108 protein-coding genes, 1 pseudogene and 1 riboswitch (1 of these 110 running past the window's edge) are annotated in these 115,343 nt (G+C 71.3%); of the genes and pseudogenes, 85 read left to right on the top strand and 24 right to left on the bottom strand.

Going from position 1 to position 115,343, the window contains the following annotated elements:
• The first annotated feature begins 20 nt into the window (after positions 1-20).
• From yajC to R4Z63_RS05600, 5 genes are all read left to right on the top strand, one after another.
• Positions 21-464, top strand: a complete 444-nt coding sequence (gene yajC / locus R4Z63_RS05620; RefSeq protein ID WP_384453522.1) for a preprotein translocase subunit YajC — start codon at positions 21-23, stop codon at positions 462-464.
• Positions 465-617: 153 nt separating this feature from the next.
• On the top strand, positions 618-2,396 hold the full coding sequence (gene secD / locus R4Z63_RS05615) for a protein translocase subunit SecD (protein ID WP_384453525.1): 1,779 nt from the start codon (positions 618-620) through the stop codon (positions 2,394-2,396).
• A 3-nt stretch (positions 2,397-2,399) separates the two neighbouring features.
• Positions 2,400-3,455 (top strand): protein translocase subunit SecF, encoded by a 1,056-nt coding sequence (gene secF, locus R4Z63_RS05610; RefSeq protein WP_384453528.1) that lies wholly within the window; start codon positions 2,400-2,402, stop codon positions 3,453-3,455.
• On the top strand, positions 3,452-4,006 hold the full coding sequence (locus R4Z63_RS05605) for an adenine phosphoribosyltransferase (RefSeq protein ID WP_078556867.1): 555 nt from the start codon (positions 3,452-3,454) through the stop codon (positions 4,004-4,006). Before secF ends, R4Z63_RS05605 begins: the two co-directional genes overlap by 4 nt.
• Positions 4,007-4,208: 202 nt before the next feature.
• Positions 4,209-6,659: a RelA/SpoT family protein gene (locus tag R4Z63_RS05600; RefSeq protein WP_384453533.1), complete on the top strand. Its 2,451-nt coding sequence runs from the start codon at positions 4,209-4,211 to the stop codon at positions 6,657-6,659.
• 67 nt (positions 6,660-6,726) lie between these two features.
• Here R4Z63_RS05600 and R4Z63_RS05595 read toward each other — a convergent pair whose 3' ends face one another.
• Positions 6,727-7,956, bottom strand: a complete 1,230-nt coding sequence (locus tag R4Z63_RS05595; protein WP_037926079.1) for a DUF349 domain-containing protein — start codon at positions 7,954-7,956, stop codon at positions 6,727-6,729.
• A gap of 190 nt (positions 7,957-8,146) precedes the next feature.
• The gene (locus tag R4Z63_RS05590) at positions 8,147-8,932 is read right to left on the bottom strand and encodes a peptidylprolyl isomerase (RefSeq protein WP_037926082.1); all 786 of its coding nucleotides are present in this window, start codon (positions 8,930-8,932) and stop codon (positions 8,147-8,149) included.
• A 153-nt stretch (positions 8,933-9,085) separates the two neighbouring features.
• Between R4Z63_RS05590 and R4Z63_RS05585 the strand changes: the two genes are divergently transcribed.
• From R4Z63_RS05585 to R4Z63_RS05565, 5 genes are all read left to right on the top strand, one after another.
• Positions 9,086-9,808 (top strand): MBL fold metallo-hydrolase, encoded by a 723-nt coding sequence (locus R4Z63_RS05585; protein ID WP_037926085.1) that lies wholly within the window; start codon positions 9,086-9,088, stop codon positions 9,806-9,808.
• A gap of 10 nt (positions 9,809-9,818) precedes the next feature.
• Complete coding sequence (hisS, locus tag R4Z63_RS05580) at positions 9,819-11,078, top strand: histidine--tRNA ligase (protein ID WP_037926088.1); 1,260 nt, start codon at positions 9,819-9,821, stop codon at positions 11,076-11,078.
• 112 nt (positions 11,079-11,190) lie between these two features.
• Entirely contained in the window at positions 11,191-11,808 is a 618-nt protein-coding gene (locus R4Z63_RS05575; protein ID WP_037926091.1) for a vitamin K epoxide reductase family protein, read from the top strand.
• Positions 11,809-11,903: 95 nt separating this feature from the next.
• Positions 11,904-13,262, top strand: a complete 1,359-nt coding sequence (locus R4Z63_RS05570) for a replication-associated recombination protein A (RefSeq protein ID WP_384453538.1) — start codon at positions 11,904-11,906, stop codon at positions 13,260-13,262.
• 131 nt (positions 13,263-13,393) lie between these two features.
• Positions 13,394-14,299: a DUF2199 domain-containing protein gene (locus tag R4Z63_RS05565; RefSeq protein ID WP_384453541.1), complete on the top strand. Its 906-nt coding sequence runs from the start codon at positions 13,394-13,396 to the stop codon at positions 14,297-14,299.
• A 30-nt stretch (positions 14,300-14,329) separates the two neighbouring features.
• Here R4Z63_RS05565 and R4Z63_RS05560 read toward each other — a convergent pair whose 3' ends face one another.
• Positions 14,330-15,241 carry a DUF2470 domain-containing protein gene (locus R4Z63_RS05560; RefSeq protein ID WP_384453544.1) on the bottom strand — a complete coding sequence of 304 codons (912 nt, stop codon included), beginning with the start codon at positions 15,239-15,241 and terminating at the stop codon, positions 14,330-14,332.
• A gap of 55 nt (positions 15,242-15,296) precedes the next feature.
• Between R4Z63_RS05560 and rpsD the strand changes: the two genes are divergently transcribed.
• On the top strand, positions 15,297-15,908 hold the full coding sequence (gene rpsD / locus R4Z63_RS05555; RefSeq protein ID WP_030026606.1) for a 30S ribosomal protein S4: 612 nt from the start codon (positions 15,297-15,299) through the stop codon (positions 15,906-15,908).
• Positions 15,909-15,995: 87 nt separating this feature from the next.
• On the opposite strand, the gene R4Z63_RS05550 is transcribed toward rpsD, so the two are convergent.
• Positions 15,996-18,209: an ATP-binding protein gene (locus R4Z63_RS05550; RefSeq protein WP_384453547.1), complete on the bottom strand. Its 2,214-nt coding sequence runs from the start codon at positions 18,207-18,209 to the stop codon at positions 15,996-15,998.
• Positions 18,210-18,364: 155 nt separating this feature from the next.
• Here R4Z63_RS05550 and R4Z63_RS05545 point away from each other — a divergent pair, with 155 nt between their 5' ends.
• From R4Z63_RS05545 to nusB, 15 genes are all read left to right on the top strand, one after another.
• Positions 18,365-18,832, top strand: coding sequence for a DUF948 domain-containing protein (locus R4Z63_RS05545; protein ID WP_078556869.1), 468 nt, complete (start codon positions 18,365-18,367; stop codon positions 18,830-18,832).
• An 8-nt stretch (positions 18,833-18,840) separates the two neighbouring features.
• Positions 18,841-19,185, top strand: coding sequence for a DUF6167 family protein (locus R4Z63_RS05540; RefSeq protein ID WP_037926098.1), 345 nt, complete (start codon positions 18,841-18,843; stop codon positions 19,183-19,185).
• Entirely contained in the window at positions 19,185-21,854 is a 2,670-nt protein-coding gene (gene alaS / locus R4Z63_RS05535) for an alanine--tRNA ligase (protein WP_384453551.1), read from the top strand. Before R4Z63_RS05540 ends, alaS begins: the two co-directional genes overlap by 1 nt.
• A 2-nt stretch (positions 21,855-21,856) precedes the next feature.
• The gene (gene ruvX, locus R4Z63_RS05530; RefSeq protein WP_030028999.1) at positions 21,857-22,327 is read left to right on the top strand and encodes a Holliday junction resolvase RuvX; all 471 of its coding nucleotides are present in this window, start codon (positions 21,857-21,859) and stop codon (positions 22,325-22,327) included.
• 129 nt (positions 22,328-22,456) lie between these two features.
• Positions 22,457-24,199 carry an endolytic transglycosylase MltG gene (gene mltG / locus R4Z63_RS05525; RefSeq protein ID WP_384453555.1) on the top strand — a complete coding sequence of 581 codons (1,743 nt, stop codon included), beginning with the start codon at positions 22,457-22,459 and terminating at the stop codon, positions 24,197-24,199.
• A gap of 6 nt (positions 24,200-24,205) precedes the next feature.
• Positions 24,206-25,033: a shikimate dehydrogenase gene (locus R4Z63_RS05520; protein WP_037926105.1), complete on the top strand. Its 828-nt coding sequence runs from the start codon at positions 24,206-24,208 to the stop codon at positions 25,031-25,033.
• Between the two features lie 115 nt (positions 25,034-25,148).
• The gene (locus R4Z63_RS05515) at positions 25,149-25,340 is read left to right on the top strand and encodes a hypothetical protein (protein WP_037926108.1); all 192 of its coding nucleotides are present in this window, start codon (positions 25,149-25,151) and stop codon (positions 25,338-25,340) included.
• A gap of 133 nt (positions 25,341-25,473) precedes the next feature.
• Positions 25,474-26,658, top strand: coding sequence for a chorismate synthase (aroC, locus tag R4Z63_RS05510; RefSeq protein WP_037926111.1), 1,185 nt, complete (start codon positions 25,474-25,476; stop codon positions 26,656-26,658).
• Complete coding sequence (locus R4Z63_RS05505; protein ID WP_384453560.1) at positions 26,655-27,173, top strand: shikimate kinase; 519 nt, start codon at positions 26,655-26,657, stop codon at positions 27,171-27,173. Before aroC ends, R4Z63_RS05505 begins: the two co-directional genes overlap by 4 nt.
• Positions 27,170-28,261 (top strand): 3-dehydroquinate synthase, encoded by a 1,092-nt coding sequence (aroB, locus tag R4Z63_RS05500; RefSeq protein ID WP_037926114.1) that lies wholly within the window; start codon positions 27,170-27,172, stop codon positions 28,259-28,261. Before R4Z63_RS05505 ends, aroB begins: the two co-directional genes overlap by 4 nt.
• A complete protein-coding gene (aroQ, locus tag R4Z63_RS05495) occupies positions 28,258-28,698 on the top strand; it encodes a type II 3-dehydroquinate dehydratase (RefSeq protein ID WP_031150192.1) in 441 nt (146 codons plus the stop codon). Before aroB ends, aroQ begins: the two co-directional genes overlap by 4 nt.
• Positions 28,699-28,791: 93 nt before the next feature.
• Positions 28,792-29,550, top strand: a complete 759-nt coding sequence (locus R4Z63_RS05490; protein WP_384453564.1) for an AAA family ATPase — start codon at positions 28,792-28,794, stop codon at positions 29,548-29,550.
• Between the two features lie 170 nt (positions 29,551-29,720).
• Entirely contained in the window at positions 29,721-30,827 is a 1,107-nt protein-coding gene (locus R4Z63_RS05485; protein WP_037926119.1) for an aminopeptidase P family protein, read from the top strand.
• Between the two features lie 59 nt (positions 30,828-30,886).
• A complete protein-coding gene (efp, locus tag R4Z63_RS05480; RefSeq protein WP_037926121.1) occupies positions 30,887-31,453 on the top strand; it encodes an elongation factor P in 567 nt (188 codons plus the stop codon).
• 2 nt (positions 31,454-31,455) lie between these two features.
• Positions 31,456-31,890: a transcription antitermination factor NusB gene (gene nusB / locus R4Z63_RS05475; protein WP_030965741.1), complete on the top strand. Its 435-nt coding sequence runs from the start codon at positions 31,456-31,458 to the stop codon at positions 31,888-31,890.
• A 193-nt stretch (positions 31,891-32,083) separates the two neighbouring features.
• Here nusB and bldD read toward each other — a convergent pair whose 3' ends face one another.
• On the bottom strand, positions 32,084-32,584 hold the full coding sequence (bldD, locus tag R4Z63_RS05470) for a transcriptional regulator BldD (protein ID WP_030841550.1): 501 nt from the start codon (positions 32,582-32,584) through the stop codon (positions 32,084-32,086).
• A gap of 287 nt (positions 32,585-32,871) precedes the next feature.
• On the opposite strand from bldD, the gene pyrR reads away from it, so the two are divergent.
• The 14 genes from pyrR to R4Z63_RS05400 all read left to right on the top strand — a co-directional run bounded on the left by pyrR (position 32,872) and on the right by R4Z63_RS05400 (position 49,577).
• Complete coding sequence (gene pyrR, locus R4Z63_RS05465; RefSeq protein ID WP_037926123.1) at positions 32,872-33,447, top strand: bifunctional pyr operon transcriptional regulator/uracil phosphoribosyltransferase PyrR; 576 nt, start codon at positions 32,872-32,874, stop codon at positions 33,445-33,447.
• Positions 33,448-33,576: 129 nt separating this feature from the next.
• The gene (locus R4Z63_RS05460; protein ID WP_037926124.1) at positions 33,577-34,572 is read left to right on the top strand and encodes an aspartate carbamoyltransferase catalytic subunit; all 996 of its coding nucleotides are present in this window, start codon (positions 33,577-33,579) and stop codon (positions 34,570-34,572) included.
• A gap of 2 nt (positions 34,573-34,574) precedes the next feature.
• A complete protein-coding gene (locus R4Z63_RS05455) occupies positions 34,575-35,861 on the top strand; it encodes a dihydroorotase (RefSeq protein WP_037926126.1) in 1,287 nt (428 codons plus the stop codon).
• Positions 35,858-36,439, top strand: coding sequence for a PH-like domain-containing protein (locus R4Z63_RS05450; protein ID WP_037926128.1), 582 nt, complete (start codon positions 35,858-35,860; stop codon positions 36,437-36,439). Before R4Z63_RS05455 ends, R4Z63_RS05450 begins: the two co-directional genes overlap by 4 nt.
• The gene (carA, locus tag R4Z63_RS05445) at positions 36,436-37,584 is read left to right on the top strand and encodes a glutamine-hydrolyzing carbamoyl-phosphate synthase small subunit (protein WP_037926129.1); all 1,149 of its coding nucleotides are present in this window, start codon (positions 36,436-36,438) and stop codon (positions 37,582-37,584) included. Before R4Z63_RS05450 ends, carA begins: the two co-directional genes overlap by 4 nt.
• On the top strand, positions 37,577-40,885 hold the full coding sequence (gene carB / locus R4Z63_RS05440) for a carbamoyl-phosphate synthase large subunit (protein ID WP_037926132.1): 3,309 nt from the start codon (positions 37,577-37,579) through the stop codon (positions 40,883-40,885). The genes carA and carB overlap by 8 nt, the downstream gene beginning before the upstream one ends.
• Before the next feature lie 89 nt (positions 40,886-40,974).
• Positions 40,975-42,084, top strand: coding sequence for a quinone-dependent dihydroorotate dehydrogenase (locus R4Z63_RS05435; RefSeq protein WP_037926135.1), 1,110 nt, complete (start codon positions 40,975-40,977; stop codon positions 42,082-42,084).
• Positions 42,081-42,920: an orotidine-5'-phosphate decarboxylase gene (gene pyrF, locus R4Z63_RS05430; protein WP_037926138.1), complete on the top strand. Its 840-nt coding sequence runs from the start codon at positions 42,081-42,083 to the stop codon at positions 42,918-42,920. The genes R4Z63_RS05435 and pyrF overlap by 4 nt, the downstream gene beginning before the upstream one ends.
• 346 nt (positions 42,921-43,266) lie before the next feature.
• Entirely contained in the window at positions 43,267-43,590 is a 324-nt protein-coding gene (locus tag R4Z63_RS05425; RefSeq protein ID WP_037926146.1) for an integration host factor, read from the top strand.
• 61 nt (positions 43,591-43,651) lie between these two features.
• Positions 43,652-44,215, top strand: coding sequence for a guanylate kinase (gene gmk, locus R4Z63_RS05420; RefSeq protein WP_078556873.1), 564 nt, complete (start codon positions 43,652-43,654; stop codon positions 44,213-44,215).
• A 74-nt stretch (positions 44,216-44,289) separates the two neighbouring features.
• A complete protein-coding gene (rpoZ, locus tag R4Z63_RS05415; RefSeq protein ID WP_004948662.1) occupies positions 44,290-44,562 on the top strand; it encodes a DNA-directed RNA polymerase subunit omega in 273 nt (90 codons plus the stop codon).
• A 130-nt stretch (positions 44,563-44,692) separates the two neighbouring features.
• Positions 44,693-45,907 (top strand): bifunctional phosphopantothenoylcysteine decarboxylase/phosphopantothenate--cysteine ligase CoaBC, encoded by a 1,215-nt coding sequence (coaBC, locus tag R4Z63_RS05410; RefSeq protein WP_384453652.1) that lies wholly within the window; start codon positions 44,693-44,695, stop codon positions 45,905-45,907.
• Between the two features lie 197 nt (positions 45,908-46,104).
• Positions 46,105-47,313: a methionine adenosyltransferase gene (metK, locus tag R4Z63_RS05405; protein ID WP_037926156.1), complete on the top strand. Its 1,209-nt coding sequence runs from the start codon at positions 46,105-46,107 to the stop codon at positions 47,311-47,313.
• A 164-nt stretch (positions 47,314-47,477) separates the two neighbouring features.
• Positions 47,478-49,577: a primosomal protein N' gene (locus R4Z63_RS05400; protein WP_384453656.1), complete on the top strand. Its 2,100-nt coding sequence runs from the start codon at positions 47,478-47,480 to the stop codon at positions 49,575-49,577.
• 180 nt (positions 49,578-49,757) lie between these two features.
• On the opposite strand, the gene R4Z63_RS05395 is transcribed toward R4Z63_RS05400, so the two are convergent.
• The gene (locus R4Z63_RS05395) at positions 49,758-50,303 is read right to left on the bottom strand and encodes a hypothetical protein (protein WP_037926162.1); all 546 of its coding nucleotides are present in this window, start codon (positions 50,301-50,303) and stop codon (positions 49,758-49,760) included.
• 251 nt (positions 50,304-50,554) lie between these two features.
• On the opposite strand from R4Z63_RS05395, the gene fmt reads away from it, so the two are divergent.
• The 7 genes from fmt (at position 50,555) to R4Z63_RS05360 (ending at position 56,618) form a co-directional block, all read left to right on the top strand.
• Positions 50,555-51,499, top strand: a complete 945-nt coding sequence (gene fmt / locus R4Z63_RS05390) for a methionyl-tRNA formyltransferase (protein ID WP_037926165.1) — start codon at positions 50,555-50,557, stop codon at positions 51,497-51,499.
• Positions 51,500-51,608: 109 nt separating this feature from the next.
• Entirely contained in the window at positions 51,609-53,084 is a 1,476-nt protein-coding gene (locus R4Z63_RS05385; RefSeq protein WP_384453660.1) for an RsmB/NOP family class I SAM-dependent RNA methyltransferase, read from the top strand.
• Positions 53,085-53,492: 408 nt separating this feature from the next.
• Positions 53,493-54,179, top strand: coding sequence for a ribulose-phosphate 3-epimerase (rpe, locus tag R4Z63_RS05380; protein WP_030036653.1), 687 nt, complete (start codon positions 53,493-53,495; stop codon positions 54,177-54,179).
• A gap of 124 nt (positions 54,180-54,303) precedes the next feature.
• Positions 54,304-55,320, top strand: a complete 1,017-nt coding sequence (locus R4Z63_RS05375) for a sugar-binding transcriptional regulator (RefSeq protein ID WP_030841494.1) — start codon at positions 54,304-54,306, stop codon at positions 55,318-55,320.
• A 116-nt stretch (positions 55,321-55,436) separates the two neighbouring features.
• On the top strand, positions 55,437-55,658 hold the full coding sequence (locus R4Z63_RS05370; RefSeq protein WP_384453664.1) for a CarD family transcriptional regulator: 222 nt from the start codon (positions 55,437-55,439) through the stop codon (positions 55,656-55,658).
• 49 nt (positions 55,659-55,707) lie between these two features.
• Positions 55,708-56,169, top strand: coding sequence for a guanyl-specific ribonuclease (locus R4Z63_RS05365; protein ID WP_384453667.1), 462 nt, complete (start codon positions 55,708-55,710; stop codon positions 56,167-56,169).
• Entirely contained in the window at positions 56,166-56,618 is a 453-nt protein-coding gene (locus tag R4Z63_RS05360; RefSeq protein WP_384453670.1) for a barstar family protein, read from the top strand. Before R4Z63_RS05365 ends, R4Z63_RS05360 begins: the two co-directional genes overlap by 4 nt.
• Before the next feature lie 63 nt (positions 56,619-56,681).
• On the opposite strand, the gene R4Z63_RS05355 is transcribed toward R4Z63_RS05360, so the two are convergent.
• The 5 genes from R4Z63_RS05355 to R4Z63_RS05335 form a co-directional block, all read right to left on the bottom strand.
• Positions 56,682-57,152 carry a group II truncated hemoglobin gene (locus R4Z63_RS05355; RefSeq protein ID WP_384453673.1) on the bottom strand — a complete coding sequence of 157 codons (471 nt, stop codon included), beginning with the start codon at positions 57,150-57,152 and terminating at the stop codon, positions 56,682-56,684.
• Positions 57,149-57,478, bottom strand: coding sequence for a putative quinol monooxygenase (locus R4Z63_RS05350; protein ID WP_037926179.1), 330 nt, complete (start codon positions 57,476-57,478; stop codon positions 57,149-57,151). Before R4Z63_RS05350 ends, R4Z63_RS05355 begins: the two co-directional genes overlap by 4 nt.
• Positions 57,479-57,550: 72 nt before the next feature.
• Positions 57,551-58,060 carry an ATP-binding transcription factor AbmR gene (abmR, locus tag R4Z63_RS05345; RefSeq protein WP_384453677.1) on the bottom strand — a complete coding sequence of 170 codons (510 nt, stop codon included), beginning with the start codon at positions 58,058-58,060 and terminating at the stop codon, positions 57,551-57,553.
• A gap of 73 nt (positions 58,061-58,133) precedes the next feature.
• Positions 58,134-59,870 carry an FAD-dependent oxidoreductase gene (locus R4Z63_RS05340; protein WP_384453680.1) on the bottom strand — a complete coding sequence of 579 codons (1,737 nt, stop codon included), beginning with the start codon at positions 59,868-59,870 and terminating at the stop codon, positions 58,134-58,136.
• Positions 59,867-60,166, bottom strand: coding sequence for a UBP-type zinc finger domain-containing protein (locus R4Z63_RS05335; RefSeq protein WP_370466598.1), 300 nt, complete (start codon positions 60,164-60,166; stop codon positions 59,867-59,869). Before R4Z63_RS05335 ends, R4Z63_RS05340 begins: the two co-directional genes overlap by 4 nt.
• Positions 60,167-60,428: 262 nt before the next feature.
• On the opposite strand from R4Z63_RS05335, the gene R4Z63_RS05330 reads away from it, so the two are divergent.
• The 27 genes from R4Z63_RS05330 (at position 60,429) to R4Z63_RS05200 (ending at position 87,467) form a co-directional block, all read left to right on the top strand.
• Positions 60,429-61,253, top strand: a complete 825-nt coding sequence (locus tag R4Z63_RS05330; protein WP_037926515.1) for a type 1 glutamine amidotransferase domain-containing protein — start codon at positions 60,429-60,431, stop codon at positions 61,251-61,253.
• 42 nt (positions 61,254-61,295) lie between these two features.
• The gene (locus tag R4Z63_RS05325) at positions 61,296-62,936 is read left to right on the top strand and encodes a thiamine pyrophosphate-binding protein (protein ID WP_384453683.1); all 1,641 of its coding nucleotides are present in this window, start codon (positions 61,296-61,298) and stop codon (positions 62,934-62,936) included.
• Between the two features lie 72 nt (positions 62,937-63,008).
• Entirely contained in the window at positions 63,009-63,443 is a 435-nt protein-coding gene (locus R4Z63_RS05320) for a nuclear transport factor 2 family protein (protein ID WP_037926183.1), read from the top strand.
• A gap of 22 nt (positions 63,444-63,465) precedes the next feature.
• Positions 63,466-63,921, top strand: coding sequence for a nuclear transport factor 2 family protein (locus tag R4Z63_RS05315; protein ID WP_037926185.1), 456 nt, complete (start codon positions 63,466-63,468; stop codon positions 63,919-63,921).
• A gap of 13 nt (positions 63,922-63,934) precedes the next feature.
• Positions 63,935-64,306 carry a nuclear transport factor 2 family protein gene (locus R4Z63_RS05310; RefSeq protein ID WP_384453688.1) on the top strand — a complete coding sequence of 124 codons (372 nt, stop codon included), beginning with the start codon at positions 63,935-63,937 and terminating at the stop codon, positions 64,304-64,306.
• Between the two features lie 10 nt (positions 64,307-64,316).
• Positions 64,317-65,921, top strand: a complete 1,605-nt coding sequence (locus R4Z63_RS05305) for a GMC family oxidoreductase (protein WP_037926189.1) — start codon at positions 64,317-64,319, stop codon at positions 65,919-65,921.
• Entirely contained in the window at positions 65,914-66,552 is a 639-nt protein-coding gene (locus R4Z63_RS05300; RefSeq protein WP_384453691.1) for a DJ-1/PfpI family protein, read from the top strand. The genes R4Z63_RS05305 and R4Z63_RS05300 overlap by 8 nt, the downstream gene beginning before the upstream one ends.
• The gene (locus tag R4Z63_RS05295) at positions 66,552-67,022 is read left to right on the top strand and encodes a VOC family protein (RefSeq protein ID WP_384453694.1); all 471 of its coding nucleotides are present in this window, start codon (positions 66,552-66,554) and stop codon (positions 67,020-67,022) included. Before R4Z63_RS05300 ends, R4Z63_RS05295 begins: the two co-directional genes overlap by 1 nt.
• A gap of 1 nt (position 67,023) precedes the next feature.
• Positions 67,024-68,847: an AGE family epimerase/isomerase gene (locus tag R4Z63_RS05290; protein ID WP_037926192.1), complete on the top strand. Its 1,824-nt coding sequence runs from the start codon at positions 67,024-67,026 to the stop codon at positions 68,845-68,847.
• Positions 68,848-68,884: 37 nt separating this feature from the next.
• Positions 68,885-69,229 carry an STAS domain-containing protein gene (locus tag R4Z63_RS05285; RefSeq protein ID WP_037926195.1) on the top strand — a complete coding sequence of 115 codons (345 nt, stop codon included), beginning with the start codon at positions 68,885-68,887 and terminating at the stop codon, positions 69,227-69,229.
• The gene (gene glgX / locus R4Z63_RS05280; RefSeq protein WP_236647781.1) at positions 69,226-71,373 is read left to right on the top strand and encodes a glycogen debranching protein GlgX; all 2,148 of its coding nucleotides are present in this window, start codon (positions 69,226-69,228) and stop codon (positions 71,371-71,373) included. Before R4Z63_RS05285 ends, glgX begins: the two co-directional genes overlap by 4 nt.
• A gap of 16 nt (positions 71,374-71,389) precedes the next feature.
• The gene (locus R4Z63_RS05275) at positions 71,390-71,701 is read left to right on the top strand and encodes an STAS domain-containing protein (protein ID WP_030964503.1); all 312 of its coding nucleotides are present in this window, start codon (positions 71,390-71,392) and stop codon (positions 71,699-71,701) included.
• 14 nt (positions 71,702-71,715) lie between these two features.
• Positions 71,716-72,171, top strand: coding sequence for an ATP-binding protein (locus R4Z63_RS05270; protein ID WP_037926199.1), 456 nt, complete (start codon positions 71,716-71,718; stop codon positions 72,169-72,171).
• Positions 72,153-73,412, top strand: a complete 1,260-nt coding sequence (locus R4Z63_RS05265) for a PP2C family protein-serine/threonine phosphatase (protein ID WP_052031160.1) — start codon at positions 72,153-72,155, stop codon at positions 73,410-73,412. The genes R4Z63_RS05270 and R4Z63_RS05265 overlap by 19 nt, the downstream gene beginning before the upstream one ends.
• Positions 73,413-73,414: 2 nt before the next feature.
• Positions 73,415-74,158, top strand: coding sequence for a MinD/ParA family ATP-binding protein (locus R4Z63_RS05260; protein WP_037926202.1), 744 nt, complete (start codon positions 73,415-73,417; stop codon positions 74,156-74,158).
• Positions 74,159-74,227: 69 nt separating this feature from the next.
• A complete protein-coding gene (locus tag R4Z63_RS05255) occupies positions 74,228-74,968 on the top strand; it encodes a type 1 glutamine amidotransferase domain-containing protein (protein ID WP_052031161.1) in 741 nt (246 codons plus the stop codon).
• Positions 74,969-75,050: 82 nt separating this feature from the next.
• Positions 75,051-76,535, top strand: a complete 1,485-nt coding sequence (locus tag R4Z63_RS05250; RefSeq protein WP_037926205.1) for an aldehyde dehydrogenase family protein — start codon at positions 75,051-75,053, stop codon at positions 76,533-76,535.
• 46 nt (positions 76,536-76,581) lie between these two features.
• Positions 76,582-77,196 (top strand): NADPH-dependent F420 reductase, encoded by a 615-nt coding sequence (locus R4Z63_RS05245; RefSeq protein ID WP_037926207.1) that lies wholly within the window; start codon positions 76,582-76,584, stop codon positions 77,194-77,196.
• Positions 77,181-77,705 carry a (2Fe-2S)-binding protein gene (locus R4Z63_RS05240; protein ID WP_037926209.1) on the top strand — a complete coding sequence of 175 codons (525 nt, stop codon included), beginning with the start codon at positions 77,181-77,183 and terminating at the stop codon, positions 77,703-77,705. Before R4Z63_RS05245 ends, R4Z63_RS05240 begins: the two co-directional genes overlap by 16 nt.
• Positions 77,706-77,710: 5 nt before the next feature.
• Positions 77,711-80,116 (top strand): xanthine dehydrogenase family protein molybdopterin-binding subunit, encoded by a 2,406-nt coding sequence (locus R4Z63_RS05235; RefSeq protein WP_384456214.1) that lies wholly within the window; start codon positions 77,711-77,713, stop codon positions 80,114-80,116.
• On the top strand, positions 80,113-80,943 hold the full coding sequence (locus R4Z63_RS05230; RefSeq protein ID WP_384456217.1) for an FAD binding domain-containing protein: 831 nt from the start codon (positions 80,113-80,115) through the stop codon (positions 80,941-80,943). The genes R4Z63_RS05235 and R4Z63_RS05230 overlap by 4 nt, the downstream gene beginning before the upstream one ends.
• Before the next feature lie 88 nt (positions 80,944-81,031).
• A complete protein-coding gene (locus R4Z63_RS05225; protein WP_384456219.1) occupies positions 81,032-82,252 on the top strand; it encodes an MFS transporter in 1,221 nt (406 codons plus the stop codon).
• Positions 82,249-83,817, top strand: coding sequence for an ATP-binding protein (locus tag R4Z63_RS05220; protein ID WP_384456222.1), 1,569 nt, complete (start codon positions 82,249-82,251; stop codon positions 83,815-83,817). The genes R4Z63_RS05225 and R4Z63_RS05220 overlap by 4 nt, the downstream gene beginning before the upstream one ends.
• 12 nt (positions 83,818-83,829) lie before the next feature.
• Positions 83,830-84,171, top strand: coding sequence for a nuclear transport factor 2 family protein (locus tag R4Z63_RS05215; RefSeq protein ID WP_037926212.1), 342 nt, complete (start codon positions 83,830-83,832; stop codon positions 84,169-84,171).
• 36 nt (positions 84,172-84,207) lie between these two features.
• Positions 84,208-84,918 carry a TMEM175 family protein gene (locus R4Z63_RS05210; RefSeq protein WP_236647783.1) on the top strand — a complete coding sequence of 237 codons (711 nt, stop codon included), beginning with the start codon at positions 84,208-84,210 and terminating at the stop codon, positions 84,916-84,918.
• A 72-nt stretch (positions 84,919-84,990) separates the two neighbouring features.
• The gene (locus R4Z63_RS05205) at positions 84,991-86,283 is read left to right on the top strand and encodes an IS701 family transposase (RefSeq protein WP_384582655.1); all 1,293 of its coding nucleotides are present in this window, start codon (positions 84,991-84,993) and stop codon (positions 86,281-86,283) included.
• Positions 86,283-87,467, top strand: a complete 1,185-nt coding sequence (locus R4Z63_RS05200; RefSeq protein ID WP_052031167.1) for an XdhC family protein — start codon at positions 86,283-86,285, stop codon at positions 87,465-87,467. The genes R4Z63_RS05205 and R4Z63_RS05200 overlap by 1 nt, the downstream gene beginning before the upstream one ends.
• Here the strand turns inward: R4Z63_RS05200 and R4Z63_RS05195 are convergent.
• The gene (locus R4Z63_RS05195; protein ID WP_384456226.1) at positions 87,448-87,813 is read right to left on the bottom strand and encodes a cupin domain-containing protein; all 366 of its coding nucleotides are present in this window, start codon (positions 87,811-87,813) and stop codon (positions 87,448-87,450) included. The genes R4Z63_RS05200 and R4Z63_RS05195 overlap by 20 nt on opposite strands.
• A 244-nt stretch (positions 87,814-88,057) precedes the next feature.
• On the opposite strand from R4Z63_RS05195, the gene R4Z63_RS05190 reads away from it, so the two are divergent.
• Positions 88,058-89,521 (top strand): GuaB1 family IMP dehydrogenase-related protein, encoded by a 1,464-nt coding sequence (locus tag R4Z63_RS05190; protein WP_037926220.1) that lies wholly within the window; start codon positions 88,058-88,060, stop codon positions 89,519-89,521.
• A gap of 95 nt (positions 89,522-89,616) precedes the next feature.
• On the opposite strand, the gene R4Z63_RS05185 is transcribed toward R4Z63_RS05190, so the two are convergent.
• The 6 genes from R4Z63_RS05185 to R4Z63_RS05160 form a co-directional block, all read right to left on the bottom strand.
• Entirely contained in the window at positions 89,617-90,864 is a 1,248-nt protein-coding gene (locus R4Z63_RS05185; RefSeq protein WP_037926222.1) for a histidine kinase, read from the bottom strand.
• The gene (locus R4Z63_RS05180; protein WP_037926224.1) at positions 90,861-92,591 is read right to left on the bottom strand and encodes a sodium/solute symporter; all 1,731 of its coding nucleotides are present in this window, start codon (positions 92,589-92,591) and stop codon (positions 90,861-90,863) included. Before R4Z63_RS05180 ends, R4Z63_RS05185 begins: the two co-directional genes overlap by 4 nt.
• Before the next feature lie 97 nt (positions 92,592-92,688).
• Positions 92,689-92,964: a hypothetical protein gene (locus R4Z63_RS05175; protein ID WP_037926226.1), complete on the bottom strand. Its 276-nt coding sequence runs from the start codon at positions 92,962-92,964 to the stop codon at positions 92,689-92,691.
• Between the two features lie 208 nt (positions 92,965-93,172).
• Positions 93,173-94,009 carry a LytR/AlgR family response regulator transcription factor gene (locus R4Z63_RS05170; RefSeq protein ID WP_037926229.1) on the bottom strand — a complete coding sequence of 279 codons (837 nt, stop codon included), beginning with the start codon at positions 94,007-94,009 and terminating at the stop codon, positions 93,173-93,175.
• A 174-nt stretch (positions 94,010-94,183) separates the two neighbouring features.
• A complete protein-coding gene (locus R4Z63_RS05165; RefSeq protein ID WP_384449312.1) occupies positions 94,184-95,122 on the bottom strand; it encodes an SCO0930 family lipoprotein in 939 nt (312 codons plus the stop codon).
• Between the two features lie 117 nt (positions 95,123-95,239).
• Positions 95,240-96,418, bottom strand: a complete 1,179-nt coding sequence (locus R4Z63_RS05160) for a GDSL-type esterase/lipase family protein (RefSeq protein WP_384449317.1) — start codon at positions 96,416-96,418, stop codon at positions 95,240-95,242.
• Positions 96,419-97,046: 628 nt separating this feature from the next.
• Between R4Z63_RS05160 and R4Z63_RS05155 the strand changes: the two genes are divergently transcribed.
• The 5 genes from R4Z63_RS05155 (at position 97,047) to R4Z63_RS05135 (ending at position 102,197) form a co-directional block, all read left to right on the top strand.
• On the top strand, positions 97,047-98,537 hold the full coding sequence (locus R4Z63_RS05155; RefSeq protein ID WP_037926232.1) for an amino acid permease: 1,491 nt from the start codon (positions 97,047-97,049) through the stop codon (positions 98,535-98,537).
• A gap of 10 nt (positions 98,538-98,547) precedes the next feature.
• Positions 98,548-99,003: an Lrp/AsnC family transcriptional regulator gene (locus R4Z63_RS05150; RefSeq protein ID WP_030027017.1), complete on the top strand. Its 456-nt coding sequence runs from the start codon at positions 98,548-98,550 to the stop codon at positions 99,001-99,003.
• A 178-nt stretch (positions 99,004-99,181) separates the two neighbouring features.
• Entirely contained in the window at positions 99,182-99,463 is a 282-nt protein-coding gene (locus R4Z63_RS05145) for a methyltransferase domain-containing protein (protein WP_384449322.1), read from the top strand.
• Positions 99,464-99,624: 161 nt separating this feature from the next.
• Positions 99,625-100,425, top strand: coding sequence for a carbon-nitrogen hydrolase family protein (locus tag R4Z63_RS05140; RefSeq protein WP_384449325.1), 801 nt, complete (start codon positions 99,625-99,627; stop codon positions 100,423-100,425).
• 74 nt (positions 100,426-100,499) lie between these two features.
• On the top strand, positions 100,500-102,197 hold the full coding sequence (locus R4Z63_RS05135) for a flavin monoamine oxidase family protein (protein WP_384449328.1): 1,698 nt from the start codon (positions 100,500-100,502) through the stop codon (positions 102,195-102,197).
• Positions 102,198-102,321: 124 nt separating this feature from the next.
• On the opposite strand, the gene R4Z63_RS05130 is transcribed toward R4Z63_RS05135, so the two are convergent.
• The 3 genes from R4Z63_RS05130 to R4Z63_RS05120 all read right to left on the bottom strand — a co-directional run bounded on the left by R4Z63_RS05130 (position 102,322) and on the right by R4Z63_RS05120 (position 105,802).
• On the bottom strand, positions 102,322-102,963 hold the full coding sequence (locus tag R4Z63_RS05130; protein ID WP_037926243.1) for a DUF5995 family protein: 642 nt from the start codon (positions 102,961-102,963) through the stop codon (positions 102,322-102,324).
• A gap of 76 nt (positions 102,964-103,039) precedes the next feature.
• Positions 103,040-104,437: a uracil-xanthine permease family protein gene (locus tag R4Z63_RS05125; protein WP_037926246.1), complete on the bottom strand. Its 1,398-nt coding sequence runs from the start codon at positions 104,435-104,437 to the stop codon at positions 103,040-103,042.
• 126 nt (positions 104,438-104,563) lie between these two features.
• Entirely contained in the window at positions 104,564-105,802 is a 1,239-nt protein-coding gene (locus tag R4Z63_RS05120) for an MFS transporter (RefSeq protein ID WP_384449333.1), read from the bottom strand.
• Positions 105,803-105,864: 62 nt separating this feature from the next.
• Here R4Z63_RS05120 and R4Z63_RS05115 point away from each other — a divergent pair, with 62 nt between their 5' ends.
• Entirely contained in the window at positions 105,865-107,007 is a 1,143-nt protein-coding gene (locus R4Z63_RS05115; protein ID WP_384449336.1) for an ROK family transcriptional regulator, read from the top strand.
• Between the two features lie 82 nt (positions 107,008-107,089).
• Here the strand turns inward: R4Z63_RS05115 and R4Z63_RS05110 are convergent, their stop codons facing one another.
• The 3 genes and pseudogenes from R4Z63_RS05110 to R4Z63_RS05100 form a co-directional block, all read right to left on the bottom strand.
• On the bottom strand, positions 107,090-107,860 hold the full coding sequence (locus R4Z63_RS05110; protein WP_384449339.1) for an SDR family oxidoreductase: 771 nt from the start codon (positions 107,858-107,860) through the stop codon (positions 107,090-107,092).
• A gap of 59 nt (positions 107,861-107,919) precedes the next feature.
• The gene (locus tag R4Z63_RS05105; RefSeq protein WP_236647784.1) at positions 107,920-108,819 is read right to left on the bottom strand and encodes an RNA polymerase sigma-70 factor; all 900 of its coding nucleotides are present in this window, start codon (positions 108,817-108,819) and stop codon (positions 107,920-107,922) included.
• 91 nt (positions 108,820-108,910) lie between these two features.
• Positions 108,911-111,269: pseudogene (locus tag R4Z63_RS05100) on the bottom strand (chitinase C-terminal domain-containing protein).
• A 297-nt stretch (positions 111,270-111,566) separates the two neighbouring features.
• A riboswitch (FMN riboswitch) is annotated at positions 111,567-111,696 on the top strand.
• A 213-nt stretch (positions 111,697-111,909) separates the two neighbouring features.
• Between R4Z63_RS05100 and ribD the strand changes: the two are divergent.
• The 4 genes in view from ribD to R4Z63_RS05080 are tightly spaced (each overlapping or abutting the next) and all read left to right on the top strand, a layout consistent with a single transcriptional unit that may run on beyond the window.
• Entirely contained in the window at positions 111,910-112,974 is a 1,065-nt protein-coding gene (ribD, locus tag R4Z63_RS05095) for a bifunctional diaminohydroxyphosphoribosylaminopyrimidine deaminase/5-amino-6-(5-phosphoribosylamino)uracil reductase RibD (protein ID WP_384449447.1), read from the top strand.
• Entirely contained in the window at positions 112,975-113,604 is a 630-nt protein-coding gene (locus tag R4Z63_RS05090; RefSeq protein WP_037926262.1) for a riboflavin synthase, read from the top strand.
• Positions 113,601-114,254, top strand: coding sequence for a nicotinamide mononucleotide transporter family protein (locus R4Z63_RS05085; RefSeq protein WP_037926265.1), 654 nt, complete (start codon positions 113,601-113,603; stop codon positions 114,252-114,254). The genes R4Z63_RS05090 and R4Z63_RS05085 overlap by 4 nt, the downstream gene beginning before the upstream one ends.
• Positions 114,251-115,343, top strand: partial view of a bifunctional 3,4-dihydroxy-2-butanone-4-phosphate synthase/GTP cyclohydrolase II gene (locus R4Z63_RS05080; protein WP_052031169.1) — the 5' portion only. It continues 197 nt past the right edge of the window; only the first 1,093 of its 1,290 coding nucleotides appear in the window; the start codon lies at positions 114,251-114,253; its stop codon lies beyond the right edge, outside the window. Before R4Z63_RS05085 ends, R4Z63_RS05080 begins: the two co-directional genes overlap by 4 nt.

Raw genomic sequence — 115,343 nt, 5'->3', positions numbered from 1 at the left:
GTGCGAAGGATTTCCGTCCCGTGAATCTCGTGACACTCCTCCCGTTCATCGTGCTCATCGGGGCGATGTTCCTGATGACCCGCTCCGCGAAGAAGAAGCAGCAGCAGGCCGCGCAGATGCGCGACCAGATGACGCCCGGCACCGGGGTCCGCACCATCGGCGGCATGTACGCCACGGTGAAGGAGATCGGTGACGACACGGTCACCCTTGAGGTGGCTCCCGGCGTCCACGCGATCTACGCGAAGAACGCCATCGGCGCCGTACTGGAGGACGCGGAGTACAACCGCATCGTTCACGGCATCGACGACGTGACGACCGACACGCCCGCCGTGCCGGACGACGTCTCGTCCCTCACCAAGGACGAGGACGGGTCGCCGAAGCTGGACCTGGGCAAGAAGGACGAGCCCAAGGGCGACGACAAGCCCGAGGACGGCAAGGCCGACGGCGAGGCCGGCGCGAAGTAGCGCGCGGCCGGGGACCGTGCGGTCGCCCGACCGGCGGTCGGTACGGTCCCCGTCAGTGACACTTCTGCGGGGGGCAGGGGTCCCCACCACACATTTCGTGGCCGTCCGCGCGCTGACCCGGCGCGCGACGGTTGGACAGGGAGAAACGACAAGGTGGCAGCACCGAAGAAGGGCCGGCGGCCCACGGGGGCTCAGGGGAGGCCGGGGCGCGCCCTGGCGATCATCCTGATCGCGATGGTGGCGCTCACCGCGGGGATGTTCCTCTCCCATCAGACGACTCCCCGGCTGGGCATCGACCTCGCCGGCGGCACGAGCATCACGCTCAAGGCCAAGAGCGAGCCCGGCAAAGAGAACGCCGTCAACGAGACCAACATGAACACGGCGGTCGGCATCATCGAGCGCCGCGTCAACGGCCTCGGCGTCTCCGAGGCCGAGGTCCAGACGCAGGGCCGCGACCACATCATCGTGAACATTCCCAAGGGGATGAACGAGAAGCAGGCGCGCGAGCAGGTCGGTACCACCGCCCAGCTCTACTTCCGCCCGGTCATCGCATTCGCGGACGGCGCCCCCGCCGCTCCCGAGGGCGCCCAGAGCCCGAGCCCCTCCGCGAGCGGCTCCGGTGCCCCCGAGGCCCAGGACGGGAACAAGACCAGCCCGTCCGCCACCCCGTCGTCCAGCGCCACTTCCCAGGGCCGCGCGCTCAGCGAGGGCCTCAAGGCCCCGAACGCGCCCACTCCCACGCCGTCGGCGAGCGAGTCGAAGAAGGCAGACGACAAGGCGGATCCGTCGCCGTCCGCGAGTGCTCCCGCCGCCGACCCGGCCGCCGCGGACCTGCAGGCCCGGTTCGCCGCGCTCGACTGCACGAACGAAGAGCAGCGCGCGAACGTCGGCAAGGGCGTCAAGCCCACCGACCCGACGCTCGCCTGCGGTCAGCGCGGCGACCAGTGGGGCAAGTGGATCCTGGGCCCGGCCGCGGTCGAGGGCAAGGACGTCAAGAGCGCCCGGGGCGAGATCGACCCGCAGTCGGGCCAGTGGATCGTCACGATGAACTTCAACGACCACGGCGCCGACGCCTTCGCGAAGGTCACCGGCGAGCTGGCGGCCAAGCAGATGCCGCAGAACCAGTTCGCGATCGTCCTCGACGGCGACGTCATCTCCGACCCGTCGGTCAGCACCGCGATCACCGGCGGCAACGCACAGATCTCCGGTGGCTTCAACCAGCAGTCCGCGCAGGACCTGGGCAACATGCTCTCGTACGGCGCCCTGCCGCTGTCCTTCCAGGAGGACAGCGTCACCACCGTCACCGCCGCGCTCGGCGGCGAGCAGCTGCGCGCCGGTCTGATCGCCGGTGCGATCGGCCTGCTCCTCGTGGTGGTGTACCTGCTGGTCTACTACCGCGGTCTGGCCTTCATCGCGATCATCAGCCTTCTGGTCTCTGCGATCCTGACCTACACGATCATGGCGCTGCTGGGCAAGGGCATCGGCTTCGCCCTGAACCTGCCGGCCGTGTGTGGTGCGATCGTGGCCATCGGCATCACCGCAGACTCGTTCATCGTGTACTTCGAGCGCATCCGTGACGAGATCCGCGAGGGCCGCACCCTGCGTCCGGCCGTCGAGCGCGCCTGGCCGCGTGCCCGCCGTACGATCCTGGTCTCCGACTTCGTGTCGTTCCTCGCCGCCGCGGTGCTGTTCATCGTCACCGTCGGCAAGGTGCAGGGCTTCGCCTTCACGCTGGGTCTGACCACCCTGCTCGACGTGGTCGTGGTGTTCCTCTTCACCAAGCCCGTCATGACGCTCCTGGCGCGCACGAAGTTCTTCTCCAGCGGTCACCCGTGGTCCGGGCTGGACCCGAGGCGGCTGGGCGCCAAGCCCCCGCTGCGCAGCTCCCGGCGCACCGCCGCACCCGCCCCCGTCGAAGCAAAGGAGGCGTGAGAGATGTCGAAGCTGGGAGATCTCGGCGCCAAGCTGTACCGCGGTGAGGTCGGCTACGACTTCGTCGGCAAGCGCTTTCTCTGGTACGGCGTTTCCATCCTGATCACCATCACGGCGATCGTCGCCCTGGCCGTCCAGGGCCTCAACATGGGCATCGAGTTCAAGGGCGGAGCCGTCTTCACCACCCCGAAGACGGCCGTCTCGGTCGCCGGTGTCACGGAGGCCGCGGAGAAGGCCTCCGGCCACGACGCGATCGTCCAGGAACTCGGCACCGGCGGCATGCGCATCCAGATCTCCGGTCTGGACACCGACGCCGCGACCGACGTGAAGAAGGAACTGGCCACCGACCTCAAGGTGAGCGAGGCCGACATCAACGCCGATCTGGTCGGCCCCAGCTGGGGTGAGCAGATCGCGAACAAGGCCTGGACCGGCCTCGGCGTCTTCATGGTCCTCGTGGTGATCTACCTCGCCATCGCCTTCGAATGGCGCATGGCCGTCGCCGCGCTGATCGCCCTGATCCACGACCTCACCATCACCGTCGGCGTGTACGCGCTCGTCGGCTTCGAGGTCACCCCGGGCACCGTCATCGGTCTGCTGACCATCCTCGGTTACTCCCTCTACGACACCGTCGTCGTCTTCGACGGTCTCAAGGAGGGCTCGAAGGACATCACCAAGCAGACCCGCTACACCTTCAGCGAGATCGCCAACCGCAGCATCAACGGCACCCTGGTCCGTTCGATCAACACCACGGTCGTGGCGCTGCTCCCGGTCGCGGCCCTGCTGTTCATCGGCGGCGGTTTCCTGGGCGCCGGCATGCTGAACGACATCTCGCTGTCGCTGTTCGTCGGCCTCGCGGCCGGTGCGTACTCCTCGATCTTCATCGCGACCCCGCTGGTCGTGGACCTCAAGGAGCGCGAGCCGGCCATGAAGGCGCTGAAGAAGCGGGTGCTCGCCAAGCGCGCGTCCGCAGCGGCCAAGGGCGAGTCCCCCGAGGACGCGCAGGGCTCCGACGAGCCGCAGGTCGTGTCGCAGGGCCGTCAGCCCGGGCGGCGACGTTGACCGGGCCGCTGTCCGACCAGGTACGGGCCCTCCTGCTCAGCCGCATCAAGGACGTGGCGGACTACCCGAAGCCGGGCGTGATGTTCAAGGACATCACCCCGCTCCTGGCGGACCCCGAGGCGTTCGGTGCGCTGACCGGAGCGCTCGTGGAGCTGGCCGGGCTGTACGGCGCGACGAAGATCGTCGGCCTGGAGGCGCGCGGGTTCATCCTCGCGGCGCCGGTGGCCGTGCAGGCCGGAATCGGCTTCGTGCCGGTCCGCAAGGCCGGCAAGCTGCCGGGGGCGACGCTCGCCCAGTCGTACGAGCTGGAGTACGGCGCGGCCGAGATCGAGGTCCACGCGGAGGACCTGTCCGTGGGCGACCGGGTCATGGTCATCGACGACGTGCTGGCCACCGGCGGTACGGCGGAGGCATCCCTGTCGCTGATCCGGCGGGCCGGGGCCGAGGTCGCCGGGGTGGCGGTCCTGATGGAGCTGTCGTTCCTCCCGGGCCGGGCCAAGCTGGTCGGTTCCCTGGCGGGAGCACCGCTGGACGCGCTGATCGTGGTCTGAGCGCTTCGACCGCGCCCCCCCCCGTACGAGGCGGCGGGCATCCGGAATCCTCCGGGTGCCCGCCGCTCGCGTGCCCGGGCCGTTGCGGCAGGCTGGGCGAACGGGGTGACCCAACCCTCGCTACGATGGGTTATCCGGACCGGACACGGGCACCGGATCCTCCCCCGGAGTCCGCCTGGGGGGACCCCCGTGAGGAGCGCTCTTGCCAGACGAGGCCCAGCCCATCTCCGCCGCGCAGCCCGACCCGCGGGCCGAGCAGGCCACGGCGGCCGCTGCCACGCCCCCGCCGGCCCCGCCGGTCAAGCCCGCGCCCAAGCCGGCACCGGTCAAGCCCGCGCCCGCGAAGTCGGCCGCGTCCTCCAACCGGGTGCGTGCCCGCCTGGCCCGCCTCGGCGTGCAGCGCTCGAATCCGTACAACCCGGTACTGGAGCCGCTGCTGCGCATAGTCCGTGGCAACGACCCCAAGATCGAGACGTCGACGCTGCGCCAGCTGGAGCAGGCCTACCAGGTGGCCGAGCGCTGGCACCGCGGCCAGAAGCGCAAGAGCGGCGATCCGTACATCACGCATCCGCTCGCGGTCACCACCATCCTCGCCGAGCTCGGCATGGACCCGGCCACCCTCATGGCCGGTCTGCTGCACGACACCGTCGAGGACACCGAGTACGGCTTGGAGGACCTGCGCCGCGACTTCGGTGACGCAGTGGCGCTCCTCGTCGACGGGGTCACCAAGCTCGACCGGGTGAAGTTCGGCGAGGCGGCCCAGGCCGAGACCGTCCGCAAGATGGTCGTGGCCATGGCGAAGGACCCGCGCGTCCTGGTCATCAAGCTCGCCGACCGGCTGCACAACATGCGCACGATGCGCTACCTCAAGCGGGAGAAGCAGGAGAAGAAGGCCCGCGAGACCCTTGAGATCTATGCTCCGCTGGCGCACCGGCTGGGCATGAACACGATCAAGTGGGAGCTTGAGGACCTCTCCTTCGCGATCCTCTACCCGAAGATGTACGACGAGATCGTGCGCCTGGTCGCCGAGCGGGCCCCCAAGCGCGACGAGTACCTCGCCCTCGTCACGGATGAGGTCCAGGTGGACCTCAGAGCCGCCCGGATCAAGGCCACCGTCACGGGCCGCCCCAAGCACTACTACAGCGTCTACCAGAAGATGATCGTCCGCGGCCGCGACTTCGCGGAGATCTACGACCTGGTGGGCATCCGCGTCCTCGTCGATACCGTCCGTGACTGCTACGCGGCCCTCGGCACGGTGCACGCGCGCTGGAATCCGGTCCCGGGCCGGTTCAAGGACTACATCGCGATGCCCAAGTTCAACATGTACCAGTCGCTCCACACGACGGTCATCGGGCCCAGCGGCAAGCCCGTCGAACTGCAGATCCGCACCTTCGACATGCACCGCCGCGCCGAGTACGGCATCGCCGCGCACTGGAAGTACAAGCAGCAGACCGTGGCGGGGACCTCCAAGGTGCGCACCGACGTCCCGCAGGCCGCCAAGGGCAGCGCCGGCCAGGACACCGTCAACGACATGGCCTGGCTGCGCCAGCTGCTGGACTGGCAGAAGGAGACCGAGGACCCGGGCGAGTTCCTCGACTCGCTGCGCTTCGACCTCTCGCGCAACGAGGTCTTCGTGTTCACTCCCAAGGGCGACGTCATAGCGCTGCCCGCCGGAGCCACCCCGGTGGACTTCGCGTACGCCGTCCACACCGAGGTCGGCCACCGGACGATAGGCGCCCGGGTCAACGGCCGCCTGGTCCCGCTGGAGTCCACCCTGGACAACGGCGACCTGGTCGAGGTCTTCACCTCGAAGGCCGAGGGCGCCGGACCGTCCCGCGACTGGCTGGGCTTCGTGAAGTCCCCGCGCGCCCGGAACAAGATCCGCGCCTGGTTCTCCAAGGAACGCCGGGACGAGGCCATCGAGCACGGCAAGGACGCCATCGCCCGGGCCATGCGCAAGCAGAACCTTCCGATCCAGCGCATCCTGACCGGCGACTCGCTCGTGACCCTCGCGCACGAGATGCGCTACCCCGACATCTCCTCCCTGTACGCGGCCATCGGCGAGGGCCACGTGGCCGCGCAGGGCGTCGTGCAGAAGCTGGTGGCCGCGCTCGGCGGAGAGGAGGCGGCCAACGAGGACATCGAGGAATCGATCCCGCCCGCGCGGGCCCGCAGCAAGCGGCGCAGCAACGCCGACCCGGGCGTCGTCGTCAAGGGCGTCGACGACGTGTGGGTCAAGCTGGCCCGCTGCTGCACCCCGGTGCCGGGCGACCCGATCATCGGCTTCGTCACCCGCGGCAGTGGCGTATCGGTTCACCGCGCGGACTGCGTCAACGTCGACTCCCTCTCCCAGCAGCCCGAGCGGATGCTGGAGGTCGAGTGGGCGCCCACCCAGTCCTCGGTCTTCCTGGTCGCCATCCAGGTCGAGGCGCTGGACCGGTCCCGGCTGCTGTCGGACGTCACACGGGTCCTGTCCGACCAGCACGTCAACATCCTGTCGGCCGCCGTCCAGACCTCCCGCGACCGGGTGGCCACCTCCCGGTTCACCTTCGAGATGGGCGACCCCAAGCACCTGGGGCACGTCCTGAAGGCCGTCAGGGGCGTGGAGGGCGTCTACGACGTCTACCGCGTCACCTCGGCCCGCCGGCCGTAGCGGACAGAAGCGAGGGCCCCGGTACGGAAGATCCGTACCGGGGCCCTCGTCGTACCGGGGCTTCGGCTCAGCCGCCGAACTCCTCCAGGCCCTTCAGCGCCTGGTCCAGCAGGGCCTGGCGGCCCTCCAGCTCACGCGCCAGCTTGTCGGCCTTGGCGTTGTTGCCCGCGGCGCGCGCCGCGTCGATCTGCTCGCGCAGCTTGTCGACGGCCGCCTGGAGCTGCCCGGTCAGGCCGGCCGCACGGGCCCGCGCCTCCGGGTTCGTACGGCGCCACTCGCCCTCCTCGGCCTCCTGGATCGCCCGCTCCACGGCGTGCATCCGGCCCTCGACCTTCGGCCGGGCGTCGCGCGGCACGTGGCCGATGCCCTCCCAGCGCTCGTTGAGGGAGCGGAATGCGGCACGGGCCGCCTTCAGGTCCGTCACGGGGACGAGCTTCTCGGCCTCGTCGGCCAGCTCCTCCTTGAGCTTCAGGTTCTCGATCTGCTCGGCGTCACGCTCCGCGAAGACCTCGCTGCGGGCCGCGAAGAAGATGTCCTGCGCACCACGGAAACGGTTCCACAGGTCGTCCTCGGCCTCGCGCTGCGCCCGGCCCGCCGCCTTCCAGTCCGCCATCAGTTCGCGGTAGCGGGCGGCCGTCGGGCCCCAGTCGGTCGACTTCGACAGCGCCTCGGCCTCCGAGACCAGCTTCTCCTTGACCTTGCGGGCATCCTCGCGCTGCGCGTCCAGCGAGGCGAAATGCGCCTTGCGGCGCTTGGAGAAGGCGGAACGGGCGTGCGAGAACCGGTGCCACAGCTCGTCGTCCGACTTGCGGTCCAGCCGCGGCAGGCCCTTCCAGATGTCTACCAGGGCGCGCAGCCGCTCGCCGGCGCTGCGCCACTGGTCGCTCTGGGCCAGCTGCTCGGCCTCGGCGACCAGCGCGTCCTTGGCCGCGCGGGCCTCATCCGCCTGCTTGGCCTTCTGGACCTTGCGCTCCTCGCGCCGGGACTCCACGGTCTCGACCAGCTTGTCCAGCCGCACGCGCAGGGCGTCCAGGTCGCCCACGGCGTGGTGCTCGTCGACCTGCGCACGCAGGTGGTCGATCGCCGTCTGGGCGTCCTTGGCGGACAGATCAGTGGTCCGCACCCGCTTTTCGAGGAGGCCGATCTCGACCACCAGGCCCTCGTACTTGCGCTCGAAGTAGGCCAGGGCCTCCTCGGGGGTGCCCGCCTGCCACGAACCGACGACCTTCTCGCCATCGGAAGTACGCACGTACACGGTGCCCGTCTCGTCGACTCGGCCCCACGGGTCGCTGCTCACAGCGCCTCCTCCACCTGATGCCTTGCGAGGGGCTCACCCCCTGGGCATCGTCCACAGTTTCCTGGGGCGGGCAGCGCCCGCCCTGCACAACGCCAACATAGGCGACCGCCGGGCCGGCTGTCCGCATCCCGCACGACGCAATCTCGGCGTACGCGAGCGGGCCGGCCGGCGCCGGGGCCGCATCACCCCGTCAGTTCTGGGTGACCGTGCCCTTCTCGATCTTGATCTCGGTCTTCGGCGCACCGTCCTGGCCACCGTCGACCGTACCGGCCTTGGCGATCTCCTCCAGGACCTTCAGGCCGTTCGCGTCGATCTTGCCGAACGGCGTGTAGGTCGGCGTCAGCGGGCTGTCCTTGTAGACCAGGAAGAACTGGCTGCCGCCCGAACCGGGCTGGCCGGTGTTGGCCATCGCCACGGTGCCCGCCGGGTACACGACCTGGCCCTGCTCGTTCGCCTTGCCCAGCGAGTCCAGGTTCTCGTCCGGGATGGTGTACCCGGGGCCGCCCCGGCCGGTGCCCTCGGGGTCGCCGCACTGGAGCACGAAGATGCCGCCGGCCGTCAGCCGGTGGCACTTGGTGTTGTCGAAGTAGCCCTTGTCGGCGAGCGACTTGAAGGAGTTCACCGTCTGCGGGGTCTTCGCCGCGTCCATCGCGAAGTTGATGTCGCCGGCACTGGTCTTCAGCGCGAAGGTGTACTGGCCCTTCTGGTCGATCGCCATCTCCGGCGAGGGCGACTGCTTGGGCTCCGGCGGCGTCGCCGAGGCCGACGGGTCCGCCGCCGCGTCCTTGGTGTCCTTGTCCGAATCGAAGACACCGCCCACGATCAGGCCGACCAGCGTCGCGACCACCACGGCGACCGCGGCTCCGATCACCGCCGCCCGCTGACGGCTCTTCCTCCGGGCCTCCGCGCGGCGCTTCTGCTGGCGCTCGTACTTCTCCCTGGCGAGCTGTCGCCGCCGCTGATCGCTCGTGACCACCGGGTCGTCTCCTTGTACGTGTCTGATACTGCTGTCCGGGCTGGGATAGGCCGTACCGTATATGGGTTCGCTGTGTAATGAGCGGCGCCGGTAGGCTCTGAGCAGCAGGATTCCCACCTGCACCCTCCCGCCGGACGACGATTGAGGACGAACGTGCTGATTGCCGGGTTCCCCGCAGGCGCTTGGGGCACCAACTGCTACGTGGTCGCCCCCGCCGCCGGCGAGGAGTGCGTGATCATCGACCCGGGCCACCAGGCCGCCCAGGGCGTCGAGGAAACGCTGAAGAAGCATCGGCTCAAGCCCGTCGCGGTCGTTCTGACCCACGGCCACATCGATCATGTGGCCTCGGTGGTCCCGGTGTGCGGAGCACACGACGTACCGGCCTGGATCCACCCCGAGGACCGCTACATGATGAGCGACCCGGAGAAGGCGCTCGGCCGCTCGATCGGGATGCCCCTCATGGGAGAGCTCACCGTGGGGGAACCGGACGACGTCCGCGAGCTGGCCGACGGCGCCACCCTGAAATTGGCCGGAATGGACTTCTCCGTGGCCCACGCCCCGGGCCATACCAAGGGGTCGGTGACCTTCCGGATGCCCGAGCTGGCCGACATCCCGCCGGTCTTCTTCTCGGGCGACCTGCTCTTCGCCGGCTCCATCGGACGAACCGACCTGCCGGGCGGCTCCCACACCGAGATGCTCGACTCGCTGGCCCGCGTGTGCCTGCCGCTCGACGACTCGACCGTGGTGCTGTCCGGCCACGGTCCCCAGACCACCATCGGCCGCGAGCGCGCGACCAACCCGTATCTGCGGGAGGTCGCCGCCGGCCCGGCAGCGAGCCCCCACCAGGGCGCGCCCGCTCCACGACGAGGAATGTGACGAGAGCTTCGTGGCTACTTTTCAGGCCCCCAAGGGCACGTACGACCTGATCCCGCCGGTCTCCGTGAAGTACCTGGCGGTGCGCGAGGCCATCGCGGCCCCGCTGCGCAACTCCGGCTACGGCTACATCGAGACCCCCGGCTTCGAGGACGTGGGCCTCTTCGCCCGCGGTGTCGGGGAGTCCACCGACATCGTCTCCAAGGAGATGTACGCCTTCGAGACCAAGGGCGGCGACCAGCTGGCCCTGCGCCCCGAGGGAACCGCCTCCGTGCTGCGCGCCGCCCTGGAGGCGAGCCTGCACAAGAAGGGCAACCTGCCGGTCAAGCTCTGGTACTCCGGCTCCTACTACCGCTACGAGAAGCCGCAGGCGGGCCGCTACCGCCACTTCTCGCAGGTAGGCGCCGAGGCGATCGGCGCCGAGGACCCGGCGCTGGACGCCGAGCTGATCATCCTCGCCGACCAGGCGTACCGCTCGCTCGGCCTGCGCAACTTCCGGATCCTGCTCAACTCGCTGGGCGACAAGGAGTGCCGCCCGGTGTACCGGGAGGCGCTGCAGTCCTTCCTGCGGGGCCTGGACCTGGACGAGGAGACCGTCCGCCGCGCCGAGATCAACCCGCTGCGCGTCCTCGACGACAAGCGGTCCGACGTCCAGAAGCAGCTGGTCGGGGCGCCGGTGCTGCGCGACTACCTGTGCGACGCGTGCAAGGCGTACCACGAGGACGTGCGGGCGCTGGTGACGGCGGCCGGCGTCGCCTTCGAGGACGACGAGAAGCTGGTGCGCGGCCTGGACTACTACACGCGGACCACCTTCGAGTTCGTGCACGGCGGTCTGGGCTCGCAGTCCGCGGTCGGCGGCGGCGGCCGGTACGACGGCCTGTCCGAGATGATCGGCGGACCGGCGCTGCCCTCGGTGGGCTGGGCGCTCGGGGTGGACCGCACGGTGCTGGCCCTGGAGGCCGAGGGCGTCGAGCTCGACATCCCGGCGTCGACGTCCCTGTTCGCGGTGGCCCTGGGCGAGGCCAAGGCCACCGTGTTCGGCCTGGTGACACAGCTGCGCAAGGCGGGCGTCGCCGCGGACATGTCGTACGGGGGCAAGGGCCTCAAGGGCGCCATGAAGGACGCGAACCGCAGCGGTGCCCGCTTCGCGGTCGTCGCGGGAGACCGCGACCTCGCCGAGGGCGTCGTCCAGCTGAAGGACATGGAGTCCGGCGAGCAGACGGCCGTGCCCGTCACCGAGCTGATCGACACGGTCAAGGCCCGCCTGGCCTGAGCGGGCGGGATGTCGGACGGGGCCGGGGATCCTTCCCCGGCCCCGTCCGTTCACAGACTCGTACGGCACAATGACCCGTGCTTGATCACCTTGCAGATGTGGAGCGGGCGGTATGACGACACGAAGCACGGACGCGGACACCGCCGGGGGCAGGGCCTTCGGGGCGAGCCGGGCGCTGGCCCTGCTGCTGGTGATCACGGGGGCCGCAGGTCTGCTCGCCGCATGGGTCATCACGATCGACAAGTTCAAGCTGCTGGAGGACCCGAACTTCACGCCGGGCTGCAGCCTCAATCCGGTCGTCTCCTGCGGCAACATCATGAAGAGCGACCAGGCGTCCGTGTTCGGCTTCCCGAACCCCATGCTCGGCCTGGTCGCCTACGGCATCGTGATCTGCGTCGGCATGAGCATCCTGGCCGGAGCCCGGTTCCGCCGCTGGTACTGGCTCACCTTCAACGCCGGCACTCTCTTCGGCGTCGTCTTCTGCGCCTGGCTCACCTACCAGTCGCTCTACAACATCAACGCGCTGTGCCTGTGGTGCTGCCTCGCCTGGGTCGCCACCATCCTGATGTTCTGGTACGTCACCTCGCACAACGTCCGCGCGGGCCTGCTGCCGGCGCCGGGCTGGCTCAGGAGCTTCTTCGGCGAGTTCACCTGGGTGCTGCCCGCGTTGCACATCGGGATCATCGGGATGCTGATCCTGACCCGCTGGTGGGACTTCTGGACCTCCTGACCGCGGACCGACCGTGGACCGACCGCACAGGGGCTGCGGACCGGCCGCGTGCCGACGGCGGCCGCCCTGTCGGCGGACTCGCTTAGGCTTCCGGTGTGGAACCAGACCTGTTCACCGCCGCCGCCGAAGAGCGCCAGGAGAAGGACCCCGCGAGCTCGCCGCTCGCCGTCCGGATGCGCCCGCGCACCCTGGACGAGGTCGTCGGCCAGCAGCACCTGCTCAAGCCCGGATCACCGCTGCGGCGGCTGGTCGGGGAAGGAGCGGGCGGACCGGCCGGTGCCTCCTCGGTGATCCTCTGGGGCCCGCCCGGGATCGGGAAGACGACCCTCGCCTACGTGGTCAGCCAGGCCACGCAGAAGCGGTTCGTGGAGCTCTCCGCGATCACGGCGGGCGTCAAGGAGGTACGGGCCGTCATCGAGGGCGCGCGCCGCGCGGCCGGGGGCTACGGCAAGGAGACGGTGCTCTTCCTCGACGAGATCCACCGCTTCAGCAAGGCCCAGCAGGACTCCCTGCTGCCGGCCGTCGAGAACCGCTGGGTGACGCTGATCGCGGCCACCACGGAGAACCCGCACTTCTCGATCATCTCGCCGCTGCTGTCGCGCTCCCTGCTGCTGACTCTGGAGCCGCTCACCGACGACGACCTGAGCGCGCTGATGCGGCGCGCACTCACGGAGGAGCGCGGCCTGGCCGGGGCGGTGACCCTGCCGCGGGACGCCGAAACTCACCTGCTGAGGATCGCCGGCGGCGACGCCCGGCGCGCACTGACCGCGTTGGAGGCCGGAGCGGGCTCGGCCATCGCCAAGGGCGAGGGGGAGATCACCCTCAGGACCCTGGAGGAGGCGGTGGACCGGGCGGCCGTCCGCTACGACCGGGACGGCGACCAGCACTACGACGTGGCGAGCGCGCTGATCAAGTCGATCCGCGGCTCCGACGCGGACGCCGCGCTGCACTACCTCGCGCGGATGATCGAGGCGGGGGAGGACCCCCGGTTCATCGCGCGCCGTCTGATGATCTCCGCGAGCGAGGACATCGGCCTGGCGGACCCCACCGCGCTGCCGATCGCGGTGGCGGCGGCCCAGGCGGTGGCGATGATCGGCTTTCCGGAGGCCGCGCTGACGCTCTCGCACGCCACGATCGCCCTGGCCCTGGCCCCCAAGTCGAACACCGCCACGACCGCGATCGGCGCCGCGCTGGCCGACGTGCGGGCGGGCCTGGCCGGCTCGGTCCCGCCGCACCTGCGCGACGGGCACTACAAGGGCGCGGCCGGTCTCGGCCATGCGGTCGGGTACGTGTACCCGCACGACGTGCCGGGCGCCATCGCGGCCCAGCAGTACGCCCCGGACGAGATCCAGGGCAAGCGGTACTACGAGCCGACCCGCTACGGCGCCGAGGCCCGTTACGCGGACGTGGTGGAGAAGGTCCGCGAGCGCCTGCGCGGCACCGACCGCGGCTGAGGCGTCCGCCGCGGGGCGGCTGTCCGATCCGGTGCCCCGCGAGGCGGGGCCAGGGCCCGTACCGGGCGCACGTGCGCGGGCGGGCTCTCCGGCGGATCACCGGTCCGCCGGACAGGCCCTAGGCTGCCCGGATGACCACGGACCTTCCCACCTGTGCCTGCTGCGGCGACGCCCTTGCCGACGAGCGCCGTATCGACTTCGGCTTCAACCTGCCCGACGCCGCCGTCGGCGCGCCCGAGGAGGCCGTCCACCGGCTCGGCGTGCGCGCCCTGCTCCGGGTGGACGGTGTCGGCTGTTTCATACGCTGCCTGCTGCCCGTCCGGCTGACCCACGACACCGAGCTCGTCCTCGGGGCCTGGCTGGAGGTGGACGACGCCACCCTGCGGCGCGCCCACGAGGTGTGGGAGCAGCCCGGCTACGCGGACCTGTCCGTCGAGGGCACCTTCGCCAACCGGATCCAGCCCTGGGGCGACGACCTGCTCGGGGCCCCGGTCACCGCGAAGGTCGCCGACCCGGAGGAACTGCCCCAGGTCACCGACGTGCGCCACCCGGTGGCCTCCCGCGTCCTGACCCGGACCTGGGACCGCGACCACGTCCTCAGCCGCTTCCCGTACCCGCTGCCCGTGGACGTGCGCACCGACCTCGGCGGCCGCTGGTCGGTCCTGCGCACCGCCGGCCTCACCGCCTCCTTCGCCGACGGAACGGACCACTTCACCGCGCCGGACCGTAGCGCCGCCGTCAACCTCATGCGGGACGAGGTCCCCGGCCGCGCCCCCGGAGACTTCCTCACGGCGCTGCTGTCCGGCGCTCCCGATACCCGGCCCGCCCAGCGCGTGCGCGAGCCGATGGGCGGGGGAGTGCGGTACGCGTTCTGGCTGACCCCGCAGGACCACGGCCGGCCGCGCCACGAGTTCTACGGCATGGCCGTCGCACCCGGCATCGCCGCGGGGATCTTCTGCACCTACGAGGACCCTGCCGACCTGGACTGGGCCCAGCGGATCTGGCGCTCGCTCGATCACGCCCTGAACACCCTCTGACCGGCCCGCGGGCGCGCCGGCCGGCCGCCCTCAGGGCGAGGCGGCCGCGAAGAGGGCGCGCATCGCCCGGCGCAGGCCGCAGACGTCCGCCACCGGCTCGGGGAAGTCGAAACGGGCGTCGAAGCAGCCGCCGGCGACGCCGCCGGTGAAGCGGACGCGCAGGCCCGTCCGGTCCAGGGCGAGCGGGACCGCCGTCATCCCCCGCGCCTCGCGGCCGCCGAGCAGGTCGCACAGTCCGCCGATCCGGTCGCCGTGGGAGGCGTGCAGGTGCTGGAGGAGCTCGGCCTCGTGCGGGGACACCGGGTCCGGCTCCGCCGCGGCCAGGTCCTCGGGGTCCACGTGCTCGGCGCCCCACAGGTCGTCCACCGTGATCTCGCCGACCTCCAGGCGCAGCATCATCCAGGCGGGGCGGCCCGTGTACGGGGCGCTCCGGGACTCGTCCAGGCCCAGCAGCTCGCCCACCGGATGGCGCTCGGCGAGCAGCGCGGCGCACCGGGCGCGGTCGTGCCCGCGGACCGGCGTCAGCCACCCGGCCAGCCACGCACGGCCTCGGATACGATGGGGCACGGACACCGGCGCCACATCCGTGATCTCGATCACGGCGGTGAGGTCGTCGTCCTGGGCGTGAGCGGCTGCCGCGGCAGCCGCGGATTCCCCGGAAACAAGGAGAATCACGTCCCCGTCCGGGGTGACGGTCCGTGCGACCGGCAGCCCTGTCCCGAACTCCTCGGGCCCGTGACTGTCACGAGCACCGATCAGCGTGAGGGATACTGAGGCGTTGGACTCTACGAGGGTTCGTACGCGTTCGGCTCCGGTGAGCTGCCGAACGCCTTCCCTGGGACGCGGCTGACCTTGCTTATCGTCGGCGCAAGCGGATTCTGTTTCGTTGGAATCCGAACTGCGTTGCGCACTGGGCAGGGGGATCCCATGTGGTCGAGACATTACGTCCTCCTCGCTAAGGTAAGCCTCACCTAACTTACATGGAGGTAGGTTCCCCGTGAACCAGAAGCGACCCAAGGTCAAGAAGTCTCGCGCCCTCGGCATCGCCCTGACGCCGAAGGCCGTCAAGTACTTCGAGGCCCGCCCCTACCCGCCGGGCGAGCACGGCCGTGGCCGCAAGCAGAACTCGGACTACAAGGTCCGTCTGCTGGAGAAGCAGCGTCTGCGCGCTCAGTACGACATCTCCGAGCGCCAGATGGCCCGCGCGTACGACCGCGCCAAGAAGGCCGAGGGTAAGACGGGCGAGGCGCTGGTCGTCGAGCTCGAGCGTCGTCTCGACGCCCTGGTCCTGCGTTCGGGCATCGCCCGCACGATCTACCAGGCCCGCCAGATGGTCGTTCACGGCCACATCGAGGTCAACGGCGCCAAGGTCGACAAGCCGTCGTTCCGTGTCCGCCCGGACGACGTCATCACCGTGCGCGAGCGCAGCCGCGAGAAGGTTCCGTTCCAGGTCGCCCGTGAGGGTGGCTACGCAGGCGAGGGCGAGACCCCGCGCTACCTGCAGGTCAACCTGAAGGCCCTGGCCTTCCGCCTGGACCGCGACCCGAACCGCAAGGAAATCCCGGTCATCTGCGACGAGCAGCTCGTCGTCGAGTACTACGCCCGCTGATCTTCCGGCAGGCGTAGCCCTCACCGGCTGGTGGAAACCCGCCGCCCCTTTCGGGGCGGCGGGTTTTCCGCTGTTCGGGTACAGACCCTACGGCTGATCCGCCGCCGCCGTGCTGCGCGGGACCCGCGGGCTCGGCGTTTCGCCCCGTGCCGCCGGACCCGGCACCCGTGCCGCCCCGCGCAGCGCCCGCACCACCAGCGCGTCCCGGGACAGCGCCCGCCCCTCGGCCGCGCACGCCGCGAAGCGCTCGGCGCCCAGCGCCGCGCCTGCCCGCTCCGTGCACGTCAGCCGTGGCGCGTTGAAGTACCCCGAGCCGAACAGCCGCAGCCCCACCCCGTCCCACATCGGCTCCGCCGCACCCTGGAGCACGGCGGCCTCGGTCGGATCGCCCTCGGCGACCCTGACCAGAGCGAGCAGCTCCAGCGCGAGGACCAGCCCGACCAGGTCGTCGAAGGTGTGGTTGATCTCCACGCTCTCGGTCAGCAGCTGCCGGGCCTCCTGCGTGCCGCCCGCCTCCAGGGCCGCGTACGCCAACACGTAGAGGGCGTACGCCTTCGTCCAGCGCTCCCCGCGCTCCTCGCAGATCTCCCGGACGTCCCCGCACAGCGCCAGCGCACCCGGCAGGTCCCCGAGGAAGGCCAGCGCCATCCCCAGCTCGACCTGGCACATCAGCACGTTGCTGTTGAGTTCCCCGGCCGCCCGGTATCGCTCCAGCGCCTCACCCAGCAGCTCCCTGGCCCGGGCCATGTCGTCCGAGACGAGCGCCAGACAGCCCAGCCGGTGCACCGCGTACGCTGCCGCCACCCGGTTCCCGCTGCGCGCCGCCGCGTCCCGGCACTCGTACAGAGCGCACATCGAGGCCGTCGCATCGCCCTGCAGGGCCGCCACGTAGCCCAGCACCCACAGGGCCTTCAGCCGGGAGCTCTCATACTCCGCCGGCTGCCCGCCCGTGGGGTCCAGGGTGCGGTCCAGCCAGTGCCGGCCCTCGGTCAGGCGCCCGCACCCCGCCCAGTAGAACCACAGGGTGCCGGCCAGGTACTGGCCCAGGTGCAGTTCGTCCGGCTCGTCCAGGCAGCACTCCAGGGCGAGCCGCAGGTTCGGCAGCTCCGCCTCCACCAGGGCCGCCACCTCGTGCTGGCGCGGGCTGAACCAGTCCAGCTCGCACCAGGTCGCCAGCCCCATGTACCAGTCGCGGTGCCGCCGCCTCAGCCGCGCCGCGTCGCCCAGGGACTCCAGCCAGCCCGCCCCGTACAGCCGTACGGTCTCCAGCATCCGGAACCGCACCCCGGCGGGCGTCTCCTCCCGGACCAGCAGGGACTGCGCGAGGAGCTCGCCCACCAGGTCCAGCACGCCCTCCGCCGGCAGATCGGGCCCGGCGCACACGTACTCGGCGGCGTCGAGGTCGAACCGGCCCGAGAACACCGACAGCCGAGCCCACAGCAGCCGCTCCGCCGGGGTGCACAGCTCGTGGCTCCAGCCGATGGCCGAACGCAGCGCCCGGTGCCGAGGGAGCCCTCCGCGCGCACCGCCCGTCAGCAGCCCGAAGCGGTCCTCCAGTCGGGCGAGCACCTGGGCCGGGGACAGCGTCCGCAGCCGGCCCGCCGCCAGCTCCAGAGCGAGCGGGATCCCGTCGAGGCGGGCGCACACCTCCACGAGCGCGGCCCGGTCGGGCCCCGTGACCGCGAAGGCCGGGTCGGCGGCGACCGCCCGTGCCTCCAGCAGCGCGAGCGCCTCCTGTGGGTCCGGCGGGGCGAGCGGAAACGTCCGCTCCCCGTCCACCTCCAGCGGGCGCCGGCCCGCCGCGAGCACCTGGAGGCCGGGGGAGCGCAACAGGAGTTCCCGCACCAGAGCGGCTGTCTCGTCCACCAACTGCTCGAAGCCGTCCAGGACCAGCAGCAACCGCTTGTCGGCCAGGTGTGCGGCCAGCACGGTCCGGGGCGGCCGCGTCGTGTGGTCGGTGAGCCCGAGCGCCTGTGCGAGCGTCACCTCCAGCAGTGCCGGATCCCGTACGCAGGCTAGCTCGGCCAGCCAGACCCCGTCGCAGTAGCGTTCCTCCGCCGGAACGTGCGCCCCCTGTGCACCGTGCGCTCCGGTCGCCGACCGGGCGGCCGCGGCGGCCGACCGGGCCGCCGCGAGAACCAGCCGGGACTTGCCGACCCCGCCCACGCCCGTCACGGTCACCAGCCGCGACACCTCCAGCAGGCCCCCCAGCTCGGCGAGTTCGCCACCCCGCCCGATGAACCCGCTCAGCTCCGAGGGAAGATTGCCCCGGGCGGTACGTGGAAGGGGTCTGTGTCGCATGGGACACGGAGCGTACTGGTCCGGATGCACTCCGTCCAAGAAGGGTGACCTCGCCCCCGTATTCGGGTAGGGCCGGGGATCCCCGGCGCGATAGGGTCGGGGGACCAGGTGTGGGAATCGCCGGCGGTTCGGCTGAAGACAGAGAGCGGTGTGACGTGTCCGGTGTAGAGGTGGCCGGGATCATCGTGGCCGTCTTCTGGGCCATCCTGATCTCCTTCCTCGCCGTCGCCCTGGTGCGGCTGGCGCAGGTCCTCAGGGCGACCACGAGGCTGGTGTCCGAAGTGACCGACCAGGCCGTACCGCTGCTGGCCGACGCCTCCAGCACCGTCCGCTCCGCGCGCACCCAGCTCGACCGGGTCGACGCGATCGCGAGCGACGTCCAGGAAGTCACCTCCAACGCCTCCGCGCTGTCCTCCACCGTGGCCACCGCCTTCGGCGGACCGCTCGTGAAGGTCGCGGCCTTCGGCTACGGCGTCCGCAAGGCGCTCGGCAAGGGGGACGCCGGGGCCGCGGACGGCGTCCCGTCGAAGGCCGCCCGGCGTACCCGAAGCGGCGCCGGTGGCCGTACTGTGATCGTTGGCCGAACGGTGCCGTCCGCCCGGCGCCGGAAGCAGAAGGACTGAGACCGCCGATGTTCCGCCGAGCCTTCTGGTTCACCGCCGGCGCCGCCGCCGGCGTGTGGGCCACCACCAAGGTCAACCGCCAGCTCAAGAAGCTGACGCCGGAGAGCCTTGCGGCCCAGGCCGCCGACAGGGCCGTGGAGGCGGGCCACCGCCTCAAGGACTTCGCCCTCGACGTCAAAGCGGGAATGACGCAGCGCGAGGACGAGCTGAACGATGCACTGGGGCTCCACCAGGACCCCGACCGGCCCGACAACGTCACCGCCCTTCCCGGGCCGCGGCGCCTGCGGGCCATCCAGAACCACCAGATCGACAACCGACCAGAGCTGTCGTACAACCGGAATGAGGACCACTGATGGAGTCGGCTGAAATCCGCCGCCGCTGGCTGAGCTTCTTCGAGGAGCGCGGTCACGCCGTTGTCCCTTCGGCGTCGCTCATCGCGGACGACCCGACTCTGCTGCTGGTCAACGCGGGCATGGTGCCCTTCAAGCCGTACTTCCTCGGCGAGACCAAGCCCCCGGCCCCCCGGGCCACCAGCGTGCAGAAGTGCGTCCGCACGCCGGACATCGAAGAGGTCGGCAAGACCACCCGCCACGGCACGTTCTTCCAGATGTGCGGCAACTTCTCCTTCGGGGACTACTTCAAGGAAGGCGCCATCAAGTACGCCTGGGAGCTGCTGACCAGCTCCGTGGCGGACGGTGGCTACGGCCTCGATCCCGAGAAGCTCTGGATCACCGTCTACCTCGACGACGACGAGGCCGAGACGATCTGGCGCGACGTGATCGGCGTCCCCGCCGAGCGCATCCAGCGCCTGGGCAAGAAGGACAACTTCTGGTCCATGGGCGTCCCCGGTCCCTGCGGCCCGTGCTCCGAGATCAACTACGACCGCGGCCCGGAGTTCGGCGTCGAGGGCGGCCCCGCGGTCAACGACGAGCGCTACGTGGAGATCTGGAACCTGGTCTTCATGCAGTACGAGCGCGGCGCCGGCGACGGCAAGGAGGACTTCCCGATCCTCGGCGACCTGCCGTCCAAGAACATCGACACCGGTCTCGGCCTCGAACGCCTCGCCATGATCCTGCAGGGCGTACAGAACATGTACGAGACCGACACCCTGCGCGTGGTCATGGACAAGGCCACCGAGCTGACCGGCGTGCGGTACGGCGCGGCGAAGGACACCGACGTGTCCATGCGCGTCGTCGCCGACCACATGCGCACCTCCGTCATGCTCATCGGCGACGGCGTCACCCCCGGCAACGAGGGCCGCGGCTACGTGCTGCGCCGCATCATGCGCCGCGCCATCCGCAACATGCGCCTCATGGGCGCCACCGGCGCCGTCGTCCAGGACCTCGTGGACGTCGTGATCAACACGATGGGCCAGCAGTACCCGGAGCTCGTCACCGACCGCAAGCGCATCGAGACCGTCGCGCTCGCCGAAGAGGCCGCCTTCCTCAAGGCCCTCAAGGGCGGCACGAACATCCTCGACACCGCCGTCACCGAGACCAAGGCCGTCGGCGGCAAGGTCCTCTCCGGCGAGAAGGCGTTCCTGCTCCACGACACCTGGGGCTTCCCGATCGACCTCACCCTGGAGATGGCCGCCGAACAGGGCCTCTCCGTGGACGAGGCCGGCTTCCGCCGCCTGATGCAGGAGCAGCGCGACCGCGCCAAGGCCGACGCGAAGGCCAAGAAGACCGGCCACGCGGACATGTCCGCCTACCGGGAGATCGCCGACGGCTCCGGCGCCACCGAGTTCACCGGCTACGCCACCACGCAGGGCGAGTCCACCATCGTCGGCCTGCTGGTCAACGGCCTCTCCGCGCCGGCCGCCTCCGAGGGCGACGAGGTCGAGGTCGTCCTCGACCGCACGCCCTTCTACGCCGAGGGCGGCGGCCAGCTCGCCGACCAGGGCCGCATCAAGCTCGACACCGGCGCCGTCATCGAGGTCCGCGACGTCCAGCAGCCGGTCCCGGGTGTCTCCGTGCACAAGGGCTCCGTCCAGGTCGGCGAGGTGACGGTGGGCGCCTCCGCGTACGCCGCCATCGACGTCAAGCGCCGCCGGGCCATCGCCCGCGCCCACTCCGCCACGCACCTGACCCACCAGGCGCTGCGCGACGCGCTGGGCCCGACCGCCGCCCAGGCAGGTTCGGAGAACAGCCCCGGCCGCTTCCGCTTCGACTTCGGCTCCCCGAACGCCGTCCCCGGCTCGGTCCTCACCGACGTCGAGCAGAAGATCAACGACGTGCTCTCGCGCGAGCTCGAAGTGACCGCCGAGATCATGAGCATCGACGAGGCGAAGAAGCAGGGCGCCATCGCCGAGTTCGGCGAGAAGTACGGCGAGCGGGTCCGTGTCGTGACCATCGGCGACTTCTCCAAGGAGCTGTGCGGCGGCACGCACGTCGGCAACACCGCCCAGCTGGGCCTGGTGAAGCTGCTCGGCGAGTCCTCCATCGGCTCCGGTGTGCGTCGTGTCGAGGCCCTTGTCGGCGTGGACGCGTACAACTTCCTCGCCAAGGAGCACACGGTCGTCGCCCAGCTCCAGGAGCTGGTCAAGGGACGTCCGGAGGAGCTGCCGGAGAAGATCGCCACCATGCTCGGCAAGCTGAAGGACGCCGAGAAGGAGATCGAGAAGTTCCGCGCGGAGAAGGTCCTGCAGGCCGCCGCCGGTCTCGCCCAGAACGCCCAGGACATCAAGGGCGTCGCCCTCGTCGTGGGCCAGGTGTCGGACGGCATCGGCGCCGACGACCTGCGCAAGCTGGTCCTCGACGTCCGCAGCCGCATCCCGGGCGACCGTCCGGCCGTCGTGGCCCTCTTCACCGTGGCGAACGACCGCCCGCTGACCGTGATCGCCACCAACGAGGCCGCCCGCGAGCGCGGTCTCAAGGCCGGCGACCTGGTTCGTACGGCCGCCAAGACCCTCGGTGGCGGCGGTGGCGGCAAGCCGGACGTCGCCCAGGGCGGCGGGCAGAACCCGGCCGCGGTCCCGGAGGCCATCAGCGCCGTCGAGCGCCTCGTCGTGGAGACGGTCTGACGATGACACTGCGCCGCGGCCGCCGCCTGGCCATCGACGTCGGGGACGCCCGGATCGGGGTCGCTTCCTGCGACCCCGATGGGGTCTTGGCCACACCGGTGGAAACCGTTCCGGGCCGGGACATCCCCTTCGCCCACCGGCGGCTGCGGCAGCTCGTCGAGGAGTACGAGCCCCTCGAAGTCGTGGTCGGCCTGCCCCGCTCGCTCAGCGGGCGGGAGGGGCCGGCCGCGGCCAAGGTGCGGGCCTTCGCGAACGAACTGGCCAAGGGCATCAAGCCGGTGACGGTTCGTCTGGTGGACGAGCGGATGACCACGGTCACCGCCGCCCAGGGGTTGCGCGCCTCCGGAAGGAACGCGAAGAAGGGCAGGTCGGTCATCGACCAGGCGGCCGCTGTGGTGATCCTTCAGAACGCTCTTGAGACCGAACGGGTATCAGGTAATCCACCTGGTGAGTGCGTCGAAGTGGTTGTCTGATCGCGATACGGTAACGTTCCGCGCGATGAGACGGCATTCGAACAGCCGTCGCCCACCGTCAAAGAGGCGGAACCGGGTGCCGCGGACGAACAGGTCCGTGGCACTGCGTCTCGCGGCTCTAGGGGACCGATGACTGAGTATGGCCGGGGCCGTGGCCCCGAACCCTGGCACCCTGAGGACCCCTTGTACGGGGACCAGGGGTGGACCGGGCACCAGACCCAGCAGGGCCAGGTGCCGTTCACCGGTGCGCCGCAGCAGGAGTACCAGCAGGAGCCCCGGTACCAGGAGCAGTACCCCCAGCAGCCGCAGTACCAGCAGTACCAGCAGTACCCCGAGTACCAGCAGCAGTACGCACAGCAGGAGCCGCAGCAGGGCTATGCCCCGCAGCAGGCGTACGCCCCGCAGCAGACTCAGTACCCCCAGTACGCGCAGCAACCCGTGCAGCCCCAGCAGCCCCAGCAGCCCGTGTACGACAGCCAGGGCTGGGACACCGGCCAGGGCCAGTACACGGCCGCGGTGCAGACCGACCCGTACGCGGGCGCGGACCTCGCGCAGCACCCGTCCGCCGGCTACCCGGGGGAGACACCGGACCTCTACGGCACGGACGAGGCCTACCCGCCGCCGCAGCCCCCGGGCCGGCGCCACCTGGAGCCGGAGCCGGCCGAGCAGGAGGAGGAGCGCGAGGACGCGCTTGCGGTCGGTGGCGACGGTCGCGACGACGGGGACGGCGACGCGGACGAGCCCTCGGGTCGCCGCGGCGGCCGTTCGAAGGGCGGCAAGCCCAAGAAGCGCAGCGGCACCGCCTGCCTGATCGCGGCCGTGGTCATCCTCGGCGTGGTCGGCGGTGGAGGCTACTACGGCTACACCTACATCAAGGCGAGGTTCGCCCCCGCCGAGGACTTCGCGGGCGACGGCGTCGGCGAAGTGGTCGACGTCGAGATCCCCAAGGGTGCGGGTCTGGGCCAGATGGGCCGCATCCTCAAGCAGGCCGGCGTCGTCGCCAGCGCCCAGGCGTTCGTCGACGCGGCGAAGGCCAACCCCAAGGGCAAGTCCATCCAGCCCGGCATCTACCCGATGAACAAGAAGATGTCGGCCGCGGCCGCCGTCGCGCTGATGATCGACCCCACCAAGCTCAACGTCATCACCGTCACCGAGGGCATGCGCAACACCAAGGTGTACGAGGCGATCGACAAGAAGCTGGGCAAACCGGAGGGCACCACCAAGGAGATCGCCCTGCGCGAGGCCAAGAACATGGGGCTGCCGGCCTGGGCCGGCAACAACCCCAAGCTCATGGACCCGCTCGAGGGCTTCCTGTTCCCGACGCGCTACGACCTCAGCAAGGACAGCACCCCCGAGTCGCTGCTCAAGCAGATGGTCAAGAACGCCTCCGACAAGTACGCGGAGCTGGGCATCGAGGCCAAGGCCAAGGAGCTGGGGCTGGAGAACCCGCTGCAGGTCGTCACGGTGGCCAGCCTCGTCAACGCCGAGGGCAAGAACCACGACGACTTCCGCAAGATGTCCGAAGTCGTCTACAACCGCATGAAGAAGACCAACGACGTCACGAACCAGAAGATCGAGTTCGACTCGACGTACAACTACGCCAAGAACCAGAGCGAGATCAACTTCAACCTCAAGGAAGCGCAGGCGTTCAACAACCCGTACAACACCCACTTCATCAAGGGCCTGCCGGTCGGCCCGATCGGGAACCCGGGCATGGACGCGCTTACCGCTACCCTCAACCCTGACCACGGCGGCTGGATGTTCTTCGTGTCGGTCGACGGCAACACGACGACCTTCACCAAGACCTACGACGAGCACCTCAAGCTGGTCGCCGAGTTCCAGGAACGGCAGAGGCAGAAGAACGGCGGGTAGCAGGACATGACACGGATACGGGCCGCGGTGCTGGGTTCGCCCATCGAGCATTCGCTCTCACCGGTGCTGCACCGTGCCGCGTACCAGGAGCTCGGCCTCGCCGACTGGTCGTACGACCGCTTCGAGGTCGACGAGGCCGCGCTCCCGGACTTCTTCTCCGGGCTCGGCCCCGAGTGGGCCGGGCTGTCGCTGACGATGCCGCTCAAGCGGGCGGTCATCCCGCTGCTGGACGGGGTCAGCGACACGGCGGCCTCCGTCGAGGCGGTCAACACGGTCGTCTTCACCGAGGACGGCCGGCGCCTGGGCGACAACACCGACATCCCCGGCATCGTCGCCGCGCTGCACGAGCGCGGGGTCGACAAGGTGCCTTCGGCCGCCGTCCTCGGTGCCGGGGCCACCGCCTCCTCGGCGCTCGCCGCGCTGTCGCGGATTTGCACCGGCGAGGTCACGGCGTACGTCCGCTCGCGGGCGCGCAGCGACGAGATGCGGCAGTGGGGCGAGCGGCTCGGCGTGGCCGTCCGTACGGCCGACTGGTCCGAGGCAGCCGGTGCGCTGGAGGCGCCCCTGGTCATCGCGACCACCCCGGCCGGCGCCACCGACGAACTGGCCGCCGCGGTCCCGGACGCACCGGGCACTCTCTTTGACGTCCTCTACGACCCCTGGCCCACGCCGCTCGCCGCCGCCTGGTCGCAGCGCGAGGGGAACCTCCTGGGCGGTTTGGACCTGCTGGTGCACCAGGCGGTTCTCCAGGTGCAGCAGATGACCGGCCGCTCCCCGGCGCCGCTCGGGGTGATGCGGCGGGCGGGCCTCGCGGCCCTCTCCGGATCCTCTTGAGGCACCGGGGCAGCAGCGCTCTTCCCGCCCGCGGAGTGATCTTGGCGGAATCTCACCTACTGATCGGTAATATCGCCCGTTACCCTGTCCACCTGCACTTTTACAGGGGGTTGGGATGGACGGGACGGACACGGATCAGGCGCTCGCGTCGAAGTGGGACATCCCCGTGGTGCTGTACGGCGTGATCAGAGTGGCCTTCGCCGACCTGCCGATCTGGGCCAAGGGCCTGGTTTTCGCACTCGTGGGGTTCCTCGGTGTCTGGACGGCGGCCACCTGGTTCCGTGGGCGCCGCAGCCGGGTCCGCTGACCAGCGGGGCGTCCGACAGCTGGACCGGGGCCCGTGAAACCGTTCCGGACATGGGAGGATTCGGGTGAGGCGGGTCCGGGCCGCGCACCCGATCGCGCCGTCGCAGTACCAGGCGCGAGCATGAGGAGCATCGTTGAGCAGGTTGCGTTGGCTGACCGCAGGAGAGTCGCACGGACCGGCACTGGTCGCGACGCTGGAGGGTCTTCCCGCCGGCGTCCCGGTCACCACCGAGCTGGTGGCCGATCACCTGGCCCGGCGCCGGCTCGGCTACGGCCGCGGTGCCCGGATGAAGTTCGAGCAGGACGAGATCACCTTCCTCGGCGGCGTCCGCCACGGCCTGTCCCAGGGCTCCCCGATCGCGGTCATGATCGGCAACACGGAGTGGCCCAAGTGGGAGACCGTCATGTCGGCCGACCCGGTCGACCCCTCACTCCTCAAGGACACCGGCCGCAATGCGCCGCTGACCCGTCCGCGCCCCGGCCACGCCGACCTCGCGGGCATGCAGAAGTACGGCTTCGACGAGGCCCGGCCGATCCTGGAGCGCGCCAGCGCCCGTGAGACCGCCGCGCGCGTCGCCCTCGGCGCCGTCGCCCGCTCCTTCATCAAGGAGGTCGCGGGCATCGAGATCGTCTCCCACGTCGTCGAGCTGGCCTCGGCCAAGGCCCCCTACGGAGTCCTGCCCACTCCCGCCGACGTCGACAGGCTCGACGCCGACCCGGTCCGCTGCCTCGACGCCGACGCCAGCAAGGCGATGGTCGCGGAGATCGACCAGGCCCACAAGGACGGCGACACCCTCGGCGGCGTCGTCGAGGTCCTCGCCTACGGCGTCCCCGTCGGACTCGGCTCGCACGTCCACTGGGACCGCCGGCTCGACGCACGCCTCGCCTCCGCCCTCATGGGCATCCAGGCCATCAAGGGCGTCGAGGTCGGCGACGGCTTCGAGCTCGCCCGCGTGCCCGGCTCGAAGGCGCACGACGAGATCGTCTCCACGCCCGAGGGCCTCAAGCGCACCTCCGGCCGCTCCGGCGGCACCGAGGGCGGTCTGACCACCGGCGAACTGCTGCGCGTCCGCGCCGCGATGAAGCCCATCGCCACCGTCCCGCGCGCGCTGGCGACCGTCGACGTCGCCACCGGCGAGGCCGCCGTGGCCCACCACCAGCGCTCCGACGTGTGCGCCGTGCCGGCCGCCGGCATCGTCGCCGAGGCGATGGTGGCCCTCGTACTGGCCGACGCCGTCGTCGAGAAGTTCGGTGGCGACTCGGTCCCCGAGACCCGCCGCAACGTCCAGGCCTACCTCGACCACCTGCAGATCCGGTGACGGCCGCACCGCTCGTCGTCCTCGTCGGGCCCATGGGCTCCGGCAAGTCCACGGTGGGGGCGCTGCTCGCCGAGCGGCTCGGCGTCCCCTACCGGGACACCGACGCGGACATCGTCACGGCCCAGGGCCGGCCGATCTCCGACATCTTCGTCGATGAGGGCGAGCCGTACTTCCGCCAGCTGGAACGGCAGGCCGTCGAGGCCGCTGTCGCCGAGCACACCGGAGTCCTCGCCCTCGGCGGCGGCGCCGTGCTCGACGAAGGCACCCGCGCACTGCTGACCGGCCTGCCCGTCGCCTATCTGTCGATGGACGTGGAGGAAGCCGTGCGGCGCGTGGGCCTGGGCGCCGCCCGCCCGCTGCTGGCCGTCAACCCGCGCCGCCAGTGGCGCGAGCTGATGGAGGCCAGGCGCCCCCTCTACACCGAAGTCGCACGCGTCGTCGTGGCCACCGACGACCGCACCCCCGAAGAGGTCGCCCAGGCGGTCCTCGACGCTCTGGAGTTGAAGGACGTATGACAGACCAGGTGACGCGGATCCACGTCGGCGGAAGCGCCGGCCATGACCCGTACGACGTGCTGGTCGGGCGGCAGCTGCTCGGCGAGCTCGGCTCCCTGATCGGTACCAGGGCCCAGCGGGTCGCCGTGATCCACCCCGAGGCCCTCGCCTCGACCGGTGAGGCGCTGCGCGACGACCTCGCCGACCAGGGCTACGAAGCGGTCGCCATCCAGGTGCCGAACGCCGAGGAGGCGAAGACGGCCGAGGTCGCCGCCTACTGCTGGAAGGCGCTCGGCCAGTCCGGCTTCACCCGCACCGACGTCATCGTCGGCGTCGGCGGCGGAGCCACCACCGACCTCGCGGGATTCGTCGCGGCCAGCTGGCTGCGCGGCGTGCGCTGGGTCGCCGTTCCGACCACCGTCCTGGCGATGGTCGACGCGGCCGTCGGCGGCAAGACCGGCATCAACACCGCCGAGGGCAAGAACCTGGTCGGCGCCTTCCATCCGCCGGCCGGGGTGCTCTGCGACCTGGCGGCGCTGGAGTCGCTGCCGGTCAACGATTACGTCAGCGGCCTCGCCGAGATCATCAAGGCCGGATTCATCTCCGATCCGGTGATCCTCGACCTGATCGAGGAGGACCCGCAGGCGGCCCGTACGCCCCAAGGTCCGCACACCGCCGAGCTGATCGTGCGCTCCATCCGGGTCAAGGCCGACGTCGTCTCCAGCGACCTGAAGGAATCCGGGCTGCGGGAGGTGCTCAACTACGGCCACACCCTCGCGCACGCCATCGAGAAGAATGAGCGCTACAAGTGGCGGCACGGTGCGGCCGTTTCGGTGGGCATGGTCTTCGCCGCCGAGCTCGGCCGGCTCGCCGGCCGCCTCGACGACGCCACCGCCGACCGGCACAGGGCGGTCCTCGCCTCCGTGGGGCTGCCGCTGACCTACCGCGGCGACCAGTGGCCCAAGCTGCTCCAGACCATGCAGGTCGACAAGAAGTCCCGCGGCAACCTGCTGCGCTTCATCGTCCTCGACGGTCTGGCCAAGCCGACGGTCCTGGAGGGCCCCGACCCGGCGCACCTGATCGCCGCCTACGGCGAGGTGTCGGCGTGAGCCGCCGCGTGCTGGTGCTGAACGGCCCGAACCTGGGCCGTCTCGGCTCGCGCGAGCCCGACGTGTACGGGGCGACCTCGTACGCGGGACTGGTGGACAGCTGCCGGTCGCTGGGCGAGGAGCTCGGTTTCGACGTCGAGGTCCGCGAGACCAACGACGAGGGCGAGATGATCCGCTGGCTGCACGAGGCCGCGGACGGAAAGCTCCCCGTGGTCATTAACCCGGGGGCCTTCACCCACTACTCGTACGGCATGCGCGACGCCGCCGCGCAGCGCACGGCGCCGCTGATCGAGGTGCACATCTCCAACCCGTACGCCCGCGAGGAGTTTCGGCACACCTCGGTCATCGCCGCCGTGGCGACCGGGACCGTGGCCGGCTTCGGGATCGGCTCCTACCGGCTGGCGCTGCGTGCACTGGCGGACGAGATCGACGCCTGACGCACCGGCCCGGCAGCCTGGTGGACGGCCGGGCCTCCGCGGTCATATAACGTTCTCGCATCAGTCGCAGGAACGAGACGAAAGTGGCAGCGGATGCACCAAGGAGTGGGTGGCGGGGGCTGGGGGCAGCCGGGGCAGCGTCCTTCGGCGCCCCCGCAGCCGCCCATACCCCCGGCTCAGGGCTGGCCGGGTTCGCCCCCGCCGCCGTCCCAGCGCCCGGCCCCGCCCCAGGTGGCGCCCGTTCCCGAAGCCACCGGGCACATCCCGCTGCCGCCCGCGGTGGCGGGAACCGGCGGCGCCGTGCTCGCCGTCCTGCTGATCGGGCCGGCCGGCGCCGGGAAGACCACCGTGGCCCGGCACTGGGCCAGCACCCGGCCCGTGCCGACCGCCCACGTCAGCCTGGACGACGTGCGGGAGTGGGTCTGCTCCGGCTTCGCCGACCCGCAGGCCGGCTGGAACGAGCACTCCGAGGCGCAGTACCGGCTCGCCCGCCGCACCTGCGGCTTCGCGGCCCGCAACTACCTGGCCAACGGCATCTCCTGCATCCTCGACGACGCCGTCTTCCCCGACCGGCCCGTGGTGGGGCTGGGCGGTTGGAAACGCCACGTCGGTCCGACACTGCTGCCGGTTGTGCTCCTGCCCGGCCTGGAGATCGTCCTGGAGCGCAACGCCGAACGCTCCGGCAACCGGCGGCTCTCCGACGAGGAGGTCGCCCGCATCCACGGCCGGATGGCCGGCTGGTACGGCTCCGGGCTGCCGATCATCGACAACTCTCATCTCGACGTCGAAGGCACCGCCCGCGCCCTCGACGAGGCCCTGGCCAGGGCCATGCCGGCACCCGGCGGCTGGTAGCCCCGGCGGAGGCGGACGCCCCGGGAGGGAAAGGGCCGGGAGCCGGGCCGCGGGCCCGCTCGGGCGCCCCGGCGGGCCGCTCGGGCCGACCCGCCGGCATCGGGCCCGCCTCGCCTCGTCCGGACGCGCTCGCCGGGCCGGATCCGCGGGGCGCTCGTAGGCTCGAAGACATGTCAGACGTGTACGCCGCCCGTCGGGGCCTGCTCCGCGACCGATGCGCCGCCGCGGGGAACGCCGCCGCGCTGATCACGCGTCCGGCGAACGTCCGCTACCTCTCCGGGGCGTCACCGCTCGGCGCCGTACTCCTCGTCGGCCCGGCCGAGGACGCCCTGTTCTGCGTCGGAGCGCCCACCGGCGAGGCCGACGAGGGCCGGCTCGACGAACACCTCCGGGTCACCGTGCTGGCCGCCCGCGGCGGGGATCCCGCCGTCGCCGCGGCCGACGCCGCCGCCTCCGTCCGCGCCGACTCGCTCGCCGTGGAGGAGCACCACCTCACCGTCGCCCGGCACCGGGCCCTGCGCTCCGTCGCGCCCAAGCTCCGCCTGGCCGACCTCGGGACCGCCGTGGAGCAGCAGCGCCTCGTCAAGGACGAGGGGGAGATCGCCTGCCTGCGGATCGCCGCGGAGATCGCCGACCAGGCCCTGGGCGAGCTGCTGGAATCCATCCTCGTCGGCCGCACCGAACGCCACCTCGCCCTGGAGCTGGAGCGGCGGCTCGTCGACCACGGGGCGGACGGCCCGGCCTTTCCGACCTCCGTCGGCACCGGCCCGCACTCCGGGCGATCCCGGCACCGGCCGTCCGACCGCAGGGTGGAGGAGGGAGACTTCCTCTCGGTCTGCCTGGGCGCCAACTACCGCGGCTACCGGTGCGAGATCGGCCGGACCTTCGTCATCGGCACCACCCCCGCCGACTGGCAGATCGAGCTCTACGACTGCGTCTTCACCGCTCAGCGGGCGGGACGCGAGGCGCTGCTGCCGGGCGCCGCCTACCGCGAGGTCGACCATGCGGCCCGGTCCGTACTGGACGCCGCGGGGCACGCGGAGGCCCTCGCCCCGTGGACGGGACACGGCGTCGGCCTCGAAATCGACGAGGACCCGCAGCTTGCACCTACGGCAATGGGTAAACTGGACGCTTGCGTGCCGGTCACCGTCGAACCGGGGGTTCACCTCCCGGGCCGGGGAGGTGTCCGGATCGATGACACGCTCGTCGTACGCCCCGAGGCGGACGGCGGTCCCGAGCTACTCACCATTACGACCAAGGAGCTGCTCGCACTCTAGCCCGCACTGCCGGGTGGTGCGTGCACCCGTGGTCTTCCAGTGCAGGAGATTCCGCAACCGTGGCTTCCACGAACGACCTCAAGAACGGCATGGTGCTCAAGCTCGACGGTGACCAGCTCTGGTCCGTCGTCGAGTTCCAGCACGTCAAGCCCGGCAAGGGCCCGGCCTTCGTGCGCACCAAGCTCAAGCACGTGCTCTCCGGCAAGGTCGTCGACAAGACCTTCAACGCCGGCACGAAGGTCGAGACGGCCACCATCGACCGCCGTGACATGCAGTTCTCGTACATGGACGGCGAGTACTTCGTCTTCATGGACATGCAGACCTACGACCAGCTGATGGTCGACAAGAAGGCCGTCGGCGACGCCGCCAACTTCCTCATCGAGGGCTTCACCGCCTCCGTGGCGCAGCACGAGGGCGAGGTGCTCTACGTCGAGCTCCCGGCCGCCGTCGAGCTCGTCATCCAGCACACCGACCCGGGCGTCCAGGGCGACCGCTCCACCGGTGGCACCAAGCCCGCCACGCTGGAGACCGGCCACGAGATCCAGGTCCCGCTCTTCGTCAACACGGGCGAGAAGGTCAAGGTCGACACCCGCACCAGCGACTACCTCGGCCGGGTGAACAGCTAACCGTGGCTGCCCGGAGCAACGCGCGCAAGCGCGCCTTCCAGATCCTTTTCGAGGCCGACCAGCGCGGGGTGTCCGTCCGCGAGGTCCTCGCGGACTGGATCCGCCACGCGCGCTCGGACGACCGGCAGCCGCCGGTCAGCGCCTTCACGATGGATCTCGTCGAGGGGTACGCCGACAAGGTGAACCGCATCGACGACCTGATCGTCACCTACGCCGTGGACTGGGACCTCGACCGGATGCCGGCCGCGGACCGGAACATCGTGCGGCTCGGTGCCTACGAGCTGATCTGGGTGGACGACACCCCGGACGCCGTGGCCATCGACGAGGCCGTCCAGCTGGCCAAGGAGTTCTCGACGGACGAGTCGCCCTCGTTCGTCAACGGGCTGCTGGCCCGTTTCAAGGACCTGAAGCCGAGCCTGCGGCGCAGCGAGAGCTGACCGCACGCCGCCCCACAGCAGCACCGGCACCGCCTTTCGGAAGGGCCCGCAGCACCTGTGCTGCGGGCCCTTCCGTTGTCGGCGCCGCCTTTCCGGCCGTCGCCGCGGGGGAGAAGAAAAGCCGGTGGCCGCCGGACCCCTGTGGGGGTCCGGCGGCCACCGGTAACGTTTCTGCTGGTGGGGGGCTTGAGGATCAGGCGTCCTCGTGCGCCACCGCGCGACGGGCGTCCGCGTCCAGCACGCCCCAGCTGATCAGCTGCTCGGTCAGGACCGAGGGCGACTGGTCGTAGATGACGGCCAGGGTGCGCAGGTCGTCCTGGCGGATCGACAGCACCTTGCCGTTGTAGTCGCCGCGCTGGCTCTGGATCGTCGCCGCGTAACGCTGCAGCGGACCGGCCTTCTCGGCGGGGACGCCCGCCAGGCGCTCCAGGTCGAGGCGCAGCTTCGGCGGCGGCTCGGCCGCTCCGCCGGGAGTCGTGCCCGGCAGCAGTTCCTGCACCGGCACCCCGTAGAAGTCCGCCAGCTCGGCAAGGCGCTGGACGGTCACGGCGCGGTCCCCGCGCTCGTACGACCCGACCACCACGGCCTTCCACCGGCCCTGCGACTTCTCCTCGACACCGTGGAGGGAAAGGCCCTGCTGGGTGCGGATGGCGCGGAGCTTGGCCCCGAGCTGTTTGGCGTATTCGCTGGACATAACGCTCCCGGACGCTGTGACGCTGTGACTGCATGGACACTGCGACTACGTAACTACGTGCGGCTCCGCCGCGCGGCTGGTAACTCACTGTGAGGTTACGCAGCGTTACTTGGATGCGTCAAGCCGAATGGTCCCCGTCCCCCCGCCGGGGCGGCGCCGACAGCCCCGTGCGCGCCCCCGCGCCACCCCCGGGTGCCGACCCGCCACCGCCTCCCTGGTACCGTGTGAGACGTACATCAGACGTCCTTTAAGGTCCGTCCCGTGAGGCGGAGAAGGAGGTCCTTTTCATGGACGCCCAGCAGAACTCCGATTCCGCGCGCCCCGTACTGGAGGCGCAGGACATCGCCCGGGTCCTGACCCGCATCGCCCACGAGATCGTCGAACGCGCCAAGGGCGCCGACGACGTGGTGCTCCTCGGCATCCCCACCCGCGGCGTGCACCTGGCCCGCCGTCTGGCCGCCAAGCTCGAAGAGATCACCGGCACGAAGATCCCGGTCGGTTCCCTCGACATCACCATGTACCGCGACGACCTGCGGATGAAGCCCGCCCGTGCGATCGGTCGCACCGAGATCCCCGGCGACGACCTCGACGGCCGCCTCGTCGTCCTCGTCGACGACGTCCTCTTCTCCGGCCGCACCATCCGCGCCGCGCTCGACGCCCTCGGCGACCTCGGCCGCCCCCGCGCCGTGCAGCTCGCCGTCCTCGTCGACCGCGGCCACCGCGAACTGCCGATCCGTGCCGACTACGTCGGCAAGAACCTCCCCACGTCGCTGCGGGAGACCGTCAAGGTCCAGCTCCAGGAGGAGGACGGCCGTGACGCCGTGCTGCTCGGCCAGCGGACCGCCCGGGCGGCGGGACAGTAGCCCACCTCGACGACGGACCCCTGCGGGGTCCGCGCCGGGCCCCGCCCTGCCCGCTCGCACCCCTGCACGTCAGTCCGCTGCACGTCAGTCCGCCTGCACCACGCCCTCCCGACCTACGGAGCCATCCAGATGAAGCGCCACCTCATCTCGGCCGCCGATCTCACGCGCGACGACGCCGTCCTGATCCTCGACACCGCCGAGGAGATGGCCCGTGTCGCGGACCGGCCGATCAAGAAGCTGCCCACGCTGCGCGGCCTCACCGTCGTCAACCTCTTCTTCGAGGACTCCACCCGCACCCGGATCTCCTTCGAGGCGGCCGCCAAGCGGCTCTCCGCCGACGTCATCAACTTCTCCGCCAAGGGCTCCTCGGTTTCCAAGGGCGAATCCCTCAAGGACACCGCGCTCACCCTGGAGGCGATGGGCGCCGACGCCGTCGTCATCCGCCACCACGCCTCCGGCGCCCCCTACCGGCTCGCGACCTCCGGCTGGATCGACTCCGCCGTCGTCAACGCCGGCGACGGCACCCATGAACACCCCACCCAGGCCCTGCTGGACGCCTTCACCATGCGCAGGCGCCTCGTCGGCCGCGACGCCGGCCTCGGCAAGGACCTCTCCGGCCGCCGCATCACCATCGTCGGAGACGTCCTGCACAGCCGCGTGGCGCGCTCCAACGTCCACCTGCTGCACACCCTCGGCGCCGAGGTCACCCTGGTGGCCCCGCCCACGCTGGTCCCGATCGGTGTCGAGACCTGGCCGTGCGAGGTCTCGTACAGCCTCGACGACGTGCTGCCGAAGTCCGATGCGGTGATGATGCTGCGTGTGCAGCGCGAACGCATGAACGCCGCCTTCTTCCCGACCGAGCGCGAGTACTCCCGCCGGTACGGCCTGGACGGCGACCGCATGGCCAAGATGCCCGAGCACGCCATCGTGATGCACCCCGGCCCGATGAACCGCGGCATGGAGATCACCGCCCAGGTCGCCGACTCCGAGCGCTGCACGGCCGTCGAACAGGTCGCCAACGGCGTCTCCACCCGCATGGCCGTCCTCTACCTGCTGCTCGGCGGCTCCGAGCCGGCCGTCACGACCACCCCCGCCGCCCCCGCCCGTACCGAGGAGAGCAAGTAACCATGAGCAAGATCCTTATCCGTGGCGCGAAGGTACTCGGCGGCGAGGCGCAGGACGTCCTGATCGACGGCGAAACCATCGCCGAGGTCGGCCGGAACCTCTCCGCCGAGGGCGCGACCGTCATCGAGGCCGAGGGCCAGATCCTCCTCCCCGGTCTCGTCGACCTGCACACCCACCTGCGCGAGCCCGGCCGCGAGGACTCCGAGACCGTCCTGACCGGCACCCGTGCCGCCGCCTCCGGCGGCTACACCGCCGTCTTCGCCATGGCGAACACCTTCCCCGTCGCCGACACCGCCGGCGTCGTCGAGCAGGTCTGGCGCCTGGGCAAGGAGTCCGGCTACTGCGACGTGCAGCCCATCGGCGCCGTCACCGTCGGCCTGGAGGGCAAGCAGCTCTCCGAGCTGGGTGCCATGCACGAGTCCGCCGCCCGCGTGACCGTCTTCTCCGACGACGGCAAGTGCGTCGACGACGCCGTGATCATGCGGCGCGCGCTGGAGTACGTGAAGGCCTTCGGCGGCGTCGTCGCCCAGCACGCCCAGGAACCCCGCCTCACCGAGGGCGCCCAGATGAACGAGGGCGTCGTCTCCGCCGAGCTCGGCCTCGGCGGCTGGCCCGCCGTCGCCGAGGAGTCGATCATCGCCCGCGACGTGCTCCTCGCCGAGCACGTCGGCTCCCGCGTGCACATCTGCCACCTCTCCACCGCAGGCTCCGTCGAGATCGTCCGCTGGGCCAAGTCCCGCGGCATCGACGTCACCGCCGAGGTCACCCCGCACCATCTGCTCCTCACCGACGAGCTCGTCCGCTCCTACAACGCGGTCTACAAGGTCAACCCGCCGCTGCGCACCGAGCGCGACGTCATGGCGTTGCGCGAGGCCCTCGCCGACGGCACGATCGACATCGTCGCCACCGACCACGCCCCGCACCCGCACGAGGACAAGGACTGCGAGTGGGCCGCCGCCGCCATGGGCATGGTGGGCCTGGAGACCGCGCTGTCCGTCGTCCAGCAGACGATGGTGGAGACCGGTCTGATCGACTGGGCCGGCGTCGCCGAGCGCATGAGCTTCGCCCCGGCCCGCATCGGCGGCCTGGACCACCACGGCCGTCCCGTCTCGGCTGGTGAACCCGCGAACCTGACCTTGGTCGATACCTCGTACCGTGGTGTCGTGGACCCCGCACACTTCGCCTCCCGCAGCCGCAACACGCCCTACGAGGGCCGTGAGCTGCCGGGGCGCGTCACCTACACCTTCCTGCGGGGCCGGGCAACGGTCGTGGACGGGAAACTGGCGTGACACCTGCAGTGATCCAACTGGCCGCCGAGGCCGCCGAACGACAGTCGGCGGAGGTGACCGATCTGGGCGCCCGCATCGCATGGGTGATCGGCCTGGTCGTCTTCATCGCGTTCGTGTACTGGCTGATGCGCCAGGGCTGGAAATGGCGAGGAGCCCTGCAGAACGATCTGCCGGAGCTCCCCGCTGCCCCGGACGGCCTTCCCGAGCACCGGCTGGCGCTCACCGGCCGGTACCACGGCTCCACCACCGCCGGGCAGTGGCTCGACCGGATCGTCGCCCACGGCCTGGGCGTCCGCAGCCGGGTCGAGCTCACCCTCACCGACGCGGGCCTCGACGTGGTCCGACCGGGTGCAGGCGACTTCTTCGTACCGGCCGCGCAGCTGCGCGGCGCCCGCCTCGACAAGGGAATCGCGGGCAAGGTACTCACCGAGGGCGGTCTGCTCGTCGTCACCTGGGCGCACGGCGACAAGCTGATCGACTCCGGATTCCGCTCCGACCGCGCGGCCGAACACGCCGCATGGGTCGAAGCGATCAACCTCATGAACACATCCATCACGACGGAAGGCGCCGAACGATGACGACCTCCACCAGGGGAGCAGCCAAAGCTCCCGCCGTACTCGTCCTGGAGGACGGCCGCATCTTCCGCGGCCGTGCCTACGGCGCAGTGGGGGAGACCTTCGGCGAGGCCGTGTTCTCCACCGGCATGACCGGCTACCAGGAGACCCTCACCGACCCGTCGTACCACCGGCAGGTCGTCGTGATGACCGCCCCCCACGTGGGCAACACCGGCGTCAACGACGAGGACCCCGAGTCCTCCCGCATCTGGGTCTCCGGCTACGTCGTGCGCGACCCCGCCCGCATCCCCTCCAACTGGCGCTCCCGGCGAACCCTGGACGAGGAGCTCGTCCGGCAGGGGGTCGTCGGCATCTCCGGCGTCGACACCCGCGCCCTGACCCGTCACCTGCGCGAGCGCGGTGCGATGCGCGTCGGCATCTTCTCCGGTGAGGCCTGGGTCGGCATCCGTGACGAGGCCCTGCTGGCCAAGGTCCGCTCCCAGCCCGAGATGAAGGGCGCGAACCTCTCCGCCGAGGTCGCCACCAAGGAGACCTACGTCGTCCCCGCGATCGGGGAGAAGCGCTTCACCGTCGCGGCCGTCGACCTGGGCATCAAGGGCATGACCCCGCACCGCATGGCCGAGCGCGGCATCGAGGTGCACGTGCTGCCCGCCACCGCCACCGTCGAGGACGTCTACGCGGTCGCCCCCGACGGCGTGTTCTTCTCCAACGGCCCGGGCGACCCGGCCACCGCCGACGGCCCCGTCGCCGTCATGCGGGGCGTCCTGGAGCGCAAGACCCCGCTCTTCGGCATCTGCTTCGGCAACCAGATCCTCGGCCGTGCCCTCGGCTTCGGCACCTACAAGCTGAAGTACGGCCACCGGGGCATCAACCAGCCCGTCCAGGACCGCACCACGGGCAAGGTCGAGGTCACCGCCCACAACCACGGATTCGCCGTCGACGCGCCCCTGGACAAGGTCTCCGAGACCCCCTACGGCCGCGCCGAGGTCTCCCACGTCTGCCTGAACGACCAGGTCGTCGAAGGCCTCCAGCTGCTCGACCAGCCGGCCTTCTCCGTCCAGTACCACCCCGAAGCGGCCGCGGGCCCGCACGACGCCGCGTACCTCTTCGACCGCTTCGTATCCCTGATGGAGGCCGAGCGTGCCTAAGCGCACCGATATCCAGTCCGTCCTGGTCATCGGCTCCGGCCCGATCGTGATCGGTCAGGCCGCAGAGTTCGACTACTCCGGCACCCAGGCCTGCCGCGTCCTCAAGGCCGAGGGCCTGCGCGTCATCCTGGTCAACTCGAACCCCGCGACGATCATGACCGACCCGGAGATCGCCGACGCCACGTATGTCGAGCCGATCACCCCCGAGTTCGTCGAGAAGATCATCGCGAAGGAGCGCCCCGACGCGCTGCTTCCCACCCTCGGCGGCCAGACCGCACTGAACACCGCCATCTCCATGCACGAGCAGGGGGTGCTGGAGAAGTACGGCGTCGAGCTCATCGGCGCCAACGTCGAGGCCATCAACAAGGGCGAGGACCGCGACCTCTTCAAGGGCGTCGTCGAGGCCGTCAAGGCCAAGATCGGCTACGGCGAGTCCGCCCGCTCGGTCATCTGCCACTCGATGGACGACGTCCTCAAGGGCGTCGAGACCCTCGGCGGCTACCCCGTCGTCGTCCGTCCCTCCTTCACCATGGGCGGCGCCGGCTCCGGCTTCGCCCACGACGAGGACGAACTGCGCCGCATCGCCGGCCAGGGCCTCACGCTCTCCCCGACCACCGAGGTGCTCCTGGAGGAGTCCATCCTCGGCTGGAAGGAGTACGAGCTGGAGCTGATGCGCGATCGCCACGACAACGTGGTCGTCGTCTGCTCCATCGAGAACTTCGACCCGATGGGCGTCCACACCGGTGACTCGATCACCGTCGCCCCGGCCATGACGCTCACCGACCGCGAGTACCAGCGGCTGCGCGACATCGGCATCGCGATCATCCGCGAGGTCGGCGTCGACACCGGCGGCTGCAACATCCAGTTCGCGATCGACCCGGTCGACGGCCGCGTCATCGTCATCGAGATGAACCCGCGCGTCTCGCGCTCCTCGGCGCTCGCGTCGAAGGCCACCGGCTTCCCGATCGCCAAGATCGCCGCCAAGCTGGCCATCGGCTACACGCTCGACGAGGTCCCCAACGACATCACCGAGAAGACCCCGGCCTCCTTCGAGCCGACCCTCGACTACGTCGTCGTCAAGGCCCCGCGCTTCGCCTTCGAGAAGTTCCCGCTCGCCGACGCCACCCTCACCACGACCATGAAGTCGGTCGGCGAGGCCATGGCCATCGGCCGCAACTTCACCGAGGCCCTCCAGAAGGCCCTGCGCTCGCTGGAGAAGAAGGGCTCGCAGTTCACCTTCGTCGGCGACCCCGGTGACAAGGACGAGCTCCTGGCCACCGCCGTCCGCCCCACCGACGGCCGCATCAACACCGTCATGCAGGCCATCCGCGCCGGCGCCACCCAGGAGGAGGTCTTCGATTCCACGAAGATCGACCCCTGGTTCGTGGACCAGCTCTTCCTGATCAAGGAGATCGCCGACGAGCTCGCCGGTGCCGAGAAGCTCGAACCCGGGCTGCTCGCCGAGGCCAAGCGTCACGGTTTCTCCGACGCCCAGATCGCCGAGATCCGCGGCCTGCGCGAGGACGTCGTCCGCGAGGTTCGCCACGCCCTCGGCGTCCGCCCGGTCTACAAGACGGTCGACACCTGCGCCGCCGAGTTCGCCGCGAAGACCCCGTACTTCTACTCCTCGTACGACGAGGAGTCCGAGGTCGCCCCGCGCACCAAGCCCGCGGTCATCATCCTGGGCTCCGGGCCCAACCGCATCGGCCAGGGCATCGAGTTCGACTACTCCTGCGTCCACGCCTCCTTCGCCCTCAGCGACGCCGGCTACGAGACCGTGATGGTCAACTGCAACCCGGAGACCGTCTCCACCGACTACGACACCTCCGACCGCCTGTACTTCGAGCCGCTGACGCTTGAGGACGTGCTGGAGATCGTCCACGCCGAGTCCCTGGCAGGCCCCATCGCCGGCGTCGTCGTCCAGCTCGGCGGCCAGACGCCGCTGGGCCTCGCCCAGGCCCTCAAGGACAACGGCGTCCCCGTGGTCGGCACCTCGCCGGAGGCCATCCACGCGGCCGAGGACCGCGGCGCCTTCGGCCAGGTCCTCGCGGAGGCGGGCCTGCCCGCTCCCAAGCACGGCACCGCCACCACCTTCGCCGGTGCGAAGGCGATCGCCGACGAGATCGGCTACCCGGTCCTCGTCCGGCCGTCGTACGTCCTCGGCGGCCGCGGCATGGAGATCGTCTACGACGAGGCGCGCCTGGAGTCGTACATCGCGGAGTCCACCGAGATCTCCCCGACCCGCCCGGTGCTGGTCGACCGCTTCCTCGACGACGCCATCGAGATCGACGTGGATGCCCTCTACGACGGTCAGGAGCTCTACCTCGGCGGCGTCATGGAGCACATCGAGGAAGCCGGCATCCACTCCGGCGACTCGGCCTGCGCCCTGCCCCCGATCACCCTCGGCGGCTACGACATCAAGCGGCTGCGCGCCTCCACCGAGGGCATCGCCAAGGGCGTCGGCGTCCGCGGCCTGATCAACATCCAGTTCGCGATGGCGGGCGACATCCTCTACGTCCTGGAGGCCAACCCGCGTGCCTCCCGGACCGTGCCCTTCACCTCGAAGGCCACCGCCGTCCCGCTGGCGAAGGCCGCCGCCCGCATCTCGCTCGGCGCCACCATCGCCGAGCTGCGCGAGGAGGGCCTGCTTCCGAAGACCGGTGACGGCGGCACCCTGCCGATCGACGCGCCGATCTCCGTCAAGGAAGCCGTCATGCCGTGGTCGCGCTTCCGCGACATCCACGGCCGCGGCGTGGACACCGTCCTCGGCCCGGAGATGCGCTCCACCGGCGAGGTCATGGGCATCGATGCCGTCTTCGGCACCGCCTACGCGAAGTCGCAGGCCGGCGCCTACGGCCCGCTGCCCACCAAGGGCCGCGCGTTCATCTCCGTCGCCAACCGCGACAAGCGCTCGATGATCTTCCCGGCCCGCGAGCTCGTCGCCCATGGCTTCGAGCTGATGGCCACCTCCGGCACCGCCGAGGTCCTGCGCCGCAACGGCATCAACGCCACCGTCGTGCGCAAGCTCAGCGAGGGCGAAGGCCCCGGCGGCGAGAAGACGATCGTCCAGCTCATCCACGACGGCCAGGTCGACCTGATCGTCAACACCCCGTACGGCACCGGCGGCCGCCTCGACGGCTACGAGATCCGCACGGCGGCCGTGGCCCGCGGCGTCCCGTGCCTGACCACGGTCCAGGCGCTCGCCGCGGCCGTGCAGGGCATCGACGCGCTCAACCGCGGCGACGTGGGCGTCCGCTCCCTCCAGGAGCACGCGGAGCACCTGACCGCGGCCCGCGACTGAACACCCGTACAGCCCGGAAAGGGGGAGGGGGACACCGGTTTCACGACGGGTGTCCCCCTCTTCACGAGCGCAGAGGGATCCTCTCGACGATGTACAAGATCTTCTTCAACCTGGTCTTCAAGCGCATGGACCCGGAAGCCGCCCACCACATGGCCTTCCGCTGGATCCGCCTCACAGCCCGCATCCCGGTGCTGCGCACCTTCGTGGCGGCCACCCTGGCCCCGCGGTACGCGGAACTGCGCACCGAGGCGCTCGGCCTGCGCATGCACGGCCCCTTCGGCCTCGCGGCCGGCTTCGACAAGAACGCCGTCGCCATCGACGGGATGTCGATGCTGGGCTTCGACCACATCGAGGTCGGCACGGTGACCGCCGAGCCGCAGCCCGGCAACCCCAGGAAGCGGCTTTTCCGGCTCGTGCCGGACCGTGCGCTGATCAACCGGATGGGCTTCAACAACGAGGGCTCGGCAGCCGTCGCCGACCGTCTGGCGGCCCGTGAGGCCGTCTTCAGGACGGTCGTGGGCGTCAACATCGGCAAGACCAAGGTCGTGCCCGAGGAGGAGGCCGTGGGCGACTACGTCACCTCCACCGAGCGCCTCGCCCGCCACGCCGACTACCTCGTCGTGAACGTCTCCTCGCCCAACACCCCCGGCCTGCGCAACCTCCAGGCCACCGAGTCGCTGCGCCCGCTGCTGACGGCCGTGCGCGAGGCCGCGGACCGCACCGTGACCGACCGCCGGGTCCCCCTGCTGGTCAAGATCGCACCCGACCTGGCGGACGAGGACGTCGACGCCGTCGCCGACCTGGCCCTGGAGCTCGGCCTCGACGGCATCATCGCCACGAACACCACCATCGCGCGGGAGGGCCTCGGCCTGAAGTCCGCCCCCTCCTTGGTCAAGGAGACCGGCGGGCTCTCCGGCGCACCCGTCAAGGAGCGCTCCCTGGAGGTGCTGCGCCGCCTGTACGCCCGCGTGGGCGACCGGCTGGTGCTGGTGGGGGTCGGCGGCATCGAGAACGCCGAGGACGCCTGGCAGCGCATCCTGGCCGGCGCCACGCTGATCCAGGGCTACAGCGCCTTCATCTACGAGGGCCCGCTCTACGCCCGTGCCATCCACAAGGGCCTGGCCGCCCGCCTGGCCGCCAGCCCGTACGCGACGCTCGCCGACGCGGTGGGCGCCGAGACCCGAAAGGCCGCACCGTGACCCTGCCCCCCTTCGGCACCCGCCTCCGCGCTGCGATGGACTCCCGCGGCCCGCTGTGCGTGGGCATCGACCCGCACGCCGCCCTGCTGGCCCAGTGGGGCCTCCAGGACGACATCGCGGGCCTGGAGCGCTTCTCCCGCACGGTGGTGGAGGCGCTCGCGGAGTCCGTGGCCGTCTTCAAGCCGCAGGCCGCCTTCTTCGAGCGGTTCGGCTCCCGGGGCGTCGCCGTCCTGGAGCGGACCGTCGCGGACGCCCGGGCGGCCGGGACCCTGGTCGTCATGGACGCCAAGCGCGGTGACATCGGCTCGACCATGGCCGCGTACGCCTCCGCCTTCCTGGACCCGGCCTCGCCGCTGTTCTCGGATGCCCTGACGGTGTCCCCGTACCTGGGCTACGGATCCCTGGCACCTGCGGTGGAGCTGGCGCGCGCGTCGGGGGCGGGCCTGTTCGTCCTGGCCTTGACGTCCAACCCGGAGGGCGCAGAGGTCCAGCGCGCGGTCCGCGAGGACGGCCGGAGCATCGGGGCCACGATGCTGGCGCACCTGGCGGCGGAGAACGCGGACGCCGCCCCGATGGGATCCTTCGGCGCGGTGGTCGGCGCCACCCTCGGCGACCTGTCCTCCTTCGACCTGGAGATCAACGGGCCGTTGCTGGCCCCCGGCATCGGTGCGCAGGGCGCGACCGCGGCGGACCTGCCGACCGTCTTCGGCAAGGCCGTGCGCAACGTGGTCCCGAACGTCTCGCGCGGCGTCCTGGGGCACGGACCGGACGCCGCGGCGCTGCGCGACGCGGCCCGCCGCTTCTCCGACGAGATCCGCGAGGCCGTTTCCGCGTGAGGTGTGCCGGAAGAACTCCTGCGTGACCCCTGTGGGCGCCGGTGGGCCCACCGAAGGACCCCGCTCCGCATCCGGCCGGAGCGGGGTCTCGCACTTTCTGACGAAATTCGAACGCCCTTCACCGGACAAAACGGGGGTATTTTGTCCGTGATGTACGGTTCAGTGGAGGCTGACCAGGACTTTTCGTTCGTTCTCGCTGACTGGAGCGGTGTTGCCCGCTAGTCTCCGAGCAGAGTGAACGCGCAGCGAACGAGTTCCATCGCTGTTCGGGAGCTCGTCAGGTGTGGTGCCCTCGGGTTCCCCACCGGTCCGTATCCGACAGTTCGACATCCGAGGTGACGTAGGCGTGGCTCTTCCGCCCCTTACCCCTGAACAGCGCGCAGCCGCGCTCGAAAAGGCCGCCGCGGCTCGCCGGGAGCGGGCCGAGGTGAAGAATCGACTCAAGCACTCCGGCGCCTCGCTCCAAGAGGTCATCAAGACGGGCCAGGAGAACGACGTCATCGGCAAGATGAAGGTCTCCGCCCTGCTGGAGTCCCTGCCTGGCGTGGGCAAGGTGCGCGCCAAGCAGATCATGGAGCGTCTCGGCATCTCCGAATCCCGGCGTGTCCGGGGTCTCGGTTCCAACCAGATCGCCTCTCTGGAGCGCGAGTTCGGCAGCACCAGCGCCTGACGCGACGGCTGAAGTTCTCCCGGCGTTCTCAGGCAGTCCTGGGAACCTGGATAATCGCTCTATGGCAGCAGAGGTTCGTCCGCGGCTGACCGTGCTCTCCGGCCCTTCAGGGGTCGGCAAGAGCACGGTCGTCGCGCATATGCGCAAGGTTCACCCCGAGGTATGGCTCTCGGTGTCGGCCACCACCCGCAAGCCGCGGCCCGGTGAGCGACACGGAGTCCAGTACTTCTTCGTCAATGACGACGAGTTCGACAAGCTGATCGCCAACGGCGAGCTGCTGGAGTGGGCCGAGTTCGCGGGCAACCGCTACGGCACACCGCGCGGCGCGGTTCTGGAGCGCCTGGAGAACGGCGAGCCGGTACTGCTGGAGATCGACCTCCAGGGCGCACGGCTCGTCCGCGAGTCCATGCCCGAGGCTCAGCTGGTCTTCCTGGCTCCGCCGAGCTGGGAGGAGCTGGTCCGCCGGCTCACCGGCCGGGGCACCGAATCGGCCGAGGTGATCGAGCGCCGGCTCGCCGCGGCCAAGGTCGAACTCGCTGCCGAGTCGGAGTTCGACGTCACCCTGGTCAACACCTCCGTCGAGGACGTGGCCCGTGAGCTGCTAGCCTTGATGGAAGTTGTCTGAATCGCCGGTTGATCTCCACGACATCGACCGGCCGCAGGCGGCCCCATCTTTCATCCATCTTCGGAAGGTAGAGCGTGTCCTCTTCCATCACTGCGCCCGAGGGCATCATCAACCCGCCGATCGACGAGCTGCTCGAGGCCACTGACTCGAAGTACAGCCTCGTGATCTACGCGGCCAAGCGCGCGCGTCAGATCAACGCGTACTACTCGCAGCTCGGTGAGGGCCTGCTCGAGTACGTCGGCCCGCTGGTGGACACCCACGTCCACGAGAAGCCGCTTTCGATCGCGCTGCGCGAGATCAACGCGGGTCTGCTGACCTCCGAGGCCATCGAGGCCCCGGCCCAGTAAGGCACCGAGGTATTCCTTCACCACAGGCCCGGCAGAACATCTGCCGGGCCTGTGGTGTGTCATGGATGGGTACGACGATCAGAGCCGAACGCGGCGGACGAGTCGAAAGTGTCAAAAGGGGTGTGCGCAGATGGGTAAGCCGAAGGTCGTGCTGGGCGTGAGCGGCGGGATCGCCGCCTACAAGGCCTGCGAGCTGCTGCGCCGGCTGACCGAGTCCGGGCACGACGTGCGGGTGGTGCCCACGGCGGCCTCCCTGAACTTCGTCGGCGAGGCCACCTGGGCCGCCCTCTCCGGGAACCCCGCCTCCACCGAAGTGTGGGAGACCGTCCACGAGGTGCCGCACGTACGCATCGGCCAGGGCGCCGACCTCGTCGTCGTCGCCCCGGCCACCGCCGACACGCTGGCCAGGGCCGCCCACGGGCTCGCCGACGACCTGCTCACGAACACGCTGCTCACCGCCCGCTGTCCGGTCGTCTTCGCCCCCGCGATGCACACCGAGATGTGGGAGCACCCGGCCACCCGGGAGAACGTGGCCACTCTGCGCCGCCGCGGCGCCCTTGTCATCGAGCCCGCCGTGGGCCGGCTCACCGGCAAGGACACCGGCAAGGGGCGGCTGCCCGACCCCGAAGAGATCTTCGAGGTGTGCCGACAGGTCCTGCGCCGCGGCGCGGCCGAGCCGGATCTGGTCGGCCGCCACGTCGTGATCAGCGCGGGCGGCACCCGGGAACCGCTGGACCCGGTGCGCTTCCTCGGGAACCGCTCCTCCGGCAAGCAGGGCTACGCGCTCGCCCGCACGGCCGTCGCCCGCGGGGCGCGGGTCACCCTGGTCGCGGCCAACACCGCGCTGGCCGACCCCGCCGGGGTGGACGTCGTACGCGTGGGGACGGCCGTACAGCTGCGGGAAGCCGTGCTCAAGGCGGCGCCGGACGCCGATGCCGTGGTCATGGCCGCGGCCGTGGCCGACTTCCGGCCCGCCGAGTACGCCGACGGCAAGATCAAGAAGAAGGACGGGGAGGACCCCGCCCCGGTCGCGCTCGTGCGCAACCCGGACGTCCTCGCCGAGATCTCGGCCGACCGGGCCCGTGAGGGCCAGGTGGTGGTGGGCTTCGCCGCCGAGACCGACGACGTCCTCGACAACGGCCGGGCCAAGCTGCGCCGCAAGGGATGTGATCTTCTCGTCGTGAACGAGGTCGGCGCGACCCGAACCTTTGGATCCGAGGAGAACGAGGCGGTCATCCTGGACTCCAGCGGGTCGGAATATCCTGTGCCCTATGGTCCGAAGGAGGCGCTGGCTGAGGCGATTTGGGACCGGGTTACGCAGCGGTTCGCGTCGCGACGCGCCTGAGTCGATTCCCCTTCACTCGGTCACCTCCGTACGCAAGAATGGGAGTGCCGCAGGTCACACGGCTCCCACAAGGCGAGACGGATGGTCCGGGCAACGGTGGCGACCGATAAACTGCATCCGGAACGTGATCGGGCGCAGCCCCCGATGTGGTTCCGCCAAATGATCAGCCAGCAGCCGCTGCAACCCCAGGGAGCGTTGTGTCCCGTCGTCTGTTCACCTCGGAGTCCGTGACCGAGGGCCACCCCGACAAGATCGCTGACCAGATCAGCGACACGATCCTCGACGCACTCCTCACCGAGGATCCGACCTCGCGCGTCGCCGTGGAGACCCTCATCACCACCGGCCTCGTCCACATCGCGGGTGAGGTGACGACGAAGGCCTACGCGCCGATCGCGCAGCTCGTCCGGGACAAGATCCTCGAAATCGGCTACGACTCCTCGAAGAAGGGCTTCGACGGCGCCTCGTGCGGCGTGTCGGTCTCCATCGGCGCGCAGTCCCCGGACATCGCGCAGGGCGTCGACACCGCCTACGAGAAGCGTGTCGAGGGCGATGAGGACGAGCTCGACAAGCAGGGCGCCGGTGACCAGGGCCTGATGTTCGGCTACGCCTGCGACGAGACCCCCGAGCTCATGCCGCTGCCGATCCACATCGCGCACCGGCTCTCGCGCCGCCTGTCCGAGGTCCGCAAGAACGGGACCATCCCGTACCTGCGCCCCGACGGCAAGACCCAGGTCACCATCGAGTACGACGGCGACAAGGCCGTCCGCCTCGACACCGTCGTGGTCTCCTCACAGCACGCCTCCGACATCGACCTCGACTCGCTGCTCGCGCCCGACATCCGCGAGTTCGTCGTCGAGCACGTCCTGGCCCAGCTCGTCGAGGACGGCATCAAGCTGGACACCGAGGGTTACCGCCTGCTCGTGAACCCGACCGGCCGCTTCGAGATCGGCGGCCCGATGGGCGACGCCGGCCTGACCGGCCGCAAGATCATCATCGACACCTACGGCGGCATGGCCCGCCACGGTGGCGGCGCCTTCTCCGGCAAGGACCCGTCCAAGGTCGACCGCTCCGCGGCCTACGCCATGCGCTGGGTCGCCAAGAACGTGGTCGCCGCCGGCCTCGCCTCGCGCTGCGAGGTCCAGGTCGCGTACGCCATCGGCAAGGCCGAGCCCGTCGGTCTCTTCGTCGAGACCTTCGGCACCGCCAAGGTCGAGGTCCAGAAGATCGAGGAGGCGATCGGCGAGGTCTTCGACCTGCGCCCGGCCGCGATCATCCGCGATCTGGACCTGCTGCGCCCGATCTACGCCCAGACCGCCGCCTACGGCCACTTCGGCCGCGAGCTGCCGGACTTCACCTGGGAGCGCACCGACCGCGTCGACGCCCTGCGCGCCGCCGCCGGTCTGTAGGCACCACCGGAAGTACCACGCGCGGGCGGCCCCGGACCCCACGGTCCGGGGCCCTTCCCATGGGCCCGCGGGTCCCACCGGGCCGGCCTGCCCGGCCGGGCCTGCGGCCGTGCGCCCCCGCGGCCGTGTGCCCGGTGTCAGCGCGGTTTGGTAAGAATGCTGATGTGAGCAGCGCGAACGATTCCCCACCGGAGCAGCTCGCGCTGATCCGGGAGATGGTCGCCGAGGCCAAGGCCAAGGCGCCCAAGGCGAAGCCGCGCACCTGGCGGGGGGCCGCCCTGGCCGCAGAACTCCCCGTCGCCCGGGTCCTCGTGAACAAGGGCGTGCTCCACCTCGACCGCACCTTCGACTACGCCGTGCCCGCCGAGCTCTCCGACGCCGCCCAGCCCGGCGTCCGCGTCCGAGTCCGCTTCGGCGCGGGCTCCCACCAGGTGCACGGAGGCCGCCGTGAGGGCGGCGGCCTCATCGACGGTTTCATCGTCGAGCGCCTTGCCGAGTCCGATTACAACGGTGCGCTCGCCGCCCTCGCCCAAGTGGTCTCGCCCGAGGTCGTGCTCGGCCCGCGCATGCTCGCCCTCACCCGGGCCGTCGCCGACCGCTACGCCGGCAGCCTCGCCGACGTCCTCCAGCTCGCCCTGCCCCCACGCAACGCCCGCGCCGAGGCCAAGCCCTCCCCGGAGCCGCTGCCGCCGCCCGCGGCCCCCGGCCCCGGCGGCTGGGAGCGCTACGGTGCCGGTCCCGGCTTCCTGCGCGCCCTCGCCGGCGGCGCCGCACCGCGCGCCGTGTGGACCGCCCTGCCCGGCCCGGGCTGGGCCGACGAACTCGCCCGGGCGATGGCCGCCACCCTCGCCTCCGGCCGTGGTGCCCTCGCCGTGCTCCCCGACGGCCGGACCACCGGCCGGGTCGACGCCGCCCTGACCTCCCTGCTCGGCGAAGGACGGCACGCCCTGCTGACCGCCGAGTCCGGTCCCGAGAAGCGTTACCGCCAGTGGCTCGCCGTCCACCGGGGCTCGGTCCGCGCCGTCATCGGCACCCGGGCCGCCATGTTCGCTCCCGTCCGCGACCTCGGCCTGGTCGCGATCTGGGACGACGGCGACTCCAGCCACAGCGAGGACCGGGCGCCGTTCCCGCACGTGCGCGAGGTCCTCGAACTGCGCGCGGTCAGCGACGGCTGCGCGTTCCTCGCCGGCGGCACCAGTTGCACCGTGGAGGCCGCCCAACTCGTCGAGTCGGGCTGGGCCCGCCCACTCGTGGCGGCCCGCGAGACCGTCCGGGCCGCAGCGCCCCGGATCCGCACCGTCGGCGACGAACTGCTGGCCCGGGACGAGGCGGCCCGCGCGGCGCGGCTCCCCAGCCTGGCGTGGGAGACCGTACGGGAGGGGCTGACGTCCGGTCCCGTCCTCGTCCAGGTGCCCCGCCGGGGGTACGTTCCCCGCCTGGCGTGCGAGCGGTGCCGGACACCCGCCCGCTGCACCGTCTGCGCCGGCCCCCTGGAGGCCCCCGACGCACGGGACCTGACGTGCGGCTGGTGCGGCCGGGGCGAGCCGTCCTGGCACTGCGGGGAATGCGGGTCCTTCCGCCTGCGTGCGCAGGTCGTCGGCGCCCGCCGCACCGCCGAGGAACTGGGGCGGGCCTTCCCGGCCGTGCCCGTGCGCACCTCCGGCCGCGATCACGTCCTGGACGAGGTGCCGGACCGGCCGGCGCTCGTGGTGAGCACCCCCGGCGCCGAGCCGGTCGCGGCGGGCGCCGGATACGCCGCGGCGCTGCTGCTCGACGGCTGGGCCATGCTCACCCGCCCCGACCTGCGGGCCGGGGAGGACGCCCTGCGGCGCTGGATCGCCGCCGCCTCCCTCGTCCGCGCGGACGGCCAGGTCGTGGTGGTCGCCGAGCCGACGCTGCGGCCCGTGCAGGCCCTCGTCCGGTGGGACCCGGTGGGGCACGCCGTACGGGAACTCGCGGAGCGGGCCCAGCTCGGCTTCCCGCCCGTGTCCCGGATGGCCGCGGTCGCAGGTCGGGGCGAAGCGGTGGAGGCATTCCTGGCGGGAGCCGGACTGCCGCCCGATGCCGAGATCCTCGGCCCGGTGCCGCTGCCCGGACGGCGCGGGGAGCCGTCCCCGGGGGAGCGGGCCCTGGTCAGGGTCCCGCCCGGCAGCGGAGCGGCCCTCGCGGCCGCCCTGAAGTCCGCCCAGGCGGCGCGCCTGGCCCGCGGTGTCCCGGCGGCGGACGCGGTGCGGGTGCGAATCGACCCGTCGGACATCGGCTGACGGCCGCCGCCCGCGGCCGGGGCGGCTTCGCAGGCCGCACGCGGGGCCGAGGGGAGGCATGGCATCCGGGAACGTCGAGGCCCCGGCGGGGAGCCGCAGGGGCGTCCCCACCGGGGCGGACTCGTGCGCGGCGGCCCGGGGCCGGCCGTCGGGGGTCGGCGTCCCGGCGGGAGGACGGCGTCAGCCGTTGCGCGGACCGGGCAGGGCGGGGGAGCGCGGAGCGTCCCCGAGACCGCGCCCGGCGGAGCCGGCGGTGGCCTGCGCCTCCTCGCGCACCGGCTGCGGCGGCATCGAACGGGCGGCCGGAACGGTCGGCAGCGGCCCCATGGTGCGGGTGGCCGTCGCTTCGGCCAGTGGCTCCGCCGCCTCCGCCGACTGCGCGCGGCGGGCGCCGTAGCGGCGGTGCACGGCCTGCTTGGTGACACCGAGCGCCGAACCGACCGCGTCCCAGGAGAAGCCGAGCGAGCGGTCGAAGTCCACCGCGGCGGTGACCAGCGTCTCCACGCTGTCCCGCAGCTCCTGGGCGAGGCGGACGGTGGGCGCGGGCGCCCGGCCGTAGACGACGAAGCCCGTGGAGGGGCCCGAGCGACGCGGGCGGTACACGTTGCCGAGCTGGGCGGTGAGCGTACGCAGGGCGTCCACCTGCCGGCGAACCCGCTCGATGTCCCGTACCAGGAGGTGCAGGCTGGCCCGGGCTTGGGCGTCGTGGGTGGCGTGGTCGGCCATGAAGAAGCCTCTCGAACCGGTGCTGAAGGGCGGACCGGGCCGCAGACATCGTTCACACGCGGCCCGTTTCGGTCAATCTCTCTTGACCAACGCGCCACCCGTCGTGCAGGTCACGCTGTGGGGGCGTGTCGGCATATGCGAGTGGCGCGCGCTTGTACGCACGCCCCCTCGGCACCACAGGTGGGGCGTCCGGCTGACGCCCCATAGACTGGTGCGCTGCTGACAGCCGACATAGCGAGGTAGGACCCCCAGTGAAGCTCGTCTTCGCAGGCACCCCCGAGGTCGCCGTACCCGCCCTGGACGCCCTGATCGCCTCCGGGCGGCACGAGGTCGCGGCCGTCGTCACCCGGCCCGACGCACCGGCCGGCCGCGGCCGCCGGCTGGTCGCCAGCCCGGTCGCCGAACGCGCGGAGGAAGCCGGCATCGAGGTCCTCAAGCCCACCCGGCCGCGCGACCCCGAGTTCCAGGCCAGGCTGCGCGAGATCGACCCCGACTGCTGCCCCGTCGTGGCCTACGGGGCCATCCTCCCCAAGAGCGCCCTCGACATCCCGCGCCACGGCTGGGTCAACCTGCACTTCTCGCTCCTGCCCTCCTGGCGCGGAGCGGCACCCGTCCAGCACTCGATCATGGCGGGTGACCAGCTCACCGGCGCCTCCACCTTCCAGATCGAGGAGGGCCTGGACTCGGGCCCGGTCTACGGCGTCCTCACCGAGGAGATCCGGCCCACCGACAACAGCGGCGACCTGCTCACCCGCCTCGCCTTCGCCGGCGCAGGCCTCCTCGCCGCCACCATGGACGGCATCGAGGACGGCACCCTGCGCGCCGTCGCCCAGCCCCTCGACGGGATCTCCCTCGCACCCAAGATCACGGTGGAGGACGCACGGATCGACTGGACGGCCCCCGCGATGCGCGCCGACCGCGTCGTGCGCGGCTGCACGCCCGCCCCGGGCGCGTGGACCGTCTTCCGCGGGGAGCGGCTCAAGCTGATCTCCCTCGGGATGGTGGCCGACCGTACGGACCTGCGGCCCGGCGTGCTGTCCGCCGCCAAGAACAACGTGTACGCGGGCACCGGTTCCCACGCCGTCGAGCTGCTCTGGGTCCAGCCGCAGGGGAAGAAGCCGATGCGCGCCGCCGACTGGGCGCGCGGGGTGCGGATCGCCCCCGGTGAGCGGCTCGGCGGGGCCGACGTAGGCTGAACAGTGCGGCCGTGCCGCAGACACACGGCGTCCTCCCCGCACGGTCCACCCGCAGTAGTCGTAGCACCTGTAGCACCCGTAGCACTCGTATATCCGGAGCACCTTTCACGTGAGCGAACAGCCCCGTCAGCCCCGCCGCAGGCCCGCCCCCGCAGGAGCGGGCGGCAAGCAGGCCAAGCCCTACCGCCGGCCCCAGAAGGACCCCGTCCGGATGCTGGCCTTCGAGGTCCTGCGGGCGGTGGACGAACGCGACGCCTACGCGAACCTCGTGCTGCCGCCGCTCCTCAGGAAGGCCCGCCAGGACGAGGCGTTCCAGGCGCGCGACGCGGCGCTGGCCACCGAGCTGGTGTACGGGACGCTGCGCCGCCAGGGCACCTACGACGCGGTCATCAGGGCCTGCATCGACCGCCCGCTGCGCGAGGTCGACCCGCCGGTGCTGGACGTCCTCTCCCTCGGCGCGCACCAGTTGCTCGGCACCCGGATCCCCACCCACGCCGCCGTCTCGGCCAGCGTGGAGCTGGCCCGGGTGGTGCTCGGGGACGGACGCGCCAAGTTCGTCAACGCCGTGCTGCGGAAGATCGCCGCGCACGACCTGGACGGCTGGCTGGAGCGGGTCGCGCCGCCGTACGAGGACGACGCCGAGGAGCACCTCGCCATCTACCACTCGCACCCCAGGTGGGTCGTCAGCGCCCTGTGGGACGCGCTGGGGGGCGGGCGCGCCGGGATCGAGGACCTGCTGGAGGCCGACAACGAGCGGCCCGAGGTCACGCTGGTGGCCCGGCCCGGCCGGTCCACGCCCCAGGAGCTGCTGGCGGCGGTCGGCGAGGAGTCGGCGCTCCCCGGGCGCTGGTCGCCGTACGCCGTGCGGATGGCCGAGGGAGGTGAGCCGGGCGCGCTGGAGGCGGTGCGCGAGGGCCGCGCCGGCGTCCAGGACGAGGGCAGCCAGTTGGTGGCGATGGCCCTGGCGGCCGTGCCCGTCGAGGGCCGTGACGAGCGCTGGCTGGACGGCTGCGCCGGGCCGGGCGGCAAGGCGGCCCTGCTCGGCGCGCTCGCGGCCGAGCGCGGGGCATTCCTGCTGGCTTCCGAGAAGCAGCCGCACCGGGCCCGTCTGGTGGAGCGGGCTCTCTCCGGCAACCCGGGCCCGTACCAGGTCATCACGGCGGACGGCACCCGTCCGGCGTGGCTGCCGGGCTCCTTCGACCGCGTCCTGATGGACGTGCCGTGCTCCGGCCTGGGTGCGCTGCGCCGCCGCCCGGAGGCCCGCTGGCGGCGACGCCCGGAGGACCTGGAGGGCTTCGCCCCGCTGCAGCGCGGGCTGCTGCGGCAGGCGCTGTCGGCGGTGCGGGTCGGCGGGGTCGTCGGTTACGCGACGTGCTCGCCGCATTTGGCGGAGACCCGGGTCGTGGTGGACGACGTCCTCAAGGGCCGCGGCGCCGGCAACGCCCCGGTGTCCGCCGAACTCGTCGACGCCAGGCCCTTCATGGCCGGTGTCCCCGGCCTCGGTGAGGGCCCGGACGTCCAGCTGTGGCCGCACCTGCACGGGACGGACGCGATGTACCTGGCCCTGCTGAGGCGTACGGCGTAGTTCTCCCGCGGATCAGAGCCGACCCGGGTCGAACCGGACGGCCGCATCCACTGCGGGCCGGGGCGTCCTTCCCGCTGAGCGGGTCCGACCGGGCCGAGGAGATCGTCCACCGGGCGGTGGACGGCATGGCGCCCCGGCCGATGCCGACGCGTGAGGGTCTCCCGTTTTTCGTGGCCCGCCACCCCGAAGAGCGCACGGTCGCACAGGTTGCGGCATCGGCTACCGGGGCCGTGCGGTTCGCGGTGACCACGCGGGCCGGTCCTCCGGCGTCCGCGGAGGCGGGGCCGGGCCGAAGTTGATCCATAAGCAGAATTCACATATTCTTGATCATTGCTTTAGCGTTGCTACGGAAATCCTGACGTGCGGGGCCATGGCCGGAACCGGCCGCAGGCATGGCAGGCTTGGGGCATGGCCGCTCAGATTTATCCCAGCATCCTGTCCGCCGACTTCGCCCGTCTCGCCGAGGAGGCGAAGGCCGTCGAGGGGGCCGACTGGCTGCACGTCGACGTCATGGACAACCACTTCGTCCCCAACCTCACCCTCGGCATGCCGGTCGTGGAGTCCTTGAGCCGTGCCACGGACATCCCGCTGGACCTGCACCTGATGATCGAGAACCCGGACCGCTGGGCCCCGCAGTACGTGGAGGCGGGCGCGGGGTCGGTCACCTTCCACGCCGAGGCCGCGGCGGCGCCCGTACGCCTCGCGCGGGAGATCCGGGCCAAGGGGGCGCGGGCCTCCATGGCCCTCAAGCCCGCGACGCCGATCGAGCAGTACGAGGACATCCTCCCCGAGCTCGACATGCTGCTGATCATGACGGTCGAGCCGGGCTTCGGCGGCCAGCCCTTTCTCGACATCATGCTGCCCAAGATCCGCCGTACCCGGGAGCTGATCGCCAAGCACGGTCTGGAGCTGTGGCTCCAGGTCGACGGCGGGGTGTCGGCCTCGACCATCGAGCGCTGTGCCGAAGCCGGCGCGGACGTCTTCGTCGCGGGCAGCGCGGTCTACGGAGCGGTGGATCCGGCGGCCGCCGTCCGTACGCTGCGTGACCAGGCGGGTGCGGCGATCGCCGCGGCGCCGTGGGCGTGCGACCACTGAACCAAGGGTTGATGAACAGCTCGGTGAACGGGAGCTGTCCAGGCTGATCAACGGCCGTCGGATCTGACAGGATGAACGGCGAGTCGAGAGTGTGAACAGCAGTGAGGAGAGCGCGGTGTCTGCAATGTCGGCGGGACGGTCAGCCCTGCGGATGGGACCCGCGGAGCTGGTGCAGGCGGCGGCCATGGCCCGCCGCTTCTACCTGGAGGGCAAATCCAAGATTCAGATCGCCGAGGAGTTCGGCGTGAGCCGCTTCAAGGTGGCCCGGGTCCTGGAGACCGCCCTCGAACGCGACCTCGTACGGATCGAGATTCGGGTACCGGCCGAGCTCGACGCGGAGCGGTCGGACGCGCTCCGGGCCCGGTACGGCCTCCGGCACGCCGTCGTGGTGGAGTCGCCCGCCGACGCCACCGAGGACGCCCCGGACCCCGAGAACCTGGGCGCCGTCGCCGCGGACCTGCTGGGCGAACTGGTCAGTGAGGGGGACGTGCTGGGCCTCGCGTGGGGCCGGTCGACCATCCACATGGCCGCCTCCCTGCACCGCCTGCCGCAGTGCACCGTGGTCCAGCTGACCGGTGTGTACGACGCCGGGACCGCGGAGCGCGGTTCGGTCGAGGCCGTGCGCCGGGCCGCGCAGGTCTCGGGCGGGGACGCGCACCCGATCTACGCGCCCATGCTGCTGCCCGACCCCGCGACGGCGGCGGCGCTGCGCAGCCAGACCGGGATCGCCCGCGCCTTCGACTACTTCGACAAGGTCACGGTCGCGGCCGTCTCCATCGGTTCGTGGGAGCCGGGCATCTCGACCGTCCACGACATGCTGACCGACGAGGAACGCGCCCACTACGCCTCGCTGGGTGTCGCCGCCGAAATGTCGGCCCACCTCTTCGACGCTGAGGGCCGGCGGGTCGGTCGGGACCTCGGCGAGCGGTGCATCACGGTCGAGGCGGACCGGCTGCGCCGGATCCCGGAGGTGGTGGCGATTGCGGGCGGCCTGCGCAAGGCCTCCGCGATCGGCGCGGTGCTGAGATCAGGGCTGGTGACCAGCCTGGTCACGGACACCGCCGTCGCCGACTACCTGCTGACCGAGTCGGCTCCGGGGCTGCGGCCGGCGCTGGACCGGGCCGACCCCGACGACCTGTAGGGCGGCTCGGGACACCGCGTACGGACACCGTGCCGGGGTGCCGGTGCACGGATGGTGCCCGGATCGAGATCCGAAGTGTCGCCGCGCGGTGGCCCGCCGGGCGCATACTGATTCCGATGACAAAATCAGCAGTTCCTCGCCGCCATTTGCCGTCCAGCCCGTTCAAAGCCCGTGTAGAACAGCCGATCCGGCAGTTCAGCGTCGGCGATCGGGTCACTCACGACGAGCACGGCCTCGGCCGTGTCGTCGGTATCGAGGAGGGGATCGCCGTTCTCGTCGACTTCGGTGCCGTCCAGAAGCGCATCCTGAGTCCCTACAGCAAGATGGCCGTGCTCTGACACGACCGGGCGATTCGCGGACGAATCGCATGTTTGACACGATCGCTGCATGATCTTCCGGAACGTGCCCCGATGGTTGCTGCGTTCGCTGGGGGCGGTGTTCCTCTGTGCCGCGCTCGTCGCGACGGTGGGCTGTGGCACCCAGAAGCCCGGCCCCGCCGTCGCGAACGGCAGCACCGACCCCAGCGCGGCATCCACCGCCGCGCCCGATGCGGTTCCGGGCTGGGCGCGGGGGATGGCCGTCGTGCGCGCCGACGCGCTGCCCCGGCAGGCGGTGGACGTCCTCGCGCTCATCGACCGGGGCGGTCCGTACCCGTACCGGCAGGACGGTACCGTCTTCGGGAACTTCGAGAAGGTGCTGCCGCGCCAGAAGCGCGGCTACTACCACGAGTTCACGGTGCGCACGCCGGGGGAGCGGGACCGGGGGGCCCGGCGGATCGTGACGGGTGAGGGCGGGGAGTTCTACTACACGGACGACCACTACCAGACCTTCAAGGCGGTTCTCCGATGACCCTGCACCCACAGCCGCTCGCCCCGGCCCTCGCCGCCGCCGAGGCCGCGGGCCGGCCGACGGTACGGCTGGACCTGGACGGCGTACGGGACAAGTCCGGGCTGATGGCGCGGTGCGAGGAGGCCTTGCGGCTGCCGCGGTGGTTCGGCGGGAACTGGGACGCGCTCGCGGATGCGCTGCGCGATCTGTCCTGGCTGCCGGAGGCTGGGGCCGCGGGGCGACTGGTCGCCGTGACGTCGTGGCGCGGGTACGCCGGCGCGAGGCCTTCGGAATGGGAGACGTTCGTGGACGTCCTGGAGGAAGCGGTGGACTTCTGGCGCGACCGGGGCTCGGGGGAGGGGAACTCCGGGCTCACCGTGGTGCTGGACGAGTCGGAGCCGGAGAGCGGGCACCGGCGGGCTGCCGGGGCTCCGCCCCGGACGCCGCGCCCCGGGCGCCGGCGGGGCTGACGGGGCGGGCCGGAGGGGAGCGCGGCGAACCGGGTGGCCCCGAGCCACCCGGTCGCGTCGTCGTCAGTCCGTCTTCGGGATCCAGGGCGGAGTCTGGCCCCAGGACCAGACCGGGATCTTGGCCGCGTCGACCGGCGGGGGGTTGGGGCCCGAGTAGATCAGGGCCATGCGGGTGCCCCACTCGATGTAGTAGGCGAACACCCCACGGAACTCGGGGTCCGCCGGGAGGCCCACCTCGTCGGCGGTGTCCATGAGCAGGTCCACCCACCGGCGGCGCTGCTCCTCGGTGATCGCCCGGCCGAGGTGCTTGGTGGCCATGTGCTGGTGGCCGCCGTGCCGGGCGGTGTAGTCGGCCGGCCCGCCGAAGACCTCCGACAGCCAGACCGCGACGTGCTGGGGGTGCTCCGAGTCCATACCGGCGAAGACCGGGGCAAGGATCTCGTCCTGGAGGGCGTGGGCGTAGAAGGCGTCCGTGAGGCGGTTCATCGCCTCCGCCCCGCCCATCCACTCGTAGATGGTGGGTGTGGTGCTCATCGCTGTCCGGCGCCCTTCCCGGTGCCCACGACGCCCGTCACGAGGTAGTGCTGCATCTCCTCGATGGCCGCCACGTACGGACGGATCGCGGCGAAGAAGGCCGGGAAGTGCTCTCCCTTGCGGAACCCGCCCAGGTGGTCCTCGATGGAGGTCCAGCGGATCCGGAGGATGTAGCGCTCCTTCTCCTCCTCGCATCGGGCCAGTTCGTAGTCGAGGCACTCGGGCGAGGCGGCCAGGGACTCGGCCGCCCGGGCGTACGCGTCCTCGAAGGCCTGCTGGTCGTCCAATGCGATCCGGTAGCGGATGTATTCGACGGTGGTCGTCATGGTGCGTACCTCTCCCTGGGTGTAGGTCTCGGCCAGCCTTACGCGATCACACGGCGCCGTGGGGCGGATTCGTCATTCGGACCCGGACTTCATGGAGTCGGTCGTCCCGGTGACGTCGGGCCCCTGCGCGCGGACCCGGCCGACCTGGTCGAGGGAGTCGCGCAGCTCCGTCAGCCAGCTGTCGGTGTTGCGCCCGACGAGGCGGACGCACCAGGCCAGCGCGTCGGCCCGGCTGCGGGCCACGCCGCCGGCGACCAGGGTGTCGAGGACCTGGCGCTCGGACTGGCGCAGCCGGGTCATGACGGGCACGGCGAGGTGGGTGAAGAGGGTCGTCTCGTCACCCACCCGGACGCCCCAGGCGACCTTGCGGCGGTAGAGCTCCTCGGCCTCGCGGGCCACTTCCATGCGCTGTTCGCGGGTGCGTTCGCGGAACTCCCGGACCGACTCGGCCGCCGGTATGACGCCGACGACCGTGATCTCCTCACGGTCGGCGGTGACCGGGTCGAGGGACTCGTAGACGTCCACCGGCAGGCGCTCGGCGAACCACGCGCGGAGCTGTTCGCTCTGTTCGGCAGTAATCATGTAATCAACGTTGCATCCGCTGTGCCCTTGATCACAAGGGCACAGCGTTCGCTCTCAGCCCACCCGGCCCGTCTCAGCCCATCGAGCGGTAGCGGTGGATCAGAGAGACCGCCATGGCCCCCTCGCCCACACCCGAAGCCACCCGCTTGACCGAATGGGCGCGGACGTCGCCCGCAGCGAAGACCCCGGGCACGCTCGTCTCCAGCGGGTAGGGGGCACGTTCCAGGCTCCATTCGGCCGGGAGCTCGCCGCCGTTCGCGATCAGGTCCGAACCGGTCAGGACGAAGCCGTACTCGTCCCGCTCGACCACGCCCGCGAGCCAGTCGGTGTGCGGGCGGGCCCCGATGAAGGTGAACATGAAGCGCGCCGGGACCTCGGTGTCCCGGCCGGTCTCCGCGTCGTGGAGGGTCAGCCGCTCCAGGTGCTCCTCGCCGTCCAGCCGGACGACCGTGGTGCGCACCCTGACCTCGATGTTCGGGGTGCGTTCGATCTCGTCGACCAGGTAGCGGGACATGCTCGCGTCCAAGGAGGACGCGCGGACCAGGATCGTCACCCGGGCGGCGTACTTGGCGAAGTGCACGGCGGCCTGCCCCGCCGAGTTGGCCCCACCGACGATGAACACGTGCTGCGAGATGCAGGCCGAGCTCTCCGTGGTCGCCGCGCCGTAGTAGAGGCCGGCCCCTTCGAAGCGCTCGGCTCCGGGGGCGTCGAGGCGGTTGTACGAGACCCCGGTCGCGAGCAGGACCGTCTCGGCGGAGATCTCCGTGCCGTCGGCGAGGGTGAGGATCTTCGCCGGGTCGTCGCGGGTCAGCGAGACCACCTCCACCGGGTGCAGGATCTCGGCGCCGAACCGGGAGGCCTGGATGGTCGCCCGGCGGGTCAGGTCGCCGCCCGAGAGGCCCGAGGGGAAGCCCAGGTAGTTCTCGATCAGGCTGGAGGTGCCGGCCTGGCCGCCCGGGGCACGGGAGTCCAGCATCAGCGTGGACAGGCCCTCGGAGGCCGCGTAGACACCGGCCGCCAGGCCCGCCGGGCCCGCGCCGACGATGACGCACTCGTAGTGCGGGCGCGAGGCGGTGGTGGCCAGGCCCAGGTGCCGGGCGAGCTGCGTGTCGGTCGGCGCCGAGAGCACCGCCCCGTCCGGGAAGCGGACCAGCGGCAGGGCGCCGTCGGGCTGGGCGGCGATCAGGGTCAGCGCCTCGGGGTCCCGTTCGACGTTGAGGAAGCGGAACGGCTGGCCGTTGCGGGTGAAGAAGTCCCGTACGGCGTGGGTGCCCGGGGAGACCAGGTGACCGGCGACGATGATCCCGTCGTAGGCCGGGCGGTAGGTCGCCAGCCAGTCCGAGAGCAGGTCGTCCAGGACGGGGAAGAGTCGCTCGTGCGGCGGGTCCCACGGCTTGAGCAGGTAGTAGTCCAGCCGGACCCGGTTGATCGCGGTGATCGCCGCGTCGGTCTCGGCGTACGCGGTCAGCAGCACCCGGCGGGCGTCGGGGAAGCGGCTGACCGCCTCCAGTAGGAACTCGACGCCGGTCACGTCCGGCATGCGCTGGTCCACGAGGAACAGTGCCGGGTCATGGCCCCGCTCGTCGAGGGAGTCGAGGATCTTCAGGGCGTCGGCGGCCGAGGAGGCGCCGAGCACCCGGTAGCGGTCGCCGTAGGCGCTGCGCAGGTCGCGGCGCACGGCGCGCAGCACCTGCGGGTCGTCGTCGACCGCCAGTATCACCGGCTTACGGCTCTCCGCGCGCTCGGCGGTGGCGGCCGGCGACGGGGCGGGCGCGGCGGGCGCGGGGGAGCTCTCCCGGGCCGCACTCATGCCGGGTCCAGCATCAGCTGGTCGGCGTAGCACCAGGCCCAGTCCTCGTTCGGCTCGTGGGAGGCCGCGATCGGGTGCTCGGTGGTCCGGTAGTGCCGGGTGGCGTGACGGTTCTTCGACGAGTCGCAGCACCCGACGTGTCCGCAGCTCAGGCACAGCCTCAGGTGCACCCACGTGTCGCCGGCGAGGAGGCACTCCTCACAGCCCACCGCGGTGGGCTTCACCGGACGTATCTGATCGATGTGTGTGCACAACAGGTCCATGGTCATCGTCGCCGTCCCTCTCCTGGTGCTCATGCTCGTTACAGCAACACGGCCCGCGCGCCCGCCATTCACGGCGCGTCCAGACCTTAGGGCGGGCCCGGCGGAATGGTTCACCGATTCGGCCGAAGTCACGTAGTCCTGCGGCTACTTCATGACGTCGGCGAACGACTTCCTGAGGTGCCCCGGCCGGCTGTACCGCTACCTCACGAAGTCGCATGCCAGCGCTTTGACGAAGGCTCGGGGCCCGGCCAGTGTGGGGGACGCCAACGACAACAGGCGGCGCCTGGAGGAATACGTGAGCAGAAAGATTCTGGTCATTGTCTCCGAACACGGTTACTGGGCCGAAGAACTGATAGGACCCATCTCGAAGTTCGATGAGCGGGGCTACGAGGTCATATTCGCCACGCCGACCGGGAAGCGTGCGCACGCTCTTCCGCCGAGCCTCGACGCGAACTACGTCGACCCCCCGCTCGGACGCTCGGTGACCACCGAGGAGAACGCCCGGCTGGGGCGGGAGTTCGAGCGGTCGAGCCGACTGGACTCCCCCCTCGACATCGAGGCCTGGGTGCCCGAGCGCCCGTACACGAGTGATACGGCCTACCTGCCCAAGCTGGAGCAGTACCACCGTGACCTCGACAAACTCGACGCCGACATCGCCGGATACGACGCGATCCTCATCGTCGGGGGCAGCGGACCGATCGCCGACCTCGCCAACAACGAGCGCGTGCACGCCCTGATCCTGGCCTTCCGGAAGGCCGGCAAGGTCGTGGCCGCCGAGTGCTACGGAGTCGCCTGCCTGGCCTTCGCCCGGGACTGGGACGACCGCAAGAGCATCATCTGGGGCAAGCACGTGACCGGCCACTGCAAGGAGTACGACTACAAGGACGGCACGGGGTTCCTCGGTACCGACTTCAACATGGGGCCGCCGCCGTACCCGCTGGAGTACATCCTGCGCGACGCGACGGGACCGCGCGGCGCGTACCACGGGAACTTCGGCAAGCCGGTCTCGGTGATCGTGGACTTCCCCTTCGTCACCGGACGTTCCACCCCCGATTCCTATCTGACGGGGCAGAAGATCGTGGAGGTCCTGGAGGACGGGCTCACCCGATACGGCTGGTAATCCCGGCAACCGCAGGGAATTCGGATGGTCGAGGGGGAATTCATGGAAGCCACTCCCGGACGGGAAAGGCTGATCGAGCAGTTCAAGGCCGACGGCCTGAAGGTGATGTTCGGAAATCCGGGGACGGTGGAACAGGGATTCCTCGACGCGGTGGACGCGGCGGACGACTTCCGCTACGTCCTCGCCCTCCAGGAGACCGTGGCCGCCGGCATCGCCGACGGGTACGCCCGCGCGACCGGCGGCGCGGCCCTGCTCCAGCTGCACTCCGGGGTGGGCCTCGGCAACGGCATCGGGATGCTCTACCAGTCGCTGCGCGGCCACACGCCGCTCGTCGTCGTCGCCGGCGACGCCGGGGTGCGCTACGACGCCATGGACGCGCAGATGGCGTCCGACCTGGTGGCGATGGCCAGGCCGGTGACCAAGTACGCGACCCGCGTCACCGATCCGCGCTCGGTGCTGCGCACCGTCCGGAGGGCCGTGAAGATCGCGCTCACCCCGCCCCGCGGGCCCGTGTTCGTGGCGCTGCCGATGGACGTGCTGGACGAGCTCAACTCCGAGCCCGTCCTGCCGGCCACGGTCCCGCTCACGGACGTGGCGCCCTCGCCGGCGTCGGTCGGCCGGGCGGCCGAGCTGCTCGCCTCCGCCGAGCGGCCGGTCGTGCTGGTCGGGGACGGGGTGGCGCTCTCCGGGGCGCAGCGCGAGCTCGCCGCCGTCGCCGAGCTGCTGGGCGCCGACGTGTACGAGGTCGACTCCTCCGAGGTGAACATCGCGGCCTCGCACCCGCTGCGGCGCGGCCAGACCGGGCACATGTTCGGTCCGCACAGCAAGGAGCTGGTCGCGGACGCCGACGGGGTGCTGATCGTCGGCACCTATGTCTTCCCGGAGGTGTTCCCCGAGCTGGAGAGCCCCTTCCGGGCCGGCGCGAAGGTCGTCCACATCGACCTCAACGCCTATGAGATCGCCAAGAATCACCCGGTCGACCTGGGCCTCGCCGCGGACCCCCGGCAGGCGCTGCGGGCGCTGGCCGGCGTACTGGAGCGGCAGCTGACGCCCCAGCGGCGGGCCGCCGCGGCCGCCCGGCTCGATGTACGGACCCGGGAACAGTCCCGGGGGGCGGACGCGGCCACCCAGGACGACGGCACGCCGATGGCCGTCTTCCTGCGGACCCTGGCCGAGCGCACCGGCGGGGACCTGATCGTCTTCGACGAGGCGCTGACGACCTCGCCGCTCGTCACCCGCTACCTGCCGGCGGAACGCCCCGGTGACTACCACCTCACCCGGGGCGGATCGCTGGGCGTGGGCTTCCCGGGGGCCGTCGGCGCCAAGCTGGCCCGCCCGGACCGGCTCGTCGTGGGTTTCGCCGGCGACGGCGGTTCCATGTACACCTACCAGGCGCTGTGGACCGCGGCCCGGCACGGGATCGACGCCAAGTTCGTCGTCTGCAACAACCGCAAGTACCGGCTGCTGGACGACAACATCGCCCAGTACTGGCGGGAGCGGGACATCCCGGAGCACGGCTTCCCGAACTCCTTCGACCTCTCGCACCCCGAGATCGACTTCGCGGGGCTGGCGCGCTCGCTGGGCGCCGGCGGGATGCGGGTGGAGAAGCCGGACGAGGCGGTCGCCGCGGTGGGCCGGATGCTGTCCCACCCCGGACCGTTCCTCGTCGACGTGCAGATCTGACCGCGGAGCCCACTGCAGTCCGACCGACCCGACCAGTCATCCAGCACGGAAACGGAAGCAGGAGGAGACCGCATGCCCGCCGAGCGGCAGCTGACCGAGGACGCGATCCGCAGTTTCGCCGAGCACTGGTACGTGGCGCTGGACCAGCACGCGGCTCCGGCCGACGTGCTCGCCCTGATCACCGAGGACCTGGAGTTCAAGGTCCCCGAGGACACCTTCCTCGGACACGAGGGATTCGGCCGCTGGTACGAGGCCGTCACCCACCGCTTCTTCGACGAGGTGCACACGGTCACGAAGGTGGAACCGGTCATCGAGGGCGACCGGGCGGTGGTCCGGGTCCTCGTCAACTGGCAGGCCAAGATCTGGGACCCGCCGGCCGCCCGCAGCCAGTGGCTGGGCTTCGACGCCGACCAGACCTGGACCGTGGTCGCCGGCCCCGATGGACCGCTGATCAAGCAGTACACCGTCAACGACCTGGCTCCGATGCCCGGCTCCGGCTCCCTGTGACCGCGGTGAAGGAGGACCGACGATGACCGAAGTGACACCCGAGCGGGTCCGGGAGGCCTACGCCGCCCTCGGCTCCGGCGACCGGGAGCGGATCCTGCAGTACTACTCCGAGGACCTGCGCTGGCTGGTGCCGGGCAACCACCCCCTGGCCGGCTGGTACGAGAGCCTGGACGCCTTCCTGGAGCTGATGGGGCAGACCCACAAGCTCACGGGGGGCACCTTCCGGATGGACCTGGAGGCGGTGCTGGTCGGCCCGGACTGCTCGGCCGACGTGTGCCGCAACGTCGCCCTGCGGGCCGGCGCGGCCGAGGCGAGCGGGTCCCCGTACGAGCGGATGGACTACCCGGTCTTCCATTTCATGCGGTGGGCCGACGGCCGGATCGTCGAGGGCCGCGACGGGCTCTTCGGGGACTCGGCGACCGCCTTCAGCCAGTTCTGGGCGCCGTTCGCGCCGGACGGAACCCGCAGAGACCGATAGGGGGATGAGCGCGATGGACGCACGACAGATCCTGCAGAAGTACTACGAGTACGCCAATGCCGGGGACTGGGAGCGCTGGTGCGACCTGTTCGCCGATGACCAGGTCATGGACGAGCAGCTCGCCGGCCACATCGAGGGCCTGGAGGTGCTCCGCTCGATGATGAAGGGCATGGGGACGATGTACCGGGTGTTCCGCAACGAGCCCGTGCACTTCCTCGTCGACGGCGAGAAGGCCGCGGCCGTCTCCCACCTGACCGCGGTCAGCGCCTCCGGAGAGCCCATCGAGGCCGAGGTCATGAACTTCTTCCGGATCGTGGACGGAAAGATCGCCTACATGGCGAACTACCACGACACGGTTCCCTTCCAGGCCCTGAGCCAGGACTGAGGAGGGAGGCGTGAGCGTGGAAGAGTACGACTACGTCGTCGTGGGATCGGGCACCGCGGGCAGCGTGCTGGCCAACCGGCTCTCCGAGGACCCGGACGTCTCCGTCCTCGTCCTGGAGGCGGGCGGCTCCCGGATCCCGCCCGAGGTCGACGACCCGTCCTCCTGGTACAAGCTCCTCGGCGGGCCCGTGGACTGGGGCTACACCAGCACGCCGCAGCCCGGGCTCGACGGCCGCCGTACCTACGAGCCGCGCGGCAAGGCCCCCGGCGGCAGCAGCAACCTCTACATCATGATGCACATCCGCGGCCACGCCTCGGACTTCGACAACTGGGCCTACCAGGGTGCGGCCGGCTGGGCCCACGAGGACGTGCTGCCGTACTTCGCCCTGCTGGAGGGCCAGGAGGACGCCACCGCCGCGACCACCGGGACCCGCGGTCCGCAGCGGATCACCAACGCCGGGCTGCACGGCCCCAACCCGGTCTCCCGCGCCTTCATCGACGCGGCCGTCGAGCTCGGCCACGAGGAGATCGCCGACTTCAACACCGACGGGCCCCGGCGCGGGCTCTTCGGCACCGGCTGGCACCACATCGACGTGGCCGACGGGCGCCGCCAGGGCACCCTGGCGGCCTATCTGGAGCCCGCCCTCGACCGGCCGAACCTGACCCTGCGCACCAACGCGCAGAGCACCCGGCTCCTCGTCGACGGCGACACCTGCACGGGCGTCGAGTACGTGCAGCTCCAGGCGCCCGCGGAGTTCCCCGGTCGGACCGTCCGGGACGGCCACAGCAGTCCCGCCGCGCCCGGGCCGCACACCGTACGGGCCCGGCGCGAGGTGGTCGTGGCCGCCGGGGCGATCGAGTCGCCGAAGCTGCTGCTGCTCTCCGGCATCGGCCACCCCGAGCAGCTGCGCGAGCACGGCATCGAGGTCACCGCGGCCCTGCCCGGGGTCGGCGAGAACTTCCACAACCACGTCCTGACCGGTCTGATGGCCGAGGTCACCCAGGAACTCCCGCCGCCGGCGCAGAACCTGTCGGAGAGCGCTCTGTTCCTGTCCTCGCAGCCGGGACTGCCCGCCCCCGACCTGCAGATCGCCTTCGTCCACGTGCCGTTCGACGTGATCGTCGGCAGGGACCACCCGAACACGGTGAGCATCCTGCCCGGGGTGGTGCGCCCGGTCTCGCGCGGCTGGATCAGGCTGGCGAGCGCCGACCCACTGGCCCACCCGCTGATCAACCCGAACTACCTGGGCGACCGGTGGGACCTGGAGCGCATGGTGCAGGGCGTCAAGATCGCCCGGGAGATCTTCGCGACCTCGGCCTTCTCGCCCTGGTACAAGCAGGAGCTGCAGCCCGGCCCCGGCCACGTCAGCGACGACGACCTGCGGACCTTCGTGAAGCAGAAGTCGGAGAGCTACCACCACCAGTCCGGCTCCTGCCGCATGGGCATCGACGACCTCGCCGTCGTCGATCCGCAGCTGCGGGTGCACGGCGTGCGCAACCTGCGCGTCGTGGACGCCAGCGTGATGCCCGCCGTCCCGTCGGGCAACTGCCACGCCGCCATCGCGATGATCGCCGAGCGCGCGGCGGACTTCCTGAGGGGGACCTCCCGTGCCTGATGCCGTCCTGCGTGAGGGTGCCCTGTCCGGGACCCGGATCGCGGTCCTGGTCGAGAGCGACTACTACGAGCCCGAGATCTTCTACTACCAGCACCGGTTCGCCGAGGAGGGCGCCGAGGTCGACTTCCTGACCCGGCTGTGGGGCAACGACTCCATCACCTTCACCGGGCACGAGTACCGGGCCCCGTTCACCGTCGACCGGTCCCTGGAGGGACTGAGCGACGAGGAGCTGCGCCGGTACGCGGCGGTCATCGTGCCCTCGGGCATGGTGGCCGACCGGCTGCGCTACACCGAGGACGTCGACGTCCTCGCCCCGGCGACCGAGCTGCTGCGCCGGGCGTTCGAGGAGCCGACGATCCTCAAGGGGATCATCTGCCACGGCATGTGGCTGGCTTCCTCCATCCCCGGGAAGATCCGCGGCCGCAAGGTGGTCTGCCACAACAACCTGATCGGCGACGTCCGCAACATGGGCGGGGAGTACGTCGACGAGGACGTCGTGGTCGACGGCGACCTGGTCACCGGCCGCACCGGGGCCCACCACCACCTGTTCGCCCGCCGGCTCATCGAGCTGATCGCGGCCGGCCGGGGCCGGGGGGCCGTCCCCCGGCCACCGCTGGGGGGTGCCTCCTGATGCCGGGGGCCGCGGACCGGCCGATGGTGTGGTCGCACGTGGGCCTGAACTGCGTGGACCAGAAGACCACCGAGGACTTCTACACCCGGTACTTCGGCTTCTCCCGGGCCCGGGTGGTCGACCTCGGGGAGTCGCAGATCGTGTTCCTGCGCAAGGGCGACGCGTACCTGGAGCTCTTCGCAGCGGATGCCGGGCCGGACCGCACGGCCCCGGGGCTCCCCCCGGCCGCAGCCGGCGGAGACGGGCCGCAGGCCCCGGGCCGGATGCGCCACCTGGCGTTCCAGACCGACAGCGTGGACGCGTTCCTGGCCGATCTGGGCGACGCGGCGGAAGTGACCCTGGGCCCGCTGGACTTCGACGACTTCATCTGCGGCTGGCGGACCGTGTGGGTCCGCGACCCCGACGGGGTGATCGTCGAAGTGAGCCAGGGATACGAGGACGACAGCACTCACGACAAGGACGGTGCATGACATGGCGGACGCCGTGAGCTTCTCCTTCTCCGACACCATCGCGGGCTACGTCGTCCGCTTCGACTCCGGTACGCGCGTGCTGCGGCTGAAGACCTCGGACGGCCGCGAGTGCGACGTCTCGCTGGCCGGCGGCCCCAGCGCCGAGCTGGTCCGCAACCTGGACGAGCCCTACATCGACGCCTCCGGGCACATCGACGAGATGCTCTCGCCGGGCCGGTTCCTCTTCGTCTACGGCGTCCACTACCCCGAGCACGGCGGCCGCTTCGACGCCAAGCGCCTGGTGTTCCTGGGCCGCAGCGCCGAGGACTACCGGTTCGAGGAGGGCAGCTGGTGGATCAAGCAGATCGAGTCGCTGGCCGACTTCTACCGACGGGCGCAGTTCGGCGACGGACCGGTGGACTTCACCGACTACCGCACCGAGATCCGGCTCGGCGGTGACAAGACCGCCAGCCACGTCCAGGAGACCGACACGATCTCCCGGCTGGTGTACGGCATGGCCTCGGCCTACCTGCTGACCGGCAAGGACGAGTACCTGGAGGTCGCCGAGCGCGGCACCGAGTACCTGCGCAAGCACATGCGGGTCGTGGACAGCGAGGAGGACGTGGTCTTCTGGTACCACGGCATCAGCGTCGACGGGGACAGCGAGCGCAAGCTGTTCACCTCGGAGTTCTCCGACGACTACGACGCGATCCCGATGTACGAGCAGATCTACGCGTTGGCCGGCCCCATCCAGACCTACCGGGTCACCGGCGACGTCCGGATCAAGAACGACGCGGACGCCACGATCCGGCTGTTCGACAAGTTCTTCTTCGACCCGGAGCAGGGCGGCTACTACTCCCACATCGACCCGATCCTCTTCAGCGCGGACCACGAGTCCCTGGGCGAGAACGCCGAGCGCAAGAACTGGAACTCGGTCGGAGACCACGCCCCGGCCTACCTGATCAACCTGTACCTGGCGACGGGCGAGCAGAAGTACGCCGACTTCCTCGAGTACACCTTCGACACGATCGCGGACAAGTTCCCCGACTACAAGAACAGCCCCTTCGTCCAGGAGCGCTTCTTCCGCGACTGGTCCCACGACAAGGCGCACAGCTGGCAGCAGGACCGCGCGGTCGTCGGTCACAACCTGAAGATCGCCTGGAACCTGATGCGGATGAACTCGCTGAAGGCCAAGCCGGCCTACGAGGAGCTCGCCAGGAAGATCGGCGAGATCATGCCGGCCGTCGGCAGCGACGTGCAGCGGGGCGGCTGGTACGACGTCGTGGAGCGGGTGAAGGAGGGTGACCAGGAGACGTATCGTTTCGCCTGGCACGACCGCAAGGCCTGGTGGCAGCAGGAGCAGGCGATCCTCGCCTACCTCATCCTGAACGGCACGGTCGGTGGCGAGGCGAACCTGCGCGAGGCCCGGCAGGCCCAGGCCTTCTACAACACCTTCTTCCTCGACCACGACGAGGGCGCCGTCTATTTCAACGTGCTCGCCAGCGGCACGCCGTACCTGCTCGGCACCGAGCGGCTCAAGGGCAGCCACTCGATGTCCATGTACCACTCGGCGGAGCTCTGCTACCTCGCCGCCGTCTACAACAACCTGCTCGTCAACGGCCGGGAGATGGACTTCCACTTCCAGCCCGACCCGACCGGCCTGCCCGGCCGCGTCCTGCGCGTCTCGCCCGACCTGCTGCCCGCCGGCTCGGTGCGGATCGCGTCCGTGGAGATCGACGAGAAGCCCTACACCGACTTCGACGCGGAGGCGCTCACCGTGCGCCTCCCCGACGTCCAGAGCCGGGTCAAGGTCAAGGTCCGGCTGCGGCCGACGGCCGCGAAGTAGCGCTCAACGGGGGGCGCCCCAACCAGAGGGGAAGGCAATGACTCTCAACGTCAAGGAACGCCGGAACAAGACGGGCACCGTGCTCGTCGCCACCGGCGAGATCAACAGCGAGACCTCCGGCACGCTGCTGGAGTCCCTGCTGCCGCTGGTCCGCGAGGGCAAGCCGCTGCGGATCGACCTCACGGCGGTGACCTACGTCTCCAGCGCGGGCCTGCGCACCCTGCTCGTCGTCTACCGCGAGGCCCAGCACGCCGGCGTGGCCGTCACCCTCTACGGGGTGAGCGAGGAAGTTCGGTTCGTCATGTCGGCCACCGGCTTCCTCGACTTCTTCGAGACCGGCGAGGCCGCCGCGGCGGCTGCCAAGGCCAAGGCCGCGCGATGAGCGAGACCCGCTCCGAGCAGGTGCTGCGCGTCGACGCGTACCCGACCCATGAGGTGGGCGGGTACCGCGTCCGCGCGGGCAAACCGTTCCCCTTCGGGGCCAACGTGGTCCCCGGCGGGGTGAGCTTCTCCGTCTTCTCCGACCAGGCCACCTCCATGACCCTGGTCGTCTACAAGCGCGGAGAGCCCGAGCCGATGGCCGAACTGGAGTTCCCCGAGGAATTCCGCACCGGCAGCGTGTTCGCCATGACCGTCTTCGGCCTCGACCACGAGAACATCGAGTACGGGTACCGGGCCGACGGCCCCTACGACCCGGTCACCGGCCACCGTTTCGACGCCCGCCAGGTCCTCTCCGACCCCTACGCCCGGCTGATCGCGGGCCGTGACGTGTGGGGCGTGGAGCCGGACCGCAGCCGTGGCTACCAGTACCGCTCCCGCGTCTGCCTCCAGGACTTCGACTGGGGCGACGACACCCCGCTGGGCATCCCCGCCGAGGACCTGGTCGTCTACGAGGCCCACGTCCGCGGCTTCACCCGGCACCCCAACTCGGGGGTCACCGCGCCGGGTACGTTCGCGGGGCTGCGCGAGAAGATCCCGTACCTGAAGGAACTCGGGGTCAACTGCATCGAGCTGTTGCCGGTGTTCGAGTTCGACGAGAGCGACAATCCGCGCTCCAACCCGGAGACGGGCGAGAAGCTCTTCGACTACTGGGGCTACAACACCGTCTCCTTCTTCGCGCCCAAGGCCGGATACGCGGCCACCGGACGCTACGGGATGCAGGGCGACGAGTTCCGCACGCTGATCAAGGACCTGCACGCGGCCGGTATCGAGGTCATCCTCGACGTCGTCTTCAACCACACCGCCGAGGGCAACGAGCAAGGGCCGACGATCTCCTTCAAGGGGCTCGACAACGCCACCTACTACATGCTCACGCCCGAGGGGTACTACTTCAACTTCAGCGGCACCGGCAACACGGTCAACTGCAACCACCCCGTCGTGCGCAACTTCGTCCTCGACTGCCTGCGCCACTGGGTAGCCGACTACCACATCGACGGATTCCGCTTCGACCTCGCCGCCATCCTGGGCCGGTCCCTGGACGGCACCCCGCTGCCCAACCCGCCGCTCCTGGAGCTGCTCGCCTACGACCCGGTGCTCCGGCACACCAAGCTCATCGCCGAGGCCTGGGACGCCGGCGGCCTCTACGAGGTCGGCAACTTCCCGGCGTACGGCCGCTGGGCGGAGTGGAACGGCAAGTACCGCGACACCGTGCGCCGCTTCCTCAAGGGCGACCCCGGGGTCACCGGCGAACTGGCCACCCGCATCGCCGGCTCACCCGACCTCTACTCCAGCCGCGGCACCGCCGCCTCCGTCAACTTCCTGACCGCACACGACGGCTTCTCCCTCGCCGACCTGGTCTCCTACAACGACAAGCACAACGAGGCCAACGGCGAGGGCAACAACGACGGCGCCAACGACAACAACAGCTGGAACTGCGGCGCCGAGGGCCCCACCGACGACCCGCAGATCAACGCCCTGCGCACCCGGCAGATGAAGAACGCCCTCGCCATCCTCCTCACCAGCCAGGGCATCCCGATGCTGCTCTCCGGCGACGAGGTCGGCAGGACCCAGCAGGGCAACAACAACACCTACTGCCAGGACAACGAACTGTCCTGGTTCGACTGGGACCAGGTCGACGACAACGCCGAACTGCTCCGCTTCACCCGCGAGATGATCGCCTTCCGCAAGCGCCACCGCGAGCTCCGCTCCACCTGCCACCCCACCGGACGGGTCCGGGACACCCTTGGCCTGCCGGACATCAGCTGGCACGGCGAGCGGGCCTGGCAGCCCGACTGGTCGGCGGACAGTCGGCTGGTGGCGGTCGCCCGCTGCGGCGCCGGCGACGACGACGTGGTCTACGTGGCCATGAACTCACACTGGGAGCCGCACGACCTGGAGCTGCCCGCCCTGCCCGGCGGACGCAGCTGGCACCTGTTCGCCGACACCGGGGCCGAGGCACCGCACGACATCCGCACCCCCGGGACCGAGCCGGAGCTGGACAACGCCGGCAAGTACCTGATCGGCCCGCGGTCGGTGGTGATCCTGGTGGGCCGTACGAACGACCCCGACGAATCCGACACGCCCTGACCGAAGGAGACCAGACATGCCGCTTTCCGTGTCCCTGAGCATCGAGGGCGACACCACCGTGATCGAACTGTCGGGCGAGCTGGACGCCAAGACCGCGCCGGACTTCCACCGGACGATCGAGAAGGCTGCCGGACACGGCACCACCACGGTCGAGATCAGGATGGCCGGCGTCGGCTACATGGCCAGCGCCGGACTGCGCTCCCTGGTCTTCGCCCAGCAGAAGGTCGCCGACGACGTCACCATCAAGGTAGTCGGTGCCATCGAGCCCGTCTCCCGGACCATCCGGACGGCAGGCCTCGACCGCAGCATCGTCCTCTCCGATGAGTGACGACCGTGAGTGACATGGTCGAGCTGGCGAGGACGCCCGCGGTCCTGGAAGTGCCCGCGACGGTGGGGGCACTGGGCGACGTCGCCGCGTTCGTCCTGCGGCTGGCCGGCCGGGCCGGGCTCGGCAAACGAGCCTCCTACCGGCTCCGGCTGGCCGTCGACGAACTGGCCACGAACATCGTGATGCACGGGTACCGGGGCGGCGACGGACGGATCACCGTCCGCGGCCGCTCCGGTCCGGGCGGGGTGCAGATCACCCTTGAGGACTGCGCCCCGGCCTTCGATCCCGTCGAAGGCCGTCTGCCGCCGTGCCCCGGGGTACCCCCGCAGGACCGGCGGATCGGCGGCCTCGGCATCCACCTCGCCCTGACCAGCGTGGACGAGTTCGCCTACACCTACCGGGACGGCCGCAACATCAGCACGCTGACTGTGAAGGCTGAGGGGACGCATCCATGCCCTCCACGACCGTGATCATCCTCGACGCGCACCCGGCACCGCCGCCCGAACTGCTCGACGCCCTGCGGACGATGGACGCCCGCCTCGTCACCCGCACGCTGACGGAGCTGCGCGAAGGCCCGCTGGAGCTGCTGCCCGTCGCGGACGTGCTGCTCGCCCCGGCGGAGTCCGACGGGGACGCCGTACGGATGGCCGTACGCCGGCTGCGCCGCTGGGCCGGGGCTCCCATCGTGGTCGTCTGGACCGTGACGGAGTTCGCCGCCCTAGAGGAGCACGTCCGGATCGGGCACGACTACCTCGTACCACCCTTCCTGCCCGCCCTCGTCGGGGCCCGGCTGCACAGCTGCTCGGAGCGCGCCGGACTCGGCCGCACCCTGCGCGAGGCCGACGCCCGCGCCGAACTCATGGGCTACGAGAAGGAACTGGAGATCGGCCGGGAGATCCAGGCAGGATTCCTGCCCGAATCCCTGCCCGTCCCCGACGGCTGGGAGATCGACGTCCGCTTCCGGCCCGCCCGGCAGGTCGCCGGGGACTTCTACGACGTCTTCGAGATCTCCCGCGGCCGCCGGCTGGCCTTCGTCGTCGCCGACGTCTGCGACAAGGGGGTCGGAGCCGCGCTCTTCATGGCGCTCATCCGCTCCCTGCTCCGCCACACCGCGCAGAACAGCGGACTCCAGCACCTGGTCGCCGCGGGCCGGGCCGGCGGCAGCCGGCGGATCCCGGTCGTCGGCGCCACACCACTGCTCAACGCGGTCACGGCCACCAACGGCTACCTCACCAGCAACCACCTGAGGCAGGGCTACTTCGCGACCCTGTTCTTCGGCGTGCTGGACCCGCTCACCGGAAGCCTCGTCTACATCAACGGCGGCCACAACCCGCCCCTGCTGCGGCCCGCGGACGGCAGCCCGCCCGCCGCCCTGGACATCACCGGGCCGGCCGTCGGGGTCCTGCCCGACTGCGTCTACACGCTCGGCTATGCCCAGTTGGATCCGGGCGACACCCTGTTCGTGTTCACCGACGGAGTGCCCGAGGCCCGCTGCCCGAACGGCAGCTTCCTCGGCGACGAACGCATGCTGCAACTGCTCGCCGGGCCACTGGCGAGCGGCAAGGACCTCGTCGACCGGATGGACCTGGCGGTGCGCGAGCACACCGGCACCGCCGAGCAGCACGACGATGTCACCATGCTCGCCCTGCACCGGCCGCGTACGGCGCGGGGGCCGTACGCGGACGGGCCCGGGCATCGGGTGGTGGCCTAGAGATGGCCCGCACGATCGTGGTGCACTCGCACCGCGGCGGCACCGGGAAGTCCTCGGTCCTGGCCAACCTCGCGCTGCTCCTCGCGGCCGGGGGACGCCGGGTGGGGGTGGTGGACACCGACATCCAGTCACCCACTCTGGACCTGCTGTTCCGGCTCGGCCCCGGACCCTCCCTGGCCGACTACCTCCTCGGCCGCTGCGAGATCGAGGCCGCCGCCCAACCGGCCGGCGTGCCAGGGTTGTACGTCGTACCGGCCCGGACCGGGACGGCGGCCCTGCGGGAACTCATGGCCGGCGGCTACGACGTGGGCCTGCTGCCGGAGGGCTTCGACCGGCTGGCCGAGCACTACGCGCTGGACGTGCTGCTGCTCGACACCCACGCCGGGCTCAACAACGAGTCGGTGACGGCAATGGCGAGCGCCGACGTGTTGATCATCATGGCGCGGGCCGACCGGATCGACCTCTCCGGGGTCGAGGAGACCATCGCCCTCGCCGGGCGCCTGGCCTGCCGCCGGGCCCTGGTACTGAGCATGGCACCCGCCGGCATCGACCGGGACTCCGCCCGGCGGCGCTCCGAGGAGGTCTACGGTGCGCCCGTGGCCGGGATTCTTCCCTATTCGCCGGAAATGGCCTCCCTGTACGGGGAGCGCATATTCGCAGAAGCCCACCCCGACCACCCCCTGGTCGGTGAATTCCGCACCATCATCTCGGCGTTGGACGCACGTGACGAAGTATCGCGGGCCTGACGTCGCCCCCTTACGCCCCCTGCGGGGGGCGTGTTGAATCGGCAGCGAATCCAGAACAAGGAGAGAATCATGAAGATTCTCGTCGTCATGACGGCCAAGGCGACCCTGCACCTGCTGGACGGCGAACAGCATCCCTCGGGATTCTGGGCAGAGGAATTTGTCGTTCCCTTTTCACTCTTCAAGGCGGCCGGCCACGACGTGGACGTGGCGACGATCGGGGGTCGCGCTCCTACGGTCGACCAGACGAGCATCGACCCGCAGTTCCTCCAGTGGGTCCGCCCCCAGGGTTCCCCCGACGAGGACGCGGCCAACGCCGCCGAGTACGTCCGCGTCATCGAGAACACCCCCCAGCTGCGAGCCCCGCTGGCGCTGGAGTCCCTCACCGAGAAGGACGTCGCCGACTACGACGGCGTCTACGTCAGCGGCGGCCACGGTGCGATCGGCGACCTGCCCAAGTCCGACGAACTCGCCCAGATCCTGCGCTGGGTCATCGCCCAGGACAAGCCCCTCGCGACCGTCTGCCACGGCCACACCTCGCTCCTCGCGCTGCGCGACGGCGAAGGCCGCTGGCCGTTCGAGGGCTACCGGATGACGGCCTTCTCGCACGACGAGGAACTCGTCACCAACATGGCCGGCCGGCTCCCGCTGATCCTGGAGGTCGAGCTGACCCGACTCGGCGCCCGCTACGAGAAGGCGGACGCGATCTGGGACTCGCACGTGGTCGTCGACCGCAAGCTGACGACCGGCCAGAACCCGTACTCCTCCAAGGCCCTCGCGGAGACGTTCTTAAGCCAGCTCGCGAAGGGCTAGGAGGTGTCCGGCGGATCAGGGCCGGGCCCGGATCCGCCGGACACACCCTCCCCCGCCCCGCATCCGACACCGGAAGGCAGCCATGACCAAGCGTGAGCTGAGCGGCCCGCCCCTCGCCAACCCCGGGAAGCTCTTCATCGGCGGCACGTGGGTACCGGCCCGGGACGGCCGGACCGAGCCGGACGTCAGCCCCGTCGACGGACAGGAGATCGTGCCCGTCGCGCAGGCCGCCGCGGCCGACGCCGACGCAGCCGTCGCCGCCGCCCGCACGGCGTACGAGGAAGGTCCGTGGAGCAGACTGTCCGCCCAGGAGCGGGCACTGCGGCTGAACCGGGTCGGTGAGCTCATCGAGCGCGACCTGGAGGAGATCGCCCTGCTGGAGACCATGGACATGGGCAAGCCGTTCGCCTTCTCCAGCACGGTCGACGCCCCCATGGCCGCCCAGCTCATGCACTACTACGCCGGGGCGGTGACCCGCGTCGACGGCTCCTCGCGCGCCCCGGCCGGCGGTCAGCTCGCCTACACCCTGCGCGAACCGCTCGGTGTGGTCTGCGCGATCACCCCGTTCAACTTTCCGCTGCTGCTGTCGATGACGAAGATCGCGCCGGCACTGGCGGCGGGCAACACGGTCGTCCACAAGCCCTCCCCGGCCACCCCCCTCACCGCGCTGAAGATCGCCGAGCTCTTCCAGGAAGCGGAGATCCCCGACGGGGTGTTGAACGTGGTCACCGGCCCCGGCGTGGAGCTGGGGGAGACGCTCACCGACCACCCCGGCATCGACAAGATCGCCTTCACCGGCTCGACCGTCGTCGGCCAGTCGATCATCCGCAGGGCGGCCGGCACCCTGAAGAAGGTCACGATGGAGCTCGGCGGCAAGTCCGCCAACATCGTCTTCGCCGACGCCGACCTCGACACCGCCGAGGAACTCGCCTTCTTCGGCATCTACTACAACAAGGGCGAGATCTGCACCGCCGGATCCCGGCTGCTGCTCCAGCGCCCCATCCACGACGAGCTGGTGGAACGCCTTGTGAGCCGGGCAGCCGCCCTCCGGCCCGGCGACCCCCGCGACCCGGCCACGCTCTTCGGCCCCCTCGCCCACCGCGGCCAGTTCGACAAGGTCAGCTCGTACATCGAGATCGGCGAGAAGGAGGGGGCGGTGCTGCGGACCGGCGGCACCGGGTGGACTCCCGAGGGCGCCTCCGCCGAGGGACTGTACTTCCTCCCGACCGTCTTCACCGGCGTCGACAACGGGATGCGCATCGCCCAGGAGGAGATCTTCGGCCCGGTCCTGTCGATCATCCCCTTCGACACGGAGGAGGACGCCGTGCGCATCGCCAACGACAGCGCGTACGGCCTGGCCGCCGGCGTCCACACCAAGGACCTGCGCCGCGCCCACCGTGTCGCCTCGCAGATCAAGGCCGGCACGGTCTGGGTCAACTGCTACAACCAGTACGACCCCGCGGTGCCCTACGGCGGCTACAAGGCCTCCGGATTCGGGCGCGAGTGCGGCCCCGAATCCCTGGAGAGCTACACCCAGACCAAGTCGGTCTGGATCGGCATGGACTGAGAAGGCCCGACCGGACACGGACAGCACCCCTTCCCGAGGAGCGTCAATGCGGACAGGCATCATCGGCACCGGGCGGATCGGCACGGTCCTCGCGAGGATCCTCGTGGCGGCGGGCCACCACGTGGTCCTCGCCAACGCCCGTGGCCCGCAGACCCTCGGCCCGCTCGTGGCCGAGCTGGGACCGGCGGCCTCGGCGGCGCACCCCGCCGAGGCCGCCGCCCAGGCCGAACTCCTGGTGCTGATGGTGCCCTTCGAGCGGGTCCGGGGATTGCTCCCGCCGCACGTCGTGCAGGACAAGGTGCTGGTGGACGCGACGAACGCGTTCGGCGGCCCCGGCGCGCCCGCCGACCTCGGTGGGCGCGGCTCCAGCGACCTGGTCGCCGAGTGGTACCCGGCGGCCCAGGTCGTGAAATCGCTGAACACCATGCATTTCGAAACCCTCGCCGTCGCGGGAACCGCACCCGGAGAGCGCCTGGCGCATTTCACCGCCGGCGACGACAAGAAGGCGAAGGAAATCGTCGCGGGAATCATCACGGATCTCGGATTCGCGCCCGTCGACACCGGTCCGCTGCACTCCGGGGGAATTCTCCAGCAGCCCGGCGGGCCCCTCTTCAACCGGCCGCTCACGGAAGCGCAGGCGCTGGCATGGACATCACACTGAACGTGAACGGAAGACCCGAGCAGTTCTCGGCGCAGCCGAACGAACTGCTCGTGGAAAGGCTCCGCGACGGCCTCGGCCTGACCGGCACCAAGGTCGGCTGCGACACCGGCCAGTGCGGCTCCTGCGTGGTCCGCCTCGACGGCCGGTCCGTCAAGAGCTGCCTGGTCCTCACCGCCTCCGCCGCCGGCGGCGAGGTCGCCACCATCGAAGGCGTCACCGCCCGGGGCGGGGAACTGTCCGGACTGCAGGAGGCCCTGCGCCAGGAGCACGGCACCCAGTGCGGCTTCTGCACCCCCGGAATGGTCATGGCGCTCGGCGAGCTCGTGGACGCCACCGCCGACGGCCCGGCCCCCACCGAGCCCGAGATCCGCGAGTGGCTCACCGGCAACCTGTGCCGCTGCACCGGCTACCACAGCGTCGTACGAGGGGTGCAGCGCGCCTGCGCCGCCTCCCGCGACGAGGTGCCCGCCGGCTCCGCCGCATCCACCGCAGCCGTACCGGAGGTGTGAGGGACATGACCACAGTGACGGGGGACGCCCCGGCCGGCCGGGGTGGAGTGCTCGGGCAGCCGCTGGACAGCCGCGAGGATCCGCAGCTACTGCGCGGCGAAGCCACGTACGTCGCGGACATCGACCTGCCGGGCACCGCGCACATGGCCATCCTGGGCAGTCCGGTGGCGCACGCGAAGATCCTCTCCATCGAGACCAAGGCGGCCGAGCAGCTGCCCGGCGTGCTGAAGGTGGCCACCGCGGCCGACTTCACCGACGTCATGCCGCTGCCCTGCATCTGGATCCCCGGCGGGGTCGAGAGCCACTTCCCGCCGCACCCCTACGGACTCCCCGGCGCCCGCCCGGTCCTGACCGGCGACACCGTCCGCCACGTTGGAGATCCCGTCGCCGTGGTCGTCGCCGAGACCCCGCGGCAGGCCGCCGCGGCGCTGGCCGCCATCCACGTCGAGTACGAGCCGCTGCCCGTCGTCACCCGTGCCGACGAGGCCCTCGCCGACGGCGCGCCCCAGCTCCACGAGGCCGTCCCGGGCAACCTCAACGCCTACTGGACCTGCGGCGACAAGGACCGCACCGACGCGGCCATCGCCGCCGCCGAGGTCACCGTCGAACTCGACCTGGTCAACCAGCGCACCATCAACAGTCCGATCGAGCCGCGCGGCGCGGTCGGCGACTACGACCCGGCCACCGGCGAGTACACCCTCTACGCCTCCACCCAGGGCCCGCACAACCACCGCTTCCTGCTCGCCGCCCTGGTCCTCGGCATCCCCTTCAACAAACTCCGGGTGATCGCCCCCACCGTCGGCGGCAGCTTCGGCACCAAGGGGTACCTCTACCCCGACATGCCCCTGGTGCTGCTGCTCTCCAAGGCGCTCGGCCGCCCCGTGAAATGGGTGGACACCCGCACCGGCCTGATGAGCTCCACCGTCCAGGGCCGCGACCACCGCCAGCACGTCACCCTCGCCGGCACCCGCGACGGCCGCATCACCGCCGTGCGCTGCACCAGCTACGCCAACCTCGGCGCGTACCCCTCGACGATCGGCCCCGGCGTCGCCACCGCCCTGATGGGCCGTTCCATCAGCGGGATGTACGACATCGGCGCCGCCTTCTGCGAGGTGTACGCCGCCTTCACCAACACCGTCTCCCTCGGCGCCCAGCGCGGCAGCGGACGCGCCGAGGCCGCCTTCCTCATGGAGCGGCTCGTCGACCGGTACGCCGACGAGATCGGCATGGACCCGGCGGCGGTGCGGCGCAAGAACCTGGTGCCGGAGGAGAAGTTCCCGTACGACAACGGCCTCGGCTGGACCTACGACTCCGGGAACTACCGGCTCAACTTCGACAAGGCCATCGAGCTGTCCGGATACGGCGACATGCCCGCCCGCAGGGCCGAGGCCCGTACCCGCGGCAAGCGCCTCGGCGTCGGCATCGCCACCTACGTCGCGATCTGCGGCGTCGGCCCCTCCACCCGAATGTCGCAGGAGGGCATGCTCGGCGGCACCTGGGAGAGCGCCAACATCCGCATCCACCCCACCGGCGAGGTCACCGTCACCGTCGGTTCGGCCTCCACCGGCCAGAGCCACGGGACGATCTTCGCCCAGGTCGCCGCCGACGAGCTCGGCATCGACCCCACGACCGTCCAGGTCCACGAGGGCGACACGCAGAAGGCCCCGTACGGCCAGGGCACCTACGGCTCCCGCTCCTACAGCATGGCCGCGCCCGCGGTGGTCCTCACCGCCCGCAAGCTCAAGGCCAAACTGGTCCGGGCCGGCGCCGTCTTCCTGGGCGTGCCCGAGGACAAGGTCGTATACGAGGGCGGCGCGATCCACGAGGAGGGCAACCCGGAGAACACCAAGACCTTCGCCGAACTCGCGATGGCCATGTGGTACGGCTGGGGCCTGCCCCCGGAGATCGAGCCGGCCCTGGACGAGACCACTCACTTCGACCCGCCGGACTTCAACTACCCCTTCGGCACGCACGTCGCCGTCGTCGAGATCGACGAACTGACCGGTGAGACCGAGGTGGTCGCCTACACCGCCGTCGACGACGCCGGCAACATCGGCAACCCGAAGATCGTCCAGGGGCAGATCGAGGGCAGCATCGTCCACGGTCTCGGCCAGGCCCTCATGGAAGCCGCCGAATACGACGAGAACGGCCGGCTGATCAGCTCGGACCTCGGCCACTACGCCCTCCCGCGCGCGGCCGACGCGCCGTTCTTCGCGCTCGACAAGACCGTCACGCCCAGCCCGCATAACCCGCTCGGTGCCAAGGGCGCGGGGGAGATCGCCACCGTGCCGCCGGCGGCCGCCGTCGTCAACGCCGTCGTCGACGCCCTCCGCGACCTGGGCGTCCGCCACATCGACATGCCGCTCACCCCCGAGAAGGTCTGGCGCCACCTGAGAGGGGAATCCCAGTGATCCTCACCGAGTTCGACTACGCCCGCCCCAATGGCCTCGACGAGGCACTGGCCCTGCTGTCCGACGTCCGGGGCGCCCGGGTCCTGGCCGGCGGCCAGAGCCTGCTGCCCGACCTGCGCGCCGGAGCCGACAGCGCCCGCCTGCTCGTCGACATCCGGCAGCTGGCCGAGCTGCGCGGCACCGCCCGCACCTCCGACGGACGGCAGCTGCGCATCGGGGCCCTCACCACGCTCGCCGACCTCGCCGCCGATGCGCTGGTCCTCGCCGAAGCACCGGAACTGGCCGCCGCGGCCCGTTCCAACGGCGACCCCCAGGTCCGCAACCTCGGCACCGTCGGCGGCAACCTCGTCGCCGCCGGGCGGTCCACCGACCTGCCGGTCGCCGCCCTCGCCGCCGACGCCGTCGTCGAACTGGCCGGCCCCGGCGGGCGCACCACCGTCCCGGCCGAGGAATTCGCCGCCGGTACCGCGCCCGCCGGCCAGATCCTCACCGCACTGCTGGTGCCCGCAGCCGGCCCGGCCGCCGCCTTCGAGAAGTCCGCCGACCGGGCCACCCGCTACCCGGTCTGCGCCACGGCCGCACGGATCACCCCCGACGGGCCCCGCATCGCCGTCACCGCGGCCACCCCCCGGCCCCTGCGCCTGCGCGGGGTCGAAGACCGGCTGCGCGGGGGCCCGTACAGCACCGAAGCCGTCCTCGCCGCCTTCCGCGCCGAACCCCGGGAGCTGTTCGTCCCCGGGCGCGGCACCTCGGCCGAATACCTCGGCCACCTCGCGGGGGTCCTCACCGCCCGCGCGCTGCAGAGGGCCGAGCGGGCCCGCACCTGACCGGCCGACCACGGGGCCCGCCGGGCCCGACACGGGGGAGTTGAGTGAAGCAGTGGCCGATCCGTCCGAAACGACCACGGGGGCAACCGTGCACCCAGCCGCCCACGCGGCCGGCGCGCCCAGAGGCTCCGGCTTCTGGGTGGTGGGTGCCGTCCTCGTCCTGCTGATGCTCTCCTCCTCCGTACCCTCCGCCCTCTACGTGCTCTACCAGCAGAAGTGGGACCTGTCCTCCGGCACGATCACGGTCGTCTTCGCCCTGTACGCCGTCACCGTGCTGACCGGGCTGCTGCTCTTCGGGTCCCTCTCCGACACCCTGGGCCGGCGCCCCGTCCTCGCCGCCGGGCTGGTCCTGGCGATCGTCTCGATGGCCTGCTTCGCCGGGGCACAAGGGCTCGGGCTGCTCCTCGTGGCCCGCGCCGTGCAGGGGCTCGCCGTGGGACTGGCCACCGGCGCGATGGGCGCGGCCCTGCTGGAACTCAGCCCGGTTGCGCGGCCCGCCCTCGGCGCCCAGGTCAACAGTGCCGGCCCGACCGTGGGCATCGGGCTCGGCGGGATCGGTGCCGGACTGCTCGTCCAGTACGCGCCCGCACCGACCGTCCTGAGCTACCTGCTGCTCATCGGGGCCTTCGCCGTGACGCTGGTGGGGGTCGTCCGCATGCGAGAGAGCGCTCCCGGCGCCGGCGGCCGACTGCGGGTGGTCCCGCACCGGATCCACGTACCGGCCGGCGCTCGGGGCCGCTTCCTGGTCCTCGTGCTGACCATCGTCGCCGTCTGGTCCGTGGGCGGCTTCTACCTCTCCCTCGGCCCGCACCTGGCCCTGTCCCTGCTCCGGTCCACGAACTACCTCGTCGGCGGGGCCACCGTCGCACTGCTCGCCGGCGCCGCCACCGCCGCCCAGCTCCTGCTCGGCCGCACCGCGGCGCTGCGCACCGCCGTGCTCGGGCTGCTCGGCCTGCTCACCGGTCTCGCGCTCGTGCTGCTTGCACTGGGCCTGGGCTCGGCTCCCCTGTTCCTGGCGGCCACGGCCGTCCTCGGCAGCGGCTGGGGAGCCGCCTTCCTCGGCGCCTTCCGGGCGCTGAGCGGGCTGGCCGATCCGGCCCACCGCGGCGAACTGACCGCCGCCGTATACGTCTTCGCGTACCTCGCGATGAGCGTGCCGGCCGTGCTCGCCGGGATGCTCACCAACATCCACGGGCTGCACCGCACCTCGGTCGGTTTCATGGCCGCCGTCGCCGCGGTGTGCGCGGTGGCCCTGCTGGCCACCCTGCGCCTGGCCGCCCGCACCAAGGCCGAGGGGAGCACCGCATGAGCACACCGGACCCGACCGCACCGCACATGACCGCACCGCACATGACCGCACCGGAGCTGCGCTCCGCCCTGCGCGGACTCGAGGTCTTCGCGGGGATCACCGAGGACCAGCTCGACTGGCTGGTGTCGGTGTCCCGGCCGCAGCTCCTCGCCGACGGGGAGGTGCTCTTCCGGGACGGCGAGGAGGCCACCGGCTTCCACGTGCTGCTCTCGGGCGGGCTCGTCGTCACCAAGGTCGTCGACGGCCGGGAGGAGGTGCTCACCCGGCATTCCACCGAGGAGGAGAGCGCCGCGGCCGAGGACCACGACGGCAAACCCCCGGCAGCCCACCGGTTCACCGGCGAGCTGCCGCTGCTGACGGACGGCGCGTACGTGGCGACCGCCGCCGCGAGCGGGCCGGCGACCACGGTGGTGGCGTACCCCAAGGCGGTCTTCTTCGAGATGCTCACGCGCTGCCACGGGGTGGCCGCCGTACTGATCCCCGTGCTGGCCTGGCGCATCAAGTCCTCCGAGGTGCAGGCCCGCAAACGGGCCACCGTGGAGGCGCTCGGCACCCTTGCCGCCGGGCTCGCGCACGAGCTGAACAACCCGGCGGCCGCCGTGGCCCGGGCCGCGCAGGAACTGGCCCCGGCCCTGGACCGGCTCACCCGGACCGCACAGGACTGGGGTGCGGCCGCCACCGCCGCCGAACGTTCGGTCCTCGACCGGCTCACCGCGGAACTGGACGGACTGCCGCCACCGGTCACCACCGATCCGCTGGCCCAGGCCGACGCCGAGGAGGAGATCGCCGACTGGGCCGACGAGGCCGGAGCCGAACGCCCCGGCCTGCTGGGATCGGGCGTCTCCGATCTGGGACGGGAACTGGGCTGGCTCCTGGAGCGGATCGAGGGGGTCGGCAAGGAGGCGCTGCCCCGCGCCCTCGACCACCTGGCGGCGCTGCTGGAGATCCGGTCGCTCGCGGCCGAGCTGCGGGCCGCAGGCCCCAGGATCTCCCAACTTGTTTCCGCCACCCGGGATTACGCCAATCTCGACCGGGCGCCCGAACAGCGCTTCTCGGTGACCGAGGGGCTGGAGAACACGCTGGTGGTGCTGCGTGCCAAGCTCGACGGCATCAGCATCGTGCGTGCGTACGATCCGGATCTTCCCGAACTGACGGGCTATCCCAGCGAGTTGAACCAGGTGTGGACCAACCTGGTCGACAACGCCGTCGAGGCCATGGAAGGTGCCGGCGTGCTGACGCTGAGCGCCCGGTCCGAGGGCGTCTGCATGGTCGTGGAGGTTGCCGACACCGGGCGGGGCATTCCCGAGGAGTCCCTGCCGCGGATCTTCGAGCCCTTCTACACGACCAAGGATGTGGGCAAGGGCACGGGCCTGGGGCTGCACCTCAGCTATCGCATCGTGACTCAGCGCCACCGCGGGTCGCTCACCGCCCGCTCGCGTCCCGGCGAGACCCGGATGGTCGTGCGGCTGCCCTTCGCAGGCAGCGCACAATCCTGCGTCTCACCTGCACAGAAACCCGATACCGCAGTGGAAACCGCACCTACCGAAGGCACCTCTCCCCAGTGAAACGGAGTCGACATGGCCACGTACGACATCTCCACACTGCACCCGGTGTTCGTCCGCCAGATGGAGGCGCTGGCCGCCTTGGACATCGAGGCGGTGATGAAGAACTACACCGACGACGCCGTGCTGTTGCGGTTCGAGGGCGTCTCGGTGGGCATCGAAGCGGTGCGTGAGACCTTCACCGGCTACCTCAGCGTGAAGCCGACGCTGGTGGAACTTCAGGAGTACGTCGAGACCGAGGACACCATCTTCTATCGGGCGATCATGAACCTGAACGGTGAACCGGAGCACGCATTCGGGACACTCGTGGTCCGCGATGGCCGAATCTGGCGCCAGACCGCCGGATTCGGCAGCTGAGGCCGGAAATCTGGGTAGCGTGTGCGGGGAGAGCGGGTGAACGCGCTCTCCCCGTATGTGCGGACCGCGGTGCGCACGCCGGGAAACGGTAAAGGGGAGGTCATGGAAAATGAGACCGGGCGGGTCGAGGCATTCAGTGACGGCGTATTCGCCATCATCATTACAATCCTCGTCCTGGAATTAAAGGTTCCGGAAGAAACCGGTTCGGACTTCTGGCACGGGGTCCGTGAACAGTGGCCCCATTACGCCGCCTATGTGGTGAGCTTCCTCATCATCGGTGTGATGTGGGTGAACCACCACACCATCTTCAGTCACCTCAAGCGGGTCGACCGTCCGCTGTTGTTCCTGAATCTCATGGTGCTGATGGTGGTATCGGTGATCCCGTACACCACCAACGTGCTCGCCGAGCACCTCACCGAGGGCAGTGACGCGAACCCGGCCGCGGTCCTCTACAGTCTCGTCACCGTGGCCTACGCCTTGGCGTTCCTGCTGTTCTGGTGGTACGTCACCCGGGTCGGGCACCTCTTCCACGAGCAGGTGGACAGGGACGGGGCGCGGGCCACCAGGGTGCGTTTCGGCCTCGGTGCCATCGCCTATCCGTGCACGGTCGTCCTGGCCTTCTTCTCGGCACCGCTCACGCTTGTCGCACACTTCCTGATCGCGATCTACTATGCGGCGAACCAGATCCCCATCCCCCTCGTGGTAGAGGAAGAGCGGCTCGAATCTGCCAGCGACCTCAGGAAGTAGCCGCAGGGGCCTACGGCCGTTCTTCGCGGTCAAGTAGGGTATTGGATCTAGCTGGTCGCGGGGGAGGCCCAGATGGCTCGCGCAGTCCTGCCGGAGGATTCCGTCAAGGAAGTCTCCGAATTGATCGATGTCATGATCTCTCTTCTCTTTGAGTCCTTACCCCGGCGGGACCAGCGAAACTGGGCCCGCGTTTATCTGAACGGCCTCGTGCGGACCAACGGGAAGAAAACAATCCGTAACATCGCCGGAACGGGGGCGAGTTCGGTCGAGCAGAGCCTCCAGCAGTTCATCAGCAAGTCCCCCTGGGACTGGACGCCCGTCCGGCGCTCCCTCGCCCAGCACCTCGAACGCACTGCGCAGCGCCCCCTGGCCTGGGTGCTCCAGCCCATGGTCATAGAGAAGGCCGGGGACCGCTCGGTCGGTGTCGGCCGGCAGTTCGTCCCCCAGCTCGGCCGCACCGCCAACTGCCAGCAGGCCAGCGGGATCTGGCTCGCCTCCAGCGAAGCCAGCTTCCCGGTCGAATGGACCCTCACCCTCCCCGGACCCTGGACCAGCGAACTCATGCGCCGCCGGCGGGCCGGCATCCCGGACACCGCCCGCTCCCTCACCCCCGCCCAGGACGCGGTACACGCCGTCCAGCGGATGGCCGCCACCTGGCAACTCCAGCGCCGGCCCGTGGTGATGGAGGTCGCCAACTGCGATCTGCCGCGGAGCGTCGACTCCTTCGCCCTCCAGGACATCCCCTTCGTCTTCAAGGTCGACGGCTCGCTGCCCGTCTCCTTCGGCGGTGCGGGCCGGCACAAACCCGGCCCGTACACCGCACCCGCACGCGAACTCATCGACTCCCTGCGCTCTCAGCGCCGCGTCGTGGAGTGGACCCGGCACGGCCGGTCCGAGGGAGCGGTGACCCTGCTGACCTCGGCCCCGATCGTCGCCACCCCGTGCGAGGACCGTCCCGCGCCCTCCCCGCCCACCCCGCTGCTGCTGGTCGGGGCCTGGACCGAAGCGGGCCTGCTCCCCTCCGAGTTCTGGATCACCAACATCGGGGACCGGCCGCTCGCCCAGCTCTTCCTGCTCGCCAAACTGACCGACCGGGTCTCCCTGGACTTCACCGAGACCTGCGAACCGGTCGGCATCCGCGACTTCGAAGGCCGCTCCTTCCGCGGCTGGCACCACCACGCCACCCTGGCGAGCGTCGCCCACGCCGCGAAACTCCTCGGCGCACGCCCGCACGCCGACGACCGGTACCCCGGTCCCGCACGTCCCGCAGCCGCCACCCGGCCCCCCGCAGCACGCCCGGCCACCCCGGACATGCTGCCCCCGCACCTGCCCGGACAGACCCCGCGCCGCGAGTACATCCGCTGATGCTCGACATCGCCGAGGAGCTACGCGCGTGGTGCGCCGGACGCCGGGAATTCGCCCTGGCCACCGTGGTCGCCGTCAGCGGCAGCGCGCCGCGCGGCCCCGGTGCCTCGCTCGCCGTCGACGACCGGGGCACCGCGCTCGGCTCCCTGTCCGGAGGCTGCGTGGAATCCGCCGTCCACGAGCTCTGCCTGGACGCGATCGCCACCGGCCGGGGCGGCCTGCACCGCTTCGGCTACAGCGATGACGACGCCTTCGCCGTGGGCCTGACCTGCGGCGGAGTCCTCGACGTCCTCGTCACCCCGGTGCGCGGCCGCGACCCGGTGCGGCCCGTACTCGGCGCGGTCCTCGACGCCGCCGCGGACGGGACCCGCGCCGCGCTCGCCCGTGTGGTGTCCGGCCCGCCCCGACAGCTCGGTCGGGCGCTCGCCGTCCGCGCCGACGGCTCCTACCAGGGCGGACTGGCCGGCGGCGCCGCCCTCGACCGCGCCGCCGCAGGCCGGGCCCACGCCCTGCTGCTCGCCGGCCGTACCGGCACCACCGAGCTCGCCACCGCCGACGGGGTCTGCGGCGAGCCGCTGAGGCTGCTCGTCGAGTCCGCCGCCGAACCGCCCCGGCTCCTCGTCTACGGGGCGATCGACTTCGCCGCCGCCCTGGCCCGGATCGGCGCCTTCCTCGGCCACCGGGTCACGGTCTGCGACGCCCGGCCCGTCTTCGCGACCCCGGCGCGCTTCCCCGACGCCGACGAGGTCGTCGTCGACTGGCCGCACCGCCATCTGGCCGCGCAGTGGGAGGCGGGCCGGCTGGACGCCCGTACCGCCGTCTGCGTCCTCACCCACGACGCCAAGTTCGACGTACCGCTGCTGGAGCTGGCCCTGCGGCTGCCGCTGGGCTACGTGGGCGCCATGGGATCCCGGCGCACCCACGCCGAACGTGCCAGGCGCCTGCGCGCGGAAGGGGTGACGGACTCCGCCCTGGCCAGGCTGCGCTCACCCATCGGCCTCGACCTCGGGGGCGCCACCCCCGAGGAGACCGCCCTGGCCATCGCCGCCGAGCTCATCGCCCACCGGCACGGCGGATCGGCGCTTGCGCTGACCGGCGGCGCGACCGCCATCCACCGAAGACCCGCTCCCGCCACCGCGACCCGTCGCGCGGCCCCGGCCGCCCTCAGCCCGCCCGCCCCCTGACGTGCTCCAGGACGCGCTGGAACTCGGCGGTCGGCGAGAAGTCGACGTACTCCGTGTCGGTCAGCGCCACCGGGATGTGCCCGGGGCCCCAGTAGAAGGCCTGCCCCTCCTCGTACACCTCCTCGCCGTCGGCGGTCCGCATCAGCAGCCGGCCCTTGAGGAGGTAGCCCCAGTGCGGGCACGGGCACATGTCGCCGGGGAGCCCCTTGACGGCCTCCGTGAGATCGGCGCCCTCCGGGAGGCGGAAGAACCCGACGGTCAGGTCGCCACCGATCTCCCGCATCCGCACCTCCAGCCCGCCGCCTTCCAGCACGACGGGCGCCTCGTCCCGCGTCGTCGCCGTCATGGACCCTCCACCGCTGCTCGGCCCGGACGCCCCGGGACCTGTTCCGACCCTTCCACTGTGACCCGACCGGGTGCATCCCGCCCCCGAGGACGTGCGCCCGCACCTCGGCGGGACCACGGTCCCGTAGGAAGGCACCATGCGGCTCACAACGCCTTGGACGATCGGCCCGGGCGGTGTGAACGCCAGGTCGTGGGAGAATGAAGTACGTGCGTTTCCTCGGCTGCACCCTGTCGAGGCACCTCCGATGGACTGGGATGTTCAGCACGTGCGTTTCCTCAATGACCTGAAGCCGCCGTACGACCTGACGTACGACGATGTGTTCATGGTGCCGAGCCGCTCCGCGGTCGGTTCCCGCCAGGGCGTCGACCTCTCCTCGCCCGACGGGACCGGCACCACCATTCCCCTTGTCGTGGCGAACATGACCGCGATCGCCGGCCGCCGGATGGCCGAAACCGTCGCCCGCCGCGGCGGCATCGTCGTCATCCCCCAGGACATCCCGATCGAGGTCGTCACCGACGTCATCTCCTGGGTGAAGACCCGCCACCTCGTGCTCGACACCCCGATCACGCTGACGCCCACCCAGACCGTCGCGGACGCACTGTCCCTGCTGCCCAAGCGCGCCCACGGTGCCGGAGTCGTCGTCGACGGCGAGGGGCGCCCGGTCGGCGTCGTCACCGAGCACGACCTGACCGGCGTCGACCGCTTCACCCAGCTCTCCGAGGTCATGTCGAAGGAGCTGTTGCTCATCGACGCCGACATCGATCCCCGCGAGGCCTTCAACAAGCTGGACGCGGGCCACCGCAAGCTGGCCCCGGCCGTCGACCAGGACGGCAGGCTCGTCGGCATCCTCACCCGCAAGGGTGCCCTGCGCGCGACCCTCTACACCCCGGCCACCGACGCCGACGGCAAGCTCCGCATCGCAGCCGCCGTCGGCATCAACGGCGACTTCGCGGCCAAGGCCAAGCAGCTGCTCGACGCGGGCGTGGACACGCTCGTCATCGACACGGCGCACGGTCACCAGGAGTCGATGATCAATGCGATCAAGGCCGTCCGCGCGCTGGACCCGCAGGTCCCGATCGTGGCCGGCAACATCGTCGCCGCCGAGGGCGTCAAGGACCTCATCGAGGCCGGCGCGGACATCATCAAGGTCGGTGTGGGCCCCGGCGCCATGTGCACCACCCGCATGATGACCGGCGTGGGCCGCCCGCAGTTCTCCGCCGTGCTGGAGTGCGCGGCCGAGGCCAGGAAGTACGGCAAGCACGTCTGGGCCGACGGCGGTGTCCGTCACCCGCGCGACGTGGCGATGGCGCTGGCCGCCGGCGCCTCCAACGTCATGATCGGTTCCTGGTTCGCGGGCACGTACGAGTCCCCGGGCGACCTCCAGCAGTCCGCCGAGGGCCGCCTCTACAAGGAGTCCTTCGGCATGGCCTCCGCCCGCGCCGTGCAGAACCGCACCAGCGAGGAGTCGGCCTACGACCGCGCCCGCAAGGGCCTGTTCGAGGAGGGCATCTCCACCTCGCGCATGTTCCTCGACCCGGCCCGTCCGGGCGTCGAGGACCTGATCGACTCGATCATCGCCGGCGTCCGCTCCTCCTGCACCTACGCCGGTGCCGGATCCCTCGCGGAGTTCGAGGAGAAGGCCGTGGTCGGCATCCAGTCCGCAGCCGGCTACGCCGAGGGCAAGCCGCTGCACGCCAGCTGGAGCTGAACCCGGCGATAGAGGACCCGGCGGCAGGGGCCCCGTGCCCCCGCTCCCGCGGCCTCGGGTCCGTCCGGCACGGACGGACCCGAGGCCGCGGGCCTTCAGCACCGCGGCGGCAGGACCCGCCCCGACGGAGAACTGTGCACGCCCGCGTGGTATTTGGGGATGCGCACGGTCACCTTCATGCCGGCGCCGACCCCCGTCTCCATCACCGGACCGTACGCGTCCCCGTACACCTGCCGGATCCGCTCGTCGACATTGGGCAGTCCCACCCCCGACGAGGAACCCCCGCGCTCCCCGGCCAGGATCCGGCGCAACAGGGCCGGATCCATCCCCACCCCGTTGTCCTCGACGGTGATCACGGCGTCGGGACCCGTGTCCTGTGCCGTGATCGTGATCCGGCACTCCTTGGTCGAGTCCTCCAGCCCGTGTTTGACGGCGTTCTCCACCAGCGGCTGCAGACACAGGAACGGCAGGGCCACCGGCAGCACCTCGGGCGCCACCTGCAAGGTCACCTTCAGCCGGTCACCGAACCGGGCCCCGGCCAGCGCCAGGTACTGCTGGATGGAACGCAACTCATCGGCCAGCGTGGTGAATTCGCCGTGCCGGCGGAAGGAGTAACGCGTGAAGTCCGCGAACTCCAGCAGCAGCTCCCGCGCCCGCTCCGGATCGGTCCGCACGAACGAGGCGATCGCCGCCAGCGAGTTGAAGATGAAATGCGGGGAGATCTGCGCCCGCAGTGCCTTGATCTCCGCCTCCATCAGCCGGGTCCGCGAACGGTCCAGCTCGGACAGCTCCAGCTGCACCGACACCCACCGCGCCACCTCCGTCGCGGCCCGTACCAACACCGCCGACTCCCGCGACCCGTACGCCACCAGCGCCCCCAGCACCCCGTCCTCGCCGGTCAGCGGGGCGAACACCGCCCACTTCAGCGGACAGTCCGGCCGCAGGCAGTCCGTCCGCACGCTCTGGCTGCGCCCCGACTCCAGCATCACCGCCACCCGCGCCATCGCCCGCCGCTCGTGGTGGTCGGCACCCGGGCCGTCCCACGCCAGGACCGCCTCCCGGTCCGTCAGGCACAGCGCCTCCGTCCCCAGCAGCGACCGCAGCCGCCGGGCCGCCTTGCGCGCCGCATCCTCGGTCAGTCCGGCGCGCAGCGGGGGAGCGGCCAGCGAAGCCGTGTGCAGCGTGTGGAAGGTGGCCCGCTCCACCGGAGTGCCCAGGTCCAGACCCGCCAGGCGCTCCCCGCGCCGCGCGTGCCAGCGGCCCGCCGCCCAGCCGAGCCCCAGCATCACCGCCGCACCCGCCACCACCAGCACGGCGAGCAGTGCCTGTCCCACCCCGGTCACCGCAGGCCCCCCGCACGGCTCCCCGCCACGACCTCCGGCAGGTGCAGCCGGGTCAGGATCGCCGCCGTCCCCGCCGGTATCCGGGACCGGGTGGCCAGCGACACCGCCACCATCGTCAGGAACCCGAGCGGTACCGACCATGCCGCCGGCCAGGCCAGCATCGTGTGCGCCCAGCCCGCCGGAGCCAGCCCGGTCCGTGTCGCCAGCACTGCGCTCAGCGCGGCCCCGCCACCGGTGACCAGCCCGGCCACCGCACCCGGCGGGGTCAGTCCGCGCCACCAGATGCCCAGCACCAGCAGCGGGCAGAACGACGAGGCCGACACGGCGAACGCCAGGCCCACCGCGTCCGCCACCGGCACCTGGGTGGCCGCCATGCTCCCGCCCAGCGGCACCCCGATCGCCACCAGCGCCGCCCACCGGAAACCGTGCGCCCCGCACCTCGGCAGCACGTCCTGGTGCAGTACCCCGGCCACCGCCACGGTCAGGCCCGAGGCCGTCGACAGGAACGCCGCAAAGGCACCCCCGGCCAGCAGGGCCCCCAGCAACTCGCCCAGCACACCGCCCAGCATCCGCTCCGGGAGCACCAGCACCGCGGCGTCCGCGTCACCCGTCAGCGCCAGCTCGGGGGCGTAGATCCGGCCCAGCGCCCCGTACACCGGCGGCAGCAGGTAGAAGGCACCGACCAGCCCCAGCACCACCAGCGTGGTGCGCCGCGCCGCCCGCCCGTTGGGGCTCGTGTAGAAGCGGACCGCCACGTGCGGCAAGCCCATCGTCCCGAGGAACGTCGCCAGGATCAGTCCGTACGTGGCGTACAGCCGGTACTCCCGCAGCTCCCCGGACGGCGGCTCCGACCACGTGCCCACCCCCGCCCCCGGCTCCGCCCGGGCGTCCGGGACCGGTGTGTCCGCGGCGAACTCCAGCCGCGCGTGAGCCCGTACGGAATGTTCACCGGCGGCCAGCACCAGCGGTACCGACACATGGCTGCGGCCGTCCACCTGCCCGGTCACCGTCACCGCCAGCGGCTCCCGCACCGACAGTCGCACGTCCTGCGCGAGCGTCACCGACGTGGCCTGGCGGAAGACCGCCGGCGCGTCGAAGGTGGCCCGCGGCGCACCGTCCCCGGCCCACGCGCCGAGCAGGAAGAACGCAGGCACCAGCAGGGCGGTCAGCTTGAGCCAGTACTGGAAGGCTTGCACGAAGGTGATGCTGCGCATCCCGCCGGCGGCCACAGCCACGCTCACCACACAGGACACGACCAGCCCGCCGGCCCAGTGCGGAGCCCCGGTGAGGATCTCCAAGGTCAGCCCGGCCCCCTGCAACTGCGGCAGCAGGTACAGCCAGCCGACCCCGACCACGAACAGCACCGCGATCCGGCGCACCGCCCGGGATTCCAGCCGCGCCTCGGCGAAGTCGGGCAGCGTGTAGGCGCCGGACCGCCGCAGCGGGGCGGCCACCAGTGCCAGCAGCACCACGTATCCGGCCGTGTAGCCGACCGGATACCAGAGCATCCCGGGGCCCTGCAGCAGCACCAGCCCGGCCACCCCGAGGAAGGACGCCGCGGAGAGGTACTCCCCGCTGATCGCCGCCGCGTTCAGCCGCGGCCCCACCGTGCGCGAGGCCACGTAGAAGTCGGACGTGGTCCGGGATATCCGCAGGCCCAGCGCGCCGAGCAGCAGGGTGACCAGGACGACGACACCGACCGCGGTCAGCGCGTACGTCTGGTTCACCAGAGCGGTCCTTCGGACGGGAGGCGGGGTGACCGGAGTCTACGCAGGCCCCCGACCGGGCGACAGACACGATTCGGACCCTCCCGGTCCGCCGCCGTCAGATGGCCGGGTCACGATGCCCGGCGCAGTCCCGCAGTGCGATCTCCAGCTCCACGTACGACTCCTCCGCGCGCCGGAAGGCCAGCGTCAGCGCCGCCTCCGCACGCGGCGGGACCTGATCGCGGACGCCCTCACCCGCCTCGTACAGGATGTCTGCCCAGCGGGCGGCCGCACTGCGCAGCAGGGCGAGCAGCGCCTCGGCCTCGGCGGGCCCCGCCGGCCGCCTCCGCGGCAGCCCGCTCAGGGCGTCGACCAGCGCCTGGACCTCGGACATCTCGCTCCTCCCGGGCCGGGAAGATCCACGATACGCAGCGGCGACGGCATCGGCGGGCCGTTCACACCACCGCTGCGGCAGGCGGCTCCCGCGGATCGCCGTACGCCCCTCCCGGTGCGGTGAACGGCATCCGCGCGCGCCCGGCGGTCGCCGCGAACAAGCCCGGCAGGGGCGTACGGTGGGCGACGGCGGGCCGCGGCGACCGGATTCAACCGGTCGCGTGCCGCATCAGCAGGTCCCGCAGCTCCCGCGCATGCCTGCGGCTCACCTGGAGGTCCGCCGACCCGACCCGGACCGTGGTCGTGCCCGAGTCCAGCCGGAGCTCGTCGATCCGGGCCAGCGCCACCAGGTGGCGGCGGTGGATCCGCACGAACCCGCGCGCCGCCCAGCGCTCCTCCAGCGTGGACAGCGGGATCCGCACCAGATGGCTGCCCCCGTCGGTGTGCAGGCGGGCGTAGTCGCCCTGCGCCTCGACGTAGGCGATGTCGGCGATCGCCACGAAGCGGGTGACGCCGCCCAGTTCGACCGCGATCTGCTCCGGGCCGCGGTCGGCGGCGGCGCCCTCCGGAGCAGGCCGGGCTGTCGCGACCACGGCCGGCTCGGCCGGCTCCGGAGGTGCCGGTGCCGTGGCGGCGGTCGGCACCGCCTCGGCCCGGCCCAGCTGCGCACAGGCCCGCCGTACGGCCTCGGCCAGCCGCTCCGGGCGCACCGGCTTGAGCACGTAGTCCACGGCCTTCAGGTCGAAGGCCTGCACGGCGAAACCTTCGTGGGCGGTGACGAACACGATCAGCGGCGGGTGCGCGAACCCGGCCAGCAGCCGGGCGATGTCCAGCCCGGTCAGACCGGCCATATGGATGTCGAGGAACACCACGTCGATGCCGTCGGGCCCGTCATGACCCGACTCCAGCGCCCGGGTGACCCGGCGCAGCGCCTCGGTGGCGTCCGAGGCGCCCTCGGCGCTGCGCACCCGGGGGTCGGAGCGCAGCAGGTAGAGGAGTTCCTCCAGGAGCGGTTTCTCGTCGTCGACAGCGAGCACGCGCAGCATGCGGCCGAGTCTAGTGGGGGGTCCGGCCGGTCCGGCCGGGCTCGCGGGCCCCGGCATCCTCCGGGGAGGGCACGTTCGGGCCGCTCCGGAGCGCCGTGAACAGTGCGCGGCCCCTGCCCGGGGGGAGGTGGGGCAGAGGCCGCGCGGACCGTGGTGGTGGGGGGATCGGGCCGGCTACTGGACGGTGATCAGCTTGCCGTCGGGGGAGACCGCGTACCAGGTTCCGCCCACGCCCTGCCCGTTGGTGTCGCCGGGCTTCTTGTCGCCGGAGAAGGTGTAGACGGGCCAGCAGTCGACGGTCTGCTGCTTCTTGCCGTCGGGGCGGTCCATGACCCGGTAGTTCTTCTCGATGATGCCCTTGGCGTTGGCCTTGTCCACCGGGGGCACGACCGGCCATTTGGCCAGGCAGTCACCGACGCAGTTGGAGACCATCGGCCAGGCGGTGTCCTTCTTGAAGCGGTAGACCGTCATGCCCTTGCCGTCGACGATGTGCTCGCCCAACTTCGCGTCCTTCGCGACGGACAGGCCGGGGGTCGGCTCGCCGGCCTCGGCGGGAGCACCCTCGGCGGGGGCGTCCGGGGCGGCCTCGGCCGGAGCCGACTTCGCCGCCTTCTTGCCGTCCGGACCGAAGGCGAACCACACTCCGCCGACCCCCTGGCCGTTGATGTCGCCCGGCTTGGCGTCCTTGTTGAAGCGGTACGCGGGCCAGCCCGCAACCGTCAGCTGCTTCGTGCCGTCGCTGCGCACCACCTCGCCGAGCAGCGACGGGTCCATGCCCGAGGCGGCGGTCACGTCACCGGCCGCGACCACCGGCCAGGTCTTCGCGCAGTCCCCCTCGCAGTTGGACTTCGGGGGCTTCGCGGTGTCCTTGTCGAACCGGTAGAGGGTCAGGCCCGCGCTGTCGGTCAGGACCGAACCGAGCTGCTCGGTGACCGACGCCGCCAGCTGGCCGCCGGGCTGGTTGCCCGGGCCGGCCGCCGCCGGGGCGGCCTCGGCGGCGCCGGCGGGCTGTGTGGAGTCCGAGGCCGAGTAGTCCGAGGGGCCGCAGGCGCTGGCCGCCAGGACGACGGCTGCGGCGGCCGCGGCGAAGGTGGTTGCGCGCTTCATGCCCATGTTGATCTCTCCCACATCGTGTCTGTCTGTGCCGTCGCCCCCAGCGGCGGCAACTGTGCACAGGACACGCCCTGGTGGACGGGATCTGTTCACCCCGTCCGGTGTGGGCTGTTTCACTCACCCCGCACCGAACCCGGCGCGCCGCAGGGCCGTGGCCACAGCGAGGCCGAGCACCTGGTGTCCGGAGTCGTTGGGGTGCAGCCCGTCCGCGAGGTGTTCGGGTCCGAGCAGGTCACGGCCGGGGAGGACGGCGAGCCGGGCGTCACCGGCGGCGATCCGGTCGTGGGCGGCGCGCTCCATCGCGTCGCGCAGCGCGCCCAGGGTGGCGCCGAGCCGGTTCGGGGTGCGTTCGGCGTCGGGCCGCAGCACGGGGGAGACCAGCAGCAGGGGGGTCCGCGGGTGCCCCTGGCGGACCAGTTCGAGGAAGGCGCGCGTGGTCTCGTACAGCAGCGGCGCGGAGAACGGCACCCGGGACCAGCAGTTGGTGCCGAAGGCGAGGGTCAGGACGTCCGCCGGTAGCCCCGAGAGCTGTTCGGCGGTGGCGAGTTCACCGCGCGCTGCGCCCGCGTAGCCAAGGTTGACGGTGTCCCAGCCGAGGGCTCGGCCGGCGACGGAGGGCCAGCCGTGGGCAGGGCGGGTGGCCCACCAGCCCTCGGTGATGGAGTCGCCGTGGACGACCCAGCGCGGAGTGGGCGGTGCGGGCGCGAGGGCGCCGCCGATCCCGCGCAGGCCGAGCACGACGGGCGACTGGTTCTCGGGCGGGTGGATGGTGAAGGGACCGTGGAAAGGCCCGTCGCCACCCCCGAGCCCGATGCGTACGACAGCCTCCGCGGCCGGTTCGGTGAACACCTCGCTGACCACCCCGTGGCGGTCCCACAGGGCGAAGCCGTGAGCGAGGTCGCGCAGGGCGTCCGTGGGGCCGGGCACGGTGGCCCGGTAGCGGATCTCGACCGCCGTCGCGGTCTCGGTGGTGAACTCCAGGCGCACCCCGATGGGCAGGGTGGCCCGCTCGCCGGTGTCCCAGGGCAGCCGCATCGTGTCGGCGGGGTCGGCGCGCACCGGACGGCCCTTGTCCAGCCAGGCGATCCCGCGCAGGAAGGGCTGCGGGTCCTGCCATCCGCCGGGCACCTCGTCCCGCCCTGCGCCCCGCCGCTCGGCCCGCCACCGGTCGCCCTGCCGCCGGTCGTCCCGCTGCTGCTCCTCCTGTCGCCGGTCCGGCCACACCGCCCGTCCGGGCCGCCCCGCCCGCTCCTGCCGCGGTCCCGGCCGCCCCTCGTCGTGCACCGGTGCGCTCATCCTTCGCCTCCGATCGTCGGGTACGGGAACTCCACGCCGACCCCGCCGTCCACCACGGGCTTCTGCCCCGCCCCGTACGAGGGCAACGGTGGGACGGGGGAGCACGTGGCGGCCGCGCCGCCACCGCGTTCACCCGTACCCCGCGGCGGCCTGCTTCCACCGCCGCCGGGCGGCACCGATGCGATCCGGGTGGCCGCGGTGGGCCCGGTGGGCACGGCTGCCGTGTGCGGCGCGCCTCGGGCCACCGGTGCCGGCACCGGCACCGGCACCGGCGCGCCGATCGTGCGGAGCGCGTCCGGCTCAGGGCCGCAGGCTGCGACAAATCTGACGAAGTGTCAATGGAGCGGGTCTCCGGCGGCCCGCGCAGCGATCGATCATCCCTACGCAACAAACAACTGTCCGTGACCGATCCGCGCAATGATCGTGCGCCAATGTGCAAGGATGGTCCATTACGGGCGGTATCACTCAGCTCGTAGGCTCACTCGCTGTACGTGGAGTGGCGCGGATCGCCTGCTCGGCGGTCCCCCATGCCAGGCCCTTCCTCCGTCGGGCCCTGTCCTGCTCCGGACCGTCGCGGTCGACGCCTCATCCCCGACCTCTCCGATCCGCAGTGACAAGGAGTCCCCTCGTGCTCGACCACGGCCAGGCGCCACCGCTCGCTTCCGAGCCCCGCAGGCCCGCCAACCCGCTGCTCCGCCGCAAGCCGGTCGAGCTGCTGGTCGCCGAAGGCGGCCAGGGCGAAGGCGGCGCGCTCAAGCGTTCGCTCACCATGTGGCAGCTGACCATGATCAGCATCGGCGCGACCCTGGGCACGGGCATCTTCGTCGTCCTCGGCGAAGCCACCCCGATCGCCGGCCCGGCCGTCTTCATCGCCTTCATCGTCGCGGGCCTGACCGCGCTCTTCTCGGCGCTCTCCTACGCCGAGCTCGCGGGCTCCATCCCCGTCTCGGGCTCCTCGTACTCCTACGCCTACGCCACCATGGGCGAGCTCATAGCCTGGGTCTGCGGCTGGTGCCTGGTCCTGGAGTACGGCGTCTCGGTCGCCGCCGTCGCCGTCGGCTGGGGCCAGTACCTCAACGAGCTGCTCGACGGCACGCTCGGCGTCACCATCCCCGAGGGCTTCTCCGCTCCGCTGGGCGAGGGCGGCTACATCAACATGCCGGCGCTGGTCGTCGTCCTGCTCTGCATGGTGTTCCTGCTGCGCGGCGCCAAGGAGAGCGCCCGGATCAACACGATCATGGTCGCCGTCAAGATCGTCACGCTGGGCCTCTTCATCGTGATCGGCTTCATGGGCATCAAGGCCGGCAACTACACCCCGCTGGCCCCGCTCGGCGTCACCGCCATCAGCACCGCCGCCTCCATGCTCTTCTTCTCCTACATCGGCTTCGACGCGGCCTCCACGGCTGGCGAGGAGGCCAAGGACCCGAAGCGGGACCTGCCCCGCGCGATCATGCTCTCGCTGCTGATCGTCACCGCGATCTACTGCCTCGTCGCCCTGGTCGCCGTCGGCGCCATGCCGTGGCAGGAGTTCGAGGGCAGCGAGGCCGCCCTGGCCCAGATCATGGAAGACGTCACCGGCCACTCCTTCTGGAGCGTCATCCTGGCCGCCGGCGCGGTCGTCGCCATCGCCAGCGTCGTCTTCGCCGTCCTCTACGGCCAGACCCGCATCCTCTTCGCCATGTCCCGCGACGGCCTGATGCCGAAGGCCTTCGCCAAGGTCGACGAGAAGACCGGCACCCCGAAGGTCAACACGATCATCGTCTGCCTCTTCTGCGGACTCCTCGCCGCCTTCATCCCGCTGGGTGAACTGGCCAACGCCACCAGCATCGGCACGCTCTTCGCCTTCGGCCTGGTCAACGTGGCGGTCGTCATCCTGCGCTACACCCGCCCCGAGATGAACCGCACCTTCAAGGTCGCCCTCTTCCCGGTCACCCCGATCCTGGGCTTCCTCTTCTGCGCGTACCTCATGACCGAGCTGCCGCTGGCCACCTGGTTGGTGTTCGGTGGCTGGATGGCGGTCGGGCTCGTGATCTACTTCTTCTACGGCATGCGCCGCTCCAGCCTGGCCACCGTGGCCGACGTGGCCGCCCCGGCCGCGGAGGTCGCTGAACAGAAGTGATTCACCCCCCGTGCGACTGAACGATCTCGACGAACGCATCGTGCACGCCCTCGCCGAGGACGCCCGCCGCTCCTACGCGGACATCGGCTCCGAGGTCGGGCTCTCCGCCCCCGCCGTGAAGCGGCGCGTGGACCGGCTGCGCGCCGAAGGCGCCATCACCGGATTCACCGTCCGCGTCGACCCGGCCGCCATGGGCTGGGAGACCGAGGGCTTCATCGAGATCTACTGTCGCCACAACACCTCGCCGGACGACATCCGGCGAGGACTGGAGCGGTACCCCGAGGTGGTGTCCGCGTCGACCGTCACCGGCGACGCGGACGCCCTCGTCCAGATCTTCGCCTCCGACATGCGGCACTTCGAGCGGGTCCTGGAACGCATCGCGGGCGAGCCCTTCGTCGAGCGCACGAAGTCCGTCCTCGTCCTCTCCCCGCTGCTGCGCCGCTTCACCTCGGGCGCCCCCGCGTAGCCGCCCCTTCGTCCCGCGCGCCTCGTGCGCCGCCGGACGGAAAACCGGGTGCCCGGAGCGTCCCGGACCGGGACGGTGTACGGGTGAACCGAGAAACGATCTCCCACCTGGCCCACACCCACCACCCCATCGCGGCCCCGCTGGGCGACGCCGCCGTGGCCCGGCTCCTGGACCGCGCGTGGCCCGCGGCACCGAACGCGTCCTCGACCTCGGCTGCGGCCCCGGCGAGTGGCTGCTGCAGGCCCTGCGCGACCGCCCCGGCGTGCACGGCGTCGGCGTCGACGTCTCCGGGACCGCCCTCGACCGGGCCGCCGGCGCGGCACGGGCCCTCGACCACCCCGACCACCCGGACAGCGCCGAAGCCCTCGACGCAGCGAACGGCCACCGCGCCGCATGGCTCCGCGGATACCGCGCCACCTGGGGTTTCGCCACCCTCCTGCTGCGCCGGACCGCCGACTGACCGGCCCCTGCGGCCACCGGACGCAACGAATCGCCGCCAGAGCCCCGTAACGCGCAACGAATCGCACAGCAGCGCGCAACATCGGCGCCTTGTTGCGCCGGGAGGGCGAAACGTACCGTTCATAGGACCGCACACACCCCTCCTGCCACAGAGGTACGCCCATGCCCCCGCTGCGCACCGCCCTCCTCCAGAGCTCCGGAGTCCTCGGCGACGTCGCCGAGAACCTCAAGGCGCTCGACGAGGCCGCCGAGCGCGCCGCACAGGCGGGGGCCGGGCTGCTGGTGGCGCCGGAGATGTTCCTGACCGGCTACGCGCTCGACCTCGACGCCGTCCCCGGACTCGCAGAGGCCCACGACGGCGACTCCGCCCGGGCCATCGGCGAGATCGCCCGCCGCCACGGACTCGCGGTCCTCTACGGCTACCCCGAGCGGGACGGCGACACGGTCTACAACTCCGCCCAGCTCATCGGCCCCGACGGCGCCTCCCTGGCGAACTACCGCAAGACCCACCTCTTCGGCTGCTTCGAGCAGGACGCCTTCACCCCCGGCGACGCCCCCGTAGTCCAGGCCGACCTCGGCGGCATCCGCGTCGGCATCATGATCTGCTACGACGTGGAGTTCCCCGAGAACGTCCGCGCCCACGCACTCGCCGGTACCGACCTCCTCCTGGTGCCGACCGCCCAGATGCACCCCTTCCAGTTCGTCGCCGAGCACCTCGTCCCCGTCCGGGCCTTCGAGAACCAGATGTACGTCGCGTACGTCAACCGCACCGGCCCCGAGGGCGAGTTCGAGTTCGTCGGTCTCAGCTGCCTGGCGAGCCCCGACGGCACCACCCGCACCCGCGCAGGCCGCGGCGAGGAAATGGTGTTCGGCGAGGTCGACCCCGAGCTGCTCAGCGCCTCGCGCGAGAACAACCCCTACCTGCGCGACCGCAGGCCCGGGCTCTACGCCTCGCTCGTCTGACCCCGCCGGTATCCCGCCGCACCCCGCCCCCACCGCTCCACCCCCGAGCCCTGCCCCGCAAGGAGTCGTACCCCATGACGTCCACGGTGCCCACCACCGCCGTCCCGCACAGTGACGGACAGCCGCCGATCACCATGTTCGGTCCGGACTTCCCGTACGCCTACGACGACTTCCTCGCCCACCCGGCGGGCCTCGGCCAGATACCCGCGACCGAGTTCGGCACCGAGGTCGCCGTCATCGGCGGCGGACTCTCCGGCATCGTCTCGGCCTACGAGCTGATGAAGATGGGCCTCAAGCCCGTCGTCTACGAGGCCGACCAGATCGGCGGCCGCCTGCGCACCGTCGGCTTCGAGGGCGCCGAGACCGAGGGCCTCACCGCCGAGATGGGCGCCATGCGCTTCCCGCCCTCCTCCACGGCCCTGCAGCACTACATCGACCTCGTCGGCCTGGTCACCGAGCCCTTCCCGAACCCGCTCGCCGAGGCCACCCCCTCCACGGTCGTCGACCTCAAGGGCGAGACCCACTACGCCGAGACCATCGCCGACCTCCCGCAGATCTACCGCGACGTCGCCGAGGCCTGGAACGCCTGCCTCGACGAGGGCGCCGACTTCTCCGACATGAACACCGCGATGCGCGAGCGGGACGTCCCGCGCATCCGCGAGATCTGGGCCAAGCTCGTCGAGAAGCTCGACGACGAGACCTTCTACGGCTTCCTGTGCAAGTCGGAGGCCTTCAAGTCCTTCCGCAAGCGCGAGATCTTCGGCCAGGTCGGCTTCGGCACCGGCGGCTGGGACACCGACTTCCCGAACTCGATCCTCGAAATCCTGCGCGTCGTCTACACCGAGGCCGACGACCACCACCGCGGCATCGTCGGCGGCTCGCAGCAGCTGCCGCTGCGCCTGTGGGAGCGCGAGCCCGAGAAGATCGTCCACTGGGCGCAGGGGACCTCGCTGTCCGCCCTCCACGACGGCACCCCGCGCCCGGCGGTGACCCGACTGCACCGCACGGCGGGCAACCGGATCACGGTCACGGACTCCTCCGGAGACATCCGCACGTACCGCGCCGCGATCTTCACGGCCCAGTCGTGGATGCTCCTGTCGAAGATCGAGTGCGACGACACGCTGTTCCCGATCGACCACTGGACGGCGATCGAGCGCACCCACTACATGGAGTCGTCCAAGCTGTTCGTTCCCGTCGACCGGCCGTTCTGGCTGGACAAGGACGAGGAGACCGGCCGCGACGTCATGTCGATGACGCTGACCGACCGCATGACCCGCGGCACCTACCTGCTGGACAACGGCCCCGACAAGCCCGCCGTCATCTGCCTGTCGTACACCTGGTGCGACGACAGCCTGAAGTGGCTGCCGCTGTCCGCGAACGAGCGGATGGAGGTCATGCTGAAGTCCCTCGGCGAGATCTACCCCAAGGTCGACATCCGCCGCCACATCATCGGCAATCCGGTCACCGTCTCCTGGGAGGACGAGCCCTACTTCATGGGCGCGTTCAAGGCCAACCTCCCCGGCCACTACCGCTACCAGCGCCGCCTGTACACCCACTTCATGCAGGACCGCCTCCCCGAGGACAAGCGCGGCATCTTCCTCGCGGGCGACGACATCTCCTGGACGGCGGGCTGGGCCGAGGGCGCGGTCCAGACGGCCCTGAACGCGGTCTGGGGCGTCATGCACCACCTCGGCGGGTCCACGGACTCCACCAACCCGGGCCCCGGCGACGTCTACGACGAGATCGCCCCGGTCGAACTCCCGGAGGACTGACCCCCTCCCGGTCCCGCGATCCACGGGCCGTCGCCCCGCGCCGTCACCACGCGGGCCGGCGGTCCGTTCCCGTACCGGGCCCCGAGCGGAGCCCGCGCTTGTCCACGGGGCCGGGCCCCTCCCTTCAGCCGCGGGGAGTCAGCAGGCAGCGGCCGACCAGGCCCACGCATGCGTCCAAGGAGTCCGCGAACTCCTCGGCCAGGTCAGGCGCGCGGCGCAGCGTCCACAGCAGCCGCGCCGCGGACCAGGCACCGGCGCGGGCCCGCTCCAGGCTCCACGAGCCGACCAGGTGGGTCAGCGGATCGGCGATCTCCAGCAGGTCCGGACCCGGCATCAGGTCCTCGCGGATGTGCTCCTCCAGCGAGACCAGCGTGTCGCCGACCCGGTCGAAGTCCGCCTCCAGGGCCCGCGGTTCGCAGTCCAGCTCACCGCAGGTGGCGACCACCGCGAGCGCCAGGTCGTGACCGATGTGGGCGTTGATCCCGGCCAGCGCGTGTTGGAGCGGCCGGATCCCTGGGTGGCGGCGGTACTGCAGCAACGGGCGCCAGCAGGCCGGAGCCCGGTCCGCCTCCACCGCCGCCAGGTACCGCTCCGCGAACCGCACGCTGAGGGTCGCCGCGCGCCGCGGCGCCGGGAAACCCCCGTGCTCGATCCGATGGTGCAGGGCCTCCGTCACCGTCAGGTAGACCCGGTTGAAGACGGCGACACCGTCCCGCGGCGGGAGCCGCTCCTCCAGGGCGCGCATCCGCGCCAGCACCGCTTCCATGGGAGGCAGAGTCGCAGGCGCCGGCACGGATCCGGGGAACTTGGCCGTACGCTTCCCCGGTTCGGGCGAAACCCCGTCAACGGGGCTTGTCCTCCGCCTCCCCGCCGTCGTCATAGCCGGACGTGCCCGCATCGAGCAGCGGTTCCTGCGGCTTCAGGTGCGCGGGGGCGAGGCATCGCAGCGCGTGGTAGCCCCCTATCACCACGATCGTGCCCAGTGCGATGCCGCCCAGCTCGAAGTCGTCGGTGATCTGCAGCTTCACCCCGCCGACGCCGATGATGATGCCCGCGGCGGCCGGGACCAGGTTCAGCGGATTGCGCAGGTCCACCCGGCCGTTGATCCAGATCTGGGCGCCGAGCAGGCCGATCATGCCGTACAGGATGACGGTGATGCCGCCGAGGACGCCGCCCGGGATCGCCGCGACGACCGCGCCGAACTTGGGGCACAGCCCGAAGAGCAGCGCGAAGCCCGCCGCGGCCCAGTACGCCGCCGTGGAGTAGACCCGGGTGGCCGCCATGACGCCGATGTTCTCCGAGTAGGTGGTGTTGGGCGGGCCGCCCACCGCCGTGGACAGCATCGACGCGGCGCCGTCCGCCGCGATAGCCGTGCCCAACATGTCGTCCAGGGGGTCGCCGGTCATCTCTCCCACGGCCTTGATGTGGCCGGCGTTCTCAGCGATCAGCGCGATCACCACGGGCAGGGCGATCAGGATCGCCGACCACTCGAAGGACGGTCCGTGAAAGGACGGCAGTCCGATCCAGTCGGCCTCCGCGACCGCGGAGAGGTCCAGACGCCAGTGGTCCACCGCCGCCGTCCCGCCCACCGTCGAGTGGATCTTCCCGAAGAGCCGGTCGAAGAGCCATGAGATCGCGTAGCCGAAGACCAGCCCGAGGAAGATCGCGACGCGCGACCAGAAGCCCCGCAGGCACACCACGGCGAACCCGGTGAACAGCATGGTCAGCAACGCTGTCCACTGGTCCTGCGGCCAGTACGTCGACGCCGTCACCGGGGCCAGGTTGAAGCCGATCAGCATCACCACCGCGCCCGTCACGATCGGCGGCATCGCCGTGTGGATGACGCGCGCGCCGAAGCGCCGCACCGCCAGACCGGCGAGAAACAGCGCCACTCCGACGACGAACACGGAGCCCGTGACCACGGCGCTGTCTCCGCCCGACGCCCGGATCGCCGCGGCGACACCGACGAAGGACAGCGAGCAGCCCAGGTACGAGGGCACCCGGCCGCGCGTCGCGAGTAGGAAGATCACCGTCGCGATGCCGGACATCATGATGGCCAGGTTCGGATCCAGGCCCATCAGCACCGGCGCGACGAAACTCGCCCCGAACATCGCCACGACGTGCTGGGCGCCCAGCCCGGCGGTCCGCGGCCACGTCAGCCGCTCCTCCGGCCGGACCACCGCGCCGGGGGCGGGGGTCCGCCCGTCTCCGTGCAGGGTCCAGCCCACGCCGAGGCGCATGTTCCACTCCTCTTCACCGGTTGTCCCGGTTCACTGGTTGTCCCGGTCCTCCGGACGCGCACGGCAGCGGCCGCGCACACATCGAAGCCGCAGCGTGACAGGGTGCCGCTGCGGCCAGTCGACATATTACGGCCGGATATCGACAGGTTCATCCCTGCCGGCCGATCCGGCGTTCCCGGCGACCCCGCCCCCGGACTGCCCCGTCACCGGCCTCGGGCGCAGCACCGCGGCGCCGATCACCAGCGCGAACGCCAACACGGTCACCAGCCCGAACGACACGACCAGCGAGGTCGCGTCCGCCACCGCGCCGATCGCCGACGGCGCGATCAGCCCCGACGTGTACGTGATCGTCGCGACACCCGCGATCGCCTGTGCCGGGGCCGGCCCGCTGCGCCCCGCCGCGGCGAAGGCCAGCGGGACCACCACCGCGATGCCGAGCCCGATCAGTCCGAAACCGGCCAGCGCCCCCGCCGGATGCCGGACCCCGACGACGAGCAGCCCGCCGAGGGTGGCCAGTACGCCACCCGCGCGGACCGTGCGCACCGGCCCGAAGCAGTCCACCACCCGGTCGCCGACGAGCCTGGCCACGGCCATGGTCAGTGCGAAGGCGGTGGTCGAGGCGGCCGCGAGGCCCGCGTCCGTGTGCAGGACGTCCCGCAGGTAGACCGCCGACCAGTCCAGGCTCGCACCCTCGGCGAACACCGCGCAGAAGCCGATCGCGCCGATCAGCAGCGCGGACCGGGGCGGCAGGGCGAAGTGCGGGGGTGCCTGCGCGTCCCCGTCGCTGCGCAGGTCCAGCACCCCCTGTACGGCGACCAGGCCGCCCGCGGTCAGCACGAGCGCGGCGAACAGGTGGTGTAGCCGGGCGTCGGTGCCGGCGTGCGCGGCGACCGTGCCGGCCGCGGAACCGAGCAGCGCGCCCACGCTCCACATGCCGTGCAGGGAGGACATGATGGAGCGGCCCAGTCGGTTCTCCGTCTCCACGCCCAGCGCGTTCATCGCCACGTCCGACATGCCGGCGGTGGCCCCGTAGACGAGCAGCACCAGGCACAGGACCGGCAGGCTCGGGGCGAGGCTCGGCAGGATCAGCGACAGGGTCCACAGCGCCAGCAGCCCCCGTAGCGCGGCCCGCGCCCCGAACCGGTGGTTGATCCGTCCGGCCAGCGGCATCGCGAGCGCAGCGCCCACGGCGGGGAAGGCGAGCGCGAGCCCGAGGGTGCCCGCGCTGAGCTGGGCGTGCTCCTGGATCCAGGGGATGCGGGTGGCGAAGGAGCCGGTGACCGCGCCGTGGGCGCAGAACACGGTGGCGATGGCGATGCGGGCACGGCGCAGGCGCGCCGGGCTGAGGTCGGTGTCCCCGGTCATGACGCATAAACTATCAGGGAACCTGCCTGATAAATAATGGGCCCGACTCCTAGGATGGCGCCGTGACTCCAGCCCGCACCCCGGTACCGTCCCCCGCCTCACCCAGTACGGCCCGGGCCATCAACGACCGCCTCGCCCTGCAACTCCTCCAGGACTCCGGGCCGCTGACGGCAGCCCAGCTCAAGAACATGACCGGCCTCTCCCGCCCCTCCGTCGCCGACCTCGTCGACCGGCTCACCGCAGCGGGCCTCATCGAGGTCGTCGGCGAATCCGGGGCACAGCGCCGCGGCCCCAACGCCAAGCTCTACGGAATCGTCGCCAGCCGCGCCCACCTGGCCGCGCTCGACGTCCGCACCGACCGGGTCACCGCCGTCGTCACCGACCTGCTCGGCCATCCCCTGGCCGAAGCCGCCCTGCCCGTCGGCGCACCCGAGGACGCCGTCACGGCCCTGCTGCGCACCGCCCACGAGGCCGGTGCCGCCGAACTGCACACCGTCGTCGTGGGCGCCCCGGGCCTCGTCGCCCCCGCCACCGGCGAACTCCGCGACACCATCGGCCTTCCGGCCTGGCACCGTGACCTGGTCACGGCCCTGCAGCGGACCCTGCCCGCCCTCGTCGTCGTAGAGAACGAGACCAACCTGGCCGCCCTCGCCGAGCAGCGCCTGGGCGTCGCCCGCGACCTGGACTCCTTCGTCCTGCTCTGGCTCGGCGCGGGGGTGGGCGCGGCCGTGGTCCTGGACGGCCGGCTGCGCCGGGGCGCCTCCGGCGGCGCGGGCGAGATCGGCTTCCTGCCCGTACCGGGCACCGGGGGCCTCCCCTCGGCCGCCGACTGCGCGGGCGGGTTCCACGCCCTGGTCGGCCGGGACGCCGTCACTGCTCTGGCGCGCCGACACGGCTACGCAGGCCCGGCGGAGCAGGCCGTCACTGGAGCCGCCGGCGAGCTCTTCCTCGAAGCCCTCGCCGAACGCCTCGCCCTGGGCGCCGCGGCCGCCGCGGCCCTCCTCGACCCCGGCTGCGTGGTCCTCGCGGGAGAACTCGGCCGCGCGGGCGGTCCCGCCCTGGCCGCCCGGGTCTCCCACCGCCTGGCGAAACTGACCCCGGTCCCGACGGAGATCCGTGCCACGACCCTGGGCGACCCGGCGGTCCTGGCCGGTGCCCGCCTGGCGGCCCGCGAAGCGGCCCAGGGCGTGCTGTTCGGGACGTGAGGGCCGGGCGGGCCCCGCCGCGCCGATCGATCACGGTCGTGCTGGAGCCCCTCGCCGCAGCCCCCGCCCACCGAAGCCGCCCTCAGGCCTTCGTCCCCGCCCCGCCGTGTCCCCGCCGTGCCGCGAACTGCTCGAACGTCTCGTGGCCGACCGCGTGCGTGGGGGCCAGGTGGCCGCCCCGGCGGAAGGCGGCGTAGGTTCTGCCCGCCAGGGGGAGGGGGAGGACGCGGCGGGTGCGGCCGGTCGCCCGCAGGTAGACGCGGGCCAGGTCCGGCAGGCTACGGATCTGCGGCCCGCCCATGTCCGGGACCCGACCTGACGGGGTCGGGACCGCCAGCTCCGCCAGGCGGGCGGCGACCTCGCCCACCGCGATGGGCTGTACGGATACGCCCTTGGGGATCGGTGCGACGGGCAGCTTGGCGGCCGTGTCCGCCACCATCGCCACGAGGTCGTGGAACTGTGTCGTGCGCAGGATCGTCACGCCCAGCCCCGACGCCTCCAGCAGTCGCTCCACCCGGAGCTTGCGCTTGTAGTAGCCGAGCGGGACCGCGTCCACCCCGACGATCGAGATGTAGACGATGTTCGCGACGGTCCCGGCCCGCCGGGAAGCCTCGATCAGGTTCCCGGCGGCCATGTCGTCGCCCTTGCCGGCCCCGCGCGTGTTGCTCGCGCAGTGCACGATCACCGCCGCGCCCGACAGCGCCGCGTCCAGGCCGCTGCCGTCCCGGAGGTCGACGGGGTGGTCCGGGGCGTGTCGGCTGAGCACGCGGACGTCGTGCCCGCCCGCCCGCAGCCGTTCGGCGACGAGTGAGCCGAGCGTTCCGGTGCCTCCCGTGACGACGATGGTGCCCATGGTGCCGGTCCTTCCCTGGTGGTGTGCGGGGTGTGTCCACCAACTGGACCGGACAGCCTTCAGGAATGTGACAGCTGCCGCCGGATGAATTCCAGCTTCTCCGGGTTGACCACCGTGCTGATCTCGCTGACCAGCCCATTCTCGAATTCCACCAGCAGAACTGCCACCTCGCCGAAGAGCAGCGCGGGCGATCCGTTGACCTCCGCGACGCTGACCGGCACCCCGGCCACGTACTTCGCCATGGCGCCCATCGCGAAGCGGGCCACGTTGTCGCGCCCCAGGATCGGCCGCCGCGCCGCGTTGACCACGCCGCCGCCGTCCGACACGTACCGCACGTCGGCCGCCAGCACCCCCTCCAGTCGGGTGAGGTCCCCGCTCTGTGCGGCGGCCAGGAAGCTGTCCACGAGCCCCTGCCACCGCTCCGGATCGGCGGAGAACCGCTTTTCCGGCGCGGCCTCGCGCTCGGCGGCGATCCGGCCCGCCGCGCGCCGGTAGATCTGACGGCAGTTGGCCTCCCCGAGGTCGAGGAGGCCGGCGATCTCCCGGTGGCTGTAGGCGAAGGCCTCGCGCAGCACGTACACGGCGCGTTCGACCGGGGTGAGCTGCTCCAGCAGCAGGAGCAGGGCCATGGACACGCTGTCCCGCTGCTCCGCCGACTCCAGCGGGCCGAGGGTGCCGTCCCCGGTGAGGACCGGTTCCGGCAGCCAGGGGCCGACGTACCTCTCGCGCTTGGCCCGCGCCGAGGTGAGGCTGTTGAGGCAGAGGTTGGTGACGACCTTGGCCAGCCAGGCCCCCGGGTGCTCGACGGCGGCCCGGTCCGCGGAGTCCCAGCGCAGATATGCGTCCTGCACGATGTCCTCGGCCTCCGCGGCGGAGCCGAGCATGCGGTAGGCGATGCCGAACATCCGGGGCCGGTGTTCCTCGAAATCCGCTACGGACGGGGCGACATGTGTGATCACCGGGCCAGCCTACGAGGCCGGGTCCGGCGGGAAGGCGGGAGGACCCGGTGGCCGCCGGGCCACCGGGTCCCCTCACGTTCTCGGCGGGCGCTCAGCAGGCGCCCTGGTCCTTCCAGACGCCCCATTCGCCGGTGGTGCCGGGTTCCTCGTTCTGGGTCCACCACTGGGCCTTCCAGTTGTGGCCCTGGTGGGAGACGACGTTGCCGCTGTTGTAGATCGTGCCCGCGACGTACGCCGGGTTGGTGCAGGTCCCGCCGGTCGGCGGCGGGGTCGTGGGGGGGTGTGGTGGGAGGTGTGGTCGGGGGAGTGGTGGGCGGGGTGCTGCCGCCGCCCGGCTCGCCGACCGTGGTGCCGCGCGCCAGGTCACCGGCGAGCGCGTACGTCGTGCCGGAGATGTTCACCGTCCAGTTGGAGGGGGTGGACACCGGCAGGTAGTAGTTGAAGGCCAGGTCGACGGAGGCGCCCGGGGCCAGGGACTGCCAGGCCGGGAGCTTCAGCGACACCCGGTGGAAGTCGCCCTTCAGGCCGCCCACGTTGCTCCCCGTGTGGCCACTGCTGATGATCTTCGTGCCGAAGCCGGACTGGTCGGAGGCGTTGTTCGGGGCCGAGGTCGAGTAGTCGAACTGGAACTCGGTTCCGCCGGGCAGTGCCGTCCCCGTGTTGTTGGTGATCTTGATCTTCGGGGTGATCGGGTAGTTCGAGTCGCCCAGCTTGAACTCGGTGAACTGCGTGGTGATGTCCACGGCCCGGGTCGGCAGGGCGGTGGCGCCCGCCTTCGTCGCACCGTACGGGGCGGCCGCCTTGAACTTGTCGTACATCAGCGAGGTGAGCGTCGAGCCCATCTCGTACTGGCCCTTGGCCGCGTTCCAGCCGTAGTCGCCGGCCATCTCCCAGACCATCGTGCCACCGATGCCGCGGTCCACCACGTAGTCGGCCTTGGCGGCCACCGACTGCTCGTCCTCGGTGGAGAGGAAGACCTTCTTCTGCGCGTTCCACAGCCACGGCGCGACCAGGGTCGAGTCGTACTTGCGGGTGTAGGTGCCGGTCAGGGAGGTGTTCGCCGGGAAGCCGTACTGGGTGACGTAGTCGCCGACGATCCCCTTCTCCAGGTTCTTGGCGTGCCACATCGGGTTCGAGCCGGCCGGGGACTCGTTGCCGTTGTCGTCCTTGTCGTGCCACAGGTTGTCGATGCCGACCGCGCCGTCACCGCACTTGGTCAGCCCCGAGCCGGCCGGGCAGCTGGTCGCCGCGGCCTTGCCCCACAGGCCGTCGGTGCCGCCCTGCACGTTCTTGTGGCCGCGGGTGTAGTAGGGCAGGCCGATGTTGATCCGGCCGGCCGGCATGGAGCCGCGGAAGTAGTGGTATGCCCAGTCCGTGTTGAGGTAGCCGATCCCGCCGTACTGCTGGGAGCCGTAGACGCCGGCGGCGGCGAGCTCGCCGTCCTTGCCGTCGTCGAAGAGCGAGGCGTTCGGGCCCACGTACTCGTTCCAGGCGCCGTGCAGGTCGTAGGACATGATGTTGACGTAGTCCAGGTACTGCTGCATCTGGAACGTCTCCATGCCGCGCAGCAGGTAGCCGGAGGAGGGTGCTGCGACGGTCAGCAGGTAGTGCTTGCCGTCGGCGGCGCCGGCCGCGTCCAGCTTCTGGCGCAGGCTCTTCATGAGGGCGTCGTAGCCCTTGACCAGGCCGGCCCGGCGGGCGTTGGCGATCTGCCAGTCCAGCGGATTGCCGGCGTCCTTCATCGTGGTCGGGTACTCGTAGTCGATGTCGACGCCGTTGAACCCGTACGTGCGGATGAAGTCCACCGAGGACTGGGCGAACGTGTCGATGCCCGCCTGGTTGACGGAGCCGTCCGCGTGGGTGGCCATGCTGTAGAAGCCGCCGGAGGCCACGCGCTTGCCGTCCGCGCCGAAGTAGCCGCCGGTCTCGGCCCAGCCGCCGACGGAGATCAGGGTCTTCACGTCGGGGTGCTGCTTCTTGTACTTCGTCAGCAGGTTGAAGTGGCCCTTGTAGGGGAGCGACGGGTCCATCTCGGCCCCGGCGACGCCCGGCCAGGTCATCCCGGTGGCCTCGTTCGTCGCACCGTCGGCGCCGACCGAGATCTTGTTGTCGCTGCCGACGTGCGCGAACGCGTAGTTGATGTGGGTGATCTTGTCCCACGGGATGTTGTTGACCAGGTACGACGGCTGGCCGTTCTTGCCGGTGCGCCAGCCGGTGAAGTAGCCGATGACGCGGCGCTGGTGGTCGGCGCCCATCTTCTCGCGGCCCTCGGTGTCGTAGACCGAGCAGTACGGGACGTCGACACCGGCCGTCTTGTAGAGGCCGTCGGGGCGACAGCTCTCGTTGTCTGCCGCGTGCGAGACGCCCGCGGAGAGTCCGCCGACCAGCAGTCCGGCGATTGCGGCACCGGATGCCAGGAGCAGCGCTCTCGCGCGTGTGGGGGACAGCATTGTGCCTCCTGGGGAGGGGAGGATGCAGGACACGAATGGACACAACATGGAGCAACGTGACTGGTGCAGAAGCTTGTTGGCCCGTGACGTGCGCACATCTGACGGGCTGTTCCCGGGGAGATGAAGGGAACGTTAAAAGGACTAGACCAACCCGTCAATAGGTCTGGACCAGTCGCGCCACTACTTGTCCTGGTTCGCGCCGGGGCGCCCCCGGAGTCACCCTCTGTGAGCCAGGCCACATCGCATCCCCCGCATGGCGGGCGATCGGTCGTGGCAAACTGGCTGGAGTACCAGTAGCAGCGCACTCCGGGGTCGGTGTAATTCCGAACCGGCGGTATAGTCCGCGACCCGTCCGCAGCCAGCGGCCGGTTGACCAGGTGAAATTCCTGGACCGACGGTTAAAGTCCGGATGGGAGGCAGTGCGCGGCGGGCCAGTCACCGGTACGCCGCCGTCGGCGGTTCATCGGCACATCCCCCCGGATGTGCCCGGTCGAGCCGTTGTTCCGGCCTCGGCGTCCCCGTGTGGGCTGTTCCGCTCCATCTGTCGTATCCCGACAGGCCCCGGAGTCCGTGCCCGATGAGGCAGGAGGACCCGGTGGCGACACACGCCGCGCACGCACCCGACGCGGGTACCCGTGCCATGCGACGGGCCATCGCACTCGCCGCCCGCGGACTCGGCTCCACCAGCCCCAACCCGGTCGTCGGCTGCGTCATCACCGATGCCCGCGGCGCCGTCGTCGGCGAGGGCTGGCACCAGCGGGCCGGCGGCCCGCACGCCGAGGTCCACGCCCTGCGCGCCGCAGGCGCCGCCGCCCGCGGCGGCACGGCCTACGTCACCCTCGAACCCTGCAACCACACGGGCCGCACCGGCCCCTGCGCACAGGCCCTCGCTGACGCCGGCGTTGCCCGCGTGGTCTACGCAGTCCCCGACCCGAACCCGCAGGCCAGCGGCGGTGCGGCCACCCTGCGCGCCGCCGGGATCGAGGCCGAGGCCGGACTGCTGCGGGCCGAGGCGGAGGCCGGTAACACCGCCTGGCTGACCTCCGTACGCCTCGGCCGCCCCCACGTGACCTGGAAGTACGCCGCCACCCTCGACGGCCGCAGCGCCGCCGCCGACGGCAGCAGCCGCTGGATCAGCTCCGCAGAGTCCCGCGCCGACGTCCACCGGCTGCGCGCCCAGGTCGATGCCGTCCTGGTCGGCGGCGGCACCCTGCGCGCCGACGACCCGCACCTCGCCGTCCGCGGCGTCGACGGTGCCACCCAGCCCCTGCGCGTGGCCCTCGACACCCGCGCCGCCGTCCGGCCCACCGCCCGCGTCCTCGACGCCGCCGCACCCACCCTGCTGGTCGTCGCCGACGATGCCGACACCCGCCACCTGCCCGGCGTCGACCTGCTCCGGCTGCCCCCGCGCGACGGCCGCATCCCGCTCGACCGACTCCTGGCCGAGCTGTACGCCCGCGGCGTGCGCTCCCTGCTCCTGGAAGGCGGACCCACCCTCGCGGGCGCCTTCCTCGAAGCCGGGGCCGTCGACCGCGTCGTCGGCTACCTCGCCCCCGCCCTGCTGGGCGCCGGCCCCGCCGCCCTCGGCGCCGCCGGCATCACGAACATCACCCACGCCCTGCGCCTCGACATCACCGAGGTCGTCCGGGTGGGCCCCGACCTGCGTATCACCGCCCTTCCCGCCACCGCCCCCAAGGAGCACTGAGTGTTCACCGGAATCGTCGAAGAACTGGGCGAGGTCACCGCCGTCGAGCCGCTCCGGGAAGCCTCCCGCTTCCGGCTGCGCGGCCCCCTCGTCACCCAGGACGCCAAACACGGCGACTCCATCGCCGTCAACGGCGTCTGCCTCACCGTCGTGGAGACCGCCGACGGCGAGTTCACCGCCGACGTCATGCAGGAGACCCTCAACCGCTCCAGCCTCGGCGCCCTGACCGCGGGCTCCCGGGTCAACCTGGAGCGCCCGATGGCCCTCGGCGGACGGCTCGGCGGCCACCTGGTCCAGGGCCACGTCGACGGCACGGGTGAGATCCTTTCGCGCACCCCCTCCGAGCACTGGGAGATCGTCAAGGTCGCCCTCCCGGAGCACCTCTCCCGCTACGTCGTCGAGAAGGGCTCCATCACCGTCGACGGCGTCAGCCTCACTGTCGTCGAGGCCGCAGCCGACTGGTTCACCATCAGCCTCATCCCCACCACCCTCGCGCTGACCACCCTCGGCATCAAGCAGCCCGGCGACCCGGTCAACCTGGAGGTCGACGTCCTCGCCAAGTACGTCGAGCGCCTGCTGGCCGCCGGCGTCGACCCGCTGCGCGCCGACCCGGCGGGAGACTCCCGGTGACCGCCCTGAACTGGCTCAACGCGGAGGCCTTCACGGTCCTCGGCCAGCAGGTCATCTGGTCCGACATGATCGGAAACCTGATGGGCCTGGCCGCGCTCGCCCTCGGCTGGCGCCGCTCCATATGGACCTGGCCCGCCCAGCTGCTGTCCGGCCTCATCCTCATCGCCGCCTACGCCTCCGCGCACCTCGCCGGTGGCGTCGGCAAGCAGCTCCTGGTCATCGGCGTGGCCGTCTTCGGCTGGCGCGCCTGGCAGAGCGGCCGACAGCGGGCCCAGGACGGCTCCATCGCCGTGCGCACCGCCACCTGGGCCGAACGCGGACTGCTCCTCGCCGCAGCGGCCCTCGGCACGCTCGCCGTCGGCGGCCTCTTCACGCTCTACCCGGCACTCTCCTGGAGCCCCTGGGCCGACGCCTACATCTTCGTCGGCACCATCGTCGCGATGGTGGCCCAGGCCCGCGGCCTCGTCGAGTTCTGGTTCGCCTGGCTCCTCGTCGACCTCGTCGGCGTCCCCCTCGCCTTCACCGGCGGCCTGGCCTTCTCCGGACTGGTCTACGTCGTCTACTTCGCCCTCGTGGTGTGGGGTGCCTACGACTGGTACCGGCGCTCCCGCACCAACCCCGCCCCGGCCCTCGAAGGAGCAGCGGCATGACCAGCCTCAAGCCCGTGCCCGACATCCCCGAAGAGACCTTCCGCCTCGACCCCGTCGAGCAGGCCGTCCGCGACATCGCCGCAGGCCGGCCCGTCGTCGTGGTCGACGACGAGGACCGCGAGAACGAGGGCGACCTCGTCATCGCCGCCGAGATGGCCACCCCCGAGATCATCGCCTTCATGATGAGCGAGTGCCGGGGCCTGATCTGCGCCCCCATGGAGGGCTCCGAGCTGGACCGGCTCGAACTCCCCCAAATGGTGCAGAACAACACCGAGTCGATGAAGACCGCCTTCACCGTCTCCGTCGACGCGAGCGCCGCCCACGGCGTCACCACCGGCATCTCCGCCGCCGACCGCGCCACCACCCTGCGGCTCCTCGCCGACGGTGTCAGCGGCCCCGGCGAGTTCGTCCGCCCCGGCCACGTCTTCCCGCTGCGCGCCAAGCCCGGCGGCGTCCTGGTCCGCAACGGCCACACCGAGGCCGCCGTCGACCTCGCCCGCCTCGCGGGCCTGCGCCCGGCCGGCGCCATCGTGGAGATCGCCGGCGAGGACGGCGTCATGCTGCGCCTGCCCGAGCTGATCCCCTTCGCCCGCAAGCACGGCCTGACGATCATCTCCATCGAGGACCTGATCGCCTACCGCCGCTCCGCCGAGCCCAAGGTGCGCCGCGAGGCGGAGGTCAACCTGCCGACCGCCTTCGGCGAGTTCACCGCCCACGGCTACCGCTCCACCGTCGACGGCGTCGAGCACGTCGCCCTCGTCCACGGCGAGATCGGCGACGGCTCCGACATCTTGGTCCGCATGCACTCCGAGTGCCTGACCGGCGACATCTTCGCCTCCCAGCGGTGCGACTGCGGCCCCCAGCTGCACGCCTCCATGGAACGGATCAGGACCGAGGGCCGCGGCGTCGTCGTCTACCTGCGCGGCCACGAGGGCCGCGGCATCGGACTGCTGTCCAAGCTGCGCGCGTACGAGCTCCAGGAGCGCGGCCGCGACACCCTCGACGCCAACCTGGAGCTGGGACTGCCGGCCGACGCCCGCGACTACGCGGCCGGCGCGCAGATCCTCGCCGACCTCGGCGTGCACAGCG

Source organism: Streptomyces sp. PL-29 (assembly GCF_058344425.1).
Note: the sequence above shows the minus strand (reverse complement) of the source record. Positions and strands in the feature narration are given on the sequence as shown.

Bases quoted from the DNA above. Each gene is read 5' to 3' on its own strand.
- secF (WP_384453528.1), top strand. From the start codon at position 2,400: ATGTCGAAGCTGGGAGATCTCGGCGCCAAGCTGTACCGCGGTGAGGTC.
- R4Z63_RS05575 (WP_037926091.1), top strand. From the start codon at position 11,191: ATGACGACACGAAGCACGGACGCGGACACCGCCGGGGGCAGGGCCTTC.
- R4Z63_RS05565 (WP_384453541.1), top strand. From the start codon at position 13,394: ATGACCACGGACCTTCCCACCTGTGCCTGCTGCGGCGACGCCCTTGCC.
- R4Z63_RS05560 (WP_384453544.1), bottom strand. From the start codon at position 15,241: ATGTCTCGACCACATGGGATCCCCCTGCCCAGTGCGCAACGCAGTTCG.
- R4Z63_RS05550 (WP_384453547.1), bottom strand. From the start codon at position 18,209: ATGCGACACAGACCCCTTCCACGTACCGCCCGGGGCAATCTTCCCTCG.
- R4Z63_RS05540 (WP_037926098.1), top strand. From the start codon at position 18,841: ATGTTCCGCCGAGCCTTCTGGTTCACCGCCGGCGCCGCCGCCGGCGTG.
- alaS (WP_384453551.1), top strand. From the start codon at position 19,185: ATGGAGTCGGCTGAAATCCGCCGCCGCTGGCTGAGCTTCTTCGAGGAG.
- ruvX (WP_030028999.1), top strand. From the start codon at position 21,857: ATGACACTGCGCCGCGGCCGCCGCCTGGCCATCGACGTCGGGGACGCC.
- mltG (WP_384453555.1), top strand. From the start codon at position 22,457: ATGACTGAGTATGGCCGGGGCCGTGGCCCCGAACCCTGGCACCCTGAG.
- R4Z63_RS05520 (WP_037926105.1), top strand. From the start codon at position 24,206: ATGACACGGATACGGGCCGCGGTGCTGGGTTCGCCCATCGAGCATTCG.
- R4Z63_RS05515 (WP_037926108.1), top strand. From the start codon at position 25,149: ATGGACGGGACGGACACGGATCAGGCGCTCGCGTCGAAGTGGGACATC.
- aroB (WP_037926114.1), top strand. From the start codon at position 27,170: ATGACAGACCAGGTGACGCGGATCCACGTCGGCGGAAGCGCCGGCCAT.
- R4Z63_RS05490 (WP_384453564.1), top strand. From the start codon at position 28,792: ATGCACCAAGGAGTGGGTGGCGGGGGCTGGGGGCAGCCGGGGCAGCGT.
- R4Z63_RS05485 (WP_037926119.1), top strand. From the start codon at position 29,721: ATGTCAGACGTGTACGCCGCCCGTCGGGGCCTGCTCCGCGACCGATGC.
- bldD (WP_030841550.1), bottom strand. From the start codon at position 32,584: ATGTCCAGCGAATACGCCAAACAGCTCGGGGCCAAGCTCCGCGCCATC.
- pyrR (WP_037926123.1), top strand. From the start codon at position 32,872: ATGGACGCCCAGCAGAACTCCGATTCCGCGCGCCCCGTACTGGAGGCG.
- R4Z63_RS05460 (WP_037926124.1), top strand. From the start codon at position 33,577: ATGAAGCGCCACCTCATCTCGGCCGCCGATCTCACGCGCGACGACGCC.
- R4Z63_RS05455 (WP_037926126.1), top strand. From the start codon at position 34,575: ATGAGCAAGATCCTTATCCGTGGCGCGAAGGTACTCGGCGGCGAGGCG.
- carA (WP_037926129.1), top strand. From the start codon at position 36,436: ATGACGACCTCCACCAGGGGAGCAGCCAAAGCTCCCGCCGTACTCGTC.
- R4Z63_RS05435 (WP_037926135.1), top strand. From the start codon at position 40,975: ATGTACAAGATCTTCTTCAACCTGGTCTTCAAGCGCATGGACCCGGAA.
- gmk (WP_078556873.1), top strand. From the start codon at position 43,652: ATGGCAGCAGAGGTTCGTCCGCGGCTGACCGTGCTCTCCGGCCCTTCA.
- coaBC (WP_384453652.1), top strand. From the start codon at position 44,693: ATGGGTAAGCCGAAGGTCGTGCTGGGCGTGAGCGGCGGGATCGCCGCC.
- R4Z63_RS05395 (WP_037926162.1), bottom strand. From the start codon at position 50,303: ATGGCCGACCACGCCACCCACGACGCCCAAGCCCGGGCCAGCCTGCAC.
- rpe (WP_030036653.1), top strand. From the start codon at position 53,493: ATGGCCGCTCAGATTTATCCCAGCATCCTGTCCGCCGACTTCGCCCGT.
- R4Z63_RS05375 (WP_030841494.1), top strand. From the start codon at position 54,304: ATGTCGGCGGGACGGTCAGCCCTGCGGATGGGACCCGCGGAGCTGGTG.
- R4Z63_RS05370 (WP_384453664.1), top strand. From the start codon at position 55,437: ATGACAAAATCAGCAGTTCCTCGCCGCCATTTGCCGTCCAGCCCGTTC.
- R4Z63_RS05365 (WP_384453667.1), top strand. From the start codon at position 55,708: ATGATCTTCCGGAACGTGCCCCGATGGTTGCTGCGTTCGCTGGGGGCG.
- R4Z63_RS05360 (WP_384453670.1), top strand. From the start codon at position 56,166: ATGACCCTGCACCCACAGCCGCTCGCCCCGGCCCTCGCCGCCGCCGAG.
- R4Z63_RS05355 (WP_384453673.1), bottom strand. From the start codon at position 57,152: ATGAGCACCACACCCACCATCTACGAGTGGATGGGCGGGGCGGAGGCG.
- R4Z63_RS05350 (WP_037926179.1), bottom strand. From the start codon at position 57,478: ATGACGACCACCGTCGAATACATCCGCTACCGGATCGCATTGGACGAC.
- abmR (WP_384453677.1), bottom strand. From the start codon at position 58,060: ATGATTACTGCCGAACAGAGCGAACAGCTCCGCGCGTGGTTCGCCGAG.
- R4Z63_RS05340 (WP_384453680.1), bottom strand. From the start codon at position 59,870: ATGAGTGCGGCCCGGGAGAGCTCCCCCGCGCCCGCCGCGCCCGCCCCG.
- R4Z63_RS05335 (WP_370466598.1), bottom strand. From the start codon at position 60,166: ATGAGCACCAGGAGAGGGACGGCGACGATGACCATGGACCTGTTGTGC.
- R4Z63_RS05325 (WP_384453683.1), top strand. From the start codon at position 61,296: ATGGAAGCCACTCCCGGACGGGAAAGGCTGATCGAGCAGTTCAAGGCC.
- R4Z63_RS05320 (WP_037926183.1), top strand. From the start codon at position 63,009: ATGCCCGCCGAGCGGCAGCTGACCGAGGACGCGATCCGCAGTTTCGCC.
- R4Z63_RS05315 (WP_037926185.1), top strand. From the start codon at position 63,466: ATGACCGAAGTGACACCCGAGCGGGTCCGGGAGGCCTACGCCGCCCTC.
- R4Z63_RS05310 (WP_384453688.1), top strand. From the start codon at position 63,935: ATGGACGCACGACAGATCCTGCAGAAGTACTACGAGTACGCCAATGCC.
- R4Z63_RS05295 (WP_384453694.1), top strand. From the start codon at position 66,552: ATGCCGGGGGCCGCGGACCGGCCGATGGTGTGGTCGCACGTGGGCCTG.
- R4Z63_RS05290 (WP_037926192.1), top strand. From the start codon at position 67,024: ATGGCGGACGCCGTGAGCTTCTCCTTCTCCGACACCATCGCGGGCTAC.
- R4Z63_RS05285 (WP_037926195.1), top strand. From the start codon at position 68,885: ATGACTCTCAACGTCAAGGAACGCCGGAACAAGACGGGCACCGTGCTC.
- glgX (WP_236647781.1), top strand. From the start codon at position 69,226: ATGAGCGAGACCCGCTCCGAGCAGGTGCTGCGCGTCGACGCGTACCCG.
- R4Z63_RS05275 (WP_030964503.1), top strand. From the start codon at position 71,390: ATGCCGCTTTCCGTGTCCCTGAGCATCGAGGGCGACACCACCGTGATC.
- R4Z63_RS05270 (WP_037926199.1), top strand. From the start codon at position 71,716: ATGGTCGAGCTGGCGAGGACGCCCGCGGTCCTGGAAGTGCCCGCGACG.
- R4Z63_RS05265 (WP_052031160.1), top strand. From the start codon at position 72,153: ATGCCCTCCACGACCGTGATCATCCTCGACGCGCACCCGGCACCGCCG.
- R4Z63_RS05260 (WP_037926202.1), top strand. From the start codon at position 73,415: ATGGCCCGCACGATCGTGGTGCACTCGCACCGCGGCGGCACCGGGAAG.
- R4Z63_RS05255 (WP_052031161.1), top strand. From the start codon at position 74,228: ATGAAGATTCTCGTCGTCATGACGGCCAAGGCGACCCTGCACCTGCTG.
- R4Z63_RS05250 (WP_037926205.1), top strand. From the start codon at position 75,051: ATGACCAAGCGTGAGCTGAGCGGCCCGCCCCTCGCCAACCCCGGGAAG.
- R4Z63_RS05245 (WP_037926207.1), top strand. From the start codon at position 76,582: ATGCGGACAGGCATCATCGGCACCGGGCGGATCGGCACGGTCCTCGCG.
- R4Z63_RS05240 (WP_037926209.1), top strand. From the start codon at position 77,181: ATGGACATCACACTGAACGTGAACGGAAGACCCGAGCAGTTCTCGGCG.
- R4Z63_RS05235 (WP_384456214.1), top strand. From the start codon at position 77,711: ATGACCACAGTGACGGGGGACGCCCCGGCCGGCCGGGGTGGAGTGCTC.
- R4Z63_RS05220 (WP_384456222.1), top strand. From the start codon at position 82,249: ATGAGCACACCGGACCCGACCGCACCGCACATGACCGCACCGCACATG.
- R4Z63_RS05215 (WP_037926212.1), top strand. From the start codon at position 83,830: ATGGCCACGTACGACATCTCCACACTGCACCCGGTGTTCGTCCGCCAG.
- R4Z63_RS05205 (WP_384582655.1), top strand. From the start codon at position 84,991: ATGGCTCGCGCAGTCCTGCCGGAGGATTCCGTCAAGGAAGTCTCCGAA.
- R4Z63_RS05200 (WP_052031167.1), top strand. From the start codon at position 86,283: ATGCTCGACATCGCCGAGGAGCTACGCGCGTGGTGCGCCGGACGCCGG.
- R4Z63_RS05195 (WP_384456226.1), bottom strand. From the start codon at position 87,813: ATGACGGCGACGACGCGGGACGAGGCGCCCGTCGTGCTGGAAGGCGGC.
- R4Z63_RS05190 (WP_037926220.1), top strand. From the start codon at position 88,058: ATGGACTGGGATGTTCAGCACGTGCGTTTCCTCAATGACCTGAAGCCG.
- R4Z63_RS05175 (WP_037926226.1), bottom strand. From the start codon at position 92,964: ATGTCCGAGGTCCAGGCGCTGGTCGACGCCCTGAGCGGGCTGCCGCGG.
- R4Z63_RS05170 (WP_037926229.1), bottom strand. From the start codon at position 94,009: ATGCTGCGCGTGCTCGCTGTCGACGACGAGAAACCGCTCCTGGAGGAA.
- R4Z63_RS05165 (WP_384449312.1), bottom strand. From the start codon at position 95,122: ATGGGCATGAAGCGCGCAACCACCTTCGCCGCGGCCGCCGCAGCCGTC.
- R4Z63_RS05160 (WP_384449317.1), bottom strand. From the start codon at position 96,418: ATGAGCGCACCGGTGCACGACGAGGGGCGGCCGGGACCGCGGCAGGAG.
- R4Z63_RS05140 (WP_384449325.1), top strand. From the start codon at position 99,625: ATGCCCCCGCTGCGCACCGCCCTCCTCCAGAGCTCCGGAGTCCTCGGC.
- R4Z63_RS05135 (WP_384449328.1), top strand. From the start codon at position 100,500: ATGACGTCCACGGTGCCCACCACCGCCGTCCCGCACAGTGACGGACAG.
- R4Z63_RS05130 (WP_037926243.1), bottom strand. From the start codon at position 102,963: ATGGAAGCGGTGCTGGCGCGGATGCGCGCCCTGGAGGAGCGGCTCCCG.
- R4Z63_RS05125 (WP_037926246.1), bottom strand. From the start codon at position 104,437: ATGCGCCTCGGCGTGGGCTGGACCCTGCACGGAGACGGGCGGACCCCC.
- R4Z63_RS05120 (WP_384449333.1), bottom strand. From the start codon at position 105,802: ATGACCGGGGACACCGACCTCAGCCCGGCGCGCCTGCGCCGTGCCCGC.
- R4Z63_RS05110 (WP_384449339.1), bottom strand. From the start codon at position 107,860: ATGGGCACCATCGTCGTCACGGGAGGCACCGGAACGCTCGGCTCACTC.
- ribD (WP_384449447.1), top strand. From the start codon at position 111,910: ATGCGACGGGCCATCGCACTCGCCGCCCGCGGACTCGGCTCCACCAGC.